This is a genomic window from Aromatoleum toluclasticum ATCC 700605 (assembly GCF_000378245.1).
Taxonomy (GTDB): domain Bacteria; phylum Pseudomonadota; class Gammaproteobacteria; order Burkholderiales; family Rhodocyclaceae; genus Aromatoleum; species Aromatoleum toluclasticum.
The window spans coordinates 55,514-158,330 of sequence record NZ_KB899504.1 but is presented as its reverse complement, the minus strand read 5'-3'; the positions used below and the strand labels follow the sequence as shown (position 1 = coordinate 158,330).

The 102,817-nt window shown below is 65.3% G+C and carries 115 protein-coding genes and 6 pseudogenes; 48 read left to right on the top strand and 73 right to left on the bottom strand.

Annotated elements, in window-relative coordinates:
* From F464_RS30560 to F464_RS0120715, 14 genes are all read right to left on the bottom strand, one after another.
* Positions 1-351 (bottom strand): penicillin-binding transpeptidase domain-containing protein (locus F464_RS30560; RefSeq protein WP_269744911.1); only part of this gene is annotated, 351 nt, incomplete at its 3' end.
* A gap of 646 nt (positions 352-997) precedes the next feature.
* Positions 998-2,641, bottom strand: coding sequence for an electron transfer flavoprotein-ubiquinone oxidoreductase (locus F464_RS0120775; RefSeq protein WP_026296193.1), 1,644 nt, complete (start codon positions 2,639-2,641; stop codon positions 998-1,000).
* A gap of 21 nt (positions 2,642-2,662) precedes the next feature.
* Positions 2,663-4,042, bottom strand: a complete 1,380-nt coding sequence (locus F464_RS29220; protein WP_018991783.1) for a DHA2 family efflux MFS transporter permease subunit — start codon at positions 4,040-4,042, stop codon at positions 2,663-2,665.
* A 47-nt stretch (positions 4,043-4,089) separates the two neighbouring features.
* Positions 4,090-5,046 (bottom strand): electron transfer flavoprotein subunit alpha/FixB family protein, encoded by a 957-nt coding sequence (locus F464_RS0120765; protein ID WP_018991782.1) that lies wholly within the window; start codon positions 5,044-5,046, stop codon positions 4,090-4,092.
* Positions 5,047-5,048: 2 nt separating this feature from the next.
* Entirely contained in the window at positions 5,049-5,798 is a 750-nt protein-coding gene (locus tag F464_RS0120760; RefSeq protein WP_018991781.1) for an electron transfer flavoprotein subunit beta/FixA family protein, read from the bottom strand.
* A complete protein-coding gene (locus F464_RS0120755; RefSeq protein WP_018991780.1) occupies positions 5,795-6,283 on the bottom strand; it encodes a PaaI family thioesterase in 489 nt (162 codons plus the stop codon). Before F464_RS0120755 ends, F464_RS0120760 begins: the two co-directional genes overlap by 4 nt.
* Entirely contained in the window at positions 6,261-6,962 is a 702-nt protein-coding gene (locus F464_RS0120750) for an ABC transporter ATP-binding protein (RefSeq protein WP_018991779.1), read from the bottom strand. The genes F464_RS0120755 and F464_RS0120750 overlap by 23 nt, the downstream gene beginning before the upstream one ends.
* On the bottom strand, positions 6,955-7,668 hold the full coding sequence (locus F464_RS0120745) for an ABC transporter ATP-binding protein (RefSeq protein ID WP_018991778.1): 714 nt from the start codon (positions 7,666-7,668) through the stop codon (positions 6,955-6,957). The genes F464_RS0120750 and F464_RS0120745 overlap by 8 nt, the downstream gene beginning before the upstream one ends.
* Entirely contained in the window at positions 7,655-8,608 is a 954-nt protein-coding gene (locus F464_RS0120740; RefSeq protein ID WP_157353996.1) for a branched-chain amino acid ABC transporter permease, read from the bottom strand. The genes F464_RS0120745 and F464_RS0120740 overlap by 14 nt, the downstream gene beginning before the upstream one ends.
* A 2-nt stretch (positions 8,609-8,610) precedes the next feature.
* Positions 8,611-9,483: a branched-chain amino acid ABC transporter permease gene (locus tag F464_RS0120735; protein ID WP_018991776.1), complete on the bottom strand. Its 873-nt coding sequence runs from the start codon at positions 9,481-9,483 to the stop codon at positions 8,611-8,613.
* Positions 9,484-9,568: 85 nt separating this feature from the next.
* Positions 9,569-10,744, bottom strand: coding sequence for an ABC transporter substrate-binding protein (locus tag F464_RS0120730; protein WP_018991775.1), 1,176 nt, complete (start codon positions 10,742-10,744; stop codon positions 9,569-9,571).
* A gap of 70 nt (positions 10,745-10,814) precedes the next feature.
* Complete coding sequence (locus tag F464_RS0120725; RefSeq protein ID WP_018991774.1) at positions 10,815-12,407, bottom strand: class I adenylate-forming enzyme family protein; 1,593 nt, start codon at positions 12,405-12,407, stop codon at positions 10,815-10,817.
* The gene (locus tag F464_RS0120720) at positions 12,407-13,558 is read right to left on the bottom strand and encodes an acyl-CoA dehydrogenase family protein (protein ID WP_018991773.1); all 1,152 of its coding nucleotides are present in this window, start codon (positions 13,556-13,558) and stop codon (positions 12,407-12,409) included. The genes F464_RS0120725 and F464_RS0120720 overlap by 1 nt, the downstream gene beginning before the upstream one ends.
* Before the next feature lie 28 nt (positions 13,559-13,586).
* A complete protein-coding gene (locus tag F464_RS0120715) occupies positions 13,587-14,390 on the bottom strand; it encodes an IclR family transcriptional regulator (protein ID WP_018991772.1) in 804 nt (267 codons plus the stop codon).
* A 327-nt stretch (positions 14,391-14,717) separates the two neighbouring features.
* Between F464_RS0120715 and F464_RS0120710 the strand changes: the two genes are divergently transcribed.
* From F464_RS0120710 to F464_RS29215, 8 genes are all read left to right on the top strand, one after another.
* Entirely contained in the window at positions 14,718-15,491 is a 774-nt protein-coding gene (locus F464_RS0120710) for an enoyl-CoA hydratase (protein WP_018991771.1), read from the top strand.
* Positions 15,492-15,494: 3 nt separating this feature from the next.
* A complete protein-coding gene (locus tag F464_RS0120705) occupies positions 15,495-17,015 on the top strand; it encodes a 3-hydroxyacyl-CoA dehydrogenase (protein WP_018991770.1) in 1,521 nt (506 codons plus the stop codon).
* 23 nt (positions 17,016-17,038) lie between these two features.
* Positions 17,039-18,241 carry a 3-oxoadipyl-CoA thiolase gene (locus tag F464_RS0120700; RefSeq protein ID WP_018991769.1) on the top strand — a complete coding sequence of 401 codons (1,203 nt, stop codon included), beginning with the start codon at positions 17,039-17,041 and terminating at the stop codon, positions 18,239-18,241.
* Between the two features lie 20 nt (positions 18,242-18,261).
* A complete protein-coding gene (locus F464_RS0120695) occupies positions 18,262-19,488 on the top strand; it encodes a CaiB/BaiF CoA transferase family protein (RefSeq protein WP_018991768.1) in 1,227 nt (408 codons plus the stop codon).
* Positions 19,488-20,306 (top strand): oxepin-CoA hydrolase, alternative type, encoded by an 819-nt coding sequence (locus tag F464_RS0120690; protein ID WP_018991767.1) that lies wholly within the window; start codon positions 19,488-19,490, stop codon positions 20,304-20,306. The genes F464_RS0120695 and F464_RS0120690 overlap by 1 nt, the downstream gene beginning before the upstream one ends.
* A 41-nt stretch (positions 20,307-20,347) precedes the next feature.
* Positions 20,348-21,352 (top strand): NAD(P)H-dependent flavin oxidoreductase, encoded by a 1,005-nt coding sequence (locus F464_RS0120685; protein WP_026296190.1) that lies wholly within the window; start codon positions 20,348-20,350, stop codon positions 21,350-21,352.
* A 243-nt stretch (positions 21,353-21,595) separates the two neighbouring features.
* Positions 21,596-21,988: a hypothetical protein gene (locus tag F464_RS31415; RefSeq protein WP_051092329.1), complete on the top strand. Its 393-nt coding sequence runs from the start codon at positions 21,596-21,598 to the stop codon at positions 21,986-21,988.
* A complete protein-coding gene (locus F464_RS29215; RefSeq protein ID WP_051092328.1) occupies positions 21,949-22,803 on the top strand; it encodes a Fic family protein in 855 nt (284 codons plus the stop codon). Before F464_RS31415 ends, F464_RS29215 begins: the two co-directional genes overlap by 40 nt.
* Positions 22,804-22,912: 109 nt before the next feature.
* Here the strand turns inward: F464_RS29215 and F464_RS0120675 are convergent, their stop codons facing one another.
* The 8 genes from F464_RS0120675 to F464_RS0120640 all read right to left on the bottom strand — a co-directional run bounded on the left by F464_RS0120675 (position 22,913) and on the right by F464_RS0120640 (position 28,920).
* Positions 22,913-23,329, bottom strand: a complete 417-nt coding sequence (locus F464_RS0120675; RefSeq protein WP_018991764.1) for a type II toxin-antitoxin system VapC family toxin — start codon at positions 23,327-23,329, stop codon at positions 22,913-22,915.
* Positions 23,329-23,565, bottom strand: coding sequence for a type II toxin-antitoxin system VapB family antitoxin (gene vapB, locus F464_RS0120670; RefSeq protein ID WP_018991763.1), 237 nt, complete (start codon positions 23,563-23,565; stop codon positions 23,329-23,331). Before vapB ends, F464_RS0120675 begins: the two co-directional genes overlap by 1 nt.
* A gap of 346 nt (positions 23,566-23,911) precedes the next feature.
* On the bottom strand, positions 23,912-24,319 hold the full coding sequence (locus tag F464_RS0120665) for an Hsp20/alpha crystallin family protein (protein WP_018991762.1): 408 nt from the start codon (positions 24,317-24,319) through the stop codon (positions 23,912-23,914).
* Positions 24,320-24,337: 18 nt separating this feature from the next.
* On the bottom strand, positions 24,338-24,784 hold the full coding sequence (locus F464_RS0120660; protein ID WP_018991761.1) for an Hsp20/alpha crystallin family protein: 447 nt from the start codon (positions 24,782-24,784) through the stop codon (positions 24,338-24,340).
* 53 nt (positions 24,785-24,837) lie between these two features.
* On the bottom strand, positions 24,838-25,200 hold the full coding sequence (locus tag F464_RS0120655) for an SPW repeat protein (RefSeq protein ID WP_026296189.1): 363 nt from the start codon (positions 25,198-25,200) through the stop codon (positions 24,838-24,840).
* 152 nt (positions 25,201-25,352) lie between these two features.
* Positions 25,353-27,080, bottom strand: a complete 1,728-nt coding sequence (locus tag F464_RS29210) for a putative bifunctional diguanylate cyclase/phosphodiesterase (protein ID WP_018991759.1) — start codon at positions 27,078-27,080, stop codon at positions 25,353-25,355.
* On the bottom strand, positions 27,077-27,457 hold the full coding sequence (locus tag F464_RS0120645) for a response regulator (RefSeq protein ID WP_018991758.1): 381 nt from the start codon (positions 27,455-27,457) through the stop codon (positions 27,077-27,079). The genes F464_RS29210 and F464_RS0120645 overlap by 4 nt, the downstream gene beginning before the upstream one ends.
* Positions 27,454-28,920: an ATPase domain-containing protein gene (locus F464_RS0120640; protein ID WP_018991757.1), complete on the bottom strand. Its 1,467-nt coding sequence runs from the start codon at positions 28,918-28,920 to the stop codon at positions 27,454-27,456. Before F464_RS0120640 ends, F464_RS0120645 begins: the two co-directional genes overlap by 4 nt.
* 131 nt (positions 28,921-29,051) lie before the next feature.
* Between F464_RS0120640 and F464_RS30040 the strand changes: the two genes are divergently transcribed.
* Positions 29,052-30,515 carry a sensor domain-containing protein gene (locus F464_RS30040; RefSeq protein WP_018991756.1) on the top strand — a complete coding sequence of 488 codons (1,464 nt, stop codon included), beginning with the start codon at positions 29,052-29,054 and terminating at the stop codon, positions 30,513-30,515.
* Between the two features lie 25 nt (positions 30,516-30,540).
* On the opposite strand, the pseudogene F464_RS31710 reads toward F464_RS30040, so the two are convergent.
* Positions 30,541-30,836 (bottom strand): annotated as a pseudogene (locus F464_RS31710) (allantoinase); the annotation flags it as partial.
* Between the two features lie 231 nt (positions 30,837-31,067).
* On the opposite strand from F464_RS31710, the pseudogene ypfH reads away from it, so the two are divergent.
* The 4 genes and pseudogenes from ypfH to F464_RS0120610 all read left to right on the top strand — a co-directional run.
* Positions 31,068-31,607, top strand: a pseudogene (gene ypfH, locus F464_RS29200) (esterase); the annotation flags it as partial.
* Between the two features lie 213 nt (positions 31,608-31,820).
* The gene (locus tag F464_RS0120620) at positions 31,821-32,018 is read left to right on the top strand and encodes a hypothetical protein (protein ID WP_018991753.1); all 198 of its coding nucleotides are present in this window, start codon (positions 31,821-31,823) and stop codon (positions 32,016-32,018) included.
* Positions 31,988-32,131: a hypothetical protein gene (locus tag F464_RS31135; RefSeq protein WP_018991752.1), complete on the top strand. Its 144-nt coding sequence runs from the start codon at positions 31,988-31,990 to the stop codon at positions 32,129-32,131. Before F464_RS0120620 ends, F464_RS31135 begins: the two co-directional genes overlap by 31 nt.
* A 35-nt stretch (positions 32,132-32,166) precedes the next feature.
* Positions 32,167-32,550, top strand: a complete 384-nt coding sequence (locus F464_RS0120610; protein WP_018991751.1) for a pyridoxamine 5'-phosphate oxidase family protein — start codon at positions 32,167-32,169, stop codon at positions 32,548-32,550.
* 9 nt (positions 32,551-32,559) lie between these two features.
* On the opposite strand, the pseudogene F464_RS29195 reads toward F464_RS0120610, so the two are convergent.
* Positions 32,560-32,782: pseudogene (locus F464_RS29195) on the bottom strand (Tn3 family transposase); the annotation flags it as partial.
* A gap of 267 nt (positions 32,783-33,049) precedes the next feature.
* Between F464_RS29195 and F464_RS29190 the strand changes: the two are divergent.
* The gene (locus F464_RS29190; protein ID WP_018991749.1) at positions 33,050-33,508 is read left to right on the top strand and encodes a site-specific integrase; all 459 of its coding nucleotides are present in this window, start codon (positions 33,050-33,052) and stop codon (positions 33,506-33,508) included.
* 80 nt (positions 33,509-33,588) lie between these two features.
* Here F464_RS29190 and F464_RS0120595 read toward each other — a convergent pair whose 3' ends face one another.
* The 3 genes from F464_RS0120595 to F464_RS0120585 form a co-directional block, all read right to left on the bottom strand.
* Entirely contained in the window at positions 33,589-34,494 is a 906-nt protein-coding gene (locus tag F464_RS0120595) for a LysR family transcriptional regulator (protein WP_018991748.1), read from the bottom strand.
* Between the two features lie 125 nt (positions 34,495-34,619).
* Positions 34,620-35,498, bottom strand: a complete 879-nt coding sequence (locus F464_RS0120590) for a hypothetical protein (RefSeq protein ID WP_018991747.1) — start codon at positions 35,496-35,498, stop codon at positions 34,620-34,622.
* Between the two features lie 280 nt (positions 35,499-35,778).
* Positions 35,779-36,807 carry a universal stress protein gene (locus F464_RS0120585; RefSeq protein WP_198292308.1) on the bottom strand — a complete coding sequence of 343 codons (1,029 nt, stop codon included), beginning with the start codon at positions 36,805-36,807 and terminating at the stop codon, positions 35,779-35,781.
* 317 nt (positions 36,808-37,124) lie between these two features.
* Here F464_RS0120585 and F464_RS0120580 point away from each other — a divergent pair, with 317 nt between their 5' ends.
* Complete coding sequence (locus F464_RS0120580; protein ID WP_157353994.1) at positions 37,125-37,355, top strand: hypothetical protein; 231 nt, start codon at positions 37,125-37,127, stop codon at positions 37,353-37,355.
* 280 nt (positions 37,356-37,635) lie between these two features.
* On the opposite strand, the gene F464_RS32110 is transcribed toward F464_RS0120580, so the two are convergent.
* Positions 37,636-37,764, bottom strand: a complete 129-nt coding sequence (locus tag F464_RS32110; RefSeq protein ID WP_408605238.1) for a helix-turn-helix domain-containing protein — start codon at positions 37,762-37,764, stop codon at positions 37,636-37,638.
* A 227-nt stretch (positions 37,765-37,991) separates the two neighbouring features.
* Between F464_RS32110 and rnk the strand changes: the two genes are divergently transcribed.
* Positions 37,992-38,387: a nucleoside diphosphate kinase regulator gene (rnk, locus tag F464_RS0120570; protein ID WP_018991743.1), complete on the top strand. Its 396-nt coding sequence runs from the start codon at positions 37,992-37,994 to the stop codon at positions 38,385-38,387.
* Between the two features lie 234 nt (positions 38,388-38,621).
* Here the strand turns inward: rnk and F464_RS0120565 are convergent, their stop codons facing one another.
* Positions 38,622-39,506, bottom strand: a complete 885-nt coding sequence (locus F464_RS0120565) for a universal stress protein (protein WP_018991742.1) — start codon at positions 39,504-39,506, stop codon at positions 38,622-38,624.
* Positions 39,507-39,694: 188 nt separating this feature from the next.
* Here F464_RS0120565 and F464_RS0120560 point away from each other — a divergent pair, with 188 nt between their 5' ends.
* From F464_RS0120560 to F464_RS0120500, 13 genes are all read left to right on the top strand, one after another.
* Positions 39,695-42,421 (top strand): cation-transporting P-type ATPase, encoded by a 2,727-nt coding sequence (locus F464_RS0120560; RefSeq protein ID WP_018991741.1) that lies wholly within the window; start codon positions 39,695-39,697, stop codon positions 42,419-42,421.
* A 27-nt stretch (positions 42,422-42,448) separates the two neighbouring features.
* Positions 42,449-43,345, top strand: a complete 897-nt coding sequence (locus F464_RS0120555) for a universal stress protein (RefSeq protein ID WP_018991740.1) — start codon at positions 42,449-42,451, stop codon at positions 43,343-43,345.
* Positions 43,346-43,446: 101 nt separating this feature from the next.
* Positions 43,447-46,350, top strand: coding sequence for a monovalent cation/H+ antiporter subunit A (locus tag F464_RS0120550; protein ID WP_026296186.1), 2,904 nt, complete (start codon positions 43,447-43,449; stop codon positions 46,348-46,350).
* Positions 46,350-46,691, top strand: coding sequence for a Na+/H+ antiporter subunit C (locus tag F464_RS0120545; protein WP_018991738.1), 342 nt, complete (start codon positions 46,350-46,352; stop codon positions 46,689-46,691). Before F464_RS0120550 ends, F464_RS0120545 begins: the two co-directional genes overlap by 1 nt.
* Entirely contained in the window at positions 46,688-48,322 is a 1,635-nt protein-coding gene (locus F464_RS0120540; protein ID WP_018991737.1) for a monovalent cation/H+ antiporter subunit D, read from the top strand. Before F464_RS0120545 ends, F464_RS0120540 begins: the two co-directional genes overlap by 4 nt.
* Positions 48,319-48,843, top strand: a complete 525-nt coding sequence (locus F464_RS0120535) for a Na+/H+ antiporter subunit E (protein ID WP_026296185.1) — start codon at positions 48,319-48,321, stop codon at positions 48,841-48,843. The genes F464_RS0120540 and F464_RS0120535 overlap by 4 nt, the downstream gene beginning before the upstream one ends.
* Positions 48,840-49,124: a K+/H+ antiporter subunit F gene (locus F464_RS0120530; RefSeq protein WP_018991735.1), complete on the top strand. Its 285-nt coding sequence runs from the start codon at positions 48,840-48,842 to the stop codon at positions 49,122-49,124. Before F464_RS0120535 ends, F464_RS0120530 begins: the two co-directional genes overlap by 4 nt.
* A complete protein-coding gene (mnhG, locus tag F464_RS29185) occupies positions 49,121-49,504 on the top strand; it encodes a monovalent cation/H(+) antiporter subunit G (RefSeq protein WP_018991734.1) in 384 nt (127 codons plus the stop codon). The genes F464_RS0120530 and mnhG overlap by 4 nt, the downstream gene beginning before the upstream one ends.
* Before the next feature lie 92 nt (positions 49,505-49,596).
* The gene (locus tag F464_RS0120520; RefSeq protein WP_232429002.1) at positions 49,597-50,490 is read left to right on the top strand and encodes an RNA polymerase sigma factor; all 894 of its coding nucleotides are present in this window, start codon (positions 49,597-49,599) and stop codon (positions 50,488-50,490) included.
* A complete protein-coding gene (locus F464_RS0120515) occupies positions 50,487-51,074 on the top strand; it encodes a ferritin-like domain-containing protein (protein ID WP_018991732.1) in 588 nt (195 codons plus the stop codon). Before F464_RS0120520 ends, F464_RS0120515 begins: the two co-directional genes overlap by 4 nt.
* Positions 51,071-51,466, top strand: coding sequence for a c-type cytochrome (locus F464_RS0120510; protein WP_018991731.1), 396 nt, complete (start codon positions 51,071-51,073; stop codon positions 51,464-51,466). The genes F464_RS0120515 and F464_RS0120510 overlap by 4 nt, the downstream gene beginning before the upstream one ends.
* A gap of 7 nt (positions 51,467-51,473) precedes the next feature.
* Positions 51,474-52,238 carry a metallophosphoesterase family protein gene (locus F464_RS0120505; protein WP_026296183.1) on the top strand — a complete coding sequence of 255 codons (765 nt, stop codon included), beginning with the start codon at positions 51,474-51,476 and terminating at the stop codon, positions 52,236-52,238.
* A 47-nt stretch (positions 52,239-52,285) separates the two neighbouring features.
* Positions 52,286-53,488, top strand: a complete 1,203-nt coding sequence (locus F464_RS0120500; protein WP_018991729.1) for a hypothetical protein — start codon at positions 52,286-52,288, stop codon at positions 53,486-53,488.
* Between the two features lie 120 nt (positions 53,489-53,608).
* Here F464_RS0120500 and F464_RS0120495 read toward each other — a convergent pair whose 3' ends face one another.
* Positions 53,609-54,199 (bottom strand): hemerythrin domain-containing protein, encoded by a 591-nt coding sequence (locus F464_RS0120495; protein ID WP_018991728.1) that lies wholly within the window; start codon positions 54,197-54,199, stop codon positions 53,609-53,611.
* Positions 54,200-54,397: 198 nt separating this feature from the next.
* Between F464_RS0120495 and fdxA the strand changes: the two genes are divergently transcribed.
* Positions 54,398-54,721, top strand: coding sequence for a ferredoxin FdxA (fdxA, locus tag F464_RS0120490; protein WP_018991727.1), 324 nt, complete (start codon positions 54,398-54,400; stop codon positions 54,719-54,721).
* Between the two features lie 29 nt (positions 54,722-54,750).
* On the opposite strand, the gene F464_RS0120485 is transcribed toward fdxA, so the two are convergent.
* The 4 genes from F464_RS0120485 to sdhC are packed head-to-tail and all read right to left on the bottom strand — an operon-like array spanning position 54,751 to position 56,992.
* Entirely contained in the window at positions 54,751-55,515 is a 765-nt protein-coding gene (locus tag F464_RS0120485) for a Crp/Fnr family transcriptional regulator (RefSeq protein WP_232429001.1), read from the bottom strand.
* 33 nt (positions 55,516-55,548) lie between these two features.
* Positions 55,549-56,244 (bottom strand): succinate dehydrogenase iron-sulfur subunit, encoded by a 696-nt coding sequence (locus F464_RS0120480; RefSeq protein WP_018991725.1) that lies wholly within the window; start codon positions 56,242-56,244, stop codon positions 55,549-55,551.
* A gap of 20 nt (positions 56,245-56,264) precedes the next feature.
* On the bottom strand, positions 56,265-56,609 hold the full coding sequence (sdhD, locus tag F464_RS0120475) for a succinate dehydrogenase, hydrophobic membrane anchor protein (protein WP_026296182.1): 345 nt from the start codon (positions 56,607-56,609) through the stop codon (positions 56,265-56,267).
* Entirely contained in the window at positions 56,606-56,992 is a 387-nt protein-coding gene (gene sdhC, locus F464_RS0120470; protein ID WP_018991723.1) for a succinate dehydrogenase, cytochrome b556 subunit, read from the bottom strand. The genes sdhD and sdhC overlap by 4 nt, the downstream gene beginning before the upstream one ends.
* Positions 56,993-57,109: 117 nt before the next feature.
* Between sdhC and F464_RS31405 the strand changes: the two genes are divergently transcribed.
* Positions 57,110-57,535 (top strand): hypothetical protein, encoded by a 426-nt coding sequence (locus F464_RS31405; RefSeq protein WP_198292315.1) that lies wholly within the window; start codon positions 57,110-57,112, stop codon positions 57,533-57,535.
* Here F464_RS31405 and F464_RS29180 read toward each other — a convergent pair.
* The 5 genes from F464_RS29180 to F464_RS0120445 form a co-directional block, all read right to left on the bottom strand.
* Positions 57,480-57,983 (bottom strand): hypothetical protein, encoded by a 504-nt coding sequence (locus F464_RS29180; protein ID WP_018991722.1) that lies wholly within the window; start codon positions 57,981-57,983, stop codon positions 57,480-57,482. The two genes, F464_RS31405 and F464_RS29180, sit on opposite strands and share 56 nt — an antisense overlap.
* A gap of 83 nt (positions 57,984-58,066) precedes the next feature.
* Positions 58,067-58,693: an SCO family protein gene (locus F464_RS0120460; protein ID WP_018991721.1), complete on the bottom strand. Its 627-nt coding sequence runs from the start codon at positions 58,691-58,693 to the stop codon at positions 58,067-58,069.
* Between the two features lie 17 nt (positions 58,694-58,710).
* Entirely contained in the window at positions 58,711-59,298 is a 588-nt protein-coding gene (locus F464_RS0120455) for a c-type cytochrome (protein ID WP_018991720.1), read from the bottom strand.
* 21 nt (positions 59,299-59,319) lie between these two features.
* Positions 59,320-59,925 (bottom strand): cbb3-type cytochrome c oxidase subunit II, encoded by a 606-nt coding sequence (locus tag F464_RS0120450; protein ID WP_018991719.1) that lies wholly within the window; start codon positions 59,923-59,925, stop codon positions 59,320-59,322.
* Between the two features lie 3 nt (positions 59,926-59,928).
* Entirely contained in the window at positions 59,929-61,554 is a 1,626-nt protein-coding gene (locus F464_RS0120445) for a cbb3-type cytochrome c oxidase subunit I (RefSeq protein WP_018991718.1), read from the bottom strand.
* A gap of 121 nt (positions 61,555-61,675) precedes the next feature.
* On the opposite strand from F464_RS0120445, the gene F464_RS0120440 reads away from it, so the two are divergent.
* The 3 genes from F464_RS0120440 (at position 61,676) to F464_RS0120430 (ending at position 62,965) form a co-directional block, all read left to right on the top strand.
* Positions 61,676-62,137 carry an RrF2 family transcriptional regulator gene (locus F464_RS0120440; protein ID WP_018991717.1) on the top strand — a complete coding sequence of 154 codons (462 nt, stop codon included), beginning with the start codon at positions 61,676-61,678 and terminating at the stop codon, positions 62,135-62,137.
* Positions 62,134-62,592, top strand: coding sequence for a PAS domain S-box protein (locus F464_RS0120435; RefSeq protein ID WP_018991716.1), 459 nt, complete (start codon positions 62,134-62,136; stop codon positions 62,590-62,592). The genes F464_RS0120440 and F464_RS0120435 overlap by 4 nt, the downstream gene beginning before the upstream one ends.
* A gap of 91 nt (positions 62,593-62,683) precedes the next feature.
* Complete coding sequence (locus tag F464_RS0120430; protein WP_232428999.1) at positions 62,684-62,965, top strand: hypothetical protein; 282 nt, start codon at positions 62,684-62,686, stop codon at positions 62,963-62,965.
* 55 nt (positions 62,966-63,020) lie between these two features.
* Here the strand turns inward: F464_RS0120430 and F464_RS0120425 are convergent, their stop codons facing one another.
* Entirely contained in the window at positions 63,021-63,314 is a 294-nt protein-coding gene (locus F464_RS0120425; protein ID WP_269744910.1) for a LysR substrate-binding domain-containing protein, read from the bottom strand.
* A 329-nt stretch (positions 63,315-63,643) separates the two neighbouring features.
* Here F464_RS0120425 and F464_RS0120420 point away from each other — a divergent pair, with 329 nt between their 5' ends.
* The 6 genes from F464_RS0120420 to F464_RS0120395 all read left to right on the top strand — a co-directional run bounded on the left by F464_RS0120420 (position 63,644) and on the right by F464_RS0120395 (position 68,918).
* The gene (locus tag F464_RS0120420) at positions 63,644-63,940 is read left to right on the top strand and encodes a type II toxin-antitoxin system MqsR family toxin (RefSeq protein WP_026296181.1); all 297 of its coding nucleotides are present in this window, start codon (positions 63,644-63,646) and stop codon (positions 63,938-63,940) included.
* Positions 63,941-63,942: 2 nt separating this feature from the next.
* Positions 63,943-64,344, top strand: a complete 402-nt coding sequence (locus tag F464_RS0120415; RefSeq protein ID WP_026296180.1) for a type II toxin-antitoxin system MqsA family antitoxin — start codon at positions 63,943-63,945, stop codon at positions 64,342-64,344.
* Positions 64,345-64,479: 135 nt separating this feature from the next.
* Entirely contained in the window at positions 64,480-65,235 is a 756-nt protein-coding gene (locus F464_RS29175; protein WP_018991711.1) for a Fic family protein, read from the top strand.
* Between the two features lie 272 nt (positions 65,236-65,507).
* Complete coding sequence (locus tag F464_RS0120405) at positions 65,508-67,346, top strand: caspase family protein (RefSeq protein ID WP_084600558.1); 1,839 nt, start codon at positions 65,508-65,510, stop codon at positions 67,344-67,346.
* Positions 67,343-68,374 carry an alpha/beta hydrolase gene (locus tag F464_RS29170; RefSeq protein WP_157353987.1) on the top strand — a complete coding sequence of 344 codons (1,032 nt, stop codon included), beginning with the start codon at positions 67,343-67,345 and terminating at the stop codon, positions 68,372-68,374. The genes F464_RS0120405 and F464_RS29170 overlap by 4 nt, the downstream gene beginning before the upstream one ends.
* Positions 68,375-68,549: 175 nt before the next feature.
* Positions 68,550-68,918, top strand: coding sequence for an integration host factor subunit alpha (locus tag F464_RS0120395; RefSeq protein ID WP_018991708.1), 369 nt, complete (start codon positions 68,550-68,552; stop codon positions 68,916-68,918).
* 562 nt (positions 68,919-69,480) lie between these two features.
* Here the strand turns inward: F464_RS0120395 and F464_RS0120385 are convergent.
* Positions 69,481-70,041: a phasin family protein gene (locus F464_RS0120385; RefSeq protein WP_018991707.1), complete on the bottom strand. Its 561-nt coding sequence runs from the start codon at positions 70,039-70,041 to the stop codon at positions 69,481-69,483.
* A 216-nt stretch (positions 70,042-70,257) separates the two neighbouring features.
* Here F464_RS0120385 and F464_RS29165 point away from each other — a divergent pair, with 216 nt between their 5' ends.
* The 3 genes from F464_RS29165 (at position 70,258) to F464_RS0120375 (ending at position 72,355) form a co-directional block, all read left to right on the top strand.
* A complete protein-coding gene (locus tag F464_RS29165; protein ID WP_232429003.1) occupies positions 70,258-70,872 on the top strand; it encodes an H-NS histone family protein in 615 nt (204 codons plus the stop codon).
* Positions 70,873-70,963: 91 nt separating this feature from the next.
* The gene (locus F464_RS32105) at positions 70,964-71,170 is read left to right on the top strand and encodes an XRE family transcriptional regulator (protein WP_408605237.1); all 207 of its coding nucleotides are present in this window, start codon (positions 70,964-70,966) and stop codon (positions 71,168-71,170) included.
* 411 nt (positions 71,171-71,581) lie between these two features.
* Positions 71,582-72,355, top strand: a complete 774-nt coding sequence (locus F464_RS0120375; protein ID WP_018991705.1) for a hypothetical protein — start codon at positions 71,582-71,584, stop codon at positions 72,353-72,355.
* A 123-nt stretch (positions 72,356-72,478) separates the two neighbouring features.
* Here F464_RS0120375 and F464_RS0120370 read toward each other — a convergent pair whose 3' ends face one another.
* The 3 genes and pseudogenes from F464_RS0120370 to F464_RS32100 all read right to left on the bottom strand — a co-directional run.
* The gene (locus F464_RS0120370) at positions 72,479-73,165 is read right to left on the bottom strand and encodes a hypothetical protein (protein WP_018991704.1); all 687 of its coding nucleotides are present in this window, start codon (positions 73,163-73,165) and stop codon (positions 72,479-72,481) included.
* A complete protein-coding gene (locus F464_RS0120365) occupies positions 73,158-73,859 on the bottom strand; it encodes an endonuclease NucS domain-containing protein (RefSeq protein WP_018991703.1) in 702 nt (233 codons plus the stop codon). Before F464_RS0120365 ends, F464_RS0120370 begins: the two co-directional genes overlap by 8 nt.
* A gap of 100 nt (positions 73,860-73,959) precedes the next feature.
* Positions 73,960-74,211: pseudogene (locus F464_RS32100) on the bottom strand (DUF6946 family protein); the annotation flags it as partial.
* Positions 74,212-74,254: 43 nt separating this feature from the next.
* On the opposite strand from F464_RS32100, the pseudogene F464_RS30545 reads away from it, so the two are divergent.
* A pseudogene (locus F464_RS30545) lies at positions 74,255-74,489 on the top strand (transposase); the annotation flags it as partial.
* A 496-nt stretch (positions 74,490-74,985) separates the two neighbouring features.
* On the opposite strand, the gene F464_RS0120355 reads toward F464_RS30545, so the two are convergent.
* Complete coding sequence (locus tag F464_RS0120355) at positions 74,986-76,137, bottom strand: MDR/zinc-dependent alcohol dehydrogenase-like family protein (RefSeq protein WP_018991702.1); 1,152 nt, start codon at positions 76,135-76,137, stop codon at positions 74,986-74,988.
* A 107-nt stretch (positions 76,138-76,244) separates the two neighbouring features.
* On the opposite strand from F464_RS0120355, the gene F464_RS0120350 reads away from it, so the two are divergent.
* The 3 genes from F464_RS0120350 (at position 76,245) to F464_RS29160 (ending at position 78,174) form a co-directional block, all read left to right on the top strand.
* Positions 76,245-76,499 carry a helix-turn-helix domain-containing protein gene (locus F464_RS0120350; RefSeq protein ID WP_018991701.1) on the top strand — a complete coding sequence of 85 codons (255 nt, stop codon included), beginning with the start codon at positions 76,245-76,247 and terminating at the stop codon, positions 76,497-76,499.
* A gap of 830 nt (positions 76,500-77,329) precedes the next feature.
* Complete coding sequence (locus tag F464_RS0120345) at positions 77,330-77,509, top strand: hypothetical protein (protein WP_018991700.1); 180 nt, start codon at positions 77,330-77,332, stop codon at positions 77,507-77,509.
* Between the two features lie 236 nt (positions 77,510-77,745).
* Complete coding sequence (locus tag F464_RS29160) at positions 77,746-78,174, top strand: antitoxin Xre/MbcA/ParS toxin-binding domain-containing protein (protein WP_018991699.1); 429 nt, start codon at positions 77,746-77,748, stop codon at positions 78,172-78,174.
* A 522-nt stretch (positions 78,175-78,696) separates the two neighbouring features.
* On the opposite strand, the gene F464_RS29155 is transcribed toward F464_RS29160, so the two are convergent.
* From F464_RS29155 to F464_RS0120315, 4 genes and pseudogenes are all read right to left on the bottom strand, one after another.
* Positions 78,697-79,662, bottom strand: coding sequence for an IS1595 family transposase (locus tag F464_RS29155; RefSeq protein ID WP_040395604.1), 966 nt, complete (start codon positions 79,660-79,662; stop codon positions 78,697-78,699).
* 119 nt (positions 79,663-79,781) lie between these two features.
* Complete coding sequence (locus F464_RS0120325; RefSeq protein ID WP_026296177.1) at positions 79,782-80,738, bottom strand: IS30 family transposase; 957 nt, start codon at positions 80,736-80,738, stop codon at positions 79,782-79,784.
* A gap of 334 nt (positions 80,739-81,072) precedes the next feature.
* A pseudogene (locus F464_RS31705) lies at positions 81,073-81,384 on the bottom strand (integration host factor subunit alpha); the annotation flags it as partial.
* A 408-nt stretch (positions 81,385-81,792) separates the two neighbouring features.
* A complete protein-coding gene (locus F464_RS0120315; protein ID WP_018991695.1) occupies positions 81,793-82,887 on the bottom strand; it encodes a DNA-binding protein in 1,095 nt (364 codons plus the stop codon).
* Positions 82,888-83,193: 306 nt separating this feature from the next.
* On the opposite strand from F464_RS0120315, the gene F464_RS32135 reads away from it, so the two are divergent.
* Positions 83,194-83,589: a hypothetical protein gene (locus tag F464_RS32135; protein WP_456297547.1), complete on the top strand. Its 396-nt coding sequence runs from the start codon at positions 83,194-83,196 to the stop codon at positions 83,587-83,589.
* Here the strand turns inward: F464_RS32135 and F464_RS0120310 are convergent.
* From F464_RS0120310 to petA, 24 genes are all read right to left on the bottom strand, one after another.
* Positions 83,470-84,165 carry a cytochrome c biogenesis CcdA family protein gene (locus tag F464_RS0120310; RefSeq protein WP_018991694.1) on the bottom strand — a complete coding sequence of 232 codons (696 nt, stop codon included), beginning with the start codon at positions 84,163-84,165 and terminating at the stop codon, positions 83,470-83,472. The two genes, F464_RS32135 and F464_RS0120310, sit on opposite strands and share 120 nt — an antisense overlap.
* Positions 84,165-84,443 (bottom strand): glutaredoxin domain-containing protein, encoded by a 279-nt coding sequence (locus F464_RS0120305; RefSeq protein ID WP_018991693.1) that lies wholly within the window; start codon positions 84,441-84,443, stop codon positions 84,165-84,167. Before F464_RS0120305 ends, F464_RS0120310 begins: the two co-directional genes overlap by 1 nt.
* Positions 84,440-84,910, bottom strand: coding sequence for a heavy metal-responsive transcriptional regulator (locus F464_RS0120300; protein WP_018991692.1), 471 nt, complete (start codon positions 84,908-84,910; stop codon positions 84,440-84,442). Before F464_RS0120300 ends, F464_RS0120305 begins: the two co-directional genes overlap by 4 nt.
* The gene (locus tag F464_RS0120295; protein ID WP_018991691.1) at positions 84,907-85,245 is read right to left on the bottom strand and encodes a hypothetical protein; all 339 of its coding nucleotides are present in this window, start codon (positions 85,243-85,245) and stop codon (positions 84,907-84,909) included. Before F464_RS0120295 ends, F464_RS0120300 begins: the two co-directional genes overlap by 4 nt.
* Positions 85,238-85,942 (bottom strand): ABC transporter ATP-binding protein, encoded by a 705-nt coding sequence (locus F464_RS0120290; protein WP_018991690.1) that lies wholly within the window; start codon positions 85,940-85,942, stop codon positions 85,238-85,240. Before F464_RS0120290 ends, F464_RS0120295 begins: the two co-directional genes overlap by 8 nt.
* The gene (locus tag F464_RS0120285; protein WP_018991689.1) at positions 85,935-87,197 is read right to left on the bottom strand and encodes an ABC transporter permease; all 1,263 of its coding nucleotides are present in this window, start codon (positions 87,195-87,197) and stop codon (positions 85,935-85,937) included. Before F464_RS0120285 ends, F464_RS0120290 begins: the two co-directional genes overlap by 8 nt.
* Complete coding sequence (locus F464_RS0120280; RefSeq protein WP_018991688.1) at positions 87,194-88,363, bottom strand: ABC transporter permease; 1,170 nt, start codon at positions 88,361-88,363, stop codon at positions 87,194-87,196. Before F464_RS0120280 ends, F464_RS0120285 begins: the two co-directional genes overlap by 4 nt.
* A gap of 5 nt (positions 88,364-88,368) precedes the next feature.
* The gene (locus F464_RS0120275; RefSeq protein WP_018991687.1) at positions 88,369-89,319 is read right to left on the bottom strand and encodes an NHL repeat-containing protein; all 951 of its coding nucleotides are present in this window, start codon (positions 89,317-89,319) and stop codon (positions 88,369-88,371) included.
* Positions 89,320-89,375: 56 nt separating this feature from the next.
* Complete coding sequence (locus F464_RS0120270; RefSeq protein ID WP_018991686.1) at positions 89,376-90,269, bottom strand: transporter; 894 nt, start codon at positions 90,267-90,269, stop codon at positions 89,376-89,378.
* A complete protein-coding gene (locus F464_RS29145; protein ID WP_232428998.1) occupies positions 90,266-90,601 on the bottom strand; it encodes a heavy-metal-associated domain-containing protein in 336 nt (111 codons plus the stop codon). Before F464_RS29145 ends, F464_RS0120270 begins: the two co-directional genes overlap by 4 nt.
* 44 nt (positions 90,602-90,645) lie before the next feature.
* Positions 90,646-91,317: a hypothetical protein gene (locus tag F464_RS0120260; RefSeq protein WP_018991684.1), complete on the bottom strand. Its 672-nt coding sequence runs from the start codon at positions 91,315-91,317 to the stop codon at positions 90,646-90,648.
* A 3-nt stretch (positions 91,318-91,320) separates the two neighbouring features.
* Positions 91,321-91,827: a DUF7482 domain-containing protein gene (locus tag F464_RS0120255; RefSeq protein ID WP_018991683.1), complete on the bottom strand. Its 507-nt coding sequence runs from the start codon at positions 91,825-91,827 to the stop codon at positions 91,321-91,323.
* Positions 91,817-94,162: a heavy metal translocating P-type ATPase gene (locus F464_RS0120250; RefSeq protein WP_018991682.1), complete on the bottom strand. Its 2,346-nt coding sequence runs from the start codon at positions 94,160-94,162 to the stop codon at positions 91,817-91,819. Before F464_RS0120250 ends, F464_RS0120255 begins: the two co-directional genes overlap by 11 nt.
* Positions 94,159-94,380, bottom strand: a complete 222-nt coding sequence (locus F464_RS0120245) for a heavy-metal-associated domain-containing protein (protein WP_018991681.1) — start codon at positions 94,378-94,380, stop codon at positions 94,159-94,161. Before F464_RS0120245 ends, F464_RS0120250 begins: the two co-directional genes overlap by 4 nt.
* A gap of 292 nt (positions 94,381-94,672) precedes the next feature.
* Positions 94,673-95,185 (bottom strand): hypothetical protein, encoded by a 513-nt coding sequence (locus F464_RS29140; protein WP_018991680.1) that lies wholly within the window; start codon positions 95,183-95,185, stop codon positions 94,673-94,675.
* A gap of 79 nt (positions 95,186-95,264) precedes the next feature.
* Positions 95,265-96,917 carry a multicopper oxidase family protein gene (locus F464_RS29135; protein WP_040395603.1) on the bottom strand — a complete coding sequence of 551 codons (1,653 nt, stop codon included), beginning with the start codon at positions 96,915-96,917 and terminating at the stop codon, positions 95,265-95,267.
* A gap of 43 nt (positions 96,918-96,960) precedes the next feature.
* Positions 96,961-97,569: a DsbE family thiol:disulfide interchange protein gene (locus tag F464_RS0120230; protein WP_018991678.1), complete on the bottom strand. Its 609-nt coding sequence runs from the start codon at positions 97,567-97,569 to the stop codon at positions 96,961-96,963.
* Entirely contained in the window at positions 97,566-98,498 is a 933-nt protein-coding gene (locus F464_RS0120225) for a F510_1955 family glycosylhydrolase (protein ID WP_018991677.1), read from the bottom strand. Before F464_RS0120225 ends, F464_RS0120230 begins: the two co-directional genes overlap by 4 nt.
* A gap of 19 nt (positions 98,499-98,517) precedes the next feature.
* Positions 98,518-99,261, bottom strand: coding sequence for a cytochrome c biogenesis CcdA family protein (locus tag F464_RS0120220; protein ID WP_018991676.1), 744 nt, complete (start codon positions 99,259-99,261; stop codon positions 98,518-98,520).
* A 17-nt stretch (positions 99,262-99,278) separates the two neighbouring features.
* A complete protein-coding gene (locus F464_RS29130) occupies positions 99,279-100,094 on the bottom strand; it encodes a DsbA family protein (protein WP_084600556.1) in 816 nt (271 codons plus the stop codon).
* Positions 100,091-100,384 carry a hypothetical protein gene (locus F464_RS29125; protein ID WP_018991674.1) on the bottom strand — a complete coding sequence of 98 codons (294 nt, stop codon included), beginning with the start codon at positions 100,382-100,384 and terminating at the stop codon, positions 100,091-100,093. Before F464_RS29125 ends, F464_RS29130 begins: the two co-directional genes overlap by 4 nt.
* 23 nt (positions 100,385-100,407) lie before the next feature.
* Complete coding sequence (locus F464_RS0120205) at positions 100,408-101,016, bottom strand: TlpA family protein disulfide reductase (protein ID WP_198292306.1); 609 nt, start codon at positions 101,014-101,016, stop codon at positions 100,408-100,410.
* Positions 101,013-101,678 (bottom strand): c-type cytochrome, encoded by a 666-nt coding sequence (locus F464_RS0120200; protein ID WP_018991672.1) that lies wholly within the window; start codon positions 101,676-101,678, stop codon positions 101,013-101,015. Before F464_RS0120200 ends, F464_RS0120205 begins: the two co-directional genes overlap by 4 nt.
* Positions 101,679-102,172: 494 nt before the next feature.
* Positions 102,173-102,778, bottom strand: a complete 606-nt coding sequence (gene petA / locus F464_RS0120195; protein WP_018991671.1) for a ubiquinol-cytochrome c reductase iron-sulfur subunit — start codon at positions 102,776-102,778, stop codon at positions 102,173-102,175.
* Positions 102,779-102,817 lie beyond the last annotated feature (39 nt).

Here is a 102,817-nt window from a genome sequence, read left to right as displayed (position 1 = left end):
CTGGTAGCACCAAACACAACTCGCCTTGAAAGCACTTTCCAGCGTCTGATCATTGTTCCAGTTGGAAATCTCGTATCGGGTTCCATCCCATTGAAAGATGGCGTCTGCCCCAGAAATGACTCCCTCCTCAAGCGCAATCAAGGTGTTGAGCACCTTGAACGTCGAAGCGGCCGCGAAGGGTTGTTTTGAGCGAGGATCGTTATGGACGAAACGCTGTCCCGTGCTGACAGATTCGATCACGATGGTTCCGTCGATACCCGCACTGCGAAACAGATGTTCGATTGCCGAATCTTCGGCACGCACAAAGAAGGAGAGACAGAGGCTACAGGTCAGAAGAATGAGTTTTGCCATTGCGGCAGCAGGGGGTGTGCAACTGAGGAAGCGAAATTGTACTGGGTTCAAATGTAACTGCCATTGGTCGCTTCTGGCCGGATGCTGCTATTGAGAATCACTTGCCGATAGCTGTCGTTCATCGAGTCTCGGAGCATTCGCAACCAACGTTCGTGCCCGGAGACAGAAAGATTGCACCCCTCCCCCTACTTCGTTCCCCGTTCCAATCTGTTGAATCGACGCGTTCCACTGAACGACAAGACGTACGCGCCGTACTAGTGTGGACTGGGTAGAAAGGAGTAACAACTGGATATTTTGAGGAAACGCTTACGACTTTGAGATCCTGTCGACGAGCGCTTCACCCTCGTTGACATTATCGTTGCGACGAATCCGCGCTAGACAACTCAGTAGGATCAAACGAGCGACGATGGACCTTGCTGTCGCGCTGGTAGCTTCGCCGTCCTAAAGAAGCACGATAGTGCCGCAACGTGTCCACCGGTTCACTCAGCCCTTGGCAAGCGGTTTTCCAGCGCCAGTCCGTTGCTGGCGCACATTTGGCGGCGCCGCCCTGAATAAAGAGGGAAGGTGTCACGCAAGAGCGAGAGGAGGAGTGCGTAGGAACCCCAAAGCGTTTGTTGCGACACCCTCGGACAGAATCGGTGCCCGCTCACATCCCCTGATAGATCGGCCCTTCGCCACCCTGCGGCACGACCCAGTTGATGTTCTGCGTCGGGTCCTTGATGTCGCAGGTCTTGCAGTGCACGCAGTTCTGCGCATTGATCTGCAGGCGCGGGTTCTGCCCCGACTCGTCGCGCACGATCTCGTACACGCCGGCCGGGCAGTAGCGCTGCTCGGGGGCGTCGTACTTCGCGAGGTTCACCGCGATCGGCACCGACGCATCCTTCAACTGCAGGTGGCAGGGCTGATCTTCCTCGTGGTTGGTGTTCGACAGGAACACCGAGGAGAGGCGGTCGAAGGTCAGCACGCCGTCGGGCTTCGGGTAGTCGATCTTCGCGCACTCGGTCGCGGGCTTGAGCTTGTCGTGGTCGGAGCTGTTGTGCAGCGTCCACGGCGCCTTGCCGCCGAACACCTTCTGGTCGAAGCCGAAGAGCAGCGAGCCCATCCACAGGCCCTTCTTCATGTAGGGCTTGAAGTTGCGCGTCTTGTGCAGCTCGTCGTACAGCCAGCTCGACTTGAAGGCCTCAGGGAAGGCGCCGAGTTCGTCACGGCTGCGTTCGGCCGTCACGGCCTCGAAAGCGGCTTCGGCGGCGAGCGCACCGCTCTTGATCGCGGCGTGGCTGCCCTTGATGCGCGCGGCGTTGAGGAAACCCGCGTCGTCGCCGATCAGCGCGCCACCCGGGAACACCAGCTTCGGCTGGCTCTGCAGGCCACCCGCGGCGATTGCGCGCGCGCCGTAGGCCAGGCGCTTGCCGCCTTCGAGATACTTGCGGATCTCGGGGTGTGTCTTGTAGCGCTGGAACTCCTCGAACGGCGAGAGGTGCGGGTTGGTGTAGTTGAGACCCACGACGTAGCCGATCGCGACGAGCTTGTCCTCGAGGTGATAGACGAAGCCGCCGCCGTAGGTGTCCGAGGGCAGGGGCCAGCCGGTCGTGTGTACAACCACGCCCGGCTCATGACGCTCGGCGGGGACTTCCCACAGCTCCTTCAGGCCGATGCCGTAGGTCTGCGGATCGACGCCATTCCGAAGGTTGAACTTCGCCTCGAGCTGCTTGCCCAGATGCCCGCGGCAGCCTTCGGCAAACAGCGTGTATTTCGCGTGCAGTTCCATGCCCGGCTGGTAGGCGGGGCCCTGTTCGCCTTCGCGCGTCACGCCCATGTCGCCGGTCGCGACACCCTTCACGGCGCCACTCTCGTCATACAGGATCTCGGCGCCGGCGAAGCCCGGATAGACCTCGACGCCCAGGGCTTCGGCCTGCTCGCCGAGCCACTTGGCGACGTTTCCCAGGCGCACAATGTAGTTGCCGTGGTTCAGAAAACAGTCCGGCAGCAGGCCGGTGGGCACCTTGCGCCCGCCGGTTTCGTTGAGGAAGATCACGCGATCTTCGGTGACGGCGGTGGTCACCGGCGCCCCCAGTTCCTTCCAGTCCGGGATCAGCTCGTTCAGCGCGCGGGGATCCATCACGGCGCCGGAGAGGATGTGGGCGCCGATCTCGGCCGCCTTCTCGATCAGGCACACGGAGATGTCGGCGCCTTTCTCGGCTGCCAGTTGCTTCAGCCGGATCGCCGCGGCCAGCCCCGCGGGGCCGCCACCGACGATCAGGACGTCGAATTCCATCGATTCGCGTTGCATTGTCGTTTCCCATTCTTCCATTCATTGGGTCGTTGCGGCGACACGCCGTATTCGCCAGCCGGGCCAAAGCGCGGACAGAAAAACCAGTCCGACCACTATGAAACAATCATCGAAAGCCCGCGTCGCCGCGTCGAGCGCCGATGCGGCAGTATCGACGGAGGCTGCCAGCTCGCCCTGGTGCGATGCCATGCGCCACTGGAGCACCAGAGACAACAGGCTCGTACCGAACGCCCCGCCGAGTTGACGAACGAAGTTCAGTGCGCCGGCGCCCTGTGCGATCTGCCCGAGCGGCAAGCCCTGCACCGCCCCTGCATTGAGGGCGGGAATCATCATCGCGAGCCCAAGACGGCCGAGGGCGATCCATACTGCAAGCAACCAGAAGTCCGTGCGCGCCGAAGCGCCGGCGAACAGCAAGAACGACAGTGCGAAACAGGCAAGTCCGGCACAGACGATATAGTGCGGCGAATGCCGGTTGGTAAGCCGGCCTGCTAGCGGAATGCACAGGGCTAGCAGCAGCCCGCCTGGCAACAGCAGGATCCCCGCCTTCATCACCGAAAAACCCGAAATCGTCTGCACAAATAACGGCACGAGGAAGGTCGAGCCGTACAACCCCACGCCGTAAGCAAAGCCGACCGCCGCAGCCGCAGCGAAGACCGGGTCACGGAATACACGCGGATCAAACATCGGGTGGCTGCGGCGGAGCTCCCAAGCCACAAAGGCGGCGCCGCATGCCAAGGTACCGGTGACTACGAGCGCGAAGCCCAACTGCGACAAGTCCTGTCGCTGCGCCTGCGCGAGTCCGCCCAAGACAAACAGGAGGAAGGCACACAGCAGCAATAAGCCCATGCTGTCGAAGGTGGGCCGCCGCGCCGCGCCCCCCTCGAAACAAGCGAGCCGCGACGGCGCGAGCACAAGCCCTGCGAGACACAGTGGCAGTGTGACGAAAAACACCGCGCGCCAGCCGAACAGCTGCCCAAGCAGTCCCCCAAGTGCCGGACCGATCGCCGGTGATAGCACGACACCGAGACCGTACGCGGCCATCGCACTGCCGCGCTCTTCAGGCGGATAGACCTCGAACAATGCGATCATCGCGAGCGGCTGGATCACGCCCGCGATCGCCCCCTGCACAATACGAGACAGGATCAACTCATCGATCGAGGTCGCGAATCCGCCGGCCAGCGATACCACTACGAATATGAACAAGGCAACCGTGTAGGTCCGGCGCACTCCGTAAGCCCGCACCCACCAAGCTGTCGTCAGCATCGTCGCGGCCATCGCTGCGAGAAAACCAGTCGCAAGCCACTGCACGCGTCCCTGTCCGACCCCAAAGTCGCGCATTACGTCGTGCAGCACGACATTGACGATGGTCGTTGCGAGCACCACCGCGGTCGTGCCCAGCATGACCGTCAGTGCGACGCCCCGCCGCACGGCTCCGTCCGGCGTGCGAGTCAACCGACCGCCTGCGAGAGCTCCGGGACAACCTCGAACAGGTCGCCAACCAGGCCGTAATCGGCGACCTGGAAGATCGGCGCTTCCGGATCCTTGTTGATCGCGACGATCACCTTGGAGTCCTTCATGCCGGCCAGGTGCTGGATCGCACCCGAGATGCCCACCGCGATGTAGAGCTGCGGCGCGACGATCTTGCCGGTCTGGCCGACCTGGTAGTCGTTCGGCACATAGCCCGCGTCGACCGCGGCACGCGAGGCGCCCAGCGCCGCGCCCAGCGCGTCGGCGAGCGGCTCGAGCAGCTTGTGGTAGTTCTCGCCGCTGCCGAGGCCGCGGCCGCCCGAAACGATGATCTTCGCCGCGCCGAGTTCCGGGCGCTCGCTCTTCGTGAGGTCGCGGCCCTTGACGCTGGTCAGGCCCAGATCGGCCGCGGCGCCAAGCGCTTCCACTGCCGCCGCGCCGCCCTCATTTGCCACCATCGCGGCCGCCTCGAAGGCGGTGGTGCGCACGGTCATCACCTTCACGGCGTCGTCCGACTTCACGGTGGCCATCGCGTTGCCGGCGTAGATCGGGCGCACGAAGGTGTCGGCCGACTCCACGGCGACGATGTCGGAGATCTGTGCGACGTCGAGCAGCGCGGCGACGCGCGGCGCGACGTTCTTGCCGTTGGCGGTGCTGGGGGCGAGGATGTGGGTGTAGCCGGCGGCCTCATTTGCCACCACTGCCACGACGAGGGCGGCCACGTTCTCGGCGGTCTGCGAGTCGTAGTGGGCAGCATCGGCGACGCGCACCTTCGCGACACCCGCGACCTTCGCCGCCTCCGCGGCGGCGGCGGCGCAGTTGGCACCGGCGACCAGCACATGCACCTCGCTGCCGAGCTGGGCCGCGGCCGAGACGGTGTTGAGGGTCGCGGCCTTCAGGCTCGCGTTGTCGTGTTCTGCAATAACCAGGATCGCCATGTTCAGATCACCTTCGCTTCGTTCTTGAGCTTGTCGACGAGTTGCGCGACGTCCGCGACGCGCACGCCGGCGCTGCGCTTCGGCGGCTCGGCCACTTTCAGCGTCGCCAGGCGCGGGGCGACATCGACGCCGAGGTCGGCCGGCTTCACCGTGTCGAGCGGCTTCTTCTTCGCCTTCATGATGTTCGGCAGCGTCGCGTAGCGCGGCTCGTTCAGGCGCAGGTCGGTGGTGACGACCGCCGGCAGCTTGATCTCGACGGTTTCCAAACCGCCGTCGATCTCGCGCATGACCGTGGCGACGCCCTCGCCCAGCTGAACCTTGGACGCGAAGGTGGCCTGCGGCCAGCCCATCAGCGCCGCCAGCATCTGGCCGGTCTGGTTCGAGTCGTCGTCGATCGCCTGCTTGCCGCAGATCACCACCGTCGGCTGCTCCTTGTCGCACAGCGCCTTCAGCAGCTTCGCCACGGCGAGCGGCTGCAGGTCGGCGTCAGATTCAACCAGGATGCCGCGGTCGGCACCGATCGCCATCGCGGCACGGATCGTCTCCTGACAGGCCGCGACACCGCAGCTCACCGCGACGACCTCGGTCGCCACGCCCGCTTCCTTCAGGCGCACCGCCTCTTCCACTGCGATCTCGTCGAAGGGGTTCATCGACATCTTCACATTCGCGATATCGACGCCGGTGCCGTCAGCCTTCACTCGCACCTTGACGTTGTAATCGACTACGCGTTTGACGGGTACCAGGATCTTCATGCATTCACCTCATCTGTTGGTTCTTCGGGTGACGCGCCATCCGCCTCCTCGCTGCCGCGCCGGTAGCGGTTGACCGTCTCGCCGTGTGCGATCGCGTGGCCCGCGGCGTCGGTCACCTCGGTAGTCGCGAAAAAAATGCTGCGGCCGCCGACACGCACCCGGCCGCGTGCCCGCAGCGTGCCGGTCGCAACCTGGCCGGTGAAGCTCGTGTTCAGCGACAGTGTCACGGCCTTGCGCACGCGCTCCGGCGAGCCCGAATACAGGCCGGCGAGCGTGCAGGCGACGTCGATCAGCGTCGCGAGCACGCCGCCATGCACGGAACCCGCACGATTCAGGTGCTGGGGGCCGAGCGCCAACTCGACTTCGACGCGGCCCGGCGCCCACTCGACGACCCGGCACCCGAGCGCGCGCGCGAAACCCTCACCGATCGCGCTGTCATTGATCGCGGCGGCCGCTTCGGCCTCAGCGCGCGAAGTACAGCTCATGCAGCGCCTCCAGGCTCACCTCGGCGGCAGGCTGCGAGAGCACGACCTTTCCGCTCTGCATCAGGTAGACCTGGTCCGCGACACCAACCGCCTTGTGCGTGTTCTGCTCGACGAGCACGATCGTGCGGCCCTCCTCCTTCAGCCGCGCGAGGATCTCGAAGAGTTCGTTGACGACGACCGGCGCGAGGCCGAGCGATGGTTCGTCGATGATCAGCAGCTTCGGATCCGACATCAGCCCGCGCGCCATCGCCAGCATCTGCGCTTCGCCGCCCGAGAGCGTGCCGGCGAGCTGCGTGCGCCGTTCGTGCAGGCGCGGGAACATCGCATAGGCCTTGTCGCAGTTGGCCTGCGAGGCGGCCCGGTGCGCCTTGGGGAAGGCGCCGAGCATCAGGTTCTCCTCGATCGTCATGTCCTTGAAGATCATGCGGCCTTCGGGAATCATCGCCACCCCGCGTTCGAGCATGTGCCAGGTCGAGCTGCCATCGAGCGGCTGGCCGTTCAGCCGGATGCTGCCCTGGCTGAGCGGGACGAGGCCCATGATCGCGCGCAGCAGCGTGGTCTTGCCGGCGCCGTTGGGGCCGATGATGGTCGTCAGTTGCCCAGTCGGCACCGAGATGGAGAGGTCCCACAGAATGTTGATCGCGCCGTAGCCGGCGCGGACGTTGGCAATCTCAAGCATCGCTCGCCCCCGTGTAGCTCTTCATTACTTCCGGATCGCGGAAGACCTCGTCGGGCGTGCCGTCGGCGATCAGTTCGCCGAAGTTGAGCACCGCGACGCGATGGCACAGATTGCTGATGGTCTCGATGTCATGCTCGATGATCAGGATGCCGACGGCAAACTTCTCATGCAGTTCCTTGAGCATGCCCATGAAGCGGCGCTTGCCGTTGGTTTCGAGACCCGCCAGCACCTCGTCGAGCATCAGCAGCTTCGGGTTCGTCGCGAGCGCCTTCGCGACCTCGAGCGCCTTCAGCTCGGTCAGCGCCAGCTCGGTCGCCGCGTGGCGCTCGGCCTTGTCGGTGAGGTCGGTGAAGTCGAGTACCTCGTCGATCTTGCGCGCATCGACCGCACCGGTACCGAAGCGCTGCGCGACGATCAGGTTCTCGCGCACCGTCAGCTCGTGCATCGGCTGCGGGACCTGGAAGGTGCGGCCGATGCCCATGCGTGCGCGCCGGTGCAGCGGGGTGCGCAGCATATCCACCGAGTCGAACAGGATGCGCCCGCTCGACGGCTTGACCAGCCCCGACACCGCATTGAACAGCGTCGTCTTGCCGGCGCCGTTGGGCCCGACCAGGCCGACCACTTCATGCGAGCCGACCGACAGGGAGACGGTATTGACCGCCGTCAGGCCGCCGAAGCGGACCGAGAGATCTTCAAGCCGCAGCATGTTTCCTCCGTGAGTCCTTGCGCAGCAGCGGCATCAGGCCGCCCGGACTGAAAATGATCATCGCCACCAGCAGCGCACCGAGCACGAGCTGGTGCCCCGACGGGATCAGGCTCTTGAAGATCAGTTGGTCGACCAGATAGACCGTCACCGCGCCGACAAGCGGCCCGAGGATTGTGCGATAGCCGCCGAAGATCGCCGCGACGATCGGCAGCGTCACCCACAGCCCGCTGAACGCGTAGTCGGGCTCGAGGAAGTTGATGTAATGCACGTTGAACGCACCGACCACGCCCGTCATGAAGGCCGACACGAAGAGCATCAGCGCCTTGAGCAGGGTGCTGTTGACGCCGACCACGCGGGTCGCATCCTCGCTGTCGTGCATCGCGCGCAGCGCGATGCCGTAGTGGCTCGCACGGATCGCCCGGTACGCGGCGACGAACGCCAGCAGCACGGTCAGGATGATCAGGTAGCTGCCGATCTTGCCGCTGAGGTCGAAGCCCATCAGTTCGGGAAAGCGCGGCACGCTCGCGAGGCCCGCCGAACCGCCGGTCACCGAGCTCCACTCGGTCGCGATGATCTTGAAGATGTGCGCATAGGCGAGGATCGCGAGCGCGAAGTACGGCCCCTTCAGGCGTAGCACCGGCAGCATCACGAGCGACGCGACAACCGCGCCGACGCCGCCGAGCAGCATCGCCGCGAATACCGGCATGCCGGTCTTCATTGTCAGCAGCGCCGAGACATACGCGCCGACGCCGAAGAACGCCGAATGGCCGAAACTCACCATGCCACCGAGGTTCCCCAGCAGCGCCCACGCGAGCGCGATGCCGCCGATGATCATCGACGCGACGATCAGGCTCATGACGTAGTTGTTGCTGCCGAGCACGAGCGGCACGGCGATGTAGGCGGCCGCGATCACCGCGAGTCCGGTTTTCGAAACGTACATGCTCATCCCCTCCTCGCCTTGGCGCCGAAAAGACCGTTCGGCATCAGGAACAGCACCAGCAGGAACAGCGCCATGCCGACCAGCTCCTGCAGCGCGGAACTCGCGAGCGTCACGGTCAGCGCCTCGGCGATGCCCAGCAGCAGCCCGCCGACCATCACGCCCGGGATCGAGCCGATACCGGCCAGCACGGTGATGATGAAGGCCTTGACGGTGAGCGCGTGGCCGAACGCGGGCTGGATCACCCCGTAGCTGAAGATTGCGACCCCGGCGAAGGAGGCGAGGATGCCGGCAACGACGAAGGAGACGATCTCGGTCGTGCGCGGATTGATGCCCATGAGCTTGGCCGCATCGCGGTTGCTCGACACCGCGCGCACCGCGCGCCCGTACCAGCTGCGCGACAACCACCACCACAGCCCGGCCATCAGCACCGAGGCGACGACGAAGAACAGCAGTTCACTGCGCATGCTGTAGAACGGCCCGACGACCACCGCATCCTGAAACCACGCGGAAGAGGTCGAACGCACGTCCGCCGACCAGATCAACAGCACCGCGTTCGTCAGGATGATGCCGATGCCGTAGGTGAGGATCAGCGAATTGAGCTCGCGGTCCTTGCGGATCAGGCTCACGAGGAAATACACCAGCACCGCGCAGGTGCACACCAGCACCAGCGCCAGCGGGATGGCGAACAGGGGGCTGAGGCCGAGCTTCGACTCGACCATGTAGGCCATGTAGGCGGCGAGCAGCACGAGTTCGCCGTGGGCGAGGTTGATCACCTTCATGGTCCCGAAGACCAGCGCCAAACCGAGGGCGATCAGGGCGTAAGAGCCGCCCTGAAGCACCCCGGAGTAGAGCGCCTGCAGGATGAGTTCCGACATGTAGGAATTGCTCCGAGTGATGCGACGGGCGCAGGCCACGGGGGGCGCCGCTACGTCCGTCGCCTGCGGCAGGAAACGCGCATGCTTACCAGGGAACGCCGGGGAAATTCATCTTCCCCGTCGCCGCGTCGCTGGGCCAGACGATCGCGATCTTGCCGTTCTGGTGCTGCCCCATGCGATGCACGAAGTTGATGTTGTCGCCCTTGTCGTTGAAGCGCACGCGCCCGATCAGCGTCTCGCGGTCGGTCTTCGCCAGCTCCTCGACGACGCCGCCCTTCTTCAGCGTGCCCTTGTCGGCGGCGCGCGCGATCGCCTCGAACAGGATCATCGACTGCACGTAGCCGAACTGGCCGAGGTAGTCGGGTTCCTTGTTGTAGAGCTTCTTGTAGGCGTCGGCGAAAAGCTTGCCGTCAGCGCTCTTGAACTCCGCCGGGAAGGGCAGCAGCGCCGTGCCATACACCGAGGGCATCAGGTCGGGAAAGTCCGCGACCATCTTGGGCGTCGCCAGCGACCACACGCCGATCATCGCCTTGACGTCGGGCTTGAGCACCTTGGCGGCGCGCAGGATGCCGACGTAGTCGTTCTCATAGCCGGCCATCAGGATCACTTCGGACTTGTCCTGCAGCCGGATCTTGTTGATGATCGGCTTGAAGTCGGTGATCGCCGGGTCGAACGCATGCATGCCGACGGTCATGCCCTGTGCCGTGAGTTCCTTCTGCACGTCCTTCGCGAGGTCAGCGGTCGCCTCCTTGGTCGAGTAGATGACTGACGCCGACTTGACCTTCATGTCGGCCAGCAGGCCTACCATCGCCTTGCGGTAACCGGCGGTGTTATTGATGCGGAAGAAGGTCTTGATTCCGCGCTCGGTCAGGCTGTCGTCGACGCCACCCGAGGTGATGTAGGGCAGGCCGAGCTTGTTCGCGGCGTCGGAGGCCGGGCCGATGTTGTTCGACCCGTAGCCGCCGGTGATCGCGACGACGCCCTGCCCGGCAAGCTTCTCGACTGCGGCGATGGCCTTGGCGGGGGCCGATTCGTCGTCGGCGGTGATGACCTTGATGGTGTGCTTGCCGTTGGTCTTGTTGAACACCTCGACCGCGACCGAGATGCCCTCGTTCATGCCCGAACCCACGCGCGCCAGCGAGCCGGTCAGCGGGATTTCCGCGCCGACGAGGAGCTCCTCGGCGGACGCGACGCCCGCGGTCAGCGACAAGGCCAGCGCAGCCAGCCCGAGTTTGCTCCGAATGATGCAGTTCCAGTCCATTTTCGTCCTCCTCCATTCATTGATCGGGGTCCGCACCGGGCCCCCGTCTTCCCGCGAAAACCGCTGCACCTCAGCGCGGTCTTCCATCCTTGACAGTCTTGTCCTGTGCCCTTGCGCGATACATGTCCTGCGCTTGCTGCTTGAGCTGCCCCTTCAGGATCTTTCCGGTCGCCGCCGCCGGCATCGCCTGCATCACGACGATTTCGGACGGGCACTTGTAGGGCGACAGCTGCCCGGCGAGGTAACCCTGCAGATCCTCGATGCTCACACTGCGCGTCGGGTCCAGCTCGACGAAGGCGACGACCTCCTCGTTGCCCTCTCCGACCTCGCGCCCGACCACCGCCGACTGCGTGACCGCCGGATGGGAGTTCAGCGCGGCCTCGACCTCGACCGGGTAGACGTTGAAGCCGGAGCGGATGATCAGCTCCTTGGTGCGGCCGACGACGAACAGCGCCCCGCCGGCATCGCGCCGGACCACGTCGCCGGTATTGAGCCAGCCGCCGGGCCGCATCGTGTCGGCGGTCAGCTCGGGCTCGTGGTAGTAGCCCTTCATCACGTTCGGCCCGCGCACCCAGAGCTCGCCGGGCTCGCCGCCGGGGACGTCGGCACCGTCCTTATCGACGACGCGGATCTCGATGCCGGGGATTACTTGCCCGACCGAGGTGTCACGGCGGGGGGCGTCGATACGGGTCTGGCTGATCGTCGGCGAGCTTTCGGTCATGCCGTAACCGTTGTGCAGCGTCTGCCCGAAGAACTGCTCGACTTCATCCTTCAGCGTCGGATCGAGCGGCGAGCCGCCGGCGTAAATGAAGCGCAGCCGCGTTTTTTCGGGCGTCCACTTGCCGCGCGCGAATTCGAGCAGGCGCGCATACATCGCCGGCACGCCCTGCAGCACGGTGATGCCGTCGTCCTGGAGCGCATCGATCAGCGCCTGCGGCGAGTAGCGCGGCACGACATGCAGCGCGGCGCCGGCGTAGAGCGTGCCGAGCATCACCGACGCGAGACCATACACGTGCGAGATCGGCAGCACGCCATACACGCAGTCCTGCGGCCGGAGCTGGCGCAGCCGGCTCGACACCGCGGCGATGAACAGCAGGTTGCGATGCGTCAGCATCACACCCTTCGGGTGGCCGGTCGTGCCGGTCGTGTAGATCAGCGCCGCCACCTGGCTGGCGCCGTCCGGCTCGACCGGCTCGGGCGTGCAGCTTTCGTTGAGCGCGCCGATCGCGATTTCACCGAAGCGTGCCAACGTCGTCCGCGCCGCCTCGTGGCGCGCCGCGTGCGCGGCGGCGTCCGGCGACACGGCGACGGTGTAGATGACCCGGCGCGCGCCGCTGTGCTCGCGGATCACGTCGATCTCGCGCGGCGACAGACGGGCGTTGACGTTCACCACCCAGGCGTCGCACTGCGCGAGCGCGAAGATCAGCGCGATCTGCGCGGTGCAGTTTTCGCCGACGATCATCACGCGGTCTCCCGGGCGCACGTCGAGCCGGCGCAACAGCGCGGCGCCTTCGTCGACCGTCGCGGCGAGTTCATGCCAAGTCCACGTGACTCCGCCTTCCGACACGGCCACCGCATCCGGCGTGGCCGCCGCCCAGCGGCGCGGGATCTCGTTCAGACGCTGCGGCAATTCGGCCAACAGCGCGTCGTCCTGCGCACCCATCACGCGGCCGCCCTGATCATGTTGCGCGCGATCACGAGCTGCTGGATCTGGCTCGTGCCCTCGTAGATGCGGAACAGGCGCACGTCACGGTAGAAACGCTCGGCCGCGTACTCCGCGATGTAGCCCGCGCCGCCGTGGATCTGCACGCTGCGGTCGGCGACGCGCCCGCACATCTCGGACGCAAAAAGCTTGCAGCACGAGGCCTCGGTCGACACATCCTCGCCCGCGTCGCGACGGCGCGCGGCGTCGAGCACCATCGAGCGCGCGGCGTAGATTTCGGCCTTGCTGTCGGCGAGCATCGCCTGGATCAGCTGGAACTCGGCGATCGGCTTGCCGAACTGCACGCGCTCCATGGCATAGCGCAGCGCGTCGTCGAGCATGCGCTCGGCCGCGCCGACACACACCGCGGCGATGTGCAACCGCCCCTTGTCGAGCACCTTCATCGCGGTCTTGAAGCCGACACCTTCGAGGCCGCCGATGACATTCGCGGCCGGCACCCGGCAGTTCTCGAAGATCACGTCGCAGGTGTGCGCGCCCTTCTGCCCCATCTTCTTGTCGATCTTGCCGAGCGACAGCCCCGGCGTGCCGGCCTCGACGATGAAGGCGGAGATCGCGTCGGCACCTTTCTTCTGAGGGTCGGTGCGCGCCATCACGGTGAAGATGCTCGCCTCCGGCGCATTCGTGATGAAGCGTTTGGTGCCGTTCAGCACATAGAAGTCGCCGTCGCGCACGGCCGTGGTTTTCAGCGAGGCTGCGTCCGAACCCGAGCCCGGCTCGGTCAGCGCGAAGGATCCGATGATCTCGCCCGCGGCGAGCCGGGGCAGATAGCGCTGCTTCTGCTCCTCGGTGCCGTCGATGACGATGCCCTGGGAGCCGATGCCGTTGTTGGTGCCGATCAGCGAGCGGAAGGCCGGCGACGTCTTCGCGATCTCGAAGGCGACGCGCACCTCCTCCTCCATCGTCAGGTTCAGGCCGCCGTACTGCTCGGGAATCGAGAGCCCGAACAGGCCCAGCTCGCGCATCTCGGCGACGATGTCCGCGGGGATCTCGTCGGTTTCGGCGACGAGCGCCTCGTTCGGCACGAGACGCTCGCGCACGAAGCGCGAAACGCCGTCCAGCAACAGGTTCAGGGTTTCGGGATCTCGAATCATGTCTTCCTCAATCGGAGTGGGGGGTTGTTCACACCCGGCCCATGTCTGTTTCCACCTTGCGCACAAGCTGAACCAGACGGGGGCCGAGATCGTTCTCGAGCTTTTCGCGCGGCAGCAGGAAACCGGGGCCGCCGCAGTTGAAGGCCATCGACTTTTCGCGCTCGATGCCGAGCAGCGGCACGCCGACGGAGTGGATGTCCTGGTGCCACTCGCCGACCGACATGCAGAACCCGCGCTCGGCGTAGTCGCGCTGCGCCTGCTCGATGCCGAGCTTGATGCGCGGCCAGTTCTCTTCGTCGGCGAGGCGGATGTGGTCCATCAGGTAATCGAATTCGCGCTCGGGCAGACTGCACAGCAGCGCCTTGCCCATCGCGGTCGTCGCGATCGGGATGCGCGAACCCACGGTGAGTTGCAGCGTCACACGCGCGCTGCTGCGGCAGCTCTCGACGTACACCATGCTCAGGCGGTCGCGCACGCCAAGCGAAACCGAGGCACGCGAGTACTCCGCGAGCTCCTGCATCGCCGGGCGCGCGATGTCGCGCACGTCCAGGTTCGCGAGCATCGAATAGCCCAGCGCCAGCACGCCCGAGGCCAGGCGGTACTGCCCCTGGCTCTCCGAATACGCGAGATAGCCCAGCTTCGTCAGCGTGTGGGTCAGCCGCGACACCGTCGGCTTCGGAATCCCGGTGCGCGCCGCCAGCTCGGCGTTGGCGAGATAGGCCTCGCCCGGCCGGAAGCAGCGCAGGATCTCCAGCCCCCGCGCCAGCGCATTGACGAACTGACGATCCTTGCTTTCCTCGTCGTCGCCGAACACCCGGATTTCACTGTCCATAAGCATTTCCTCATACCTCCACTTCATCGGTTCTTCATCGGTCGCCGGTGAAGGCGACGCCATCGTTGCACACGTGAAAGCCGTGCGTCAACATTTTGCGAAACACGCGTTCGCACAGCGAAATTAAGCTAGCCACAGTCCTATTTCCTCAAAATCCCTTCAAACCCCTATTCCGAAACGACTTTCTGACGCCACACTTACACACACCTGAACGGAATCGACCGTTTACATCGTTCGAATTCCGCTGTAACGTTTCGCACAGATCGTTTTTGCGAACTGCTGTTTCGCTGTGCGAACGATTCAAAAGCAAACCACACAGGAGCAGTGATGAGCACAGAAGTCCTGGTCGAACGCCCCGCCCCGGGCGTCGCCGTGATTCGGATCAATCGCCCCGAAGCCCGCAATGCGCTGAACCAGTCCGTGCGCGTCGCGCTGGCGGATCACTTCACGGAACTGGGCAACGATCCCGAGGTGCGCTGCATCGTGCTGACCGGCTCCGAGCGGATTTTCGCAGCCGGCGCCGATCTCCGCGATCTCGCCGAACGCGGCGCGGTCGAGATGATGCTGCGTAACACCCATCGCCTGTGGCAAGCCATCACCGCCTGCCCGAAACCGGTCATCGCGGCCGTCAGCGGTCTCGCGCTCGGCGGCGGCTGCGAGCTCGCGATGCACGCCGACATCATCGTCGCGGGCGAAGGCGCGGCCTTCGGCCAGCCCGAGGTGCGCGTGGGCATCATGCCCGGCGCCGGCGGCACGCAGCGACTGACGCGCGCGATCGGCAAGTTCCGCACGATGAAGATGGTGCTCACCGGCCAGCCGGTCGCCGCGCGTGAGGCGCTCGAGATGGGCCTCGCGAGCGAGGTCGTCGCCGATGCCGAAGTGTTTTCGCGCGCGCTCGCGCTCGCCGCCGAGATCGCCGCGCTGCCGCCGCTCGCGGTGATGCAGATCAAGGAGGTCGTGCTCGCCGGCCAGGACGCCTCGCTCGATGCCGCGCTCGCGCTCGAACGCAAGGCCTTCCAGCTTCTCTTCGCGAGCGAGGACCAGAAGGAAGGCATGCGCGCCTTCCTCGACAAACGCCAACCCGAATACCAAGGACGCTGACCCATGCTTGATTCGACCCGCAACGACCTCCTGCTCGGCGTCGTCGGCACCGGCCTGATGGGCCGCGGCATTGCCCAGATCGCCGCCCAGGGCGGCGTGCGCGTGCTGTTGCACGACGCCCGCCCGGAAGCTGCCGCCGAAGCGCGCGAGGCGATCGCGCAAACCCTTGCGACGCTCGCCGGAAAGGGCAGGATTTCTGCCGACGACGCGGCCGCCGCCACTGCGCGCCTCGGTATCGCCGACTCGCTCGACGCGCTGGCCGACTGCCACGTCGTCGTCGAGGCGATCGTCGAACGGCTCGACGCGAAGCGTGAACTCTTCGCCCGCCTCGAAGGCATCGTCGGCGACGCGTGCGTGCTCGCGACCAACACCTCTTCGCTGTCGGTGACCGCCATCGCCGCCGGCTGCCGCGTGCCCGGGCGCGTCGGCGGCTTCCACTTCTTCAGCCCGGTGCCGCTGATGAAGATCGTCGAGGTCATCGACGGCGCGATGACCGAAGCGTGGGTCGGCGACGCGCTCACCGCGCTCGCGCGGCGCATGGGCCACCAGCCTGTGCGCGCGCAGGACACGCCGGGGTTCATCGTCAATCACGCCGGCCGCGCCTTCGGCACCGAGGCGCTACGCATCCTCGGCGAAGGCATCGCCGGCGTCGCCGACATCGACCGCATTCTGCGCGAAGCCGCCGGTTTCCGCATGGGGCCGTTCGAGCTCCTCGACCTCACGGGGCTCGACGTCTCGCATCCGGTGATGGAATCGATTTACGACCAGTACTACCAGGAGCCGCGCTACCGCCCGTCGCCGATCACGCGCCAGCGCCTCGCCGCGGGCCTGCTGGGCCGCAAGAGCGGGCGCGGCTTCTACGTCTATCGCGACGGCAAGGCCGAGGTGCCGGCCGAGGACGCGCCGCCGCCCCGCACCGACACCCCGGTGTGGCTGAGTCGGCGCAACGCCGCCGCGGCCGAACGCGTCGCGGCGCTCCTCAGCAAGCTCGGCGCGCCGCTCGAGACTGGCGCGCGCCCGAGCGCCGACGCGCTGTGCCTCGTCCTGCCGCTCGGCGAGGACGCGACCGCCGCGGCGCTCGCCGAAGGGCTGGACCCCGCGCGCACGCTCGCGCTCGACCCCCTGACTCTCGACGGCCGCCGCACACTGATGCGCACGCCGCTCACGCGCCGCGACCTCGCGGAGGCCGCGCGCGGCCTCCTCGCCGCCGACGGCACACCGGTCACGGTGATCAACGACAGCCCCGGCTTCGTCGCGCAGCGCGTGCTCGCGACGATCGTCAACATCGGCTGCGACATCGCCCAGCAGCGCATCGCCACCCCCGAGGACATCGACCGCGCGGTGACGTTGGGCCTCGGCTATCCGAAGGGTCCGCTCGCGCTGGGCGACGCGCTCGGCGCCGCGACCGTGCTCGCGATCCTCGACGCGATGCACGCGATCTACCGTGATCCGCGCTACCGGCCGAGCCCGTGGCTCGTGCGCCGCGCGCGGCTGAACGTCTCCTTGCTGACCCCCGAAGACTGACCCATTACACATAAGGAATCCCCATGCTCGACGCTTACATCTACGACGGCTTGCGCTCGCCGTTCGGCCGCCATGCCGGCAAGCTCGCCCCTGTGCGCCCCGACGACCTCGTCGCGACCGTGATGCGTGAACTCGTCGCCCGTTCGCCCTTCCGCCCTGAACAGATCGAGGACGTGATCCTCGGCTGCACCTCGCAAGCCGGCGAGGACAGCCGCAACGTCGCGCGCAATGCGTTGCTCGCGGCAGGCCTGCCGCCCACGGTGCCCGGCCAGACCGTCAACCGCCTGTGCGCGAGCGGCCTCGCCGCGGTGCTCGACAGCGCCCGCGCAATCACGACCGGCGAAGGCGAGCTCTATCTCGCCGGCGGTGTCGAGAGCATGAGCCGCGCCCCCTTCGTCGTCGCGAAGGCGGAAGCCGCCTACAGCCGCGACTTCAAGGTCTACGATTCGACGATCGGCGCCCGCTTCCCGAACCCCAAGGTCGTCGAGCAGTACGGCGGCGACTCGATGCCCGAGACCGGCGACAACGTCGCGGCCGAGTTCGGCATCACGCGCGACCAGGCCGACCGCTTCGCCGCCGCGTCACAGGCGAAATACGCGGCGGCGAAGGAAGCCGGCTTCTTCGCCGGCGAGATCCTGTCCATCAGCGTGCCTACGGGGCGCAAGACCCCGCCGCTGACCGTCAGCGAAGACGAGCACCCCCGCCCCGACACGACCTACGACACCCTTGCGAAACTGAAACCCCTCTTCGAAGGCGGCGTCGTCACCGCCGGCAACGCCTCCGGTCTCAATGACGGCGCCGCGGCGCTGCTGATCGGCAACGCCGCGGTCGGCGAACGCGCCGGCGCGAAACCGATCGCGCGCATCCTAGCGGGCGCCGCGGCCGGCGTCGAGCCGCGCATCATGGGCGTCGGCCCGGCCTACGCGATCCCGAAGGCGCTCGAACGCGCCGGCCTCACGCTCGCCGACATGGACATCATCGAGATCAACGAGGCTTTCGCGTCGCAGGTGCTGGGCTGCCTGAAGCTGATGAACGTCGCCTTCGACGATCCGCGCGTCAATCCCAACGGCGGCGCCATCGCGATCGGCCACCCGCTGGGCGCCTCCGGCGCACGCCTCGCGCTGACCGTCGCGCGACAGCTGCAGCGTACCAACGGCCGCTACGCCGCGATCAGCCTGTGCATCGGCGTCGGCCAGGGGCTGGCGATCATCATCGAGCGCGTCTGAGAACGGGACAGGAGACGAAGATGACCGAAGGCGCCCTGTCCCACCTCCGCGTGCTCGACCTGTCGCGCGTGCTCGCCGGCCCCTGGGCCGGCCAGACGCTCGCCGACCTGGGCGCCGACGTCATCAAGGTCGAACGCCCCGGCAGCGGCGACGACACCCGCGGCTGGGGCCCGCCCTACCTCAAGGACCGCGACGGCGAGGACACCCGCGAAGCGGCCTACTACCTCGCCGCGAACCGCGGCAAGCGCTCGGTGACGATCGACATCACGCGCCCCGAGGGCCAGGCACTGGTGCGCGAGCTGGCCGCCGAGAGCGACATCCTGATCGAGAACTACAAGGTCGGCGCGCTCGCGCGCTACGGCCTCGGCTACGAGGACATCCGCAAGCTCAATTCGCGCCTCATCTACTGCTCGATCACCGGCTTCGGACAGAACGGGCCGCTCGCCGAGATTCCCGGCTACGACTTCATCATCCAGGCGATGGGCGGCATGATGAGCATCACCGGCGAACGCGACGAACTGCCCGGCGGTGGCCCGCAGAAACTCGGCATCGCCTTCGCCGACCTGATGACCGGCATGTATGCGACCGTCGCGATCCTCGCCGCGCTCGCGCACCGCGACGTCAGCGGCACCGGCCAGTACATCGACATGGCGTTGCTCGACGTGCAGGTCGCGAGCATGTCCAACATGAACCTCAACTACCTCACCTCGGGCCGCGTGCCGGGACGCCACGGCAACGCCCACGCGAACATCGTGCCCTACCAGGTCTTCCCCGCACAGGACCTGCCCTTCGTGGTCGCCGCCGGCAACGACGGACAGTTCGCGAAACTCGCCGCGGTCGTCGGCCGCCCGGAACTCGCCGTCGACCCGCGCTTCGCGACCAACGCCGGCCGCGTGCGCCATCGCGAGGAGCTGATCCCGCTGCTCGAGGCGCTCTTCCGCGAGCGCCCCGCGCAGCACTGGATCGACGCGCTCGGCGCGGCCGGCGTCCCGAGCGGGCCGATCAACGATATCGCCCAGGCGCTCGACCACCCGCAGGTGCGCCATCGCGGCATGCGCATCGAGCTGCCCCACCCGCAGGCCGGCACGGTGCCGCTCGTCGCGAGCCCGTTCAAGCTCTCCACGACGCCGGTCCGCTACGATCGGCCGCCGCCGCTGCTTGGCGAACACACGCGGGAGATCCTCGCCAACCGCCTCGGCCGCACTAGTGCCGAGATCGAGGCCCTGCACGCGCGCGGGGTGATCTGATGACGACGACGCCCCTCGACGACGCAACCGGCGCGCGCCTGATCGTCGAACGCCACGGCCCGGTGCTGCAGCTCACCCTCAGCAATCCGGCGCTGCGCAACGCCCTGCACCCCGACATCTACGCCGCCGGCCTCACCGCCGTCACCGACGCCGCCGCCGACCCGACGCTCGGTGCGATCGTCCTGACCGGCGACGGTGCGCACTTCTGCGCCGGCGGCAACGTCAAGCGGCTCGCCGCGAACCGCCAGCGCCCGCCCGAAATCCAGCGCGACGGCATCGAGTGCTTCCACCGCTGGGTACTGGCGCTGCGCCGCTGCCCGCTGCCCATCGTCGCCGCGGTCGAAGGCAGCGCCGCCGGCGCGGGATTCTCGCTCGCGCTCGCCTGCGACCTCATCGTCGCCGCCGAGAGCGCGAAGTTCGGCATGGCCTACGTCAAGATCGGCCTGAGCCCCGACGGTGGCGGCTCGGCCTTCGCCGGCCGCGCGCTGCCGCGCCAGCTCGCCGCCGAACTGCTGCTCACGGGCGCCCCGATCGACAGCCGGCGCCTGCAGGCGCTCGGCGTCGTCAATCGCGTCGTCGCCGACGGCACCGCGCTCGCCGAGGGGCTCGCGCTCGCACAAGGGCTCGCGCGCGGGCCGCGCCACGCCCAAGCCCGCATCAAGGCGTTGCTCGACGCCGCGCCTACGACCCCGCTCGAGATGCAACTCGCCTTCGAACGGGACCACTTCCTCGACAGTCTGTTCGGCCCCGAAGCGGCCGAAGGCGTCGAAGCCTTCTGCGCGAAGCGTGCGCCCGATTTCAGCCGGAGCACGATGTGAAGATGCCCGAGTTGAACGCAACGGAGTCGACCACCCGCGAAATGAACCCGGCCGACCAGCCCCCGACCTTCCGCACCCGCATCACCGAACTCTTCGACACGCGCCTGCCGATCGTCGCGAGCGGTCTGCAGTGGTTGTCGAACGCGGATTACGTCGCCGCGGCCGCACACGCCGGCATAATCGGTTTCATCACCGCGGCAAGCTTCGCCGAACTCGACGATCTGCGCCGCGAGATCCGCCGCTGCCGCGAGCTCGCGGATGGCAAGCCCTTCGGCGTCAACATCTCGATGCTACCGAAGCTCGCCAAGGGCGACCGTGTCGATGCCGTCGTCGACCTCGTCTGCGATGAAGGCGTACGCTTCGTCGAGACCGCCGGCCGCAATCCCGAGCCCTACCTGCCGCGTCTGCACGCGGCGGGCATCAAGGTGCTGCACAAGGTGCCGACCGTGCGCCACGCGCGCTCGGCGCAGGCCGCGGGCGTCGACGCGATCACGGTGGTCGGCGCCGAATGCGGCGGCCATCCCGGCACTGAACTGATCGGTACGATGGTTCAGGTCGCCCTTGCCGCGCGCGACCTCACCGTCCCGCTCATCGCCGCGGGGGGTATCGCGACCGGCGCCCAACTCGTCGCCGCGCTGGCGCTCGGCGCCGACGGCGTCGCAATCGGCACACGATTCCTCGTCGCGGAGGAAATCTGGGCGCATCCAGATTACAAAGCCCGGCTTATAGCGGCGCAAGAAACCGACACCGCACTCGTCATGGAGTCGCTCAAGAACACGGTACGCGCGCTTCGTAATGACACTACCGATACTGTCCGGAAGATCGAAATCGAAGCTGGGGGCGACCTTGAAACACTGATGCCACACATCGCAGGCCGGATAGGTCGGCAAGCATACGAGTCGGGTAACACCCGGCACGGCATCCTATCGCTTGGGCAATCTGTTGCCTTTGCCGATCAGGTCGAACCTTTAAACAATATTGTCTGCCGACTTGAAGCGGAAGCGAGAATAGCGCTTGAACAGCTGGACAAGAAATGCAGCCGATGAATCGGCGGGCGCAACGCCGGGATAGTGGCCCCAGTCGGCCAGAAAAGCTGACCGAGACCTACCGGGAATCGGACGAGTTGCAGCGGGCGATGCGCTACAGCGAGATTTTCAGCCGGTCATGGCGCAAGAGGGACCGGGATGTGAGCACCGGATACCTATGGGTATAAAATACTTGTCCAAACGGCCAACAATCAAAAAAATCCTGTAGCGCTTCGAAAAATCCGGGCACGAGGGCGACGCTTCATGGACTTGGTTGGCTACGAATTCCTTCGGCGCAGGCTCAACCTGAGCGCCTTCCCGCTGGCCCATCCGGCGCGGGTGGCGCCGGTCCAGCGCATTATGCATCTGCCGAACGACGGCGTGCAGGTGCCGCGCACCGTTGCGCCCGAGTCCGACCATCCGCTCGATCATGTGCTCTTCTCGCTTCGCCACGAAGGGATCAATCTGCAGGTGCTCGCCGAAGCAATGCCGCACATCCCCGCCGAGGATCTGGTACAGCGCTTGCGCGCGACGCCCTCCGGGCCCTACATCCGGCAAGCGTGCTATCTGTGGGAGTCGTTCACCGGGCGCGAGTTATCCGCAAAGCCGAAGCTTTCGTGGCCTTGTTGCAGCAAGCGCACGAGAACATTGAGCTGACGGAACAGTATCTGTCCGATCTACAGTCCTCGACGCTCTCGAACCCATACGATCGGGCAGCCTGCTTTCGTCACGAGCAGAACTGGCTGCGCGGGGCAAGCAGCGTCACCTATGTGCCGCCGGCCCCCGATCTGCTGACGAGCCTGATGCCTGCCTTCATGGCAATGGCGAACGGCCTGTCCAAACAGATCGACCCGATCGTTGCGGCATCCGTCGAGTCCTTCGGTTTCGTGTTCCTGCACCCCTACATGGATGGCAACGGCCGCCTGTCACGTTTCCAGTTTCATCACGCCTTGTGTCAGTCCGGCCAACTGGAACCGGGCCTGCTGCTGCCCGTGTCGATCGCAATGAAGCGCCACGAGGAGCAGTATCTGCTGGCCCTGCAGTCCTTTTCGAAGCCGGCCCGCAAGCTGTGGGATGTGACGTGGATCGACGAGGATCAGTTCGCGTTCGACTTCAAGGGGCAGCCTTCGATCTATCGCTACTGGGATGCCACGCCTTGCGTCGAGTTCGGCTTCCGGATGGCTGAAGAAGCCCTCAACGTCGATCTACGGCACGAGACCGAGTTTCTCGCGAGCTTCGACCGCATCAGCAGGGCCGTGAACGAGGAATTCGATTTGCGGTCGAACGACCAGCACCTGTTGATCGGATGGGCGCTGCAAAACGGGGGCGCGATCTCGAAGAAACGGCGCAAGCAGTTGATCGAAAGGGTGCCCGCCGAAGCCTTCGAGTTCATAGAAGCGCTGGTGAAGGCTGAACTCGCGCAGCAGGAGGCGCCGAGTCCTTCACGTCCTCGATCCGGTCCCGGCCTCTGAACAGAGTGCCGGGTGGGCATGAGGATATTCGGGCGCTATGCAGGCTCATCGAGCCTTGGCTGCGGTTGCGGCCTCGAAATGACACTTACGTTGAAGCTCTCGAGGCGGCTCAATGCTCCGGTTCAATTGGTGTCAGCCAGTTCTCCGTCATCACTTCGGGGTACTTTGCGAAGTCCTTCATGTTGTTGGTGACGACCGCAGCGCCGAGCGCTACCGCATGGGCTGCAATCAACTTGTCGAGATGATCCTTCTTGCTCTCGCGAGAGGCCAGTCGGATCGGGCCATATGCGATTGCCGCTTCGGCATCGAAGGGCATGACGGGAATATCCTGGATGAGGTCGTCAAGATTGGCGCGCTCGCGCTCCTGATCGGCCGACACCGCTACGCCGTATTGAAGTTCGGCAAAGGTGATTGCTGACATTACGACATCACCCACATAGCACTCGGCAAAGCGTCGAGCGACCTCCTCGGGATGGTTCTTCATCAGATAGATGCACATGTTGGTGTCGAGCATGTAGCGCGCCATCACAGGGCATCCCTTTCGGCTTGCTCCTGATCGCCGCGACCTTCAACCATGAAGTCCGGGGAGAACCTCGCAAACTTGGCCATCACACCCGCGAGAGACCGACGAGCGGGCCGAATGCGCAACTCGTCGCCAACGCGTTCGATTTCCAGCTCGATGTCGGTGCGCTCATAAGCCAAGTCCGATGGAATACGCACGGCCTGTGAATTGCCGTTCTTGAAGGCACGCGTGGTGTGCATGGCAAGCTCCTACAGCGGATGTACGATGTGTGTACATTAGGCCGGGCGAACCATTTTGTAAATACATGGATGTACACACATAGGACGAAAGATCCTGGCGCCCCGCACGGATCCCACTACCATACCGATTGGAATTCTGCGGCCTCGGGCCGCATCCCATCGGCGGTGGTGCGCGGACCGACGGCGCCTCCGCACGGACGCGGGGCGCCCTCGCGCAATCGCGCTTCGTTCCCCGTGGTCAACGTACGGCGGGAGTTGCACCCGCGGCAATGCGTCCGTGCCGGGTACACAAGACAGGCGGCGCCTGGTCTCCCGGACGCTGCCTGAACTCGCGCCACGCTACGGCTCAGCTCACGCGGACCTCAATCTTGCGGGGACAGAATTCCGAGCGTTTCGGGATATGCACCGTCAGAACGCCATCCTTCAGGCTCGCTTCGGTTCGCTCCGCGTCCAACTCGCCGCTCAGCGCAAAGCTGCGCGCATAGCGCGTGGCCTGCACGTCCGCGTACTGCGCTTCCATCCCCTCCGGCATATCGATCACCACGTCACCCTCTATGATCAAGCGATGACGATCGGCCTGAACGTTGAGACGGTCCTTCGCGACACCGGGGAGGTCCGCCTCCACCGTGATCCCTTCGCTGTCCTCGAAGATATCAACCAGCGGCATCAGCGTGCGCACCTCCTCACCCGTTTTCACCTGCACTGCGCTTGTGCCGGCGTCTTGCGTCCTTGCAACTTCCGATGTGGTTTCCATGATGCACCTCCATCACGTTCACCGTACTTCGATCTGCCGCGGGCGCACCGATTCGCGGCGCGGGACGGTGATATGCAGGACGCCATCCCGGTAGTTCGCATCGGCGTGTTCGGGATCCACATCCTCGGGCAACGAAACGACCCGACGGAAATCGCCGCCGAAACGCTCGCGCCGGTAGTAGGCGCCCCCTTCCCGGGTCGGCACCTCGCGGCTGCCCGACACCGCCAGCAGACTCTTCTCGATCGAGATGTCGACCGTCTTCGGATCGAGTCCGGCCCCGAAGAGGTAAACGTCCACCCTCTCCGGACTTGCGCCGATGTTGACCTGCGGGAATGAGCCTCTGCGAACGGCCCGGATCCCGGTCGTCCGATTCAGCGTGTCGAACATCCTGTCCATTTCCTCTTCGAACGGCGCGAAATCGTCGAAGATGCTCTTGTCGAAACTGCTCATCCAACTGCCCAACATGACCCCCACCTCCTTTCCGGAAGCCTGATACGTTTCCTCCGTCTAGCGCTTGATTACGTCGCCGGCGTCCACCACCCGCCGATGCTCTTGTCCGTACCCAGCGCCCAGAGCGCGAGTACGGCGACCACCAGACCGACGAGCACTGCATTCCACACGGCCGCCGTGACTCCCGCAAAGCCGAGGATCCACGGCGAGGCCACGAGCCATGCGCCGATTGCCACGCTTGACCACTCTTCCCAAGCCGCGACCTTGAAGAGTTCGAACAACGCGAGTGCTGCGACGAGCGCTCCGGCAATCACCGCATTCCAGGTCGGCGTCGTCTCCATCGCGTAGGAAAACGCCCACGGCGATACCGCGAGCCACACGCCCAAGATGAGATTCACCGGGTCTTGCCAGTGTTTGACTGTTGCTGACATGATCTTCCCTCCGCACACGACGAATGCAGATCACCGTCCGACCGCGAGGGGAGACTGCGGATGGTCGTCACCGGGCAATTCGCTCGACTGACTACCGCGATCCGGTGCGCTCGACCGACCCGCCGTCTCGCCTTGGGGTCATCCGGGTACCTTCACGCTGCTGTTGACCGCGGCGACGAATGCCGGTTCCCATCCCACGCCTCCGCGCGACGCCGGCGCAGGGGTTGGGCGAAATCGGCCGCCGGCACCGGCCGTCCGACCACGAAGCCTTGGACTTCGTCGCAGCCGTGGGCACGCAGGTTCTCCAGTTGCTCGACCGTCTCAACCCCCTCCGCGATGACCTTGAGCTTCAGGCTGTGCGCGACCGCGACGATCGCGCGCACGATCGCGACGCTGTCGGCGTCGTGCGCGATGTCGCTGACGAACGAGCGGTCGATCTTCAGCGTCGCAACCGGCAACCGCTTTAGGTAGCTCATCGCCGAATAGCCAGTGCCGAAATCGTCGATCGACAGCTGCACCCCCAGCCCCCGCAGCTTGCGCAATACCTCCATCGATTCGGGCGCGCACTCCATCAGACTGCTCTCGGTGATCTCCAGCTCGAGGTAGCACGGATCCAGCCCCGTCTCGGCGAGCACGCGCGCGACGATCTTCTCGACACCGTGGCGGAACTGGCGCGCCGACACGTTGACGGCCGCGCGCAACGGCGGCAACCCCGCCTGCTGCCACGCCTTGTTCTGCCGGCAAGCCGCGGCGAGTGCCCATTCGCCGATCGACTCGACGAGGCCGGTCTCCTCCGCAATCGGGATGAAGCGGGTCGGCGCCACCCGCCCGAGTTCGGGCTCGTCCCAGCGCGCGAGGGCCTCGAAACCGACGATGTCTCCGCTGGCGATATCGACCTGGGGCTGGTATTCGAGCACCAGTTCGCCACGCTCCACCGCTCCACGCAGGCGGGTCTCGAGGTTGAGGCGGTCGAGCACCTGGGTCTTCATCTGCGGCGTATAGAACTGGTAGGTGCCGCCGCCCTCGCCCTTGGCACGATACAGGGCGGTATCGGCGTTCTCGAGCAGGGCCGCCGCATGCCCTGCATCCTCCGGAAAAAGCGTGATGCCGACGCTCGCCGTTGCATACACGGTATGACCGACCAACTCGAAGGGCTGCGACGACAACGCCGCGAGCAGCCGCTCCGCCACGAGCACCGGTTCGCGCAAATGCTGGAACTCGGGCAGGAACGCGGCAAAGCTGTCGCCGCCGAAGTGGGCCAGCGTGTCGCGCGGCAGACAGGCGGCGAGGCGCGCGGCGACCGCCTGCAGCAGCAGGTCGCCGTAGGCATGTCCGAAGGACTCGTTGATCGCGTTGAAACGATCCAGATCGAGCAGCAACACGGCCAGCGAACGGCGGTCCGCGCGCGCCCGGGCGACCGCCGCCTCGAGGCGTTCCGAAAACAGATACCGGTTCGGAAGATCGGTGAGCGGATCGTGCAGGGCCATGTGGCGCAACTGCGCCTCGTGGGTCGTCCGGAGATCGAGCGACAACTTGCGCATGCGCGCCAGCACCTGCAGGCGCACCTGCAACTCGGCCTTCTCGATCGGCGTCGCGATCACCTCGTCGACGGTTTGCCACAGCTGTTGCGTGCCGAGGCCGGCGCCGCGCCGCGCGGTCACAAACAGGAAGGGCAGCAGGATCGGCTGCTCGCGTTCCTTGCGCGCAGCGATCGCATCGCGCAGCCGCTCCAGCGCCGGGCCGTCGACGATGCCGAGGTCGAAGGGCTGCCCGAGCGACCCTGCACTCTCGCCGACCACGACCTGATAGTGCGGGGCGAGCCACTCCGCCAGCAGGCGGCGGTTGCGGCGATGAGCGAGCAGCAGCAGAACGCGCGTCACGCCGGCTCCTCCAGCAGGCCGCGCACCATCTGCGCGAGCAGCTTCGGCGAGAGCGGTTTGGGTAGTACCGCCCGCGCCCCGCAGCGTGCGCCGTGCAGTTGCATGAAGGGTTTCGCGCGCCGCCCGACCAGCACCAGCACCTCGACCTGGCGCTCGCGCAGCCGGCGGCAGCGGTCCCACACGGCAATGTCGAATCCGTCGACATCCACCAGCGCAAGCGCGATCGCGCCGGACTGCGCGAGCACCGCGTCGAACTGCGCCAGATCGGCCGCGCACAGCGTCTCGAAGCCGTTGCCCGACAGGCATTGCAGCAGGAGGGCGAGATTGCGCGGATTGCGGTCGACAACGAGGACCGCCCGCGGTGGCACACTGTTCATTGGGGCGTGACTCCAGACTCGTGGCGCCACTCCGGGGTACCGGTCAGAATGCCGCGCAGGTCGGTGAGGGGCTTGCCGACCTTGATGCCGTCGGCGGTGATCTCGATCTCGCGCAAGGTCTTCTCGAAGTCGCCGAGGCGCTTCTTCAGCACACCTATCGCCTTGCGCAGCTCACCGCGAACCTCGAGATAGCGCAGAAACACGATGTTGTCGGCCAGATACCCCAGGCCGGTCTCTGTGGCCTGGAAGTCACCCGTGATCGACTCGACTTCGTCCACCAGCAGCACGGTCATGCCGCGGTTGCGCAGATCACGGCACAGGGCATGAAGGTCGCTGACCAGATCGTCTCCGCTTAGCGAGAGCCGGAATCCCGCGATGCTGTCGATCATCACGGTGCGCGCGCCCTGGTTTTCGATGTCGCGCACGACCTGCCGGTAGAACTCCGCCGGCGAGAACCGCAACGGCTCGATCTGTTGCAGCTGCAACGTACCCTGCCCCACCAGCGACCGCACGGGCAGGCTGATGGCGTCGCAACGGCGCAGGATCATCTCCACGCTTTCGTCGAACGTATACACGATGCCGTGTCCGCGGCGCGCCGCAACCTCCTTGAGCAACTGCAAGCACAGGGTCGTCTTGCCCACGCCCGACGGGCCGCTGATGATGGTCACGGTGCCGCGCTCGATGCCGCCGTGCAGCAGTTCGTCGAGGCCGGGCACACCCAGGGACTGAATCTCGCCGGCAATCTCGTCCCGCGGCTGGTCCGGAACGAGCCGCGGGAAGATCGTCATGCCGGTGTCGCCCAAGCGCAGCGCATGCCAGCCATCGCGAAAGCCCGAACCGCGGAATTTCGCGACATTCAGGCTGCGCCCCTGCGGCGTCGCGGCGAGGGTGATCACCCCGTCGGCCATGAATTGCAGATCCTCGTCGGGGGCGGTCGGACTGCCTTCGGAAGTGAATAGGACGGTCGCGCCCTGCCCCACAAGAAAGCGCAGGAAGGACAATACCTGCTTGAAAAAGTGGAACGGCTCCGCCGCCAAGTAGCGGAACTGCGTCATCGCGTCAAGAAAGACGCGCTGCGGTCGCAAGGCTTCGATCTCGCCGACGATGCGGCGGGTGATCGGCTCCAGATCGACCTCTGCCGGTGAAAAGATGTCGTACGAGCCGGACTCGGCGAAAAACTCCGGCGTCGGCGACAGATCGAGGAAGCTCACCCGCTCGAGGTCGAGGCCCAGCGCCGATCCGTTCTGCCGCAGCTGCTTCTCCGGCTCGGCAAGCGTGATGAAGAGGCAGCGCTCCCCTTGCCTCGCCCCCGCGGCGAGGAAGTGCAGTCCCAGCATCGTCTTCCCCGTTCCGGGACCGCCGCGCACGAGATAGGCACGGTCCTTGATGAAGCCGCCGCACAGCACTTCGTCCAGTCCGTCGATGCCGCTGCCGATGCGCAACCCCAGATCGTCCAGATTCATGGCAAGGCACTCCGCTTCCTTGGCCTGGTAGATTTGACCCGCATGAACGCCCGCGGTTGCCTTACCGGGCGGGAACGGCATGCCGCGCTTCTTGCCTAATGTTCAGTCGCCAAGGGTGAGGAGGATGCGTCATGTCCATCCGGGCGAAGGGGACCGTCACGCAGGGATCGATCGACCGCGCGCCCGCTTCATTGATTCCGGCCGAAGATCTGGGCCGCATCTTTATGGCTGTTCCGGTGCCATGTCTGGTCCTCGATCCGGATTGCAAAATCGTTGCGGCCAACGACGCCTACCTGCGGAATACCGCGGCTCATCCGTCCGACATCCTGGGCCGCCCGATCTTCGACATCCTTTCGGCCACGGCCGAAGACCCCGCGGCGGTGACATCGCTGCTGCGTCAGTCCCTCGAACGCGCATGCGCGAATTGCGTGCCGGACGCGATGCCGGCGCTGCACCATTTCTTCCGCCGCCCTGCCGCGGCAGGCGGGGGCGTCGTCGAATGCCACTGGCGCGCGATCAACGCCCCGATACCGGGCGAAGACGACCGGCCCGGCTACATCGTGCATTGGCTGGAAGACGCCGGCGACCGCGATGCACTCGAAGCGCGCATCGCGGCACTCGAGCGAGAACTGTTCCAACGCACCGGGGAGCACGACGCGAACGCGATGCCGCTGAGCAGCGACGAGCAGAAACTGCGACTTTCGCAGCGGGTCGGACGCACCGGCACGTTCGAATGGGACATCCCCGCCGACACAGTGCACTGGTCGGCGGAAATCGCGGCCCTGTATGGCTTCCCGGCAAAGGCGTTCGAGGGCCCGTATGCCGGATGGCGCGAATCGATCCATCCTGAAGATCGCGCGACACTCGAACAGCGGGTGCAGGAAGCACTGCAGACCGGCAGCTTCGAGGCCGAATGGCGTGTCGTGTGGCCCGACGGGTCGGAACACTGGCTCGCCGGGCGCGCGGTGATCCATCATGACGACGCGCGTCGGCCACTACGCATGCTGGGCGTGAACATCGACATCACCGACCGCAAGCTCATTGAAGACATGCTGCGCCGCGAAGCGCGCCACGACCCGCTGACCGGCCTGCCCAATCGCGCCCTGCTCTACGAGACGGCCTGCCATCTGCTGCCGGCCATGCGCCGCGGGCATCATCTCGCCGCCTTCCTGTTCATCGATCTCGATCGGTTCAAGCCCATCAACGACACTTACGGGCACGATGTTGGCGACGCCGTGCTCAGGGATGTGGCCAGGCGCCTGACCGAAGGCCTGCGCGGCGAGGACATCGTCGGCCGCCTTGGGGGGGACGAATTCGTCGCCGTGGTGGCGCACATCCACGACAGGGAGGACGTGTCCGGGATCGCAGGCAACCTTCTCGACCGCCTCGCGAGCCCCTACAGTGTCAACGGCGTCGAAGTGCAGGTGTCACCGAGCATCGGCATCAGCATCTTCCCGCAGGACGGCGAGGACGTAGACGAACTGATCAGGCATGCCGACGTCGCCATGTACGCCGCCAAACAGCGCGGGCGCAGTAACTTCCAGTTCTTCCACGGCGGCCCCGGCGCAGCGCGCGATGCGTCCTCCTGCGCATGACGAGGCAAGATTCTCTCCCCGTCCATCAAGCAGCCGGGCTGTACGGATGCTGTTCGCGCCAGTGCCTGCGATATCGACGCGCCGGCACACCCACACGCGATCGTGCTTCTCGATGTGGTCGAGGAGGCGCTGCAGCGCGCGGAAGCGCCCCGGGCGGCCGAGCAGGCGGCAGTGCATGCCGACCGACATCATCGCCGGACGCTCGTCGCCTTCGGCATACATCACGTCGAACGCGTCGCGCAGGTATTCGAAGAACTCGTCGTCGTGCGAGAAGCCCTGCGGCAGCGCGAAGCGCACGTGGTTGGTGTCGAGCGTGTAGGGGTCAGCTCACGAAACGGAAAAAATCGTACGCTAAGCCCCGCCGGACACCCGTAGCGCCCGGAATTTGCCCTGCTTGACGTCCGCCTACGCTGCCAGACCGAGAGCCTCAATGAACCAGTAGGCGGCTCTTGAAGCCGCTAGTCTTGCGTTCTCTTTCCGTCGCACAAGCCGGAAAAGAAAGAGGGGAAGGCAGAAGACCACGAAGAAGATTCCTTCCACGGCGCCTCGCCGCAGAATCTTTTGCCGTTGGCCGAGGCGCTCGCGGCGGCCAATCCGGCCGCGTGGGTCGTGAGCGTGCGCTCGCCCGATCCTTCGGATTTCGGTATCGGCTGGCAGTGGTTCCCGGTGCGCGGCATCACCGAGGAGAATCGCATCGGCCGCATCGCCGCGGCGATGCCTCGCTTCGTCCAGACGGTGCGCCAGTGGCAGAAGGCATCCGGGGTCGGTGTCGAGGCGACGACGCTCGTCGGTTTTTCACAGGGCGCGATCATGGCGCTCGAGTCGACGCAGTTGGCCGCCGCGATCGCCGCGCAGGTGATCTCGATCGCGGGACGCTTCGCGCAGCCGCCCAAGGTCCGCCCCCTCGCGACGGTGCTGCATCTCATCCACGGCAAGGAAGACGCGGTGGTCGACCCACGCCATAGCATCGCCGCCGCCGACCGCCTCTCGTTGATGGGCGCTCACGTCGATCTGAATCTGCTGCCCGAAGTGGGCCACCCGTTCGATGAAAGCGCGATCGACCTCGTGTGCGCCGGGCTGCGCAAGGACTGAAAGCCGCGGGCCGCCCGATCGAGCCGGCCGGTTTCCGCGAGGCGGGATGGCATCACCGCCTGAACGGTGTCGCGCGCGCCCCGGGGCCGTGTCCCTTGCGCCTTGAGTACGATCAAATACGGCGCAGCGGAAAGGCTGCATATTGGATTGCTACAAGCCGATTGGAAGGAAAGACGTGGCTCGCCGCGACACTGCATTTGAAGGGGGGGGCTGTTGCTGACCGCCACGATCCTGTGGGGCGGGATGTTTCCGGTGGCGAAGGATGCGCTTCGCGTCGTCGACACGTTCTATCTCAATACGTTGCGCTACGTGGTCACTGCGGCGGCTTTCATCCTCGTGCTGTATCTGGTCCTGCTTGCATCGATCGTCGCCGTGCTCGCGTGGAATGCGGGCATTCCACGGACTTCCTGATCGGCCTCTACCAGGGGCAGCATTTCGTTGCGGCGGAGCTGATCGGTGCGACGCTCGTGGTGCTCGCGCTGCTCACAAACGGCCTTGCGCTGAAATTCTTCCATGTCCGCTGACAACCGGCGGGCCTAACCACAACGGAGTGTGAACGATGAACGTGATCGAAGGGGTGACCCGGAATCTCCTGGAAAAGACCGAATTCCTGACGATCGTCACCGAAGGGGCCGATGGGCCACACGTGGTCGGCAATTGGGGCGACTATCTGCGACGCCTGGGCCTCGACGGGGACAGGATCGTTCTTCCCGCGGGCTACTACCGCAAGACCGAGGAAAACCTGCAACGCAACTCCCGCGTGCAGGTGCTCGCAGCTTCGCGCGCGGTGCAGGGCAGCCACGGCCCGGGTCAGGGCTGTCTGCTGCATGGCACCGGTGCCTTGGTCAGCGAGGGCGATCTGGCCGATCGCGTCAAGACCGCTTTTCCGTGGGCGCGCGGCGCCTTGGTGATCGAAGTCGAACGGGTCGAACTCCAGCTTTAGCCAACGCGAAGCCGGTTGCAGGGGCCGTAGCGGCCTGAACGTCGCCGCGCCAACTTTTCGCTGCTGGGCCAGACGTAATCGCCCATCAGGTCGATGTGCTCCCAGCCCAGCGGCGCCAGGTACTGCAACGGCGTGGCAGCGGGACCATGCAGTGCCTTCGTGGCCAGACCGCGTTCCACAGCACGATGGCCGCCGTCACCAAGTTGAGGCCGGAGGTCCGGTAGCGCTGCTGGCCGAGCCGGCAGGTAAAGCAGGTGTACGCGCGTGGCAATAGCAGCAGGTGGGTGTCGGCTGGGCCGTAGGCAGCGGGTAGAAACGTCAGTGCCCGTGATCGGGTTCACCCAGAAGATCGTGGCCAGTGGCGAAAGGTCGGCGCATAAGAACATGAACGACATCGAGGTCCGCCCCGCCATGCTTGAGCCGATCGGGAGGGCGCTGCCATGAATGTGGTCGATGTCTACGTACACGCGCCAATACGCGCCGCAGCTGCGCCTCCGCCGTGCGCCACTTCGAGGTGGAATGGGGCGCTTTCCTGCCGGCGAGCGCGGACGGCATCGCGCGCTATCTGGCGCAGCATGCCGACCAGCAGTCCATCGCGACCTTGCGCCAACGCCTCGCAGCCTTGTCGCGCTGGCACCAGGATCACGGCTTAGCCGATCCTACCAAGGCCCCCTTGGCACGACAGACCATGAAGGGCATTCAAACCGTGCATCCGCCGCAAACCCGTCAGGCGGTGCCGCTACAGATTGGCCAACTGTCCCACGCCGTTACATCGCTGGACCACGCGATCGGGACCCAGGGAGCGATCGCGCAACGACGCCACACACGTGACAAGGCGCTACTACTGCTCCTGGGTTTCTGGCGCGGGCTCCGAAGCGGCGAGTTGATCCGCCTGGAGACGCAGAACGTCGAGCTCGTGCCCGGCCAGGGCATGACCTGCTTCCTGCCTCGAACCTAGGGCGACCGGCAGATGGCCGGACGGAGCTTCAACGTCAGGCAGCCCAGGGTTTGGTGCCTCGCCTCGCGTGATCCGGCGGTTCACTCCTCGTCCCAATAGGGGTCTGGACCGATATGCTCGAGCAGGAAGTCTATGAATGTACGGACCTTGGCCGGCAGGTGCCGGGTCGGCAAATAAAGGGCGTATACATGGCGTTCGACGGGGATGTACTCGGACAGCGCGGCGCACAGGCGGCCGGCCTGCAGATCTCTTCCGATGATGAAGGTCGGCAGCAACGCAAGCCCGAGCCCCCCGAGTACGGCCTGGGACAGCGCCTCGTCGTCATTGATGCGCAAGCGGCCGGCCACGGGCACCGCGATCTCGCCCTCCGGTCCGGTGAAGCGCCAGAGTCCCTGCTCACCGGAGTGCGTGTAGTCCAGACAGTTGTGGCGGGATAAATCCTGCGGGATGCGTGGCAGGCCGTGCCGCGCAAAATACTCCGGCGTCGCACAGAGCTTGCGCCGTACCGGGGCGAGCTGACGTGCGACAACGGACAGTGGCAGTTCGCTCGCCACGCGCACGATGACGTCATATCCTTCTTCAGCGAGATCTATGCTGCGGTCGGATATGGTCATGTCGACGTCCAGATCGGGGTATCGACCGAGGAAGTCCGCAAGGGCTGGCGCAACATGCAGCGTCCCGAAGGCTACCGACGCGGCGACGCGAAGGGTACCGCGCGGCTGCGCATGCAGACTGCTCGCCACCTGCTCGGCCTGCACCATCTCCTCGACGATGCGGTTGCAGTGCTCGACAAAGACAGCTCCGACCTCGGTGACGCTCAGATGACGAGTGCTGCGGTGGAGCAAACGCACGCCGAGCGAATGTTCGAGCTTCGCCACCGCCTTGCTCACCGCCGAACGTGACGTGCCGAGGCGGAGGGCCGCCGCGGAGAAGCTTCCGCTCGCCACTACGTGTGCGTAGATCGCCATCAAATTCAGATCTTGCATGTCTGAATTGTATCCGCCCAGTGCGGATTCCGACCCAACGTGACCGCTGATTCCGAGAAGGGTGTGGCCGGTGTTTCCGAGATAGTGACCGCGACTCCGATTTGATCGGGCCTGCGGAAAGGGAATCAGAGGGCCGCTCGAGCGGCGCCCTCCCACCAGCCGCTCATGAGACTTCGGGGCGGTATGCTCGCCTGCACCTTCGCGCAGCTTTCCCAGGCATCCTTGGGAACGCTTAGGCCGGCGAAGATACCGTAACCGCTGCCGGCGCAGATTTCCCCGCCGGCAAGGATGCTTTCTCCTGCCTGGATCGCACCATCGGCGAGAATCGTCGCGCCCGCGCGGATTCCCCAGCCAGCTTCGAGATGTCGGCCGCAGCGAATGGAGGCTCTCGCTTCGATGCCGTGCCCTGCCCGGATGTGGTCATCTCCGGCAATGTCGCCCCCAGTGCGCAGGTTCTTGGCGCACGAGATTGTTCCCTGCACAACGAGGTCCCCGCCGGTGCCCGCATTCCCCGCAAGATCGAGCGCGCCGCGGCAATACAGGTCCCGACCCACCCGAAGGTCGCCGCCGCAGGCGATGTCTCCGCCGGCATCGACACCCCAGCTTGCGCGCATGTCGCCGCCCACCCCGACACGGCCGGCGGCGCGAACATGTCCGGCGACACGAAGGTCACCTCCGACAACAATTTCCCGCCCGACACGGATGCTCCCTCCCACCCGGAGCGAGCGCCCGACACGCAGTACGTCGCCCACGTCGATATCGCCGCGCACCTCGATCGTGCCGGGATACACGAGGGCGTTGGCATCGATGCTGTCGACGACCAGCACCGCATCCGTCGGACCGAACTGGTCCATCAGCCAGCACGCGTCAGCCACACGATTGTCGGCCACCAGCGCGTCGAGCAGTTCCTGGTAGTTTCCACCGCCCCCATAGTGGCGCAGGAACCAACGGAAGCCATTGGCACAGGGACTCTTGGCGCGAACGAAATCTCGGGTCAGATCCATGCTTAAATCCCTTGTCCGCACGGCATCGGGTATGCCGGCAGCTTCCTCAGGTGGGGCTGGCGGCACGATGGGTGTCCGGCAGCGGCATGCGAGCACCTACTCCGTATGGCAGGCCATCGTTTCGCGCGAATACTCCCGCAATGGCTCGTAGTGACTTAGCCGCAGGATCGCACGCGCCGATCCGCGTGAAAGGCGCCGAAGCGATTGCGGGTATCCGACATTCATTGCTCAGTCGTTCGAGACCATCGCAAACTGAGTTTATCGGGGCGGTCTCGCATCGCTACTTGACCAGCGTGATCGGGATGACCGTGCGGTACAGCACGCTCCACGAAATCGAGCCGGCCGTGAGACCCGCGAACCAGCCGAGACCGTGCGAGGCCATGACAATGCGGCCGCAGTCGATGCTCGTTGCAAGCTCGAGAATCTTGTCCACGGGGTCTCCCTGTGCGACATGGACCTCATAGTTGGCTCGGGCTGCATCGAGTGTGCGCAGCGCGGCATCACCAGCCTGAAACGCCCGCTCACGGTCGCCGGAGCGAATGTCCGCATCCCTTGCTGTCGGTCGGCCGAGGAACGGTCCGTCATCGGCCCTGTGCACATTGAGCAGATGAATTCGCGGCCCATCAGTCAGCTTGCCCGTATGTTCGAGTGCGTGTTGCAGCGCCCGCAGAGACCCAGCTGAACCGTCACAGACAACCAGCAGATCACCCGTGCCCTCAGCGAATGGCCTCGCACGGTGTCGCGATTTGACCAACGTCACCGCAATGTCCGTGCTTTCCAGCACCTCCAACGCGACCGAACCGAGCAGTGCGCACGCCACGCTGCCGGCGCCATCCGCGCCCATGACGATTTCCGTGATGCGCTGCCGGCGAGCGTAGGCGAGGATCGCCTCGGCGGGATTGCCCACCGTGAGCTGCAGGTGATAACGCCCGTCTGCCTCGCCGAGAATCCGGCGCGCATCCTCCGTATCGGCGAGTCCGGCGTCCATCAGCGTATCGTCGTCACTCGTGTTGCCGATAATGGTCTGCACATTCAACACGTGGAGGGCCGATCCAGCCGAGCGGCCGGCCATGCTGGCGGCGACGCGCAGGGCCGCCAACGAGGCGGGAGAACCGTCGACCGGAGCAAGGACGCGATAGACCGGAAGGCCGCGCGTCTTTCCCCCGACTTGCGTCGCAAGGCCAACCACGCGCCCAAACTGATCGCGTTCGACCATTTCCCAGTTCATGAAATCTGTTGTCACTTGCATATCGCCGCCTATCGACTGAAACGGGGTTCCTTCAAGCTGTTGCTCGATCGTTTCCGGCAATACGACAGGCCTATGACCGGCCGAAGCGGCCCGATCGTCGGCAGAGCTCCGCATTGCACGCCTGAGGGAATCCTACGTCACTCGCAATGGGCCGATAAGCCACCGGCGAGGCATCAGCTTGTATCCCTACAAGACACAATTGCGGCACCCTCCCCCGTTTGATGAGGGTTTGGAGCGCATCATTGTAGAGCGGACGACAACAGCGACGTTCCGCGGCGCCGGCTTATCCCGTTGGCTCCCGACGCCTACCATAGGAGTGGCCCGATGACGGGTTGCGCGCCCTCGCCGAAGACGACGCGAGGACAAAGGAGGGCGACATGACAACGAAACCGGCTGACATCGCGCGCGGAGCATCCATCGATACCGCACGCGAGGCAAAGGAGCAACTTCGGGTCGAGCCTGATGCGGCAACCCGTCGCGGCGAGCCGCGCGGGGTACTCCTGGATGGCCCCCGCGGACCGGGGCCTGACCGGAACGGCGAGCCCGAATCGGCGGTGCTGCTGCACCGGCCGCACGGGGTGTGGGTAAAGCGGCCGATGACGGCCTGATCCGATGACGACAGCGCTACGGACTAAAGGAGAACGTCGATGAGAGAGCAGAATCGGGATCACGCCCTAGAGGACGACAGTCGCCTTGTGCTGCTTGCCGTGAGGCCGAGTGCGCGCTTTCACCGGCTCGGGGGCATTGGCAGCCTGATGGTGCTTTACCCGGGCCGCGATCCGCGGGCCCTCGTCCCAACGCCGCCGCCCGAAAGGAGCACGACACCGGAGGGCGTCCCGGCCGACGCGGCTTGACGCGGTGGCGTCGGCACCAGTGAGGTCGCCAGTCCTAGCTGACGATCTCGTCGACGAGCCCGCATAGGCCTCCCCCTAACTCGGTCAGGCTTTGGCGGCGTCTGCTTCGTTGCGGCAGACGCACGCCCAGCCTGGCTTCGACACGACTGACCCATTTGCTCACCAGCGATTTCGAGCCTCAGGCGCTTCGCCGCGCCGGAAAAGCTTTTCGCCTTGAGCATCTGGACGAACACGACGTGTGTCATTGACGTCGTACGAGCGGCTTCCTAACTGTTTCCATTGTGGAAACAATACTGTGCCCACCGAACGACTAATCAAGCCTCGGCCCGGCCCATATCATGGTGTCACCATCGGCGGAAGGCGCCGCTACGTCCCCTGGAGTCGAGAGAAATGATGCAAGAGACTAACATCATCGTTAGCGAGGTCGATTTTGTGCGCTTGATGGCGATTCAACCGTCACCACCCCTGCGTGCAGAACTCGAACGGGCAATTGTAATTCCCGTGGAATCAATCCAGACGAACGTCGTCACGATGAACGCGCGGGTTCACTATCGCGATGAGAGAACCGGCCTCGATCGTGAGGTGCAGATCGTGTTCCCGGACGAGGCTGACATTGCGCTGGGGAAGGTTTCCATCCTGGCGCCGGTCGGCGCAGCCCTGATTGGCCTCAGCGTGGGTCAGGCGATCGACTGGGATTTTCCCGACGGCACCGAGCGCCGCTTGACGGTCATCGCGGTCGATCAGTCCGGCAACACCAGCCAAGCGGGTGCAGATCGCCGGCATTGAAGGTCGCTCACGATGGTGGAACCGGACTTGCCGGGTGCGATCGCATACCGGCGGCACCTCCCTGCCGTCAGTGGCCAACAGGGGTTTCCCGCCAAACAGGATAGCGTCGCCGACCACACAGGGCCCTCGCCGCGCGTCCGCCGGTTGATGGTTTTCCTGGCCAGCCAGTGGCGACGCAGGCCAACTCGGCGCGCCCCGTTCCCGCGCGTGCTTTGATCTGCGGGCGAGGACTGCTCACACGGAGACGAGCACGTCGCACTGGGATTCGGCCAAGACATGCTTGGTGACGCTGCCGAGGAATAATTCGTCGAGCATGCTTTCGCCGTGTTTGCCCATCACGATCAGGTCGCAGTCCGCTTCCTGCTCCTGCTCGATGATGTGCGTTGACGGAAGGCCCTGCTGCACGACAAGCCGTGCCTCGTAGGGCGGCAACCCGGCTTGCGCGCTCAAGGCATGCAGATTCTGAACCGCTTCCTGGCGGGCAAGCGTGCGATAGCCCCGGATCACTTCTTCCTCTACACCGGCGTATCGCAGATGCCCCTCGAACGGCACATCGAATGCATGCAGCAAGACGATTTCTGCTTGTGGAGCGACAAGCCGCGCATTGCTGATCGCGCGCAGCGACGAAGGCGAGAAATCGACCGGCACGAGCACCGTTCGATACGGTTCATGAGCAGCTTGCTTGACCACCAACATCGGGCATTTCGCCCGACTGAGCATCCGTTCCGCGGTCGAGCCCAGCAGGATATGCCGAAGGAAGCTCTCGCCGCGAGCACCACAAACGATCAGGCCCGCCGCCGACACATCCACGGCCTTGTCCAGTTCTGCAAGCAAGGAGCCAAACGCAACATGAGCACCGGCGGACACGGCGTAGTGATTTTGGAGAATGACAATAAGATCATGCAACTTTTCCCGTGCGCTCTTGAGCACCTGCTGCCTCAACTCGTCCGTCGAGTTGCCCATGAGGTGGCGGAGCTTGTCCAACGGGGCAAGATCGGCCACATGCAACACGTCCAGCGGCGCCCCCGTTTCCCGGCTCACCAGGGCTGCACGCTCGACGGCATGGCGAGCCGGGGCGGAGAGGTCGGTAGCGGCAAGCAGGCGGTTCAGTTTCAACATGGTCGTTTTCCTTTCCATTCGAATGCTTTTCGCATCGGCACGGAGGCATCGATCCTAGCGGGTGCGTATCCCGCGTGGTTAGGAGGTCTATGCATGCTTCGGCATAATATTGCTACAAAAGTTCTCCGCTTTCACGTACATCCCCGGCAAGCAGGCAGTGCGGGGGACTGCCAGGAGGCTACGCACCGATGAGCGACCGCCACAGGGATCATGCCCGGCCCCCAAGCTGGCATGCGCTGTCCAAGGACGACGTGGAGCAGGTCCTGCACACCGGGCCGGATGGCCTGACGGAGGATGAAGCACGCCGTCGACGCGTGCAATACGGCTCGAATCGGCTCACTCCCCCGGCGCGACGCGGCCCCCTCCTGCGACTGATCATGCAGTTTCACAACATACTGCTGTACGTGATGCTCGGCGCGGCGGCCATCACGGCGGTGCTCGGTCATTGGGTCGATACCGGGGTGTTGCTCGCCGCGGTGGTGATCAACGCGATCATCGGCTTCATCCAGGAGGGCAAGGCAGAGGCCGCGCTCGACGCGATTCGCGCAATGTTGTCTCCGCATGCAACCGTGATACGTGGCGGCCATCGACGCGAGCTCGACGCTGCCGATCTCGTCCCCGGCGACCGGGTGACCCTGAGCTCCGGCGACCGCATTCCCGCGGACCTGCGGCTGGTTTCCGTACGGGAGTTGCGGATCGAGGAAGCGGCGCTGACGGGCGAATCCTTGCCGATCGAGAAGGGAACGGAAGCAGTTAATGCCGACGCCCCACTCGGCGATCGGTACGGCATGGCCTATTCGGGCACCTTCGTGGTCTACGGTCAGGCGACCGGCATCGTCGTGGCCACTGGCGGCGCGACGGAACTGGGGCGGATCAATCAGATGCTCGCAGACATCCAGAGGATGTCGACGCCACTGCTGCGCCAGATCGACCATTTCGGCCGCGTGCTGGCATTGGTCATCATCGGCGTGTCGGCGGCGACCTTCGTGCTCGGCACGCTGTGGCGTGAGCACGCGCCTGCCGAAATGTTCATGATGGTCGTCGCGCTCGCGGCCTCGGCGATTCCTGAGGGCTTGCCGGCGATCATGACCGTGACCCTCGCGCTGGGGGTGCAGCGCATGGCCCGGCGCAACGCCATCATTCGCCGCCTTCCGGCAGTGGAAACGCTGGGCGCGGTGACGGTGATCTGCTCGGACAAGACCGGCACGCTGACGCGCAACGAGATGACTGTGCAACGCTTGGTGTGTGCGGGCCACGTGTTTGACGTCGGCGGCGTCGGTTACGCCCCGGTGGGGGATTTCAGCATCGACGGCCGCATCGTCGATGTCGCCCACTACCCCGCGCTGTCGATGGCGATCCGCGCAGGTGTGCTGTGCAACGACGCACGCCTGCGCGAAGACGATGACGTGTGGCGGGTGGAAGGCGATCCGACCGAAGGCGCACTGCTCGTGGCCGGACGCAAGGCGGGATTTTCGCAGCATGCCGGGGATACGGCTTGGCCGCGGATCGACTCCATCCCGTTCGAATCGCAGCATCGCTTCATGGCGACCTGGCATCGCGATCCGGACGGAGACTTCTGGCTCTTCGTCAAGGGGGCGCCCGAGCGCATTCTCGACATGTGCGAATGGCAGCTGAACCATGACGGCGAGCGGTCGCTGGATGTCGACTACTGGCGCCGGATGGCGACCGACACGGCAGCACAGGGTTTGCGGCTCCTCGCTGTCGCGTGCAAGCGCGGCGCACCGACCACCGGCAGCCTGGAACCTGCCGACGTAGAGCAGGGATTCATGCTGCTCGCATTGATCGGCATCATCGACCCCCCTCGCGAGGAAGCCATCGAGGCGGTAAGCGAGTGCCACCACGCGGGCATCCGCGTCAAGATGATCACGGGCGATCACGGCGAGACGGCGCGTGCCATCGGCGCCCAACTGGCCATTGGCGTCGGAAAGCCGTTCGTCACCGGAGCGGAAGTTGCGATGATGGATGACGCCGCGTTACGTCGGGTGGCGATGGAGGTCGACGTGTTCGCGCGGGCCAGCCCGGAACACAAACTGCGTCTGGTGCAAGCCTTGCAGGAAGACGGCCAGGTGGTCGCAATGACCGGCGACGGGGTGAATGATGCTCCGGCACTGAAGCGGGCCGACGTCGGGGTGGCGATGGGCCTCAAAGGCACCGAGGCGGCCAAGGAGGCGTCCGACATGGTGCTCGCCGATGACAACTTCGTCACGATCGCGACGGCGGTTCGGGAAGGCCGTGCGGTTTATGACAACCTGAAGAAATTCATCCTGTTCATGCTGCCCACCAACGGCGGCGAAGCGCTCGTCGTGATTGCGGCCATCCTGTTCGAGCTGGCGCTGCCGCTGACACCGGCACAGGTGTTGTGGATCAACATGGTCACCTCCTCGACGCTGGGGCTGGCGCTCGCCTTCGAGCCGGCCGAGGACGACATCATGAAACGCCGCCCGCGGCCACCGCGCCAGGCGCTGTTGTCCGGCTTCTTCATCTGGCGGGTGTTGATGGTCTCCGTGCTGATGATGACCGGCGCGCTGGGGCTTTTCCTGACGGAGCTGGCCGTCGGCACGAGTCTGGAAACAGCGCGCACGATGGCGGTTAACGCGGTCGTCATGGCCGAAATGTTCTACCTGATCAACAGCCGCTACATCTTCGCGCCCGTCACGAACCGGGGAGGACTGACCGGCAATCGTTACGTCATCTTCGCCATCGCCGCATGCATTCCCTTGCAGATCGCCTATACGCATGCGGGATTCATGCATGGCATTTTCGATTCGACCGATCTCACGCTATTGGAATGGGGCAAGGTAACAGCGGCCGGCCTGCTGGTGTTTGCCGTCGCTGAACTGGAGAAATTCGTCATCCGCCGTACCGGTCTCGCCGCCCGTCTGAGTGACGCGTGAGCGGGCATCAACCCAAGGAGAACTGAAGTGACGCATGCAAGCGCGATTCATCCCCCGGACCGCCCGCCCGCGCGTCTGCTGCTGGCGACTGACCTCGGCGCACGCTGTGACCGTGCGCTGGATCGGACTGGCCAGCTGGCCAGCGAGTGGCAGGCCGAGGTCATTGCCTTGAACGTCCTCGATCCGTCGGTGTGTGCGGATCAGACGCTCGCGTGGATAAGCGGAGCCACTGACGAACAATTGATGAACGTTGCCCAACGGCAGCTTGTCCGCGACCTCACCGGGATGAAGATGCCGGTACAGGTCCGAATTGTGCGCGGACAGGAGCCCGAAACAGCTATCCGGGATGTAGTCAGCGCCACCAGCGTCGACCTCGTCGTCACCGCAGTCGCCCGTCAGGAGACCTTTGGGCGCGCCCTGCTGGGCTCGACCAACGAGCGCCTGGCCCGCTCTCTGGGGCAACCCTTGCTGGTCGTGCATGGTCGGACGCACGGCCCTTACCGGCGGATCGTGGTGGCAACGGACTTTTCCGAAGCGTCCCGCCACGCCCTGCTCACGGCGGTTGCGTTCTTTCCCGGTCGTGATTTGACGCTATATCACGCTTACTCTCCTCCCATGTCCGGCCTGAACATGACTCTGTCGAATGCAGGAATTGCCCCGCAGATCGCGCACGCGGAGTGTGAGGCCTTCATTCACGGAACTCGCCTTCCCGCGGGCATCCTCATGCATCCTGTAGTCGAATGCGGCACGATCACGACGACGCTGGCGCCTTACGTACGCGAAAATGACGTCGATCTCGTGGTGTTGAGCGGTCATGGCCACACCGGCATCATGAGCTTGCTCCTGGGCAGCACAGCCGAGAGGTTGCTCGAGTGCCTGCCCTGCGACACGCTGCTGGTGCCGTCACATCGCTCCACCGTGTAGATTGAGCCGGTCCTGCACACAATGCGGATGGAGGACCGGTAGCGCCCCCCCCCCCCGCCGCCCCGCGCAAACTGGCTGCCACGACGCCCTGACCATACCTGATGCTGCTTGCTTCACTAATCCTTGTCCCGTTCGCCGGCAGTCTGCTGGCGGCACTGATGCCGGAGAATGCCCGTAACCGTGAGGCTTGGTTGGCGTTCGCCGTCACGGCCTGCGGGCTGCTCGTTGCCGGCCTGCTCTACCCGGCCGTTTCAGCCGGCAAGGTGCTGCGCGAGGAGTTCGCCTGGCTGCCCTCGCACGGGCTCAATCTCATGCTGCGCGTGGATGGTCTGGCCTGGGTATTCACCATGCTGGTCCTCAGCATTGGCCTGCTTGTGGTGTTGTACGCGCGCTACTACATGTCGCCGAAAGACCCGGTACCGCGCTTCTTCTCCTTTCTGCTGGCCTTCATGGGGTCGATGCTGGGCGTGGTTCTGTCGGGCAACCTGGTGCAACTGGTGGTGTTCTGGGAGCTCACCAGCCTGACCTCGTTCCTGCTGATTGGCTACTGGCATCACCGCGCCGACGCTAGGCGCGGCGCGCGGATGGCGTTGACGGTGACGGCCACAGGAGGACTGTGCCTGCTTGCCGGCGTGCTCGTGCTCGGTCACATCGTCGGCAGCTACGATCTGGACGAAGTGCTGGCTGCGGGGGAGCGCATTCGTGCGCACGAGCTATACCGGGTGGCGCTGGTGTTGATTGCGCTGGGGGCGCTGACCAAGAGCGCCCAGTTCCCGTTCCACTTCTGGTTGCCGCATGCGATGGCCGCCCCGACGCCCGTGTCGTCCTATCTTCACTCGGCGACGATGGTGAAGGCGGGCGTCTTCCTGCTCGTGCGGCTGTGGCCGGCGCTAGCCGGAACGGCGGAATGGAACTGGATCATCGGCGGCGCCGGGGTGTGCACGCTGCTGATCGGCGCTTTCATCGCGATTTTCCAGCACGATCTCAAGGGCCTGCTCGCCTATTCGACAATCAGCCACCTCGGGCTGATCACGGTGCTGATCGGCATTGGCACGCCCCTAGCGATCGTCGCGGCGATCTTCCACATCCTCAATCACGCCACCTTCAAGGCTTCGCTGTTCATGACGGCCGGCATCATCGACCACGAAACCGGGACACGCGATCTGCGCGTCCTGCGCGGACTGCGTCATCAGCTGCCGGTCACCACGGCCTTGGCCATCGTCTCCAGCGCCGCCATGGCGGGGGTGCCCCTGCTGAACGGCTTCCTGTCCAAGGAGATGTTCTTCGCGGAAACGGCTCTGGTGGGCGGCGACGAGCACTGGTGGATGTCCATCGCTGCCGTGGCGATGGGCATGTTCAGCGTCGCCTATTCGCTGCGCTTCATCTCGATTTTCTTCGGCACGCCCACGGTCGCATTCCCGCGCGAACCACACGAGCCGCCGCGCTCGATGCGGTTCCCAGTGGAACTGCTGGTAGTCGTGTGCCTGATGGTCGGTATCATGCCAAACGTGAGTATCGGGCCCATCCTCCATCTGGCCGTCACCGCGACATTGGGTGCGAGTACGCCCGAATACGACCTCGCCCCCTGGCACGCGCTCAACCTGCCTCTGCTGATGAGTGTGATTGCCCTTAGCGGCGGCGTAGTGCTCTACGTCGTGCTGCGCCGCTACTTCAATCTGCGGCAGCGCGAACAGGTTCCGCTCATCTACCGCTTCAACGGGGCTCAAGCCTACGAAAGCTCGATGATGTTCCTGACACGCTCGGCACAATGGCTGCTGCACCACCTGGGCACCGCACGCCTGCAACCGCAATTGCTGATGATGATGTTGGCGATGCTGGTGATTCCCCCGCTGCTCGTCGGCACGCCGCGAGTGTGGACCGAGATTCCGCTGCACGAACCCGACCCGCTGTTCGCGGGCATCTGGGTCATCGGCTGCGCCTGTGCGCTGGCGGGGGCGTGGATGGCGAAATATCACCGGCTGGCAGCCCTGATCCTCATCGGCGGAACGGGCATCGTGACTGCGGCCACGTTCTTGTGGCTCTCAGCGCCCGATCTGGCGCTGACGCAACTGATGGTGGAGACGGTCACGACCGTGCTGATCCTGCTCGGGCTGCGCTGGCTGCCGCCGCGCATCGAACCCAAAGTGCTCCATCTCACGATTCCGCGCAGCGTCTGGATGCGGCGCTCGCGCGACATGGTCGTAGCGGTCGTGGGCGGCCTCGTCATGGCGCTGCTGACTTACGCGGTACTGGTGCATCCCGCCCCCGCGACGATTGCCGATTTCTTCCTCTTGCGCGCTTTGAGCGAAGGCGGCGGGAGCAACGTCGTGAACGTGCTGCTGGTTGATTTCCGCAGTTTCGATACGTTGGGCGAAATCACGGTGCTATCGGTCGTCGCGCTCACGGTGTACGCGCTGCTGCGACGCTTCCGCCCCGCAGCGGACAGCGCCAGCGTGCCCGCGCAGCAAAGGAACACGGCCGATCCAGCAAGCAGGCAGGCTCCAGCCGAACAGGCCAACCGCGGATACCTCCTGGTAGCTGGAATCTACTTGCGCATGCTGTTGCCGTTCATCGGGGTGATCGCGGCCTACTTCTTTATGCGCGGACACAACCTGCCGGGTGGCGGCTTCGTTGCGGGCCTGATCTTCGCAGTGGCCATTCTCGTGCAATACATGCTGGCCGGTACGGTGTGGGTGGAGAGCCACCTTCAATTGCGGCCGCACCGCTGGCTGGGGTTCGGTCTGCTGCTGGCGTGTGCAACGGGCCTGGGCGCATGGGCGTTCGGCCATCCATTCCTCACGAACCATACGGCGCATGTCGATTGGCCGCTGCTGGGCGAACTGCACCTACCCAGCGCCTTCGTGTTCGATCTGGGCGTGTTCGCCGTCGTGGTCGGCACGACGATGCTGATGCTGGTCGCGCTGGCTCACCAGTCGTTGCGCGCGCGCCGTTTGCCGGGCGATGGTGCGCAGGACGACGGGATCGCGGACGGGAGGGACATCTGATGGAAATCGTGTTCGCCATCGCCGTGGGCGTGACCTTCGGTTCCGGCATCTGGCTGATCCTGCGCCCGCGGACGTTCCAGCTCATCACCGGTCTGCTGCTGATGTCCTATGCGGTCAATCTGTTCATTTTCGGCATGGGTCGCCTGTGGGTGGATCGGCCGCCGATCACGCCAAACGCGTCTATCGACCCCTTGCAGTTTGCCGACCCGCTGCCGCAAGGGCTGGTGCTGACGGCGATCGTGATCGGCTTTGCGACCACCGCGCTGTACCTGGTGATGATGATCGGTGCGCGCGGCCTGACCGGCAGTGACCACGTCGATGGCGAGGAACCCCGCAAATGAGCCCGATGTCGTGGTGGGACCATCTGATCGTACTGCCGGTGGTGCTGCCGCTGGTCGCAGGGGCGTTGCTGATCCCGGTCAACCAGAAACACCATCGACTCAAGTTCGGGTGTGCAGCACTGGTCAGCGTATTGCTGTGGGTGATGGCGGTGGCGCTATTGCTGATGGTCGATGGCGAGTATTGGCCGAAGGGGATCGGCGTGTATTTGGCCGCCAACTGGGCCGCCCCGTTCGGGATTGCGCTGATGGTCGACCGGCTCGCCGCGCTCATGCTGGTGCTGACAGCGACCATCGCCCTGGCCGTGCTGGTCTTTTCCGCGCAGCGTTGGGGCCGGGTCGGCGTGCATTTCCATTCCCTGTTCCTCTTCCTGCTGATGGGGCTCAACGGCGCCTTCCTGACGAACGACCTGTTCAACCTGTTCGTCTTCTTCGAAGTGATGCTCGCCGCTTCGTACGGCCTGGTCCTGCATGGCTACAACCTGAACCGTATCCGGGCCGGCATGCAGTACATCGCCGTGAACCTGGTCGCCTCCTTCATGTTCCTGATCGGCGTGGCACTGATCTACGCCGCAACCGGTACGCTCAACATCCCCGACCTCGCCACCCGGGTGCCCGTGCTGCGACCGGAGGATTCCTATCTGCTGGGCATCGGCGCGAGCGTGCTGGCGCTGGCCTTCCTGACCAAGGGGGCAATGTGGCCGCTCGGCTTCTGGCTGCCAAGCACCTACGCGTCGGCGTGTCCGCCGGTTGCGGCGATACTGGTGGTGATGACCAAGGTCGGCGTGTATGCGGTGCTGCGGGTGTGGCTGGCCGTGTTCGGCGATTCGGCCGGCGCGCTCGCCGGTTTCGGCCTGGTAGCGCTCACCGTCGGCGGCATGGCCACGCTCGTGTTTGGCACCCTCGGCATGCTCGCCAGTCAGGACGGCGCGCGCATGGCCGGATACGGCGCGATCATCTCCTCGGGCACGTTGCTGGCCGTGATCGGGCAGTCCGGCAGCGCCGTGCTCGCAGCGGGGCTGTATTACCTGGTGGGTGCGACGCTGGCGATGTCCGCCTTCATGCTCCTGCTCGAACTCACCGAGCGCATACGCCCGCCGGGCGCCTCCCTGCTGGCCGTGACGATGGAGGCGTTTGCGATCGACGACAAACCCGAGGATCCAGTGGGCGTCGTCATTCCCGGCACCCTTGCAATCCTCGGCCTGAGCTTCGTGGGATGTGCGCTGGTCATCAGCGGCATGCCGCCGCTCTCGGGCTTCGTTGCCAAGTTCAGCCTGTTTCATGCACTGCTCGACTCCTCACCGCCCGGATCAGGCGGCGTGACGCCAACGACCTGGCTGCTGATCGCGCTGATCGTGCTCGCAGGCCTGGCGTCGATCATCGCGCTGATGCGGCTCGGTGTGCGGACGTTCTGGGCCTCGGCGGCCGTAACTCCGCCCAGTCTGCTCGCGTCCGAGGTGGCGCCCGTGACGACCCTGGTCGTGCTGTGTGTGGTTCTCACGATTCATGCCGGCACGGCGTTCGACTATCTGAACCGGACCGTGGATGGCCTCAAGCGCGTCGGCGATTACAGCGAACGCGTGCTGGGCCAGTCTCCGGTCACTCGCGCGGCGGCCGCGGGGGGATCACGATGAGACGCTGGTTCCCGTCGCCGATGCTGTCGATCGGACTGCTGCTGATGTGGCTGATGCTGAACCAGAGCCTCGCACTGGCGCACTGGCTGCTGGGCGGGGTGCTGGCGATCGTGGCCCCCGTTCTGGCGCGCCCCCTGCAGCCGCACGGCTATGCGCGCATCGCGCGGCCGCTGGCCCTGGTCCGCCTACTGTGGATGTCGACGATCGAGATCGTGCGCTCGTGCTTCAACGTCAGCCAGATCATCCTCTTCCGCAGAGCGGACGGCGTGAATTCGCAGTTCATCCGGATACCGCTCGACCTGCACAGCCCACACGGTCTGGCCCTGTTGTCCTGCCTGATCAACATGACGCCGGGCACGGTGTGGGTCGATCTGCTGCCCGACCGTCACGAACTGCTGTTGCACGTCTTCGACCTGCACGACGAGCGCTGGTGGGTCGAGACCATCAAGACGCGCTACGAGCGGCCGATCATCGAAGTGTTCGAAGCGCCCGCAGCCCCCGGCCAAGGAGGAAAAGCGTGACCGTTGGCACCCTGCTGTCCCTGGCAATCGGCTTTGCGCTCGTCTGCGTCGTACTGGCCATGATGTTGTGCACCCTGCGTCTGATCATCGGGCCGTCGGCGCAGGATCGCGTGCTGGCACTCGATACGCTGTGGATGTGCACGATGCTGCTCGCACTGATGCTCGGCATCCGCTACGGCAGCCAGATCTATTTCGAGGCCGCCCTGGTGATCGCCCTGCTCGGCTTCGTCTCGACCATCGCGCTGGCCAAGTTCCTGATGCGCGGCGAGGTGATCGAATGAACGCCATCGATACACTGCCGTGGTGGGCTGCCGTGACGGTCGCGTTCCTGCTCGTACTCGGCGGCCTGATCACCCTCCTCGGCACCGTGGGATTGCTCCGGCTCCAGACTTTTTACCAACGCATTCACGGGCCCGCGATCACGATCACGCTGGGAACCGGCTGCATCCTGATCGCCTCGATGGTGTATTTCACCGTAATCCAATCCCGACCGGTGATCCACGAGATCCTGATCGGCGCATTCGTACTGATGACCGCGCCGGTCGTCTCCATGCTGATCATGCGCGCTGCGATATACCGTGCCCCGCGCACCGGCGATGCCGCGCTGACGGCGCGCGACACCACCCAGACGCAAGGGCTAAGCGACGATCAGGATCGGTGAGGGCCGGCCCACCATTGCCTTCAAGCCCCTTTGGGCTTTTGCACACTTTTCAGCACACTACCTTGGCCCGATAGAGTCCCGAGCCACAAAAGTTGTCGTTCGAGCAGCGGGCAGCCAAGACGACTGTCGTGCCCCGCCGCGCATTCACGCCGCCCTTCCAACGGGTTGTCCAGCCAAGGCGGACCGGTTTCTCACCGACTGTAACCTTTCCCCCGTGGTTCCCATCCAATGGGCAACAACAGGAGACAGTCATGAGCATATCCGGCGAAGCAGCAGAAGACCGCGTGCCGGTTTCAGACGCTGCGCTTGCACACAGCATCGTGATCGGCGAGGCAGGCGCCTTCGAACGGTTGATGCGCCAACACAATCGTCGCCTGTTCAGGGTTGCACGCAGCATCCTGCGAGACGATGCCGAGGCCGAGGATGCCCTGCAGGAAGGCTACATCAAGGCCCATCGCGCGATGGCCGGCTTCCGCGGCGATGCGCGTCTATCGACCTGGCTGACGAGGATCATCGTCAACCAGGCCCTCGAGCGCAGGCAGCGGTTCCACAACGCGTCCGACGCGCAAGCCGAAGGCGAAGCTGTCATCGAAATCGGCGTGGAGGGCGTACCGGAAACGCCCGAGACCCTGGCGATGCGCAATGACCTGCGGCGCCTTATCGAGCACTCGATCGACGACTTGCCCGAGGCATACCGCAGCGTCTTCATCCTGCGTGCCGTGGAGGGCTTGAGCGTCGAAGAGACCGCCGCCTCGCTGGGAATATCCGAAGCGAATACCAAGGTCCGCCTGTTGCGCGCCAGGGCCCGCCTGCGCGAGTCCCTGGGGCAGCGCCTCGGTCCGCTGCTGGAGAACGTCTTCGCGTTCGACGGCCAGCGCTGCGACCGCATCGTGTCGCAAGTTTGCGCCCGCCTTGGGCTTCCGCCTGCAGCCGCTTCTGGTCCCGGCGCGCTGCTTTCACCCACCACCCCGAGGAGTTCATCATGATTGTCCGCATCAATCCCTTTTCCGCACTCCAAGACCTAGGCCGGCGCCGCTTCCTGGCCGGCACGGGCGCGACGCTGTCCGCCGCGGCGGTCGCCCTAATGGCAGGACGTCCGGCGCTGGCCGCCGGTCAGGGCAGCAAGCATGACGATCTGGAGACCGACGTGCGCATTCTCAACACCGCGCTCGGCGCCGAACTGGAGGCCATCGCTGCCTATGCAGTGGGCGCCGGCAGCGGCCTGCTGCAGAAACCCGTGCTGGATCTGGCGGTGCAGTTCCAGGGGCACCACAAGGAGCATGCCGCGGTGCTCGCGAAGACGATCCGCAAACTGGGCGGCACGCCGGTTGAAGCGCGCGAGCATTACCAGTTTCCCACCGACGGGCTCAAGACCCAGAATGATGTGCTGGGCTTCGCGGCCGGGCTCGAGCGCGGCGCGGTGAGCGCCTACCTGGGCGCAGTACCGCTGTTCCGCGGACGCGAACTGGCGAGCGCTGCGGCCAGCATCCTGGGCGACGAGGCCATGCACTGGGCCATCCTGCGCCAAGCGCTGGGCCAGGACCCGGTGCCCACGGCCTTTATGTCATGAAACATCGCGCCGCCACCGCCGTGCTGGTGCTGGCGGCATTGGTCTCGCTGCCCGCCGGCGCCATCGTGCCGGGCGATCCGGTCCGCGGCGAGGCCATCTACGCCCGCTGCCAGGCCTGCCACGCACTCGGCTACGACCGTACCGGGCCGAAACATTGCGGCCTGTTCGGACGCCGTGCCGGCGGCGTGCCGGGCTTCCGCTATTCGCCGGCCATGGCACAAGCCGATGTCGTCTGGGACGCGAATACGCTGGACCGTTTTCTCGCCAACCCGACCGGCATGATACCGGGCACGGCCATGGGCTATGCAGGCATTGCCGATCGGCAGGAACGGGCGGACCTGATCGCGTGGCTGCGACAGGCAAGCGCGTCGCCCATCGAATGTCCGCCGTGAGGCATATATGAAACTCCAGATCGTCTCGGACCTTCACCTCGGGCTAGCACCCTGTGAGCTTCCTGACACCGGCGCGGAGTTGTTGATCCTGGCGGGAGATATCCACCGTCCGCGAGAAGCGCTCCAGTGGGCCAGGGCGCTGGGGAGACCGGCTATCTATGTGCCGGGCAACCACGAGTATTACGGCTCAAGCATCGCCGCGACGAACCGACTGCTACGCGAACTCAGTCGCGACAGCATGGTGACGGTGCTCGACTGTGCCGAAAAGCGCATCGGCAATGTGCGCATTCTCGGCGCAGCACTGTGGACGGATTTCCGTATTGCAGGAGACGAGGCGGCCCGCGAGCAGGCGATGAACGACGCTACTCGCTTCAGCCGCGATTTCAGCCGTATCACCATAGACGAAGGCCAGAAAGAGCTCTTCACGCCGCATCACTGCGCGGCCCTTTTCGAACGGCACGCACGTTGGCTCGAAGCGCGGCTCGCGCAACCGTTCGAAGGTATCACCGTGGTGGTGACCCATTTTGCTCCGTCGCCTGAGAGCATCGCGCCGCGCTTCGCCGGGTCGCCGCTCAATGCGTGCTTCGTCTCCGACCTCGAAGCGCTGGTCGCGGGCAGCGGCGCGGTGCTGTGGATACACGGCCACACCCACGACAGCTTCGACTACCGGCTTGGCGGCACGCGCGTTCTGGCCAATCCACGCGGCTATGTGCTCGATGGCACGCCTGAAAACCGGGATTTCGAGCCCGCTTTGACGGTACAGGTGGGCTGAACTCCAAGGGCGACGAAGTCGTCCGAAACTTCTACCGGAGAACGATCATGCTGCAACGCATCGCACACATCCGCATCAAAAAGCCTCTCACGCTTTTCGCCGCCCTCTCGGTTGTCATGATTGCAGTGGCTCTATCCAGCCTCCCGGCGGTTTCGGCCGGACAGCCGGGGGGAAACAAGCACTCCGGACAGTTCATCTTCCGTTTCGACACCTTTGGCGACGAGGCCCTATGGACCGACACGCTGCGCCTCCACGAGATCATCCAGTCGTCCGTCAGCCCGCGAACCGCTCTTTCGGTTGGTCTGAAGGTGGATGCGACGGCCCTTCCGCCGAATTTCCTGACCAAGAACAACCTCGACGATCCGGCAACCACCGTCGAGTTGATCCGGCGCAACGCCGTGGTCGGTCTCGTGGGAAAGGTCGAGGATGGGCGACTCACGTCGCTCGGCACCACCTGCGCAATCTGCCACTCGACGGTAAACAATTCGGTCGCCCCGGGTATCGGGGAGCGGCTCGACGGCTGGCCGAATCTCGACCTCAATCCAGGGGCGATCATCGCACTTTCGCCCGCACTCACCGAGTCGCAGAAAGCGGCATACAACTCGTGGGGGCCCGGCCGCTACGACCCGCGCTTCAATATCGACGGCATCAACCGCCCGGTCGTCATTCCGCCGGTATATGGGCTGCGGGACGTGCCTTTTGAGACCTTCACCGGCGACGGGAAGATTTCCTATTGGAACAATTATGTCGCGGTCACGCAGATGGGTGGGCACGGAAGTTTTTCCGACCCCCGTCTGGGCATCAACATCGTTCAGACCCCGGACCTCGTAGCGCCGAAACTGCCAGCTCTCCGCGCCTACCAGCTGAGTCTTCCGGTCCCGCCGCCGCCGGCGGACGCGGTGAACCAGACGGCGGCCCAACGAGGTCAGGCCCTATTCGACGGGGCCGCCCGCTGCGGCACGTGCCACATCTCGCCCACCTACACTGATGTGCAAAACGGCCCGAACGCCGACACCCCCTTACTGCATGAGCCGGCGGCGACGGGAATGGAGCCTGTCTACGCGCAGCGCAGCGCCACGCAGAAGTACCGGACGACCCCCTTGCGAGGCCTTTGGCAGCATCCGCCGTATTTTCACGACGGTAGCGCGGCGACCCTGCTAGACGTCGTCAATCACTACGATGCCCACTTCGCCCTGGGTTTGAGCCCCGCGGAAAAATTCGATCTCGTCGAATTCCTCAAGTCGCTATGAGCCGCGAATGCCGACCGGATGCCTCCGACGATATGACATGCCAGTTCTGGGGGCGCCGAGTTGCGCCCCTACTTGCACCATGAGCCCGGGCGGGGGACGTCTGGGCCGACGGACGCAGCCTCATTCCAGGCAGCACACCCGCTCGGCCGGTTCCTTGCAACCGCAACCGGCCTGGTTCGCGATCTGGCGGTGGATCGTCCTGAAGCGCTCCTGGACGCTGTCGCCGAAGATCGGATCGGCGGCGAAGTGGATTGCGGAATTGACGAGGAACCAGTCAGTCTCCGCCAACAACTCGGCGAGGCGCGGGAATATCTCGCGCTCCTCGATGTTCATGTGATCTTTCAGGAAGGCAACGTATTTTCCGACATCGGCTTCGAGCGTCGCACGCGACATCATCGCTCCGGCGGCGGCTGCGTTGAGGTCCGCAGCAAGGATTACGCCGCTCTCCGAAATCTGCCGATGCTGGCCAGCGAGTTCCGAGACAACGCTTTCCATCGTCGGCTCGCGGGCAAGCAATTGCCGGAATGCGGCGTCCTCGCGCGGATGATGGAAGCGGTCGGGATACTGCGTCATGTAGTACACGATGTCCGACATGAGCTCGTAATCCGGCTGCTCGCCGTGGACGAAGAGTTCCGTCTGGGATTGGAGCAGATCGAGCAGTTTGTGGTAATTGGCGTGCTCGGCTTGCCATTTCTGCGTGTGTCCGGACATGACGATCTCCAGCGTTCGTTAGGGGCGATACCGACATCCCGCATGCCGCGGCTGCCGGCACCGGTCTGTTCTGCGCGACTTCATCCTAGGGAGTCCCCCAGGCGCTGGAAATGATTTTTGTCATTCAGGGGCCGGCACGCATGGCCTAAATTCCTCTCGCACTGCGGACCGAACCGCACACCCGAAGAGAGATGAGCCATGACATACGTAGTCACCGAAGCCTGCATCAAGTGCAAACACACCGATTGCGTCGATGTCTGTCCCGTCGACGCCTTCCGCGAAGGCCCCAATTTCCTCGTGATCGACCCGCGCGAATGCATCGACTGCACGCTGTGCGTGGCTGAATGCCCCGTCGACGCGATCTTCTCGGAGGACGACGTGCCGGCTGACCAGCGACAATTCATCCCGCTCAACGAGGAACTGGCGAAGGTGTGGATACCTATCGTCGAGGTCAAGCCGGCTCCACCGGATGCCGGGCTGTGGGCGACGGTGAAGGACAAGCTCAAGCTGCTCGAACGCTGACCGCGACGGCCGTCGCGCAGCCACCCGGCTCAGGGGGCGACGATCCGCTGCAGCATGTCCGCACGTACAATCTCGATCCCGCCGGGCCGTGCGGCAAGCCAGCCGGCCTTCTGCCACCGGCTCAGGATGCGGATCACGGTCTCGACCCGCGCGCTCACGAGCTGGCCGATTTCATCGCGGCCGAGGTGCACGTCAACGACGACCGTACCCGCATCGGTCGGCCGGCCGAATCGCTCGATCAGATAACGCATCAGCGCTGCGAGCCGGCGCGGCACCGAACCGGCGCTGACGATATCGATCTTCGCGCGCAGCGCGGCGGTGTGCCGCAGCAGCGCACGGTTCACCGCCAGCGCGACGGCGACGGAGCTTTCCAGGGATTCATACAGCGCTTCTGCGCGGATAGACAGGACGTCGACCGGTCCGCCGATCGCGATGGCGTCCGCCGGGAAGACCTCGTGCTCGAGCGCTGCGGCAAGCCCGATCGCCTCGCCCGGGCGGAACAGGCCGACGACAATGCCTTCGCCGGTCGGCGTCATTTGCCGGATCTGGACAATGCCCGATTCGATCACCGCAAAGTGGCTTGCGCGCTCGCCGGTAAACCACAGCGCTTCCCCAGGATCCAGGCGGCGAAGTCGCGCGCCCCGAGTCAGGCGGGCGAGATCCCCGCAGTCCAGTCGCGAGAACAGTTCGTGCGCGCCGAGCCGCCTGGCCGGCGCGTCGGCAACAACGCTCCACCGCCCTTCGACCGAGGGGCTGGCCGGATGCAACATCGACAATGGAGGCGAATGACCCATGACGTACCCGTGGCTACCTGGTAGGCGCACCCGCTACGAAGACTCACGCACGAGCGCGAGCCGGATGCGTTCGATCGCATGCGACGGGCTCAGCCCCTTGGGGCAAACCTCGGTGCAGTTCATGATCGAACGGCAGCGGTACAGGCGATACACGTCGTCCAGGTAGGCGAGCCGCGCCGCAGTCGCCGTATCACGCGAGTCGGAGATGAAGCGGTACGCCTGCAGCAGGCCCGCCGGACCGATGAACTTGTCGGGATTCCACCAGAAGGAGGGACAGAAGGCGCTGCAGCACGCACACAGGATGCATTCGTACAGTCCGTTCAACTTCTCGCGCTCCGCGGGCGACTGCAGGCGTTCGCGCTCGGGCGGCTCCTCGTTATTGATCAGGTAGGGCTTGATCGAGTGGTAATGCGCGAAGAACTGCGTCATGTCGACGATGAGATCGCGGATCACCGGAAAACCCGGCAACGGCCGCAGCACGACCGGCTCCTTCAGGCCCGGCAGCGACGTGAGGCACGCCAGTCCGTTACGACCGTTGATGTTCATCGCATCCGATCCGCACACGCCTTCACGACAGGAACGGCGGAATGAGAGGCTGTCGTCCATCGTCTTGAGCCGCATCAGCACGTCGAGCAGCTTCTTGTCGCCCGCCTCGGGCGCGACGTCGTAATCCTGCATACGCGGCTTCGCGTCGGTTTCGGGATTGAAGCGGTAGATGCTGACTCGCACTGTTCTCTCCTCCGCCACTCTTAAGCACCGCCGGCAAAGTGCGCCGCCATCGTTAGCACGACGCGAATGAAAATCGCAAACAGGATCACCGCGATCAGCGCAAGCAAGGGCAGTCGCAGCGTCGGCGCGTGGATGTAGTCGAGGACGATGTCACGCACGCCGATCCAGCCGTGCAGGCAAAGCGCGGCGAAGAACACGACGATCAGCACTGCGCCATGCGTGCTCGTCGCCAGCGCGTGCCAGCTTTCATAGCTGCGCGACGGCCCCGTCAGCAGCGTCGCTGCCCCCAGCGCAAGCAGAATCAGCAGCATCAGCGCCGTCACGCGCTGCAGTACCCAGGCCCGTTGCCCTAGAAAGAGTCTCACGACAGCCACCTCACCGCGGCCGCAAGTGCAATGATCCCCGCCGCGAGGATCGCAGCCCAGGCGCTGGTGCGTGCCTGTGAAAGACGGCTCCCGACGCCGATATCCATCAACAGGTGGCGCACACCGGCGAGTACGTGATGCGCGGCGGCCCAAACGAGAATGACGAGGAGCAGTGCCCGCCAGGGCTCGGATACCAGGTCGCGCAGAGCGTCGAACTCCGACTTGCTGCGAAGCGAGCGGTCGAGCGCGAGCGCGAGAAGCGGCAGGCTCACCAGGAGCAGCACGCCCGAAACCCGGTGTCCGATCGACGCGATCGCACCGACTGGAAAGCGGACCTGCGACAGATTCAGAAACTTCGGCGCACTAGCCGAGCGTGCTCGCATGTTGGCCTCCCAGGCCGATTCAATGCCAAGAGACGACAAATACCTCTGCGGCGATCCGGATCACCTCACTAGACCCTACCCCGTCGCGGTGCGCCTCGATGCCGCCGCGCCGGCTCGATGAACATTGCAGACCTGCGCGCGGATGAGCGCCGTCCGCTTCAATATAGCGGGAGCCGCAAAAGCGTCAAAAAAATACATCTTAAAATCCAGCCCCGAATCGCCGGGCGCTTCGCCGCAGGCGATGAATTCGGACTAGGATGTATTCATCGATTTCCGTTCATGGAGATCCGGCTCAGTGACCGGCAGTCGCCCGCAACCGCGGCACATCTGCCCCGCACAGGTGATCGCGGCCCGCCCCACTCTGCCTGCGGCACTGCGGAAGCTTTGCCGTTCTCGGTGTCGGGCCTGATTTCGCTGCTCTCCGTAGCCGGCCTCGCGCCGATGGGCTTGCCGCTGGTCGGCGGCTTTCCTGCTCGCGGTGAGCACGTCAGTCCGCAGTCATTGGAGCATCCGGATTCGCTGCAAGACCTCCCCGCATCATGAGCAAGCCAACCAATACGGTCGGCATGACGACCGCCAGCACCACCAACCCCCTTCCCGCGACAACCTGTTCATCGAGTAGATAGGCATTGCACAGACGAGCCGTAACGTCCTGGTAGAGGAGCCCGGCCACCGCCGTCATCCAGGCCCAGTTCCCGATGAAAAAGGTCTGAATCATAGTTCCGGCGCCGCGCCATGACAGCTGCAGTGCGCCCCCGGCAGCGAGCAGTGTGGCGAACTTGGCGAACTCCATTTGCGGCGACAGCAGGGCCTGATCGAGGGCGCGCGGAATCATCCAGAAACCCGATACCAGCAGGCACAGCAACAGGCCCGCAAGGCCGTGAGCGTTGATCGTCGCGCAAGCGGCGCACACCCGCGGGGGCAAGGACGAAGCGAGCGCCGTGCCGGCAAGGACCAGCAGCGGAAACTGCAGGAGCATGTGACGCGCCATGTCCGCCTCAAGCCACGAGCGCAACCATGGCGCAGTGCCTGCTGCTACAAGCGCCAGTCCGATGAGCGCACGCTGTCGCGGATTCATTGCGCCCGCTCGCCGGAGCGCGCCGCCGCTGCACGAAGCGCGCTCCGGATGGCACCGAGATCGTCGATGCGGGTCAATCGGCCGTCCGCCCCCAGCGTGTGGATCGCCGCGTTATGCACGAAGCCGCCCATGCCATCCGGCACGACGACGACCCCGAAGGCATCGAGCAGTCGACGCAGTTCCCGCGCATCGGCCACCGTCGCCATGCGCCACACGGCGGGGTCGGCCTGCATCTGTCTGGCATAGCGTGCCAGTGCGTCCGGGGTGTCGTGCGTCGGATCGAAGCTGATGCTGATCAGGCGCACACGCTCCTGTAGCCCCTGCTCGAGGATTGCCTGCTGCAGTTGCTGGAATTCATTGCCGAGCACGCGGCACACCGACTCGCAACGCGTATAGATGAAGTCGACGAGGGCGATGCGGCCATCCGCGGCCAGATCGGCGCGCAGCGAGTCCCCCGTCGAGCGGGCGTCGACGAGGCCGACGTCCGGCATCAGCGGCGGCTGTTCGCGCACGGCGAGGCGGCGTGCGGCCTCGCTGGTGACGACCCGGAAGCCGGCGCTGACCTGCGCGAATGCCGCCACGCCCAGTACGACTATGAGCATGCAGGCGATGACGGTGCGCATGGCTTCGGGCGGGGCCGCTATTTCAGCGTCGCCAGTTCGGCGCCGCCGTTCCACGGCGTGCTGCGGCCGTCGGTGTGCTTGCGCTGCGCCTCGACCGTTTCGGCCGTCACCGCCCCGGCCTGGTTGCCCCACTGATTGCGGATGTAGCTGGTGACCGCGGCGATCTCGGCGTCGCCGAGCTTGTCGCCGAAGGCCGGCATCACGCCATTGAACGTGTTGCCCGCGACTTCGATACTGCCGTTGATGCCGTGCAGCAGGATCTGGATCAGGATCTGCTCGCTGCCATTGACCCAGGCCGAGCCCGCAAGTGGCGGGAACACCTGCGGAATGCCGGTGCCTGCCGCCTGGTGGCACGCGGCGCAGTTGGCGCCGAAGATCTGCTCGCCATCCACGGCCTTGGCGGGTACGGCTGCGAGTACGTCCGCCGTGCGGCGATCTCCGAGTGCGGGACGGGTGTCGGGCCGTGCCGCGTAGATGTAATACAGCGCCCATGTAAGCAGCACCGCAATCAGGCCAAGCATCAGGCGGGGCACAGGGTTGAAGGATTCTTGCGGATCGCGGTGTTCGCGCCGCTGGGCGTGGTCGTTGCGGGATGTGTCAGGCATTTCGGACGGTGCGGCTGCGGGTCAGTTTGAGGCCGGGCCGGCGTCGGCGAGCGGCGCCAGCGCGGGGAAGGTCCGGTCGAGGGCGAGGAGATAGCTCACCAAATCCTGAGCCGCCTGGGTGGCCACGACCACGCCGCCCGCCGGGGCGAACTGCGGCGGCAAGGCGACCACCTTGTCGCCCGGTTCTGCCTGCTTCCTGATCTCGAACAGGTAGGGGTAGGCGGGCATGATGCTGCCGGGCGCGTAGGCGCGCGGCTGGTAGAGGTGGCCGAACTGCCAGTCAGCGCTCGGCTGGCGTGCACCGATGTTGAACAGGTCCGGCCCAGTGCGCATCGTGCCGAGGAGATGCGGGCTGTCGTAGTAGTAGTCGCCGGCGACCGAGGGCCGGCCCCAGCCGCGCTTGTCGTCCGGCGCCTGGGACGGATCGCGCGGCTGCTGCGAATGGCAGTAGACGCAGCCCTCCCGGATGTACACCTGCCGGCCGCGCAATTGCGCCTCGGTATAGGGCTTCAGGCCCGGTGTCGGTGGCTCATGGCGCAACTGCAGGTAGGGCAGCACGACCAGCGAGGTGGTCGCGATGGCCAGGGTCACCATTGCGCCGGAAATCAGCTTGACTTCGTTTTCCATGGTTCAGGCGGTCGGAGCAAGAGGACGGAGAAGGGCGGCGCCGCTGCGCCGGGGACCGCGCCCCAGCGCCATCAGCAGGAAATGAGCGGCGAAGGCGAGATGGCCGAGCGTCATCAGCGCGCCGCCGACCGAACGACCCGCCAGCCAGGGCAGCGTGACGCGCACCGAGTCCATGAACGGCTTGCTGGCGTCGATCATGTTCAGGCCCTGCAACACGCCCGCGGTGGTGAGCGACGCGAAGTAGATCGCGAAGCCGATCGTGACCAGCCAGAAATGCACCCCGATCAGCGTCGGATAGGGCCATTCCCGCGACACGATGCGCGGCATCGCGAAGTAGATCGCGCCGAACATCACCAGCGTGACGAAGCCGTACAGCCCGAGGTGGGCGTGCGCGACGGTGAAGTGGGTAAAGTGGGTGACGGTATTGACGCTACGCAGGGCTTCGAACGAGCCCTGGATCGAGCTCAGCGTGTACATCATTCCGCCCAGCACCACGAAGCGCAGCGTCGGTGAATGGCGCAGGGCGGCGAAATGCCCCCTCATCGTCAGGTGCTGATTGAGCGAGAACGCCACGACCGGCACGATCATCATGATGCTCTGCACGATCGACAGCGTGATCAGCCATTCCGGCACGGGGCCGCCGACGAGGTGGTGGCCACCCACCTGGCCGTAGAAGAACGCAAGGCACCAGAAGCCGATCAGCGACAGGTTGTAGGACTGGATCGGCCGGCCGATGACCTTGGGCAGGAAGTAATAGACGGCGGCGAGCGACAGCGGTGTATAGAAAAGCCCCAGCACGTTGTGGCCGAACCACCAGTTCATCGTCGCCTGTTCGACGCCGAAGTGCAGGTTCGGCAGCTTGGCGACGATGTACAGCACGGGAAACCAGAACAGCGCGGCCCCTATGTACCAGACCGACACGTAGAGATGCTCGACTTTGCGCCTGCGCAAGGTAAATACGAGCGGCAGTCCGATCATCGCCCCGCCGAGCGCGAACAGGACACCCACCTGCCCGGGTATTTCCAGCCACTCCATGCCGTCGGTGATGCCCGCAGCGATGCAGCCGATGCCGATCGCCAGCCCGATGTTCCACAGGACGGCGCCGCCGATCGCAACGCGTGCGCCCTCGAGCGTGGTCTTGAGCAGGCGCGGCAGCATCCACAACGCGATCCCGAGCGCCGCCATCGGCGCCCAGCCGTAAGCGACCGCATTGAGATGGATCGTGCGGATGCGCCCGAAGCTCAGCCACGCATACTGCGTCAGCCAGTCGGGCTCGTGGAGCTTAATCGAACTGGTCAGGCCTGCGAGGGAGGCCACCAGCAGCCAGAACACGGCGAAGCCGAGCAGCACGAAGGCCGGGCGGGCCGACGAAGCATCAGCGGCGATGCGCGCCTGCAACTCCTTCGCGTCCGGTTCGCCGGCCACGACGGCCATCGTTCGCTGCAGGTCACGCTGTGTGGCGCCCGCCACTGCAGGCTCTTCGACCCGTCCGATCTCGCCGCGCGAAAAAATTACTTTTGCGGCGGCCGGGTCCGGGTCGAGCAGGCCCTTGCGCAGGGACCAGATAAAAAAGAAGAGCCCGGTTACCGCAATGATGAACGACGATAGCAACAGCGAAGGAATGTCCATGACGAACTGGGGCCGAGAGAGTAGAAGTATTCAGGCAAAATGCTATGGTGCAAATACATGTTATTGCGACGTCCACGTAAAAGCAATATCGTGGAGACATCTTTAACTGCGAGTCGTCCGGATGAAGCTCACCGAATACACCGACTACACCCTGCGAACGCTGATCTTCCTCGGCCTGCACCGCGGCGAGCTGGTGACGATTCAGCAGATCGCCGACAGCTACGACATATCCAAAAATCATTTGATGAAGATCATCCACCGTCTTGGCCAGGACGGCCTGGTCGAGACCGTCCGGGGCCGCAGTGGCGGTGTGGTGCTGCGGAAAGCCCCCGAAGACATCAGCATTGGTGCGGTGGTGCGCGCGTCGGAGCAGGATTTCGCGCTCGTCGAATGCTTCAGCCGTGCGAACAACCGCTGCGTGCTCTCGCCGGTGTGCCGGCTGCAGGCAGGTTTTCGCGAGGCGCTGGAGGCCTTCTTCAAGGTTCTCGACGGCCTGACGCTGGCGGACATCTTAGGCAATGCCGCGGAGATCGCGCCCTACATTCCACTCCCGAATCCGCGCCTGCAGGAGAAACGCACATGAGCACGGACGCCATCGACATTCCCCGCCGGCTCGTCGAGCAGGCTGCGGACGCGGTCATCTTTGCCGACCGCGACGGAAACATCCGCATCTGGAATGCAGCAGCCGAAGCGCTGTTCGGCTTCTCGCGAGCCCAGGCGATCGGCCAGAGCCTTGACCTGATCGTTCCGGATCGGCTGCGCGCGGCGCACTGGGAAGGTTTTCATCGCGCGGTTGCAACTGGTCAGACGCGCCTCGGCGGCCGCGCCGTGATAACACGCTCGGTCAACGCGACCGGTGCGACGATTTACGTGGAAATGAGCTTCGCGCTGGTGAGTGACGAACGCGGAGAGGTTCTGGGTTCGGTTGCCGTCGCGCGGGACGCGACGCAACGGCGGGACGACGAAAGAAGGCTTCAGCAGCGCATAAGGCAGTTGGAAGAACAACAATCCGCCACAGGAACTCAGGCGCCCGAGTGACAAGGGCATGTTGGACGGCGCCGCCTCTGCCCGGGGCGAATCGGCGCTGTGCCCTCAGCAAGGCAAGAAACATCGAATGGATCAATGGTTCATGACAAATCTGGGCGACGCGATGCTGGCCGGCGACGAGCTGGACCGCGTGTGTGCGCTATTCGAGCTGCAAGGCAACCGGAGCCCCACGACGGCGGTGCTGATGCGGCATGAAAACCTTGGGCGCCTGCACTGCGAGCTAGTGCTGTACTTTCCCCCCGAACTGGCCGATCTCGCCGCGCGAGTGGGGGCGCATCCCTGCGGCAAGCCGACGCTGTCCGGACTGGGCGTTGCAGTCGGTTCTCCACAGCGCCTTGCCGATATGGCCGGCGGGATGACTTGAAGGGGGAAAAGGTCGGCCGGCGGTCGTCGAGCTGTCGCGCGGCGTCCCAGACCTGCTATGCAGCGCCTTCCGGCCGGTCCCAGTAAGGCTCGGTGCCGAACCGGGCGCCCAGAAAATCAACGAAAGCGCGGACCTTCAGCGGCAGATGCCGGTCGGGTAGATGGACTGCATGGAGAAAATGCTCGACCGGCACGTAACCGGGCAGGACTTCGACGAGCCGCCCCGCCTGGAGCTCCTTCCCGACGATGAAGGTCGGCAGCAGCGCCAACCTCAACCTCAACCTCAACCCCACCCCCCCCAGGACAGCGTGGGACATCCTTACCGCACTGGAACACCTTAATCGGCGCAACCGCGGGCGATAATCGCGGCGGTGTCACGGATTACCAATACATTTGATCGAATCAACACAGATTGAACCCGCACTCCAAGCACTAGGCTTACACGCAGTCATCGACAAGTTGACATTACCAAGCAAGTATTCACGCGTCACCGGCACTTGATTTCCAATCGAACGCTTCGCGGGTAACGGCACGATGTGTCGTGAAGTTTCACCCGGGCGAAATGGGCAAACCGGGGTCGTCGCAGAAAACGGAGAAAATCGTACGCTAAACTGGAACCGCCGAAACTCCTGTTGCTAACCAAGTTGCCAACGATAACCAACTAGGTTAGTATCCGCCTATGGAGAAACGAACCCCTCACTGCAAGCTGCCTGTGGTCAAAGCCTTGATCGAGGCGGGTAAAGTGCGCACGACCCACGCGGCGCGGGCCGGCGCGAACGAGTTGGGGTTTGAGTTTTCCGACATGCTGGCCGTGGTGACGGCACTCACGCCTGCGGACTTCTACAAGAGCATGACCACCCACGCCGATCATACGATCTGGCAGGACGTGTACCGCCCCAGCACGCAGGCGGGCGACGTGTACCTGAAGCTGACGGTCATTGATGACGTGCTGATCGTGTCCTTCAAGGAGCTATGAACATGAAATGTCCTGTGTGCGGCGCCGCGGAACTGATCCACGACACCCGCGACCTGCCCTACACGTACAAGGGCGAAACCACCACCATTGCGGCGGTGACGGGCGACTTCTGCCCGGCCTGCGCCGAGTCGGTGTTGGATGCGGCGGAATCGGATCGCGTCATGCGCGAAATGCGCGCCTTCTCGAAGCAGGTGAATGCGGCCATTGTCGATCCTGGCTTCATCGCCAGCGTGCGCAAGAAGCTCGCGCTTGACCAGCGCGAAGCCGCCGAAATTTTCGGCGGCGGTATCAATGCCTTCTCGCGCTACGAGAACGGCAAGACCAAGCCGCCGCTGGCCCTGGTGAAACTGCTCAAGGTGCTGGATCGTCACCCCGACCTGCTCAACGAGGTCAGAAGCGCCTGAACTCCCTTCTCGAAACTCGCCATTCTGCGCTTCGCCAAGCGAGAACGATATTCGAGGTTCGGCCCGACGGCGATCCGCCCCCATGGGCAGGAGGCATTCTCGATCGACTTCATCTAGGATCTGCACCGCGCGCTCATGCGCCACGACACCGCGTACCGGGATGTCCCCGGCGAGTTTCGCGCCGTGCAGAACTGGATCGGCGGGCTGCGGATTCAGGACGAGCGGCTCGTGCGGCCTCGCCCAGAGCGGATCGCCGAAGCCATGGAAGACCTGGTCGGTCGCGTGCTGCGCAGCGAACCGTTGGGCAACGCCTACCTGCACGTGATCGTGCGCGCGGCGCTCGCCCATGCGCAGTTCGAAACGGTCCACCCTTTCGGCGATGGCAATGGATGCATCGGCCGGCTGTTGCTCCCGCTGATGCTCGCAGCCGAAGGCTTTCCACCCCTGTATGTGTCCGGCCCGCTGTATCGTAACCGGCACGACTACTTCGATGCGCTGCAGGAAGTCCAGTTGCGCTCGCGCTGGGACGGCTGGATCGAATTCTTCGCGCACACGGTGATGATCGCTCGCGACGAGTCGATGGTGCTTGCCGCGCAGCTCGTCGCCCTGCGCGATGACAGGATTCGGCGCATTGCCGACCGTCGTGCCGACTCGACCAGCCGCAAGCTCGCCGCACTCCTCATCGGCACGCCTGTTGTCACCGTCAATCCGGTGAAGCGCCTGTTCGGCGTGTCCTTCCCCGCTGCCAACAATGCCGTCGCCGATCTCGCCGCGCTCGGCATCCTGACGGGCACGGCACGGCAGCGCAACCGCGTCTTCGTCGCCCGTGAGGCGATCGCAGTCCTCGATCAGGCGCCTGAGCAGCGCCATCGCCCGTCTTTGACGCCCTGAAGCGGCGGCCGGTGCACTCGACTGCCTCGAGTGCAAGCTCAATGACCGCGATGCGCGAGCCTACGAGCAGACAGGGTGCGGTGTATCCCCTTGTGCGAACTCGACGAACGGCGTGCGGGATCCTACGATGAACTATGGCAAATGGTTCCTCCGCCCGTCGGTGGCTCCTCACGGATCGGTGAACGTTCGCCGGCTGCAAACGCATCGGACGGGACATCACCCGATCGTAGCGCCCCCCCAAGGACAGACGTGACGATCATCAAGGGAACGAAATGAGACGGCGCGATTTTCTTGCAATGGGCGTCACCACGGCCGGAATGCTCGCGGCCTGGCCTGTTCTCGCACAGACTGGCGGCCACAAGCGGCGGGCGGCTGTCGTGATTGGCGTCAAGAAGGCGGGCAAGCTGCCGGTGCTCAATGGGGTGACGTCCGGAACCCGCAGCGTCGCGAACTGGCTCGAAGCCGAAGGCTTCGAGGTGAGACGCCTCGTCGACGATAGTAAGCCCGTCAGAGCAAGCGAGATCTTCGATGTCATCGAGGAGTTCGTCGGACGCGGCACGCTCGACCAGTTGGTGATCTACTTCTCCGGCCACGGCTTTCTCAGCGGCTATTCCGAACACTGGCTGCTTTCGAAAGCACCCGACAACCCGAATGAAGCCGTCAGCCTGCGCGAAAGCGTCGAGCTCGCGAGGGAGTCGGCGATCCCGAATGTGGTCTTCATCTCGGATGCTTGCCGCTCCACTCCCGATAGTCTCGGCACCGGACGCGTGCGTGGCAGCCTGATTTTCCCGAATCGGGGCGTCGCTCGCGACGTGCGCGCGGACGTCGACCAGTTCCTTGCGGCCCTGCCGGGTGACCCGGCCTTCGAGGTCGCACTCCAGGAGAGTGTCGCCGCCTACGAGGGCATTTATACCGCGTGCTTCCTCGGCGCCTTCGAACGTCCCGACGACACGATGGTGCGCACCGTGAACGGCATGCGAGTGGTGCCCAATAATATGCTCAAATCCTATCTTGAGCGCGAGGTCCGCAGGAAGGCCGAAGCCAAGTCGATCAAACTTCGCCAGATTCCTGATGCCTACGTGACATCGGGTGAGACAACCTTTATTGGCCGGGTGACGGTCCCGGCACCGCAACCATCCCCCGCTCCACCAGATGTGCCAACGATTGTCGATGTCGCCGGCCTCGCGCTCAAGCGCGTCGGCGCAGGCATTCTCACGGCCGCCCTGCCGCGGTTGCCGGAGGGCACTATCGCCCACACCGCTGCCGAAATCGGTTTCACCACGGCGCAGGATGCGATCCTCGGGGCCCCGGAAACCCGACAATTCGAGACACAAACCGGCTTTGTCGTCTCCGGTGCGCGCGTGACACTGGCGATCTGCAATCCGAAGATGCGTGTACAGGTCCTGACCCAGGGCGACGGGCATACAGTGGCGGCGCTTGTCCGCGTCGAGCCTGCGGGGATGGCCGCCGGCAGTGTGGCGCTCGGCTTCTCCGACGGATCGGGCGCCGTTGTCGCCGCGCTTGAGGGCTACATCGGAAACGTGGTCGTCGGCGCCGGGGGCGTGAGCAATGTGAGTTACGTTCCGTCGCGCAACAACTGGCGGTGGGCCGACTACGAACAGCATCGCGCGCGCATCAACGAACTGCATGCAGCCATCGCCACCACCGCCCGATTCGGCCTGTTTCGGATCGAAGGCGAACGAAAGAGCAGGACCGCAAGAGCGAGACAGTTCGGCGACACCATTCGCATCCTCAAGGGCATCGACCCGACGCTCGGTCTGTACGCGGCCTATGCTTATTCCGACGCGGACCTGATCGATCAGGTGGAGTCGGTGCTCGGCTTCATGCGGGACGACTTGCGGACGGATCTCTTAGACGTGGCGATGCTGGCCGGGGCGCTCTCTGGAAGCCGCCGCAACGACGCCTACGGTCCTGTCCCATTTTGCCCGCTATTGTCCCAGGGATGGAACCTGATCCGGGCCCGGGGCGTGCGCATGCCGCCTGAAGTCGACGCCGCACGCGATTACCTTCGCCCCGCATTGTGGACGACCTTCGCTCCAGGCGGCATGCAGATCCTCACCCGGGCACTTCTGGAAGGGAGGCTGCGATGAACGCCGAGGAGTCTCGAACGAGCGCATGCGGCAGGCCGTGCTCGAGTGGATCGACCGAACACACGGCGAATCGCCGGCACATGTTGCAGTCGGCGTTGGCGTTCGCCATCGCGGGTGTGCTGCCCATGTCGCGCGCGGCCCTTGCCGCGGGGAACGTCACGAGGCTTGTCCTGGTGCACGGACGCAGTCAGCAGGGTAAGGATCCCGCTGCTCTGCGAGCGGAATGGATGGATGCGTTGCGTCGCGGCGCACGGACACTCGGCCACGCGCTGCCGGTCGGGATCGAGGTGGTGCTGCCATTCTACGGCGATGCCCTGGAAGCATTCACCGAACAGTACGACATCCCGCTGACGGCGGATGTTCAGACGCGGGGCGCAGCCATCGACGAGGACTTCCTCGCCTTTCAGGCGGAAATCGCCGAGAGCGTGCGTCAGAGCGCTGGTATCTCCGACGAGTTGGTCGATGCCGAATACGGGCCCAATCCCAGGCAGAAAGGACCACTCAATTGGGAATGGGTGCAGGCGATTCTGCGCGCGATCGACAAGCATGGGGGTGGCATGAGCCAAAGTGCGCTCGAGCTCTTCACTCGGGATGTTTTCCTGTACACCACCCGCGCAGGCGTTCGTGACGAGATCGACCGCATCGTTGCGAGTCAGGTGACCGAGGCACCCACGGTGGTCATCGGCCATTCGCTAGGCTCGGTGGTCGCCTACAATATCCTGCGGTCCGACCGTCGGTCGCTCAATATCCCCCTGTTCGTCACGGTCGGCTCGCCACTCGGGATCCGCGCCATCCGCGACCAGTTGCGGCCCCTTCGGTTTCCGCCCCCCGTCCAGGCTTGGTACAACGCCTTCGACCGCCGCGATGTCGTAGCGCTTCACTCCTTGGATGCGACCAACTTCCCCGTCGTACCAGCGATCGACAACAATCCCACCGTCAAGAATCACACCGCCAATCGTCACGGGATCGTGGGCTATCTCGACGATCCCGATGTGGTAAGACACATTCTGGACGCGCTGAGCGTGTAACGTCAGCGGACAAGGGGCACGGGGGTGCCGTGCATACTTCCGCAGACGCGCTGGCCGCATTCCGTCATTACAGCGGCTGTATCGGCTGCGACAAGGCGGAGTAAACTTCGCCCTGTCCGGGCATCGACTGTGAGGTGCCCTCGCCGTTTTTCCAAACCGCACGAACCGCCCCACCATGACCCTGACCAAGGCCGATCTGACCCAACGCATCGCCGACGCCATCGGCCTCAACAAGCGCGAAGCAAGCGAAATGGTCGAAGCCTTTTTCGAGGAGATTGCCGCGGCGCTCGCGGGCGGCGAGGATGTCAAGCTGTCTGGGTTTGGCAGCTTCCAGTTGCGCCAAAAAGGCGCGCGCCCGGGGCGTAACCCGAAGACGGGCGAGACGGCCGTGGTCCGCGCGCGGCGCGTCGTGGTGTTTCACCGCAGTAACAAGCTCAAAGGTGCGGTCGGCACGGGCAAGAGACCGTCAGACGAAACTGGCCCGGCAGCTGCTGCGCATCGTGCAACGCGCAGTGCCCTGAACGACCGTGAGGAGTTCGTGTAAGTCGCTACGGCGGGTCGACATCGACGACGAGACCGTTGCGGTTCTCCATCGGGATGTAGCTCATGTGCGCAAATTGCGCGCTTCCGCGCCGTGAGATTTGCGAACGACTGCGCATCCGGATCTGTAGTCGAAGCGTGCGTCGCGTTAGGAGGCATTTGGCTTGCCACGCGCGATACGAAGCCGCCCGACCGGCCGAGCCGCTAATTTTTTTTCGGCAAGTATCCGCGCCGAGGTGACTCAGCTGCCTCAAACGCTACGTTGGACGATGCGCGCCAGGGGCGAACGGCAAACCTGCTGTGAAGAAGCTGCTGCGACTGCAGTTGCCTCCACGCCGGTATCCTCTACGACGTGGCCTGAGACGGTCCCGCAGCACTCGAGGGCGGCGGCGATGCAGCAAGACGAGGGGCACCGCGCTGAATGTCGCGTCGACGCAGCGTGGGCCGCTCATCGCGTTGAGCCTCGGGAATGCGCGCGCGCGTGGACAAAAAAATGCCGCCCGGTGTTGCAAGGGCGGCAATATTGCGCGAGCGATTCAGTTCAGCTCAGTCCATGCCGTATGCGATCAGGCAGATTTCTTGGACGATCCTGCCTTGGACGACGCGCCCTTGACCACGGTGCTCGCTGCCGTCACGGTCGCTCCGGCGATCTCTGTCGCTTGCTTGGTCGCCTTGCTGACGCTGTCGAACACGTTGTTGGCGGCATCGACGGCCGACTTGAAGGCCGCGAACAGGGCCTCGGAACCAGCCGGAGCGGACTCGGCGGCCTTGTCCAGCGTGTCGGTGAAGGTCTTGTTCAGCTCAGCGACTCGCACTCCGAAAAGCTTCGCGATTTCCTGCTGGCCATCCGCAGCGATTTCATACACGCCGCGACCGTAGACGACCGCCTTATCAAGCATCGGCTGAGCCAACGTGCCTTGCAGCGCAACCAGATCCTGCGGGTTCTTGACCGCGAGCACGGTCTTCGTGGCGGCAACGCTGTCTTCCAGCACCGAGCGGACGGTGTTCAGGTTCAGCTCGGTCAGGCGCTCGACTTGGGTGAAAGCCTTGTTGGCAAGAGTCGTCAGAATTTCCACGCTGGCCTGGTTGGCGGAGGCGAACTGCTCGCGGGCGGCAGAGGCGTTCATCGTCAATTTCCTTGGTGAGATCGGTCGAATCATCAATGGCACCCGCATCGGGAAGCCGGGTGCGTTCGTCATACTGCGCTGCAGTATAGGACCGCCGTCGATCAAGTCAACCGCCTGTTGCAGCGCAAAAACTCGACTTGTGTGCAAAGAACCACGCCGGCGCATTGACATGCGTTCTGCAATCGCCATGGTGCGGAAACCGGCCATGTGACGGACATGACCGCGTTCTGCAAGTGCTGCACCGTCGTTCCCGTACCCGTGGCATCATTTGAATTCCCATGTACCCCACCAGCCGAAGCATCTCGGACCGATATGACCCAGAATCTCAGCAGCTACACCCTCCCGCAGCTCAAGCAACTCAGCGCCCGCATCGCGAAGGAAATCGCCAAGCAGGAGTCGGCAGGGAAGGCGTCGATGCTCAAGAAATTGCAGAAGATGGCACGTGAGCACGGCTTGTCGCTCGACGAGCTCGTAGGGGCGTCCGGCGCAACTCAGACCAAACCGCCGAAGGCTCCTTCGAAGGCCATTCCCGCCGCACGAGTTCCATTGCCGGCAAAATATCGGCATCCCTCCAACAAGGAACTCGCTTGGTCCGGGCGCGGCCGCAGGCCGCAGTGGGTCGAGGCGTGGCTCGCGAACGGCGGCGCGATGGAGGCACTCGCCACCGCCGCGCAGAAATTCGACAAGCGGCAAGCCAAGCTCAAAGCCCCCTCCGAAAGCCGCCCGATGGCAAGCGCGGCCGTGCCGGCGGCAGACTCACGGACCGATGCCCCGACACCGGTTGAGTACGCGCCCGACGCCCTCTCCGCTCAACAAGACGCAAGCCTGTGAGCACGAACGCCCCCGCGGCGAAACCGCGGAATCAACCTGCGTGCGCTTCAAGAGCGGCGATGAAGTCCGAGAGTTGCGAAAGTAACTCGGAATGAACCAGGCCGAATGCTGGAGTAGGTTATCCGTCACGCAATCCGGCGGCTCTCGATATGAAGGCGGAAGAACGATCGCAAGTCCGGTACGGCTCCTATTACACCTCACATACGGCACAGACAAGCAAGCAGGCGATCTCCTGGCGTGGCTGCGCAACAAGGAGTGCGTACGAGAACCCGCGCGAAGTGCGCGGCGTAGTGCTTGAGGCGGTCCTCGGGGCCCTTGGCATCCTTCGGATACCAGCCTCTGAACTCGGGGCAGCGTTCCGCCGCGCCCGGGACAGATCCCCCCGTGCCGCGTATATCGTGCCCTCGCCCGAGCCCCTCGAACACTCCCCCGCAGGGCGATCTTCACCGCCGCGGACGCGGCATCGAAGGCGGCCGCGTATCTTCGTTCCTTGGGCGATCGTCCGCCGACCGACGTGCAGACGTCGGTCCAAGGCGGCGCCCGATATGCCGCATGGTTCCTTTCTTGACACCCACGGCGACCCTGTGGGTGTGGTGTCCCGGCGCCCCGCTGACAATGCGCTGACCGGGACGCACGCCCCCCCGCTCCGCCCCCAACGACCGCTCCTTGTCTGTACTATCTTGCTTCCAACCCGACTTCCGCCATCCGTATGAATCCGGCCGCACGACTGCTTTCGATCTACGACCCGCTCATTCGGCAGCAGAAGGACCAGACCATGACGAATACCTGGGCCGTGGTGTTCGATCTCGAAATCAACACCCCGCAGCTTGAAGACGACGTCACGAGTTGTCTCGTGGCTGTCCGGCAGCAGATCGACTTCACGCGCATGCGATTGACGGAGCACGGCGTTCCGCCGGAACTGACGAGCCCGGGGTTTGATCGGCTCAAGAACGTGGCTTCGCCCGGCCTCCTTCACTCGTCGTGGAACGGTCACCGCGGCAATATCCAGCCGCCCGAGTGCAGGCAAGGGTTCGCATGGGCCGCTTGGGTGCTCAGGGATGAGGATGAAGGCGACATGCCACCGGCGGATCTCGCCGCCCTGCGCGAGGAGATCGCGTCGCTCGAGCAGACTTTGCAGAACACCGAGATGTCTCCATTCCTGCGCGACTTCATTCGGCGGCAGTTGCACACGATCCGCGCCGCGCTCCGCATCTACGGCATCCAAGGCACCAGGCCGGTGAAGGACGCGCTCCAGAAAGTCGCCGGGGCATACACTGTGGAACGAACCCGTGTCGAGGCCGAACATGAAACGGCTTCGGAGGCTGCGCAGAGCGTGCTCGCCAAAGCCAGCGACGCCATCAAGAAGACTGCCGAGGTTTGCGATAACCTCGAAAAGGTGACGAAGTTCGGCGAAGAGGTGTGGTCGCTCGCGAAATCTGTCGGACCGCTCGTGTTGCCGTACCTCGGCAAACTGGGAGCATAGCGCGGAGTTCTTCGTCAGAGCGACATTGATGAGGACGGCAATCAATCTCCCGGGAGCGGACTCGCCTCGAGCCTTCACATTCGATCGCGGCACCTTCTCCTACCCGTCCCCATCCGTTCCCCGTTATGCCGCGCAGCCTCTTAATCGATGACGCTCCTGGCCTCTGACAATCCAAAGTGCCATGTCGATGAGCCGGACCTGACTCTCGGCAAATCCGCTCAGTGCGGATAAATGGCGTTCGGCAAGGTCCCAGGCGAACGGCACGTACTCGCGAAGCACGCGGATGTCGTGGTTGGCGTCGTCTTCGCACACCCCGACGGCCTGCAGCACCATCCTGTCGAGGATGGGCACCACCGTCGGGTAACGGAAATGCAGGAACGTCGTACGCATGGGGAGCGCCGTCGGCGATTTCATCCCGGGAAGGTCAAAGGAGCCGATGTGCTCGATCAGCCGGACGATCTCGTCGACGTCTCGTTCGATCGCTGACGGCATTGCGGCGACGAGTGCCGCGAACCGTCCCGCCGCGTGCGCCCGCTGCTCCTGGTTTGCACGGATGAACGAGCGCAGGTTTCCGAGTGCCTGGGGAATCGCGTACAGCTTCCAGTACAGCATCGCCTCGTAGAGTTCGAGCCCTGGAAGGCGTTCGGATGACCGGAAGCGGGAACAGAGAACATGATAGAGCGCGCGATCCGAACGGACCTGTGCGCCAAGGCCTTCGAGGTGCGGCGAGTGCGGCTGGAAGCGCGAACACATGGCGTCATATCGCTCATGCAGCGCGTCCCAGGCGAAGCCAACGAGGGGATCACGCATTCGTCGCGCCCTCTTCCCCGCGAACGTGCTCCTGAGGGAGTTCGAGGGCGGCATCTCCCGATGCGCCGCGCCCGCTCGCGTCGATGTCCCGGAACGCGAACAAGAGCTGGTACTTGACGAGTTTGACGTTCGGGAGCCCCTTCGCGGCGAGCACCACCCGTTGATCGAAGTCGGACGCCGCGAGGATCCCGCGGAGGTTCAGTTCCCTGTCGCACAGAGAGCCCATGTACCCCAGGAGTTGCCCGAGCGCGGCGTCTTTCGCCTTCCCGGCCTTCAGCTCGACGACCACCAGGACGCCGGCGGCGTCCCGGGCAAGAAGATCGATCCGTCCCGCGGGCGTCTGGTACTCGATACCGCCCGGGACGAGTTCGAGCCCGTGCTCGACCTCATGCAGTCGGCACGCCAGGTACGCATGGAGATCCCGCTCGAGCGAGATGCTCGCCTCGACCGCTTCCTCGGCTTCGGTATCCGCATCCTCGTTCTCCGCGACGGAAATCGGATCAAGCGTCAGGCCGGGGACTTCGATTCCCCCGCCCTTGATCTTGGACTTGTACCAGGCGTAATGGGTCTTCTGCCACTTGCTCGATGGAAAGTGCCGGCGGACGAGGGACGTGAGGGTGTCGTACGAGGGGAACCCGCCTTCCGACTGGCAGGCCGCAATGACCAGTTCTTTGATGGTTCTGAACTCGCTCATGTGCTCCTCCGATTTCGGCACGATACGCGAAACGACCCGCTTTGGCGCGTCGCTTGGGCAAGATGCGCGAGCTGTTCAAGATTGCAGGATTGCCAACGACCCACACGCCAAAGAGCAGAATGCTCGAAGCCACGCCGAGACGCTGGATGGCGCCAAGCGCCGCGTCGCCCCCGAACAGACGTGCGAACGCCTGATAGTCCGGCCAGCCGGCGCGCGCTTCGCTGAACGAATGAATCGCGAGCACCGCAGCCGCCGCGCGATACTGATTGCCTGTGATGATGGTCGATGCCGCACGATGCATGAGCTGATACCGTAGCCGCAGTTGCCACTGTTTGTGGTCGTACGTTGTCACGGAAGCGTGTGTTTTCTTTCTCGGTCGGCGACATGCCAAAGGGCATCACACCAATATTCACTCCACCAACCCGATCGAGCGCCTGAATGGCGCAATCAAGCGCTGCACCGACGTCGTGGGTATTTTCCCCACCGAGGCAGCAAGCTACAGGCTGGTCAGCGCCTTGTTGCTCGAGCAGAACGACAAATGGGCGCTGCAACGTCGATACATGATGTGGGGAAGCCCTGGCCGAGGTTAGCGACAATCCCAACGTCAATCTGTCCGCCGTGGCCGCCTGACACGCGCTGGTGCCAAACTGAATCCGATGACCTGCCGAACCCTTCTTACACCACGTCGCGGGACACGATCTTCGCGCGCCCCTTCGCGTGCCCCGATCGCCGCGCACCTGCATAAGGTAGGTGGTGGGATCGGCATTGACGAACCGGGTTCCGAACAGAATGCCCTCCGTTTCGCGCACCCGCAATGAGTGCGAGATGAGTGCGACGACGGTCTCCGGAGGGAACGAGGGCTACTATTCCGCGGCGAGCCAGAAGGTGTCGGACAAGGTCGGCATCGACACCGACGTCTGCGACAACGATACCGCCGTCGCGACCACGCGTGACGCCGTACAGCCCCGACAAGAAACCAAACCCGATCCGCTCCGGGACAAGCGCCGACGCGAGAACAACGCTCATCCATCTAGCCCATGCCGGCGGCGTTTGATGACAAACTGCGTCCAAGGGGCGTGTCCCCCACGGAGCTCGCCCGCTTCGCCCCCGCGGCGACCCAGGCCGCCTACACGCCCAGCGGCTCAATGAAGCCCTTCTCGCCGATGCCGAGAAAGACGTCATACAAGACATGACTGAGCTGGGAACGCCGATAATTGTTGTTGCGAAAACCCGGTTTGATCGTCCATGCTTCCGTGCGCGCTCGATCCGCCCAGCGCTGGCACGCGCCAATAAAGTAATTCGCAGCGTGGCGACGGTTGGCCCGCTTGCGCACCAGAAAATCGGACGTTGCATGCGCCCCCGCCCAGATGATCCGAAAGCACTGCGCCACGGAAAAGTCGCGAAGGAGGTTCTGGAAAAGCGCCTCGGACGCAACCTCCGGCGCCTCGGGCAAGCCCCGCTCCAACAGGCAATAGTCCGCGAACTCGCGGCATTCCGCGAGGGCAAGCGCCAGCTGCATGTCGCCCAGTTCATCGCGCCATGTCTGTGGCCATTCCCCCGGTTCCGCCAAATGCTCGATGCGCCGGACCAGCGCCGTCGGCGAAGGGGTCAGGATGCGCCAGTACGTCACGTAGGGAAACGCGGGCAGATCGTCATCGCTCGCGGTGAACGCCTCCATCGGTGAATCCGGATCGGGGGCGATCACGCCCGCCCTGATGAGCGAGGTCAGGAGCTGCATGCCCAGTTCTCCCGCCGGGGCGAGCGGGACCGCGGAATACCCGACCGCACCGACGGTCTCGTTGGCGCGCCAGCCTCCGCAACGCACGACAGACAGCAGCGCGACCGCCTCGGCGAATGTCAGATCGTCCGGCGCCCGCACCCGTTCCGCATAGCTCCAGCGGGCGCAACAATACGCTTCCTGCTCGGCCCGGCAGCGCATCACCTCACGTTGCCGCTGTTCGCTCCGGTCTCGTTTGCAGACGGCGCATCCGCACGGTCCGTCGGCGCGATGCGCGCACACCGAGCAGACGATGTTGCCAGGCCCGGTTGCGTCGGGACGCGAACGGCGAACCTGAATCAAGGGCGCACCGCAAATGTCGCATTGGCGATCGCGGAGGACCGTCGGTGGGAGAAGCCGGTAAAGCTGATTGGGCGCGCAGCGGACTTGATACTCGGTAACGAGGTCGATCGCACGCTCGCCCGCGTGGTAGCGACCGGTCAGCGCAGTCAGTTGGGCGGCCGTCAGATGCGCGACGCGTGGGTCGATCTGAAACTTCATGGGTTGCAGCGTGAGAATCGGGAACGAAGCGCACTATAGGTGACATTGCGCCCGATTGTCACTCATAGAGCGTGGCCCGATAGTGCACGACTTCCTAGCATCGCGCGATGCTGTCGACTGTCGCAACGCCGCCTCGCGATCCGCTCCTCCTGTTCGGGCAACGGGTGGCGGCCCTGCGGCGCGCGCGTGGCTGGTCGCAAGAGCGTCTTGCACTCGAGAGCGGGCTCGCCCGCAGCTATCTGGGGGGTGTTGAACGTGGGCAACGCAATATCGCGTTGTTGAATATCCTGCGCCTTGCCGAGGCGCTCGACTGCCCGCCCGCTGACCTCTTGAAGCTCGATCGCGATCGCCCAGCGACCTAGCCAGTCACGCCTTCTGCGGGGAACGCCGTCGTCGCCGGGCACCGGACCGACATCGCATGGCGGATGGGGTGACCTTTTGTGGCCATGGACAGCGTGGGCGCTATTGTATGGTTCCATGTGCCGACACCGGTGGGGCCGCCCCTATTGGCCGTGCGCACGCCACCTCTGCCGGAAGCGATCGTAAGTTGCTGTTTAATCGAAAAACATAGACAAATCTCGCTCGTCCCGTGGGAGCGATCCGGACAGCGCAACCGCGAGATCGAGGTCTTCTGGGGGATGAATGCCGCCGACGTGGCACACGCGACCACACAATTGCACAAGGAAGCACACCGTTGCCCTCCCCACACCGACCCATCGCGCCAACCGGACACCGGCGTGCCGTGCCGGTGGTGCGTACGTGCCGGCATGTCGGTCCCCGCGCGGATTGCGGGTAGCTCGCATCGCTGGCCCGAGCGCCTGGGGCTGCTCATAGGCCTCGACCGCTCTATCCTCCGTTCGGGCGCGATGGCCCGCATCGGTGATCGTTCAATTCGCTCCCGACGGATGTCGTCCGCCCCGTAGATTTGACCGGCGAGTCGGGCCGCAGCTGCCCGCATAGTGACAACAGAGGCGTGCTTGAAAGGCCCGCCCCGATTCGGACATCGCGCCCAGTGTTGCCGGTTCGCACTGCCGTCAGGCGATTCTCGCGCCGGCCTGTACCCTCTTCGACTATCGCGCTACGCTCAGACGATGGTGTATGGAGGCGTGCTGGCAGCGATAGCCGGCCGCTATCCGGCACCGCAGACTGGTATGCTCTTCTCCGCAACCGACACCCCGCGCAGGATACGTCCTTGAAACTCAGCATCGCCAAACTCGCCAAACGGGCTGACCCCGACGCGCCGAACGGGCGGCTGTTTGCGCTTTCGGGCAAACCGGTGCCGGTGTTGGCGGCCGAGGATCGCGCACGGATGGAGGCGGCTGCGAGACGGCGCAACGACAGGGGAAAGTACCCGATTTTTCGCGAGGGCTGACACGCATTCTCGGATCCCAATCGGTTGCCTTTTCCACCGTCGGCCGCCCCGTGCCTGAAGGGGGAACTGCAACGATCGGCCCCACGAGCGCTCGCTGGGTTTCCGCGCCCGGAGCGCACTTACCCGGGACCGGCGGCAGCGCGGTTCGGTTAGACTGCTCCTTTCAGCCCCAGTCCTCCATGCACCCGATGTCCGCGATCCGGCCGCGACACAAAGCGGGAAGTCAGAAGCGCCCCGTGCTCGATCTGCGGGCGCTGATTCGTCTCGATCCCATGGACAGGATCAACGCCTTGCGTGCCGGAATCGAGTCTATCGCGCTCGTCGAGATCGCGACGGCCGTCGGTCGCTCCATGCCCGAATTGATCGAACTGCTTCAACTCGCCGCCCACTCACCTGTCGCTGCGCCGCTGAAGGGTAAGCGGCTCACCACCGAACAGAGCGAACGCATCCTTGCCTTCCTGCGACTGATCGAGGTCGCGGACGACATGGTGAGGACCACCAGTCAGCACGCGCCCTTTGATGCGCCACATTGGGTCGGGGACTGGCTCGCCAGTCCCTGTCCGGCCTTGGGTGGGCGACGTCCTGCCGCCTTCACCGACACGCTCGAGGGATTCAGGGTGCTCGAGCAGCTCTTGGCGCAGATGCTGTCCGGTGCCTACGCCTAGCGTGCGACCGACGATCGCGGCGTGGCGCTCCGTACTCGCTCGGTTACGACCTATTGTCTGGTTCGTTGTGCCCGCGGGGCCGGCCTCTGCAGCAGCACGCGTCGCATTCTTGCCCTGAAGTTATCGTAACGTCTTGGTGTATCGGAACATTTGAACGACATACCCGCATCACCCGGGCACGCCCAGGAAGGCCAAGCGCATCGCAAACGGCGCGATTGGCACAACGAACCATACAATAGCCGCGCCGAGCGCCCTTAAGGGCTATGACCGGGATGAGGCGAAAAACTGTACATATCGCGTGTAACTGGTTGATCTACAACTACTCCAGATAACGTCCCAACCGGCGCAATTCTCCGTTACCCTCGCGTGCAGCCCCGGATACCGGAGGATCAGGATGGCGTCACTGCAACGACGGCAACCGCGCGGACCATTCGGGTGCCGGCTCAAGGCCGGCGCGACGGTCGGAATTGCGGGCCGCGGAGCGCATTCGGATACTTTGAGCACGCGAGCCGTTATTAAAAGCTATGTCCCAATTACGTGTTGCATGGCACGTCCGACCGCTTCTTGCAGGCAGTACGCAGGTCGGATCGCGTCTCGGTAGCGCTCCAGCATGCGTCGCCAACCGAGGTAATTGACGAGGTACTTGGTGGCGACGCCGTGAAAGCGTGCCATCCAGTTCTTGAGGCGGCTGTGATAGGCATTGACGTTCTGGATATGAAAAGCGCCCTCGCGGACCCGCTGCCCAGGTTTGGCATGCACCACCCGATGGGTGATGCCACAGCGTCGCGCAAAGGCGGCGTAGACGGCGGCGCCGTCGGTACATAAGACTGACTCTCGATCAATCAGCGGCTGCAGTGCGTCCTGCACGTGCGCGGCATCGAGTTGGGTCAGCTTGAAATCGGCGGTGTGCCCTTCACGGTCTCGCACCATCATCACGGGAATCTGGTCTTTACCGGTCCCGCGCGTCGCCCCGACACCGCCTCGTCGGCGCGCCGCTCTGGGCAAGTGACGTTGCCCCTTGAAGGACTCCAGGAAGAACGTCTCGTCGGCTTCGACGATACCGTTCTCATGCTCATCGCGATGTTCGGCCACTGCCTGCAAAAAGCGATGTCGCCACAGAAAGGCCGTGTTCTTGCTGATTCCGCAGTGTCGGGCCGCCTGCCTCACCGTCAGGTCACGGATCAGAGCATCGGCATAACTTCGCCAGCAATCGGCTTTACGCAAGTGTGCCAGCGGCGTGGCGGTCAAGCCATTGCAGGTGCGCCCACACGCCCTACAACGATACCGGCGCAACCCGCGACTCCAGCCCCACGAGGCCAATTGCGCTGATGGCGCGCCGCAATGAGGGCACCTCTGCAGATCCGGCACAGCGCCTTCAAGATCGTTCCGACGCGGCGGCTCATGAAGTGCCGCCACGAGAAGGGACTTCTGCTTGCCGCTAAGTTCGCTCAACTGAGCCAACAAATGTTGGAAGGCTTGCGTATCCATGATCAGACTCCCGCAACGGACGCCTGCTTACAGCCTAGCCTTCAACACGTAATTGGGACATAGCCTTATTAAAGGATGGCAAACAATGGCGTAGTTTCAACGTTGAAGTGCAATAGTTCTCAGGACGCATGATAAATCTCCAGCGGCGTTTTATATCCGTGTCTTTTTCTCGGCCGGATATTCAGCTCATGCGCGATTTGATCGCATTCGTGCTGGGTTAGATTTTTCATGCAGACGCCTTTTGGGATGTATTGCCGGATCAGGCCGTTCAGATTCTCGTTACTGCCGCGCTCCCACGAGTGGTACGGCGTGGCGAAGTAGCAGAGCAAGGGAAAGCGCGCTTCAAGTGTCTTGTAGTCATGGAACTCGGTGCCGTTGTCCAGCGTGAGGGTATGGAACTTGGCAGCGTGCTCGGTGATGGCGAGCGTAGCGGCAGTAGTCACTTGCGCGGCCGTGCGCGCGGTTAGTTTCTTGATAATGGCGTAGCCTGATTTGCGCTCGAGCAGCGTGAGGATGCAGTGATGCTTGTCCTGACCGATCACCGTGTCGCCTTCCCAGTGCCCGACCCTCAGGCGGTGCTCGATCGCGCTCTCACGTTCCGTGATGTGACGCTTACCCGCAAGCACGCCGCGCGAATCCTTGCTGTTGTACCGTTTGCGTCGTTGCTTGGGCATGATCCGCGTGTGCCGGTAGAGCGTTCCACCGGCCTTCTTGTCCTTGAGGATGTGCCGATAGATCGTCTCGTGACTGATCGTCCACACGCCTTCGGCCTTCACCGACGCCGAAATTTGCTCTGGGCTCCATTTCCTTTTCAGCAGCTGTTCCACCTGCTGCATTTGCTCCGCGCTGAACCAGGACGTCCGACGCGAACGGCGTCGTCGCGCCACCGCATACTGCTGCGCCTTTTGCGCGCGATAGTTGCCGTCATGCCGGGTGGAATTGCGTTGCAACTCTCGGCTGATCGTACTCGGCGAACGCCCCAGTTCGCGCGCGATCTCGGCCTGCGAACATCCGCTGCGCATCAACGCCGTCATGCTGTATCGTTCTTCTTGGGTGAGCTGGTGGTACTTATGCATCGTTGCATCCTTTTTCTTGGCGGGAATTGGATGCAAGGAGTATCTCAGCTCGCCCTCCTATTTCGTGCGGCGTTGCGCTTACTTTGTGAATCCGCGTGGCCTAACAGCCGTCGACGCCGGCCGCTAACCCATATTTTCCGCGCTCGGCGAGTCATGCGTTCCCGCCATCCGGTTCGCGATGTATCGCCGCAAACGGTTCGCGTTGCACAAGCTGCCCACCTAAGCCCCTCCGCGTTAGAACCGGCTCCGCGACCTCCGCCGGCCGGCGGGCTGCAGACGGGTGTTCGCGTTCGGCCGAGCTGGTCGAGTTCAAATGACCGGACGCCGACGGACTCACGGCGAGTTTGAGCTTTTGGCTGGGGTGAAACGTCACGACACGTCGTGCCGCGACGATCGCCTTCTGCCCCGTCCGTGGATTGCGCCCCGGCCGCTCGCCCTTCTCGCGCAGGTGAAATCCGCCGAAACCCGACAGCTTGACGTCTTCGCCTGATGCCAGGGCTGAGCCGATCTCCGCGAAAAAGGCGTCGATCATTTCCGCCGCTTCGCGTCTGTTTAGTCCGACCGTTTCGACGAGCTTTTGTATGAGTTCCGCTTTGGTCAGGGTCACTTTCGTCCTCTGGGCTACGATATCCTGAACGATCACCATCGGCGTCTTACCGGTCCTCCGTCTGCCGCATGCCGCACGATTCGATTGAGCGCTCGCCGAAAGCGACCACGCGAGCGGCAAACGCTGTGCTGTGTGTCCTTCGCGAGGCGTAATAGCGCAGGCGGCTGATGTTGCCGGCGAGTATGAGGTGGCGCGGGATGACGCAAATATTAGGACCTTCGAGCTCTTAAAGCACAGGTTCTTAACGTGCAATTACGGTGCATCGGGCGTTGCGGCATTCTCGCCGGCTCCCGCGTTGTGATCCCGTTGTCCACTTCGTTTTCTGCGTCCGCCGGCACGTAGTAGCTGTGCGTGCATGTCCGCTACCACCTTTTCCTGTAGGGCTGGCTCCGGGATGAAGCAAAAATTAGGACTTTCGAGCTGTAAGCCTATGTTTAATAGATAGAATCATTGATTGTTGGGCGTGGCGATTTTCTCGACGACGCTGACGCCCGCGACTTCGTCCTGTTGCCCGCTCCGTTTCCTGCGGCCGCTCTGACGCGGGAGCCGTGTATGCAAATCTGCCATCACTTTCTCCTGTATCGCCAAGGACGCCCGGGCGGCCGCAAGCTCGATTTCCAATGCTTGACGACGTTCGGCCTGTTCGGCGAGCGTGGCTTCGAGCGCACTCTTGCCGCGGAACACATCCTCAAGCCGTAGTTCCTGCTCCGCCAGGCGCCGGCCCAATGCCTCGGCGCGTTGCTCCGCTTCCTTGGCTACCCCTAATTCGTCGCGGAGCGATCGCGCCTCCGTCTGAATCTGGTGAAGCTGCGCATGGGCCTGCGACAGCTCGGCCGCCAGGCGGGCGTTGTCCCGGCTGATCCCGGTCAGTTGATCCTGTTTGGTTCCGAGCGTCTGATTCAGTTGCCGCAGTTCGGCCTGCAGGTGCTGAATCTGCTGTTCGTGCTGACGCTGCTCCTGGTCGCGTTGTTCCTTGGCCGCCTGCCGGAAATGATCCAACGCTTCACGCGCGTGCCGGTGTTTGTCCTCCAGCGATTGCCGATGCTGCTCGCCTTGCGCCAGTTGTGACTGAAGATCGGCAACCTGCTGCGCGGCCTGTGCGCGCTGCACGGTCTCCTGTTGCAGCGTGTGTGCCGTCTGGCGATGACGGTCACGCTCCTCGCTCAGCAGGGCTTCGGTATGCTGCCACTGCATCTTGAGTGCTTCACCCTCCTCGCGTTGCTGTTGGAGCCCGTCCTTGAGTTGGGCAATTTCGGCGGTATAGCGGGTTCGTGCCTCGGCGATCCGGGCGTCGGCCTCTTCGTGCAAGCGGCTGGCCAGCCGGCCGATCAGATCCTGGATGGCTTCGCTCACGGCAACCTGCGTGCCGCTGGCCCCGCCTTCTTCCTCTTCGATTTCCTTCAGATAGCGGTGAATCGTCGCCTTCGAGCCGGTGTTACCGAGTTCGACCCGAATGGCGTCGATCGACGGATGTCGCCCCTGCGCGCGCAACGCGTCGCGTGCCCGCACCACCTCGGACTTGTAGATCCCGCTTCTGGCCATGGCGCCCCCTGATTTTTCGTACTGTATTACATGGTACGCCGATACATACTACTAGCAATGAGCGCAAGCAAATTGGAGCGCTGATTTTGACACGGGATAATCGCGGATTATCACGCCTGAGTACGATTTTGTGGTGAAATCAACCACCGGGGCACGATTGCAAGCTTGGCTCGCCCTTCGCTGGCGTCTGCCTCGACGTCCCCGAGGCCCTCGCGAGCGACACGATCCCCGAGCGCCTGGCGGTGATTGGTTCATCGGAGGTGGCGGTTGGAACTTACGCAGGCATTCGCGCGGTTCGGTAGCCGGGTGACGATCCGGGCGCGCAGCACGCTGTTCTTCCGCGAAGACCCGGCCATCGGCGAAGCGGTCACGGCCGCGTTCCGCCTGGAGGGGGTCGCGCTCGACTGCCCCAGCCATCTGCCGATTCTCGCCGCCGCTCCGGCCGGGATGACCGCCGGCGCCTTTCTCAGCGAGCACTGGTCCGTCGCGGCGGTTGCACTAGCCGAGTTGTTCGCCCTGTCCGTCGTGCGGCTGCTACGACCATACTGGGGCCGAGACATCTTCAGTCGGAAGCAAACTGCTTCAAACTGCCAGACCGGGGAGAACGGCGAAATAGGCGTTGAGCATATACAGGCCGGAGAGAATGAGCAGGATGCCGCCAACAAGCTCGAAAGCCTTTTGGTATTTCCTCAAGGCCGATAAGCTTTCCAGCCAGCCCACCGCACAGGCACCGAGGATGATGGGCACAGAGCGCCCGAGCGCGAAGGCGAGCAACAGCACCGCACCGAACCAGGCGGAGCCGATGCCGCCCGCGATCCCGAGCAGGACCGCCAGTGCTGGTGTGCAAAAGGGGCAGATCGCCACCGAGAAGGACGCGCCCAAGGCGAAGGCGCCCCAGGCGGTGGCGGCGCGCTTCGCTCGCAGGTCGATGGCGGGCAGCGGCAGCCTGAGCCAGCCGGGCCACAACAGTCCCAGCACGATCAGGAGCGGACCCAGCACCAAGCCCCACTCCCGTCCCATGAGGCGCTGCAGGCCATTGCCGCCGAGGCCGGCGGCCGCGCCCAGGGCAAGATGGGTCGCCAACAGTCCCAGGATGAACATGCCCCCGTAGGCCACCGCCTGGCCCGGCGCCCGGGCCTTGGTGACATAGGCAAGCGACACGGGAATCGCGGCCAGGGCCACCGGGTTGAAGCTGAACAGGAAGCCGATCGCAAAGCCGGCCGCGAGGGAGGCGAGATTCGCCTGCTCCAGGGTCTGCCGCAGGTTCTCGATATCCATCAGAGCGGGCTTCCACCGTTGTCCGCCCGCTCCAGGCGGCGCCGCAATTCGGCGAGCAGGCGCTCGGGCGCGCGCAGGCTCGGGAACACCAGCACGCCGTCGATGGCGATGGCCGGCGGGGTCAGCACGCCCAGCTCGACCGCGTAGTCCAATTCGGACAGGACGTCCACCTCGCGCCAGCTCACCGCCTCCAGGCGCTCAGCGACCGCCTTCAGCGTCTGACGCGCCCGGGCGCACCGGTCGCAGCCCGGTGTTGAGAAGATCTCCACCCGGATCATGGCGTCGGAGCCTCCTGGGGGGCGCGCCGCGGCTCGGCCGCCTCCAGCGCGGCGAGGATGGCGCACGCATCCAACGGCAGCTCGCCCCCGTCGCAGCGGGCGATGAGCTCGCTCAAGGCCTGGGACATGGTCTGCAGGGTCCTGATCTTGGCCTCGATGACGAGCTTCTTGTGCACGGCGACGCTCTTCACGTCGGTGCAGCAGGCGTTCTCGGCGGTGCGCAGCGTCAGCAGCTCGCGCACCTCGGCGAGCGACAAGCCGCACTCCTGGGCGTGCTTGATGAAGCGCAGCCGGCGCGCCGCGTCCTCGCCGTAGAGGCGGTAGCCGGCGGCGCTCTTGCGGGCCGGCGCCAGCAGGCCTTCCTTCTCGTAGAAGCGCACCGTGTCGGCGCTGACCTGGGCCAGCCGAGCGAGTTTGCCGACCGTCAGCCCTTGCGCTGCCGGCTGGGGCGGGAATTCCCGTTTCATGGCTTCTCCCCCTTTACATCGATCGAGCGGGCCGTCTTGCCCGCCTTGTCCACGGCGAGGACCACGCTCACCGTTTTTCCTCTCAGCGCCGGCAGATAGACCTGCCCGGCGCCTTGCCGGATCGGCGTGCCGAGCGGGACCTCGATCTCAACCGGGTTCGTGGTTCCCGTGGCCTCCAGGGTCAGGGTGCCGGCGCAGCCGCCCGGCTTGAAATCGCAGTGGGTCAGCCGGGTGCCGACCACCTTGCCTTCGAGCGCCTGCTGGCTCCATGCCGGCTGGGGCGGTAGCGCCAGCAACGCCGCCAGTGCGGTGCTCCCCAGTGAAAACTTAGACATGAGTCGTCCTCTCCAGGTTGTTCGTGGCCAGCCGCCCGTCCGCCAAGTGCAGCACGCGGTCGGCCAGGGCTGCCAGCGCCTCGCCATGGGTCACCACCACGACGGTGCGCTCGCGGGCAATCTCCTTGAGCAGCTCGTAGATCATCGCGCCGGTCTTCGAGTCCAGGTTGCCGGTGGGCTCGTCGGCCAGCAGCAGGGGTGGATCGTTGGCGAGCGCGCGGGCGATGGCCACCCGCTGCTGCTCGCCGCCGGAGAGCTCGCCCGGCCGATGGGTGAGCCGTGCGGCAAGCCCCACCCGCTCGAGCAGTGCGGCTGCCCTCTGCCTGCGCTCGGCGGCCGGGACGCCATAGAATTCCATCGGCAGCATGACGTTTTCCAGGGCATTCAGGTTGGGGATCAGGTTGAAGCCCTGGAACACGAAGCCCGCCGTCTTGCGCCGGAAGTGCGTGAGCCCCGCCTCGGGCAGCGAATTGAGTACTTGGCCAGCGACCCTCACTTCGCCCTCCGTCGGGCGATCCATCGCGCCGAGGATGTGGAGCAGCGAGGACTTGCCGCTGCCGCTGGGGCCGACGACGGCGAACATGCCTCGCGCGGGCAGCGCCAGGTCGATGCCGTCCAGGGCGCTGACGTTTTCATTGCCCTTGCGATAGATCTTGCTCACCCTTCGGAGCACGATCAGGTCGTTGCGATCACTCATTACGCATGGCTTCCATGGGTGAGAGTCTGATGATCTGCCGGATGCCCCAGGCGCTGCCCCCGAGCGCTGCGACGACGCTGGCCACGACAAGGACTGCGAGGGTCGAGGGGTCGAATCGCGGCGCGAGCGACAGGGTGGTGGCGAGGCTGCCGTATTGCGCCGGCAGGAAAGGACCGACGCCCAAGCCGAAAACCAGTTGCGCCAAGGCGCCGCCCCAGAGGGCGAAAAGCAGTGCGCCGGCGATCGCGCCGACGGCACACAGCAGCACCGCCTCGGTCAGGAAACTGGCGACGATTCCCGCGTCGGACGCGCCGATCGCCTTGAGGGTGCCGATCTCCCGCGCCCGTTCGCGGACCACCAGCAACATCACAAAGTAGACGACGAGCACCATCAGCACGGCCGAGAGCACCGTGCCGCCGTTGGCAAGCCGCTGCACCGCCGCGGTCGCGGTAGCCTGAAACTCGGCAACGGTCGTCGGCGAGATGATGTCGGCGATATCGCCGAGCATCGCCCGCAATTGCCGCTCCACCGCCGGAAGGTTGTCGGCCGAGTCCGCGCGAACGTAGAGCCAGGAGATGCCCTCCGGCACGCCGTAGACCTCCCGAAAAGTGTCGAGCGGCGTGAACAGTTGCATGTCGCCGAAGACATAGCCGCTGGCATAGATGCCCACGACGGTGAAGGTCACCGGCGCACGGTCGAGCGCGAAAATCACAGGATGCGTGTGCTTGAGATCGAGCGTCAGCGCCGCCCGGCCCAGCGCTTCGGGCTTGATCCCGGCCCACTTGGCAACCCCCTGCCCGACGATCGCCACAGGTTTTCCGCGATCCGCGTCGGTGAGATCGCGGCCGGCGAGAATCTTCGGATTCCCCGCCTCGCCATGGGACTCGAGCCGGCGCGTGTCGCCGGGGGCGACGCCGACGACCATGGCGAAGTTATGGCCTTCGGTGGGCGTCATTGCGAGGAGATAGGGCTCCACTTTCGCGACGTGCTCGACGCCCTTGACCTTGGCGAGCGCGTCCTGGGGAAGGATGTCCTCGTTGCCGACCATGTTGACGTGACCCATCGAGCCGCGCGCGCGCAACTGCAGGGTGTTGTTCACGTTGTGTTTCAGGATCTCGGTCTGCCGCTGGACCGCGTCGCCGATCGACTGCATGACCAGCAGCAGGAAAAAGGGCGTGCCGATCAGGGCGGCCACCAGAACCAGCCGCAGCTTGCTGCGCCACAGGTTGCGAATGCCGATGCGCACCATCGTCATGCCGTTCTCCTCATTGCGTCGACCGGGCTCGCGCGAAGGCCCCGAAACACGGGATAAAGGCTCCCGAGCGCGGCGAAGATGGTGGAGCCGGCCAGAACGAGCAGCACCACATTCGCGTCAAGTGCGATCGGCACGCCGAGCACCCTGCTCAACAGCGGCGCGGCGGGCAGCGCAAGGAGCAATGCGCCGGCCGCGCCCAGCGCACTCATGCCGAATGCCTCGGAGAGAAACTGCAGCACGATCTCGCGGTTCGAGGCGCCGATGGCCTTGAGGGTGCCGATCTCGCGAATGCGTTCGCGCGTGCTGAGCACCATGATGAACACCATGACGACGGCGCCGATCGCGAACAGGAGCATGGCCGCATAGGCGCTCGACACCGCGAGCGTCCCCAGGGTCGTGCGGGCCGTCGAGACCGCCTCCGGCGCGGTCACGACGTCGGCTTCGGCAATCTTCTTCAGATCCTCCACCACGCGTTCGACATTCGCCACGTTGTCGACGGTGACGAAAATCTTCGAAAGCTTCTTGCCCGGGTCGAAGACCACCCGGAAAGCGTTGATCGGAATGAACACATGGTTGTCGCCGAAATCGTTCGTGGTCGTGTAGGTGCCCACGACCTCGAACGGGCGCCCGCCCAGCACGATGCGCTTCCCGCTCCCGAGACGCTGCTCGGCATACAGCCGCCCGACAATCGCCACGTTGGCATCCGCGTCGCCAGGCGTGAGATTGCGGCCGGTGGCGATGCGCGCGTTCTCGTAGTCGACTTCGCCGATGGCGCGCAGCGCCGCGCCCGGGTGCAGGCCGATCACCATCGCGTAGGCGTTCTTCTTCGAAGCATCGACCTCGGGTTGGTAGACGTATTCATCGACCCGCGCGAGGTGGCGGGCATGCGGGATCCGCGCGACCGCGTCCAGCGTATCGGTGGAAAAATGCTCCTCGCCGACGGGATGGTCGCCACCGAAGCCGCCGGTGCCGAAGGCGCCCGCTTCGCGCAGCTCGATCAGGGTGCGAACGCGCCCCTCCATGGCTGCGATCTGGTCGCGGCTCGCGAGCGTCGCCTGGATCAACAGGGCGAGAAAGCCCGTCACGAGCGACAGCAGCGCCACCACCACGATGGCGCGCGCCTTGTTGCGGAATGGATTGGTCAGCCCGCGTGTAATGGCGCTCATGGCCGTCAGCCCCCGCTCGCGGCCTGGTGCCACTTCTGGACGCGGTTGTTGCCGAAGTCGACCACGAAGACGGTTCCGTCATCGGCCACGGCGGCGGCGATGGCGTAATTGAACTGACCCGGGCCGCCCCCTTTCGCGCCGAAGCTCACGAGAAACGTGCCGTCCGGCGCGAATTTCTGGATGCGGTGGTTGTAGAAGTCGGCGGCGAATACGTGGCCTTGGCCATCGACCGTCACGTTGGTCACCGTGGCGAACCAGCCGTTGAACGGGCCGAAGATGTTGATCGCGAACGGGCCGCCCCACTTGCGCAGCAGCGTGCCGTCCGGGGCGAAGGCCTGGATGCGGTCGTTGTAGCCGTCGGCCACGAAGAGCGTCCCGTCGGGGCCGACAGCCGCGTCCGTGGGATAGTTGAGCTCGCCGCCGCGGATGCCGATCTGTCCCGTCGTTCCCCACTGGCGGACAAAGCTGCCGTTCGCCGTGAGCTGCTGGATGCGCTGATTGTAGAAGTCCGTGACCAGCAGGTCGCCGTTCGGCGCGACCGTTACGCCGCCTGGCGCACTGAATTCGCCCGGTCCGTTCCCCGGCTTCCCTATGGTCCGCTGCGGGGTCCCGTCGAGGCCGAAAACCTGGATGCGGTCGTTGAAGTACTCGGCGACGTAGAGCCGCCCGTCGTGGACCCTCAGGTTCATGGGACGGCCGAGCTGGCCGGGACCGCTGCCCGGCGCGCCGAACTGGCGCTTGTGGCGGCCGTCGAGATCGAAGACCTGGATGCGGCCGTTGCGGGAGTCGGCGACGAACACTTCGTCATTGGCCACCGCGATCCCGGTCGGATCGTCGAACTGGCCGGGCGCGCTGCCCTTGTCCCCCCAGGTGGAGACGAATTCGTAGGGTGGCTCCTGGGCAGAGGGAACGAACGCCAGCCAGCCGGCGGCGATCAGCGCGATCAGTACGAGCATGAGGTTTCTGCCCCACTTGATTACGGATCGAAGCTGCCGACGCTGCATGGGACGCCTCAGAAGTTGATGCGAACGCCGGCGGTGAGGACGTAATCGCTCTCGAGCGCCGTGCCGTGGAGATGCTGGATGACCGGGACCTGAACGCCCGCTTCGGCGATCCATTTCTTCGTTACGTACTGCAGCCCGGGCGTGATGAACAGCGTCGTTCCCCCCGAATTCGGATCGTCGACGCCGCCGATGCGGTCCTTGGCGGAATGAACCAGATTGGCTTCGAGCATGCCATAGAGAAAGGCGGGAACGCCGCCGCCCAGACTGCGCGGCCACAGGCGGTACTGAAGCGAGGCGTCGAGGGCGGCAACGTCGCCTGCCTCGAAGCCGTTGGCTTCCCGGTTGGCCTTGTAGCTCAGCTGGCTGTCGATCTGAAAATCGAGGGTCTGCCAGGTGAGCACGGCACCGACGAGCGCATCCCACGAGCCGGAGCCGGGCTGGAGTTGGGGCGGCAGACGTCCCAGACGGTCATGCGTGTCATCGTCGCCGGTCGGCACCTTCACGCCCAGAAACGGCGTGATACGCAAGGTGCGCCCAGGCGCGTCGTGCTGGTACGCGGTGTAGCGGCCCAACACGGTGAGATCGCCCAATCCCTGTTTGCTGCGGGTTATGTCCTGCCCGCCCATGCGTATGTCGAGACGTTTATCAAAATAGGGCAGCATGCCGAACAGCGCGAAGTCGCGGGTCACGCCATAGCCCAGCACCGACACCAGGCCGCTCACTTCCATGTCACGCCGGGCCGGCGTGGAATCGTCGGCAATCTTCATGAAGACGAGCTGCTCGCGCAGCACCCAGCCGCCCTCGTGCACCGGCAGTGCCGTGTTGAAGGTGATCGGCGCGCTCCAGGCGGTTGCGGCCGAAAGACACAAGGTGGCCAACGCTGCCTTCGCCATGGTCTTCATTTCGCTTGCCCCCCGGCGGTGCCTTGCGGGGTGGTGGGAACCGGCTCGAAGCTGCGCAGGCTGAACCCGGCCTCCTTGACGGCCTTTTTCGCCGCTTCCTCGTCCAGCGTAGCGCCCTCGGCCATGGTCACGGCGACGGTGCCGCTGGCAATATCGACCTCGATGCGCTCGACGCCTTTGACCGCGCCCAGTTTCTTCTCGATGCCGTAGGCGCAGAACGGGCACGCCAGCCCGTCGACGCGCAGCTTGTAGGCCTGGGGCGCGGCCATGGCGGGCGCTATCCCCAGCGTCAGACCTAACGCGAGAACTACGATGTGCACTAGCCGTTTCACGATGAGACTCCTTGTGGTCATGTCGATGCGATATGAAAGAGGACCTACGCCGCCGGCAGGCGGGCCAGCAAACCGAAGCCGATCGACCACAGCCCGAGCCCGGCCAACGTCACGCCGGTCCAACGGGGCAAACGCACGGCCAGGCCCGCCAGCGCGTCCAGCGCGCGTCGTGCCGGCGGCCACAGCACTGCCAGCAGCAGCGGCAAGGACAGCGCCAGGCCAAACAGCAGCAGCGACACGAAGCCGCGCACTGGGGCATCGCCGCCGGCGGTCTGGCTGGCGCTGACGCCGAGCAGCACGACGACGAGCGGCACGGCGCAGGCCGGCACGTTGAGTCCGAACAGCAGGCCCAATGCGGCCGATCCGCGCGCTCCCGAGGCGCGCGACAGCAGCGGACCCACGCGAACCATCAGCCACCCCTGCCGGCCGGCGAGATACAGCAGGCCGAAACCCAGATAGAGCGCGCCCAGCCCGACCCACAAGACGCGCTGCAGGCCGAAAAAGCGCGCACCGATCAGCGCCGCTGCGGCGCCCAGCACGCCCATGAACAGCGCCCGGGTGGCGGCATAGACCAGCATTTGCGCCAGGCGGTCGCACTGAGTGCGCCGCTCCAGGTGCTTGATCAGGAGCAGATTCGAACCCATGGTGCAGGGCTCGACGAAGCCCAGCAGGCCCAGGCCAATGGGTAGCAAAGTGGGCAGCAGCAGTGTTTCCATGACTCAGCGGTGCCCGCCGGGCCAGGTGAGCAGGGGCATGTTGACCACCACCCCCGGTTGCTCGATGGTGATCTCGCCCTGGGCAAGGGCTTCCCTCACTTCGGCGGCCGTCCTGAATTCGCGTGCCGCTTGCGGGTTCTTCCAGGTCACCAGGTTGAGCCGGCGCAGGGGCCGGTAACCCTCCGTACCGGGCGGACTGTCGAACACGTCGGGCTGGAAGTCGAGCGGCCCGCCGCCCGCGATGCCGTTCTTGAACACGTACACGTTGGCGAGCATCTGTTGCGGCGCCTGTGCCAGCGAGGGCACCACCAGAACCGGCGAGCCTTTCATTTTGGTCAGCAGCTGCGCGACCTGCGCATCGGAGGCTTCCGTATGGATGAACCGGATGTTCCGGCCTTCCATATAGCCGTCGACCGGTGGTACCACCGAGCCGGTCCAGAACCTCGCCGCCAGCACGAAGCCGGCGATGATCACGGCCACCAGGCCGGTGACGAGCAGGTTACGCTTCATGAGGATCTCCGATCGATGGGAGTAATCGGCGTCGGCGCAGCGTGGGCAGCAGCCGCCCGGCGAACGAGTTGGTGAGGACGGCGCTGACGCTGGCCGCCATGGCGATCATCGCCCACACGGGATGGACCAGGCCGGTCGTCGCCAGCGGGATGCCGATTCCGTTGAAGGCGAAGGCGAGCAACAGGTTCTGCACCGTCTTGCGGTAGGAGGCCTTGCCGATGTGGTAGGCGTCCCCTACCGCGCCCAGGCGCTCGCCGACCAGCACCACGTCCGCCGATTCGATGGCGATATCGGTGCCGGCGCCGATGGCGATGCCGACATCCGCCTGCATCAGGGCGGGCGCGTCGTTGATGCCGTCGCCCACCATGGCAACGCGCTGCCCCTGTCGCTGCAGCTCGCGGACCACGTCCGCTTTGCCCTGGGGCAGGACCTCGGCGCGGTACTCGTCGATGCCCACGCTCGAAGCCACCGCCCGCGCCGTGCGATGGTTGTCGCCGGTGAGCATGAAGGGCTCCAGGCCTGCCTCGCGCAGGCGCAGGATCGCCTCGCGGGCGTCGGGCTTGATCTCGTCGGCGATCGCAAACAGGGCCCGGAGCTCACCGTCCACCGCCAGCGCGATGACCGTGTTGCCTGCCTCCTGCAGGGACCGAATGCGGTCGTTCGCCGATGTCATGTCGGCGCCGGAGGCGGTGACGAACGCCGGACTGCCGACCGCCACCCGGTGCGCCGCCACGGTGGCGGTGACGCCACGGCCCGGCGCAGCCTCGAAGTCATCGGCCTTGGGTAGCGACAGCGCTTGTGCCTGTGCAGCGGCCACCATGGCCCGCGCCAGCGGATGTTCCGATGCGGTCTCCGCGGCGGCTGCCAGACGCAGCGCTTCATGAAAGTTCTGCCCGTCATGCGCGCAATGTTCGGCGAGGGCGACGATCTCGATCACGGCGGGTTTGCCCCGGGTGAGGGTGCCGGTCTTGTCGAACACCACCCGTCTGACATCCTTCAGCGCCTGGAAGGCTTCGGCCGAGCGCATCAGGATCCCGCGCTCGGCGGCCATGCCGCCGCCGCGGATCATCGCCAGCGGTGTGGCCATGCCCAGGGCGCAGGGATAGCCCATGACGAGCACGGCCAGGCCGGCGAAGATGGCGCGCGTCCAGTCGGCCGTGCCGGTCAGGGCCCACGCGCCCAGCGTCCACGCCAGCACCGCCGCGCCGGCGGCGAGCAGCACGGCCGGCACATAGACCTGCAGGACGCGATCGACCAGGACCAGGATGCCGGGCTTGAGCGCCCGCGCCTCTTCGACCTGCCGGGCCACCTGATTGAGGAAGCTCTCCTCGCCGACTTTCGTCACGCGGACGAGCAGCGTGCCGTACTGGTTGATGGATCCGCCGATCACCGCAGCGCCGGGCAGCTTTTCTTCGGGAATGGATTCTCCGGTCACCAGGCTCTCGTCGACACTGGAGGCGCCTTCGACGACCTCGCCGTCCACCGGGATCGATTCGCCCGGCCGCACCCGCACCAAGTCTCCCGGCCGGACGTCCTCGATCGGTACCTCCGCCTCGCGTCCGTCGCGCACGACGCGCGCGGTTGGGGGCACGAGCGCGAGCAGCTTGCGCACTGCCTGGGAGGCGCGGGTGCGCACCAGCAGCGAGACGTAGCCGGAGAGAATGTGATAGGTGGTGACGAAGACCGCCACGCCGAGGAAGTCCGGCAGCGGGAAGGCGGGCAGGACGTAGCCCAGAAAGCCGCCGATGAGGCCGGCGAAGGCGCCGAATTCCAGCAGCACGTGCTGATTCAGGATGCCGCGCGTGAGGCTCGCCCAGGCCATCGTCAGGATGTGCCAACCCGGGCCGAAGACGGTCGACAGCGCGAGGATGGGCATGAGCCAGTACAGCGCCGCCATGCCTTGCGGCGGCAGCAGGTCGAGCCACATCAGCGACATCGCGGCGAGCGAGATGGCGGTGAAGCCGGCTGCCGTCAGCAGGTTCTCCCGCTGAGCTCGCAGCTCTGCTTCTTCCTCCTCAAAGCCGCGCGCCTGGCCGGCGTCGCGCACGGTGTAGCCCAGGTCGAGCAGCGTTTCCTTCAATCGTGTCGGGGTGACCTTGGCCGGCTCGTAGCGGATCAGCGTCTCTTCGTGCGCCAGGTTCACGTTGACGCCACGCACCCCGTCCATGCGCCCGAGCGCCTTGGTGATGCTGGCGACACAGAAGGAGCAGGCCATGCCGCCGATCTTCAACTGGATCTTGGCGGTTCCATCCGGCTGGATGTACGCATCGGCGGCGTTGCTTCGCGCCTGCGGATCGTTCGAACCGCCGCGAGGGTGTGTCGCGCCGCGCGTCATGAAGCCACCTCGTAGCCGAGCGCCTGCAGGCGAGCGCGCACCTCGTCGGCGCTGACCGCCTCGGGATCGATGCTCACCGCAATCCGTTGCGTATTCGCGCTGGCCTGTACGTCGCGAACGCCGGGAAGGCGGCGCAGTGCAAAGCCGATCCGCGTCTCGCAGCCCGAGCAATGGATCTTCTCGTCGCCGATCACCTGGAAGTCAATGAGGGTGGTCATGGTTCAGCCTTTCGTGCGAGCAGCGACATGCCGATTTCTTCGGCGTCGCCTTTACCAAATCGCGTTCAGCGTAAACCTTGGAGCATGGTCCAATGTCAAGAGCCATTGCGTCGAGGCGTTTCCGGCGAGGGGCCGGCGTCCCTCGCCGGGATCATGGCTAGGCTTGGCCGAGCCCTGCGGCGCGAAGCGCCTGATCCTCGACACCCGCCCCGGCGCAGTTCGAAGCCAACTCGCCGTTCCCCGGCCAAGTCGTCTCTACGATCAGTGTCCGACCCGTCGGATCGGCCGCGCCTCATCGAAGCCGGTCTTTGTCACCGGTCGGCTCCCTGGGTCCTCCGGATGCGCGCTCCGGATGCCATACCCGTAGGGACCACAACGCCAGTCCTGGCACGATCACCCATTGCGCGAGCGGCGCGAGACCGATCCCGGCCAGCGTCGGCATCGACTCGGTGTAAGCCCACGAGCCAAGATCTTGCACGTGACGCCACTCGCTGAAGGCCGTCCAGGCGAGTCCGCTCGCCCACAGCACGAACAGGCCGCGGCCCGGCGACTCCCAGGGCCAGCAGACGCCGCGCAGCCAGATGCTTGTCACCGCATAGGTGCCCAACGCGATCAGACCGTCGCCCGCGGTGCAGTGGACCACCGCCCAGGCGATGTACGCCGGGCTCTCCTCGCGCCAAAGCGTGTACAAGGGTAGCTGGGCGATCTCCCAGCCGAGGTGGAGCACGAGGGATGCCAGCAGCCAGGCGCCGAGCACCCGCAAGGTGCGGCCGGACACCGTGTGCAACGATCGGGTCGCGCTCACTGGACCACCCTCCTGTCGCTGCGCGACATCCTCCCCGGGGGAGGAAGAGCGCCCCCTTCGGGCGGCCGGGCGGGGGCGCTCATGGCCGACCGACCGGCGAGCGCGCGTCGAAGCGGCAGTTGCGCATCATGCCCCCGTCTTCGTGCTCGAGGTTGTGGCAGTGGTACAGGAACAGTCCCGGCTCGGTGGGGACGACGCCGAGGCGGACGCGCTCGCCGGGAAAGATCAGGAAGGTGTCCTTGAAGCCGGCGTCAACCAGCCCCTCGCGCAGGTCGGCGGGCGCATCGCCCGGGCTGCGCTCCAGAAGGCGGAAGCGCACGCCATGGATGTGCATGGGATGGGCCATGGACATCGGGCCGCCGTCGTTGGCGAAGGTCCACACCGTGGCCTCGTCGAGGGGCAGCCACTCGTCGTCGGCGACCGCTTCCATCTCGAAGCGGCGGCCGTCGAGAAAGCCGCGCATATGGCGGAAGGCGAGCCGGGTGTGGAGCTCGTGCCCTCCCCGCGGCGACGGGGGTGCCGGTGGCAGCCGCAGCTCCTCGTCGGCAGTGCGAGCCTGCGTGCCCACGTCGAAACGCGCGACCGGCAGCGTCTCCCCCTGGGCGGGCCCCATCATGCCGCGCATCATGCCCTCCATGCCGCGGCCCATCATCCCACCCATCCCGCCACCCATCCCGCCACCCATTCCGCCACCCATTCCGCCACCCATTCCGCCACCCATTCCGCCGCCCATCATCCCACCCATCATGCCTCCCGGGCCGCCGCGCCCCATCATGCCGTCCATCATGTCCATCATGCCCGGGCCGGCGAATTCGCGGCTCACGAGCGCCACCTCGCTGCCGGCGCGGCGCGTGCCGAAATCTTCCAGCAGCTCGATGCGCTCGAAGGGTGCGAGCACGACGTAGGGCCGCGTCTGCACGCCTTCGGCAGCCGAGAGCAGGCCGTTGCCGGTCGCGATCACCCGCATCGGCCGGCCGTCGGACCAGGCGAGCTTGTAGATGCGCGCGTTCGACGCGTTGACCAGGCGCAGCCGCCACGGCCGCGGCGAGACCCGGAATGCCGCGTCCGCCTGGCCGTTGACGAGCACGGTGTCGCCGAGGACGCCGTTCATGTCGTCCATCATCGTTCGCTTGAACTCCAGGCGGTTGTCGCCGGTGAGGCGCCGGTCCTGGATGACGAGGGCGAGCTCATGCTCCGGCCCCGGCAGGCCCCAGGCGCGCTCCTGCGCCTCGCGCACGATCACGAGCCCGGCCAGGCCGTGATAGACCTGGGCACCGGTGAGGCCGTGCGGATGGGGGTGATAGAGGTAGGTGCCGGCGGGGTTCTTCACCGTGAACTCGTAGACGTATTCGCCGCCGGGCCCGACGGCGAAGCGCGGATGACCATCGGCCGCCTCGGGCACGATCATGCCGTGCCAGTGGATGATGGATGGGTCGGGAAGACGATTGCGGAATTCGATGCGCACCCGCTCGCCGCGCCGGAGCTCCAGCGTGGGCCCGAGGTAGGAAGCGGACGGCCCGAGCGCATCGGCCCGACCGCGCAGCACCTGGCCGGTGTAGCGCAGCACTGCCGTCTCGCCCCCGGCGCGGATAGCGGCCGCGCCGCGCGCGGCGGTGAGCCGCAGGACGAGATCGGGCGCCTCGGCGGCCAGCGCCGCGCGCAGGGGCCACGGTGCGGCCGCGAGGCCCGCGCCGGCGCCCAGTGCCTGCAACATGCTTCGTCGTGTCCACATGTCGATTCTTTCTCCTTGCCGGCGGCCGTGGAATCGGCTTGCGCTAGGGCTTGCCCGTTGCGCGCAGGCGCTCGATCATTGGCATCAGCTCCGCGTTGACGAACTCGGGCGTGATCGGCCCGATGTGCTTGTAGGCGATGCGCCCGTCGGCGCCGATGACGAAGGTCTCGGGCACGCCATACACGCCCCAGTCGATGCCCACGCGGCCGTCTACATCCGCGCCGGTGCGGGTGTACGGATCGCCCCATTCTGCGAGCCAGCGTGCCGCGTCGTCGGGCTGGTCCTTGTAGTTGAGGCCGTGGATGGGGACCAGCCCGCGGGCCTGCACCTCCATGAGCACGGGATGCTCTTCGCGGCAGGCGACGCACCACGAGGCGAAGACGTTCACCAGCGCGACCTCGCCCTTGCCGAGGTCGGCACTCGACAAACCGAGCGTCCGGCCCTTGACCGGCGGCAGGTCGAACGCCGGCACCGGCCTGCCGATGAGCGGCGAAGGCACTTCGCGCGGATTCAGCGTCAGGCCGACGGCGAGCGCCACGACCAGGACGAGGAAGACGCCAAGGGGCAGCAGCGCGCCCCACCGGCTCCGCACCGCGGCGCGGCCCGCCTTCGGCGTGCGCGCGGCGAGGTCATCATGCGTGTCGGCCCTCATGGCTTGCTCGCCCGCGGCCCGTCACGACGATCCACGCCCTGCCCCTGGCGCGCGATCGGCTCCCAGGTCTTGCCGCCGTCGCGGCTGAGGAAGGCGCTGCGCTTGAAGGTCGCAATCGCGTACTCGTTCCGCCGAGCCGGATTCTGGGCGACGTAAGCCACCGCGTCCTCGCCGAGCGGCGGGAGCGCTATCTCTTTGGCCGAGTCGCCGTTCCACTCGATGCGGTGCAACGTCGGGTTGCCGTCATGCCCGGCGGACCACAGATGGGTGCCGTCAAGATCGAAGAACGTCGCCAGGGTCTGGCCCGCGGCCAGCCGACGGAAGGTGTCGCCCGCGTCGGTCGACAGGAAGACGCCGTCGCGGGTCCCGACCGCCACCACCTTCGTGTTCTCCGGATGCACCGCGAGGCTCGTTGGCTCGCCGGAGAGGCCGCGCCCGGCGGCCTTCTTCCACATGAGTCCATCATTCAGCGTGGAGTGCAGGCCGGCCGACTGCATGCGCGAATTGGGCGCGTGATTGAACACGTACACCGCATCGGTGGCGAACCCGGTGGCGAGCAGATGGAAATCGGACTCGCCTTCGAGGCCGAGCCTCTTCCAGCTCTTGCCGCCGTCGTCGCTGCGGATCAGGCCGAAGGGGTTGCCCAAGCCCGAGCCGGGTGCCGGATGGCCGCTGCTGTAAAAGCGCGCGCGGGTCGCGGAAAAGCCCATGTAGTCGTGCGCGGGCCCGGGCGCCTTGGACCATTTGCCGTTTTCATAGACGGCGAGGCCGTGGTGGCTGGGGATGAAGAGGCGCGCGCCATCGGCGCTCCAGGCAAGGCCGTGGACGTGGGTGAGCGTCACGTCGGCCCGGGCGACGCCTGCGGCGAAGAGTAACAGGGCGAGCCCGCTGAACAGGGAGGCGAGAAAGGGAATTCGTGGTGCGTACATAAGGAATGGCTCCTGAAATTTATCCGATTCGCCCGAGCACCGGAAACTGCTCGAGCAGCCAGTAACTGAACGCCGTGAGCTGGCCCGTCATCATCGCCACGCCCATCGTCACCATCACCAGACCGGCGACAACCTGCAGCGGGCGCCCGGCGTGGCGCAGCGTCTTCAGCCGGCCGACAAGCTCGCGCATGAACACCGCCGAGAGCACGAAGGGCACCCCCAGGCCCAGGGCGTAGGCCGAAAGCAGCGAGACCCCGCCGGACACGGAGCCCTGCATCGCGCTCGCGGTCAGGATCACCCCGAGCACCGGCCCGATGCACGGCGTCCAGCCGAAGCCGAAGGCGACCCCGAGCACCAGTGCCGAGGCCGGATGCCCGCTCGCCAGATGCGGGTGGAAGCGCCAGTCGCGGTGAAACCACGCCACGTGCCGGAACAGCCCGAGCATGAAGAGACCGAAGGCAACGACGATCACGCCGCCGACGAGGCCGGCTTCGTGGCGGTAGCGCAGCAACAGCTGCCCCAGCGCGGTGGCGCTCGCCCCCAGGGCGACGAATACTGCCGAGAACCCCAGCACGAAGAAAAGGCTCATCACGCCTGCGTGGAGCCGGGTGCGGGCGTCGACCGCAGGTTGCGCACCGTGCAGCGAGTGCCCCGCCATATAAGAGACATAGGCGGGCACCAGGGGCAGCACGCAGGGCGAGAGGAAGGAGACGAGGCCGGCTGCGGCGGCACCGGCGAGTCCGAGGGTGGCGGCGTCGATCATGGCCTGCTCGGTCGAACTCAGCGCTTGGTGTCGAGCACACGCTCGACCGCGGCCTGCAACGCGGCAAGCGGCTGCGCGCCGACCACCCATTCGGTGGCGCCGCTACGATTGTTGCGGACCAGCGTCGCGGGCGTGCCGGTGACGCCGATCGCGTTGCCGTCGGCGATGTCCTCGTCCACCCGTTTGATCATCGCCGGGTCGGCCAGGCAGCGCGAGAAGTCGTCGCCCTTGAGGCCCAGCTCGGTGGCGATGGCGAGCTCGGACTTGCCTTCGGCGAGACCTTGGCCATTGGAGCGCGTGTGGCGGAAGAGTGCGTCGGTGTACTTCCAGAACGCCTCATTGCCGCCGAGCTTCGCCGCGCATTCGCTGGCGACGGCCTCGCGGCGCGCGGCCGGATCGTGAAAGGCGAGCGGAAAGTGGCGATAGACCCAGTTCACGCGCCCGCCGTGGCGCTCCAGCACGGCCGCGGGCGCGTCGTGGAAGCGCTTGCAGAACGGACACTCGAAGTCCGAATACTCGATCAGCGAGACTTCCGCCGCGGCGTTGCCACGGATGTGGTCGCGGTTGGCCACCACCTTGCGCGCCGCCTTGCCCCGCTCGGCCGTCTGCGCCTGCTGTCGCGCAAGCTCGTTGCGCTGCGCCTCCTGCCGGCGCTCGATCACCCGGGTGAGCGCGCGATCGACGACGCGGTCGAGGACGCCCTCGCTTTCGAGCTTGCGCACGATGGCGTCGACCAGGGCGGGATCGGGGCCGGCCGCTGCGGCTGTCTCGGCGGTGTGCCCCGGAACGGCCATGATGCCGGCGAGGAGCATGGCGAGAAGAAGACGTCTCATGGCCGATCCCCTGAGTCGGCGGCAGCGCCGCCGTGGCAACTGCCCTGTTTTCCGTGCCGCCCGGCGCACAGCCCCGCCGCGCACATCGCCGCGCAGGGCAGCAGGCCGACGACGACCGACGTGAGCCCGGCCGCCGCGAGCCAGTCCCAGCCGAGGAACAGCCCGCCTCCGACCCCCAACGTGGCCAGCGCCACCCACAGTGTGCGTCCCGGTGCGCGACGAATGAAGCCGATCGGGCGGCGAAGCGCCTGCCCGGCCGCATGGAATGGATGTACCCTTGAGCTTTCCATCTGAGTCTCTCCTTTACGGTCTGTCATTGCTGCAATCCCTGGCCGCGCCCGCGGGGCTTGGCGTCGGGCTCCACCAGCTTGCGAATTTCCGCGATCTCTGCCGACGCGTCCCATTCCGCCGGACCCACCCGGCGCCAGCGCTCGCGGCCGTCGCGATCGACCAGCACGGTGGTCGGGATGCCCACGGCGCCGAGGGTGCTCGTGACCTCGGCCGAGGGATCGATGTAGAGCGCGAGTTTGCGGATGCCGTACTGCTGGTAGAACTCGCGGACGGCCTGCGGACTGCGGTCGATGGACAAGGCCACCACCTCGAAGGCGGGACCGCCCAGCAGCGCCTGCAGGCGGTCGAGGGACGGCATCTCCTTGCGGCACGGCACGCACCAGGTGGCCCACAGATTCAGCAGCACGACCCGCCCGCGAAAATCGGCCAGCGAGCGGATGTTCCCGCTCGCATCCTGAAAGCGGATCTCCGGTAGTTGCGGCGCTGCGGTCCCCTCGTCGGCCGCCGCCGTAGCCGGGGCGAAGCGCTCGTCGCCATAGCGCCCCGCAGCGATCACGACGGCGACGGCGGCGAGGATGGCGAGCCTGCGCGCGAACTGCATTGCGCCGCGATTCGATTCCCTCGGGGTCATGGACATTCGTTCCGGATGAAGGCTGAGAACTCTTCGGGTACCGCGAACACGACCTGCGCGCGGTCGCCGCCCATGCCCGCGCCGACGATGACCGGTTCGCCCTGGCGCGGACCCCGCGGTGACGAATCGGTCTTGAAGCGCAGGTTGAACTCCCAGAAGGCATGGACGCCGCCGTCACCGAGGGTCACGCGATAGGTGTCACCGCAATGGCGGATGGCGCTCACGCGCTGGCCGGCATCGACGGCCTTCAGGTCCGGCAGGCCGGGTGCCTTCGGTGCCGCGAGCTTGCCCTCGGAGACCGCGCGCAGGTAGGCAATCAAGTCGCCGCGCGCGCGGGCGTCGGGCAGACCCTGGTACGCCATCGCGTTGCCCGGGATGAAGCTGGCCGGATCGCGCAGCCAGGCGTCGAGCGACTTTTCGTTCCACACCACCGCCGATTGGCGCACGGCGTCCGAGTAACGGCGGAAGCCTTCGGCCGTGCCCGCCCGACGCCCGAACACGGAGGCGAGAGTCGGGCCTGTGCGATGCTCACCGGCGACGAGCGAATGGCACGCGGCACAGGCGCGGAAGCCGTGCGCGCCGCGGGCCGCGTCGCCAGCGGCCAGCGCGACGGCGGGGGCACAAAGCGCGGCCAGGGCCGCAAATGCATGCTGAAAGGTCATGTCGGATTCCTCCTCGCTGGGGCTCGCCACGGCGTCGCGCTCGGGAAAGCGGTCGGCGTAGGCGGATGGGCGTGCGCTTTCATCGCTGCAGCAAGAGTCTCACCATGCGCCCCAGTGCGCTGATCAGCCCCCGGATCGGACAAGTCTGTCATCGCCCATTCCTTTATCTGTTACGGCGGGCTCCCGAATCGGAGCGCCCCCCGCCGAACCAGCGTGACCACCATCTCGTCGTGCACATCACGCCACAGCCGAGCAGGATCAGGACCGCGGTCAACAATCCCGCGGCCGCCAGCCAGTGCCAGCTCAGATACAGCCCCCCTCCCACGCCCGCCGCAACCAGCACAGCTGCAGCCCCCGCGAGAGTGAGCCTGCCGCCCAGCCGCCGATGCGACGACGGGCAGACAGAGGGGTTCACCGACCTCGCATTGGTTCTGACGGTTTCTGGATTTTCCATGGACGAATCTCCTTCAAATCCTTCCCGTGAATGACACTCCTCAGACTTCGGTTTCGTCGGCGCCGATCAGCAGCGTCGACTCGGTCAGATAGCGGTACCGCGGAATCTCGAGGTTGGTGGGCGCCGGAACGTTCTTGAAGACGCGGCCGGCCAGGTCGAACCGGGAGCCGTGGCAGGGGCAGTAGAAACCGCCCGGCCAGGACGGACCCAGATCGGCCGGCGCCACCTCCGGGCGGAAGGTCGGCACGCAACCGAGATGGGTACAGAGGCCTACCGCCACCAGGTACTCGGGCTTGCGCGAGCGCAGCGGGTTCGTCGCGTACTGCGGCTGCTGCGGCCTCTCCGACCTGGGATCGCTCAGCAGCGGATCGTTCGCCACCAGCCGCGCGATCATCTCGGGCGTGCGGTGCAGGATCCATACCGGCTTCCCCCGCCACTCGACGGTCATCAGTTCGCCGGCCCCGAGCCTGGCCAAGTCCGTCTCCACCGGCGCACCCGCCGCGCGTGCCCGCTCGCTCGGGGACATGCTGAGGACGAAGGGAATCGCCGTCCCCACGGCGGCCGCCCCAGCGGCGGCGGAAGTGGCGATGACCAGTTTGCGGCGCGTGGGATTCGTCGCCTTGGGCCACGGTTTCTGCTCGTTCATGGTTGCACTCCTTCAGCTTGCGACGCCCTGCTGAGCGAT

Excerpts from the sequence above, each read along its gene's own strand:
- F464_RS0120775 (WP_026296193.1), bottom strand. The coding sequence starts at position 2,641 with ATGCAACGCGAATCGATGGAATTCGACGTCCTGATCGTCGGTGGCGGC.
- F464_RS29220 (WP_018991783.1), bottom strand. The coding sequence starts at position 4,042 with ATGCTGGGCACGACCGCGGTGGTGCTCGCAACGACCATCGTCAATGTC.
- F464_RS0120765 (WP_018991782.1), bottom strand. The coding sequence starts at position 5,046 with ATGGCGATCCTGGTTATTGCAGAACACGACAACGCGAGCCTGAAGGCC.
- F464_RS0120760 (WP_018991781.1), bottom strand. The coding sequence starts at position 5,798 with ATGAAGATCCTGGTACCCGTCAAACGCGTAGTCGATTACAACGTCAAG.
- F464_RS0120755 (WP_018991780.1), bottom strand. The coding sequence starts at position 6,283 with ATGAGCTGTACTTCGCGCGCTGAGGCCGAAGCGGCCGCCGCGATCAAT.
- F464_RS0120750 (WP_018991779.1), bottom strand. The coding sequence starts at position 6,962 with ATGCTTGAGATTGCCAACGTCCGCGCCGGCTACGGCGCGATCAACATT.
- F464_RS0120745 (WP_018991778.1), bottom strand. The coding sequence starts at position 7,668 with ATGCTGCGGCTTGAAGATCTCTCGGTCCGCTTCGGCGGCCTGACGGCG.
- F464_RS0120740 (WP_157353996.1), bottom strand. The coding sequence starts at position 8,608 with ATGTACGTTTCGAAAACCGGACTCGCGGTGATCGCGGCCGCCTACATC.
- F464_RS0120735 (WP_018991776.1), bottom strand. The coding sequence starts at position 9,483 with ATGTCGGAACTCATCCTGCAGGCGCTCTACTCCGGGGTGCTTCAGGGC.
- F464_RS0120730 (WP_018991775.1), bottom strand. The coding sequence starts at position 10,744 with ATGGACTGGAACTGCATCATTCGGAGCAAACTCGGGCTGGCTGCGCTG.
- F464_RS0120725 (WP_018991774.1), bottom strand. The coding sequence starts at position 12,407 with ATGGGTGCGCAGGACGACGCGCTGTTGGCCGAATTGCCGCAGCGTCTG.
- F464_RS0120720 (WP_018991773.1), bottom strand. The coding sequence starts at position 13,558 with ATGATTCGAGATCCCGAAACCCTGAACCTGTTGCTGGACGGCGTTTCG.
- F464_RS0120715 (WP_018991772.1), bottom strand. The coding sequence starts at position 14,390 with ATGGACAGTGAAATCCGGGTGTTCGGCGACGACGAGGAAAGCAAGGAT.
- F464_RS0120710 (WP_018991771.1), top strand. The coding sequence starts at position 14,718 with ATGAGCACAGAAGTCCTGGTCGAACGCCCCGCCCCGGGCGTCGCCGTG.
- F464_RS0120705 (WP_018991770.1), top strand. The coding sequence starts at position 15,495 with ATGCTTGATTCGACCCGCAACGACCTCCTGCTCGGCGTCGTCGGCACC.
- F464_RS0120700 (WP_018991769.1), top strand. The coding sequence starts at position 17,039 with ATGCTCGACGCTTACATCTACGACGGCTTGCGCTCGCCGTTCGGCCGC.
- F464_RS0120695 (WP_018991768.1), top strand. The coding sequence starts at position 18,262 with ATGACCGAAGGCGCCCTGTCCCACCTCCGCGTGCTCGACCTGTCGCGC.
- F464_RS0120690 (WP_018991767.1), top strand. The coding sequence starts at position 19,488 with ATGACGACGACGCCCCTCGACGACGCAACCGGCGCGCGCCTGATCGTC.
- F464_RS0120685 (WP_026296190.1), top strand. The coding sequence starts at position 20,348 with ATGAACCCGGCCGACCAGCCCCCGACCTTCCGCACCCGCATCACCGAA.
- F464_RS31415 (WP_051092329.1), top strand. The coding sequence starts at position 21,596 with ATGGACTTGGTTGGCTACGAATTCCTTCGGCGCAGGCTCAACCTGAGC.
- F464_RS0120675 (WP_018991764.1), bottom strand. The coding sequence starts at position 23,329 with ATGGCGCGCTACATGCTCGACACCAACATGTGCATCTATCTGATGAAG.
- vapB (WP_018991763.1), bottom strand. The coding sequence starts at position 23,565 with ATGCACACCACGCGTGCCTTCAAGAACGGCAATTCACAGGCCGTGCGT.
- F464_RS0120665 (WP_018991762.1), bottom strand. The coding sequence starts at position 24,319 with ATGGAAACCACATCGGAAGTTGCAAGGACGCAAGACGCCGGCACAAGC.
- F464_RS0120660 (WP_018991761.1), bottom strand. The coding sequence starts at position 24,784 with ATGTTGGGCAGTTGGATGAGCAGTTTCGACAAGAGCATCTTCGACGAT.
- F464_RS0120655 (WP_026296189.1), bottom strand. The coding sequence starts at position 25,200 with ATGTCAGCAACAGTCAAACACTGGCAAGACCCGGTGAATCTCATCTTG.
- F464_RS0120645 (WP_018991758.1), bottom strand. The coding sequence starts at position 27,457 with ATGAACAGTGTGCCACCGCGGGCGGTCCTCGTTGTCGACCGCAATCCG.
- F464_RS0120640 (WP_018991757.1), bottom strand. The coding sequence starts at position 28,920 with ATGAATCTGGACGATCTGGGGTTGCGCATCGGCAGCGGCATCGACGGA.
- F464_RS30040 (WP_018991756.1), top strand. The coding sequence starts at position 29,052 with ATGTCCATCCGGGCGAAGGGGACCGTCACGCAGGGATCGATCGACCGC.
- F464_RS0120610 (WP_018991751.1), top strand. The coding sequence starts at position 32,167 with ATGAACGTGATCGAAGGGGTGACCCGGAATCTCCTGGAAAAGACCGAA.
- F464_RS0120595 (WP_018991748.1), bottom strand. The coding sequence starts at position 34,494 with ATGCAAGATCTGAATTTGATGGCGATCTACGCACACGTAGTGGCGAGC.
- F464_RS0120590 (WP_018991747.1), bottom strand. The coding sequence starts at position 35,498 with ATGGATCTGACCCGAGATTTCGTTCGCGCCAAGAGTCCCTGTGCCAAT.
- F464_RS0120580 (WP_157353994.1), top strand. The coding sequence starts at position 37,125 with ATGACAACGAAACCGGCTGACATCGCGCGCGGAGCATCCATCGATACC.
- rnk (WP_018991743.1), top strand. The coding sequence starts at position 37,992 with ATGATGCAAGAGACTAACATCATCGTTAGCGAGGTCGATTTTGTGCGC.
- F464_RS0120565 (WP_018991742.1), bottom strand. The coding sequence starts at position 39,506 with ATGTTGAAACTGAACCGCCTGCTTGCCGCTACCGACCTCTCCGCCCCG.
- F464_RS0120560 (WP_018991741.1), top strand. The coding sequence starts at position 39,695 with ATGAGCGACCGCCACAGGGATCATGCCCGGCCCCCAAGCTGGCATGCG.
- F464_RS0120550 (WP_026296186.1), top strand. The coding sequence starts at position 43,447 with ATGCTGCTTGCTTCACTAATCCTTGTCCCGTTCGCCGGCAGTCTGCTG.
- F464_RS0120545 (WP_018991738.1), top strand. The coding sequence starts at position 46,350 with ATGGAAATCGTGTTCGCCATCGCCGTGGGCGTGACCTTCGGTTCCGGC.
- F464_RS0120540 (WP_018991737.1), top strand. The coding sequence starts at position 46,688 with ATGAGCCCGATGTCGTGGTGGGACCATCTGATCGTACTGCCGGTGGTG.
- F464_RS0120535 (WP_026296185.1), top strand. The coding sequence starts at position 48,319 with ATGAGACGCTGGTTCCCGTCGCCGATGCTGTCGATCGGACTGCTGCTG.
- mnhG (WP_018991734.1), top strand. The coding sequence starts at position 49,121 with ATGAACGCCATCGATACACTGCCGTGGTGGGCTGCCGTGACGGTCGCG.
- F464_RS0120515 (WP_018991732.1), top strand. The coding sequence starts at position 50,487 with ATGATTGTCCGCATCAATCCCTTTTCCGCACTCCAAGACCTAGGCCGG.
- F464_RS0120510 (WP_018991731.1), top strand. The coding sequence starts at position 51,071 with ATGAAACATCGCGCCGCCACCGCCGTGCTGGTGCTGGCGGCATTGGTC.
- F464_RS0120505 (WP_026296183.1), top strand. The coding sequence starts at position 51,474 with ATGAAACTCCAGATCGTCTCGGACCTTCACCTCGGGCTAGCACCCTGT.
- F464_RS0120500 (WP_018991729.1), top strand. The coding sequence starts at position 52,286 with ATGCTGCAACGCATCGCACACATCCGCATCAAAAAGCCTCTCACGCTT.
- F464_RS0120495 (WP_018991728.1), bottom strand. The coding sequence starts at position 54,199 with ATGTCCGGACACACGCAGAAATGGCAAGCCGAGCACGCCAATTACCAC.
- fdxA (WP_018991727.1), top strand. The coding sequence starts at position 54,398 with ATGACATACGTAGTCACCGAAGCCTGCATCAAGTGCAAACACACCGAT.
- F464_RS0120485 (WP_232429001.1), bottom strand. The coding sequence starts at position 55,515 with ATGGGTCATTCGCCTCCATTGTCGATGTTGCATCCGGCCAGCCCCTCG.
- sdhC (WP_018991723.1), bottom strand. The coding sequence starts at position 56,992 with ATGCGAGCACGCTCGGCTAGTGCGCCGAAGTTTCTGAATCTGTCGCAG.
- F464_RS31405 (WP_198292315.1), top strand. The coding sequence starts at position 57,110 with ATGAACATTGCAGACCTGCGCGCGGATGAGCGCCGTCCGCTTCAATAT.
- F464_RS29180 (WP_018991722.1), bottom strand. The coding sequence starts at position 57,983 with ATGGCGCGTCACATGCTCCTGCAGTTTCCGCTGCTGGTCCTTGCCGGC.
- F464_RS0120460 (WP_018991721.1), bottom strand. The coding sequence starts at position 58,693 with ATGCGCACCGTCATCGCCTGCATGCTCATAGTCGTACTGGGCGTGGCG.
- F464_RS0120455 (WP_018991720.1), bottom strand. The coding sequence starts at position 59,298 with ATGCCTGACACATCCCGCAACGACCACGCCCAGCGGCGCGAACACCGC.
- F464_RS0120450 (WP_018991719.1), bottom strand. The coding sequence starts at position 59,925 with ATGGAAAACGAAGTCAAGCTGATTTCCGGCGCAATGGTGACCCTGGCC.
- F464_RS0120445 (WP_018991718.1), bottom strand. The coding sequence starts at position 61,554 with ATGGACATTCCTTCGCTGTTGCTATCGTCGTTCATCATTGCGGTAACC.
- F464_RS0120440 (WP_018991717.1), top strand. The coding sequence starts at position 61,676 with ATGAAGCTCACCGAATACACCGACTACACCCTGCGAACGCTGATCTTC.
- F464_RS0120435 (WP_018991716.1), top strand. The coding sequence starts at position 62,134 with ATGAGCACGGACGCCATCGACATTCCCCGCCGGCTCGTCGAGCAGGCT.
- F464_RS0120430 (WP_232428999.1), top strand. The coding sequence starts at position 62,684 with ATGACAAATCTGGGCGACGCGATGCTGGCCGGCGACGAGCTGGACCGC.
- F464_RS0120420 (WP_026296181.1), top strand. The coding sequence starts at position 63,644 with ATGGAGAAACGAACCCCTCACTGCAAGCTGCCTGTGGTCAAAGCCTTG.
- F464_RS0120415 (WP_026296180.1), top strand. The coding sequence starts at position 63,943 with ATGAAATGTCCTGTGTGCGGCGCCGCGGAACTGATCCACGACACCCGC.
- F464_RS29175 (WP_018991711.1), top strand. The coding sequence starts at position 64,480 with ATGCGCCACGACACCGCGTACCGGGATGTCCCCGGCGAGTTTCGCGCC.
- F464_RS0120405 (WP_084600558.1), top strand. The coding sequence starts at position 65,508 with ATGAGACGGCGCGATTTTCTTGCAATGGGCGTCACCACGGCCGGAATG.
- F464_RS29170 (WP_157353987.1), top strand. The coding sequence starts at position 67,343 with ATGAACGCCGAGGAGTCTCGAACGAGCGCATGCGGCAGGCCGTGCTCG.
- F464_RS0120395 (WP_018991708.1), top strand. The coding sequence starts at position 68,550 with ATGACCCTGACCAAGGCCGATCTGACCCAACGCATCGCCGACGCCATC.
- F464_RS0120385 (WP_018991707.1), bottom strand. The coding sequence starts at position 70,041 with ATGAACGCCTCTGCCGCCCGCGAGCAGTTCGCCTCCGCCAACCAGGCC.
- F464_RS29165 (WP_232429003.1), top strand. The coding sequence starts at position 70,258 with ATGACCGCGTTCTGCAAGTGCTGCACCGTCGTTCCCGTACCCGTGGCA.
- F464_RS32105 (WP_408605237.1), top strand. The coding sequence starts at position 70,964 with ATGAACCAGGCCGAATGCTGGAGTAGGTTATCCGTCACGCAATCCGGC.
- F464_RS0120375 (WP_018991705.1), top strand. The coding sequence starts at position 71,582 with ATGAATCCGGCCGCACGACTGCTTTCGATCTACGACCCGCTCATTCGG.
- F464_RS0120370 (WP_018991704.1), bottom strand. The coding sequence starts at position 73,165 with ATGCGTGATCCCCTCGTTGGCTTCGCCTGGGACGCGCTGCATGAGCGA.
- F464_RS0120365 (WP_018991703.1), bottom strand. The coding sequence starts at position 73,859 with ATGAGCGAGTTCAGAACCATCAAAGAACTGGTCATTGCGGCCTGCCAG.
- F464_RS0120355 (WP_018991702.1), bottom strand. The coding sequence starts at position 76,137 with ATGAAGTTTCAGATCGACCCACGCGTCGCGCATCTGACGGCCGCCCAA.
- F464_RS0120350 (WP_018991701.1), top strand. The coding sequence starts at position 76,245 with ATGCTGTCGACTGTCGCAACGCCGCCTCGCGATCCGCTCCTCCTGTTC.
- F464_RS29155 (WP_040395604.1), bottom strand. The coding sequence starts at position 79,662 with ATGGATACGCAAGCCTTCCAACATTTGTTGGCTCAGTTGAGCGAACTT.
- F464_RS0120325 (WP_026296177.1), bottom strand. The coding sequence starts at position 80,738 with ATGCATAAGTACCACCAGCTCACCCAAGAAGAACGATACAGCATGACG.
- F464_RS0120315 (WP_018991695.1), bottom strand. The coding sequence starts at position 82,887 with ATGGCCAGAAGCGGGATCTACAAGTCCGAGGTGGTGCGGGCACGCGAC.
- F464_RS0120310 (WP_018991694.1), bottom strand. The coding sequence starts at position 84,165 with ATGGATATCGAGAACCTGCGGCAGACCCTGGAGCAGGCGAATCTCGCC.
- F464_RS0120305 (WP_018991693.1), bottom strand. The coding sequence starts at position 84,443 with ATGATCCGGGTGGAGATCTTCTCAACACCGGGCTGCGACCGGTGCGCC.
- F464_RS0120300 (WP_018991692.1), bottom strand. The coding sequence starts at position 84,910 with ATGAAACGGGAATTCCCGCCCCAGCCGGCAGCGCAAGGGCTGACGGTC.
- F464_RS0120295 (WP_018991691.1), bottom strand. The coding sequence starts at position 85,245 with ATGTCTAAGTTTTCACTGGGGAGCACCGCACTGGCGGCGTTGCTGGCG.
- F464_RS0120290 (WP_018991690.1), bottom strand. The coding sequence starts at position 85,942 with ATGAGTGATCGCAACGACCTGATCGTGCTCCGAAGGGTGAGCAAGATC.
- F464_RS0120285 (WP_018991689.1), bottom strand. The coding sequence starts at position 87,197 with ATGACGATGGTGCGCATCGGCATTCGCAACCTGTGGCGCAGCAAGCTG.
- F464_RS0120280 (WP_018991688.1), bottom strand. The coding sequence starts at position 88,363 with ATGAGCGCCATTACACGCGGGCTGACCAATCCATTCCGCAACAAGGCG.
- F464_RS0120275 (WP_018991687.1), bottom strand. The coding sequence starts at position 89,319 with ATGCTCGTACTGATCGCGCTGATCGCCGCCGGCTGGCTGGCGTTCGTT.
- F464_RS0120270 (WP_018991686.1), bottom strand. The coding sequence starts at position 90,269 with ATGAAGACCATGGCGAAGGCAGCGTTGGCCACCTTGTGTCTTTCGGCC.
- F464_RS0120260 (WP_018991684.1), bottom strand. The coding sequence starts at position 91,317 with ATGGAAACACTGCTGCTGCCCACTTTGCTACCCATTGGCCTGGGCCTG.
- F464_RS0120255 (WP_018991683.1), bottom strand. The coding sequence starts at position 91,827 with ATGAAGCGTAACCTGCTCGTCACCGGCCTGGTGGCCGTGATCATCGCC.
- F464_RS0120250 (WP_018991682.1), bottom strand. The coding sequence starts at position 94,162 with ATGACGCGCGGCGCGACACACCCTCGCGGCGGTTCGAACGATCCGCAG.
- F464_RS0120245 (WP_018991681.1), bottom strand. The coding sequence starts at position 94,380 with ATGACCACCCTCATTGACTTCCAGGTGATCGGCGACGAGAAGATCCAT.
- F464_RS29135 (WP_040395603.1), bottom strand. The coding sequence starts at position 96,917 with ATGTGGACACGACGAAGCATGTTGCAGGCACTGGGCGCCGGCGCGGGC.
- F464_RS0120230 (WP_018991678.1), bottom strand. The coding sequence starts at position 97,569 with ATGAGGGCCGACACGCATGATGACCTCGCCGCGCGCACGCCGAAGGCG.
- F464_RS0120225 (WP_018991677.1), bottom strand. The coding sequence starts at position 98,498 with ATGTACGCACCACGAATTCCCTTTCTCGCCTCCCTGTTCAGCGGGCTC.
- F464_RS0120220 (WP_018991676.1), bottom strand. The coding sequence starts at position 99,261 with ATGATCGACGCCGCCACCCTCGGACTCGCCGGTGCCGCCGCAGCCGGC.
- F464_RS29130 (WP_084600556.1), bottom strand. The coding sequence starts at position 100,094 with ATGAGACGTCTTCTTCTCGCCATGCTCCTCGCCGGCATCATGGCCGTT.
- F464_RS29125 (WP_018991674.1), bottom strand. The coding sequence starts at position 100,384 with ATGGAAAGCTCAAGGGTACATCCATTCCATGCGGCCGGGCAGGCGCTT.
- F464_RS0120205 (WP_198292306.1), bottom strand. The coding sequence starts at position 101,016 with ATGACCCCGAGGGAATCGAATCGCGGCGCAATGCAGTTCGCGCGCAGG.
- F464_RS0120200 (WP_018991672.1), bottom strand. The coding sequence starts at position 101,678 with ATGACCTTTCAGCATGCATTTGCGGCCCTGGCCGCGCTTTGTGCCCCC.
- petA (WP_018991671.1), bottom strand. The coding sequence starts at position 102,778 with ATGAACGAGCAGAAACCGTGGCCCAAGGCGACGAATCCCACGCGCCGC.